Below are 115,343 nucleotides of genomic sequence, written 5' to 3'. Positions count from 1 at the left end.
TTGCCACAAATTGAAGCTGATATGAAGAAACAGGTAAAGAAGTTTACTGATGAGGGAAAGCTTCTTGAAGCAGAGCGGATTCAGCAACGGACAACTTATGATATTGAAATGATGCGTGAGATGGGCTACACCAATGGAATCGAGAATTATTCGCGTTATATGGATGGTCGAAAGCCCGGTGAACCACCTTATACTTTATTGGATTTCTTCCCTAAAGATTTCTTATTAGTTGTTGATGAATCCCACCAAACTATGCCGCAAGTACGGGGAATGTATAACGGGGACCGAGCGCGGAAACAAATGTTAATTGATTATGGGTTCCGCTTACCAAGTGCTCTTGACAATCGACCATTAAAACTACCAGAATTTGAACAACATGTTAATCAAGTTGTATATATGTCTGCAACTCCAGGCCCATATGAAATGGAACAGACGGACCACGTTGCTCAGCAAATTATTCGACCGACTGGGTTACTTGACCCAACAGTCGAGGTTCGCCCGGTAATGGGACAGATTGACGACCTAGTTGGTGAAATTAACAAACGTATTGAGAAAAATGAACGTGTTTTTGTTACGACCCTGACGAAAAAGATGTCCGAAGACCTTACTGATTACCTAAAGGATATGGGGTTAAAGGTCAAATACCTTCATAGTGATATTAAGACTCTTGAACGGACGCAAATCATTCGTGATCTCCGTCTTGGTAAATTTGATGTTCTTGTTGGAATTAACCTCTTGCGGGAGGGGCTGGATGTTCCAGAAGTATCCTTGGTCGCCATTCTTGATGCCGATAAGGAAGGCTTTTTACGTAATGAACGTTCCCTTATTCAGACGATTGGTCGGGCGGCCCGGAATGAAAACGGGGCAGTAATTATGTATGCTGATACTGTCACTGACTCGATGCAAAAGGCAATGGATGAAACAAAGCGGCGGCGGACGATTCAGATGAAATACAATGAAGAACATCACATTACACCGCACACAATCATCAAGCCAATTCAAGAAGCAATCACTGTTACTAAGAAAGCAACGGATGAAACTGAAACAGATAATAGTGCTGAATTTACTGACAAAGATTTTGCAAAGCTGGATAAAGAGGCCCAAGCAAAGATGCTTGATGAATTAACAGAGCAAATGCGTTCTGCTGCTAAGCGCCTTGACTTTGAACAAGCTGCTACGCTTCGTGATACGATAATGGAATTAAAGACAAAAGCAAAAAAATAGAGGAGGGATTATTTCGTGGCAAATGATAAGATCATAATTCATGGGGCACGGGCTCATAACCTAAAAAATATTGATATTACTATTCCGAAAAACAAGTTAGTTGTTGTAACTGGTCTGTCGGGTTCTGGAAAGAGTTCTTTAGCTTTTGATACATTATACGCAGAGGGACAACGACGCTACGTGGAAAGTTTATCGGCTTATGCGCGGCAATTTTTAGGCCAGATGGATAAGCCAGATGTAGATTCAATTGACGGATTATCTCCGGCAATTTCAATTGACCAAAAAACAACATCCCATAATCCGCGTTCAACGGTCGGAACCGTGACTGAAATTAACGATTTTCTCCGCTTGCTATGGGCACGGGTTGGTACACCAATTTGTCCGAACGATAATATTCCAATTACTAGTCAGTCACCAGAACAAATGGTGGATCGGGTACTAGAATTGCCTGAACGGACACGCCTGCAAATTCTTTCGCCGGTTGTTCGTGATAAAAAGGGAACACAAAAGAAAGTTTTTGAGACAATTAAGCGTGAAGGATTTGTCCGGGTTCAAGTAGACGGCGAAACTTATGACCTTGATTCAGTCCCTGAACTAGATAAAAATAAAAAACATACAGTTAATGTTGTGATTGATCGAATCATCATCAAAGAGGGAATTAGGTCGCGGCTATTTGACTCCTTTGAATCAGCTCTCCGCTTAAGTGATGGTTATGCAATTGCTGATGTGATTGGGGGAGACCCAATTCCATTTTCTGAACAATATGCCTGTCCCATTTGTGGCTTTACAGTTGGTGAATTAGAGCCACGGCTATTCTCCTTTAATGCTCCTACTGGTGCTTGCCCAGAATGTGAAGGGTTAGGATTGAAGCTCGAAGTAGATATTGATTTAGTAGTTCCTGACCAAACAAAGACCTTAAAAGAAGGCGCAATTGTTCCCTGGAATCCAATCTCATCGCAATACTATCCCCAAATGTTAGAACAATTCTGCAAGTCGGTTGGCATTGATATGGATACGCCGTTCAATAAGTTGTCTAAAAAGCAGCAACAACAGATTTTGTACGGTAATGGTGAAACACCATTCCACTTCCATTATGAGAATGACTTTGGAGGCATTCGGGATGTCGATGTGCCATTTGAAGGTGTTATCAATAATATTAGCCGACGCTACCGGGAGACTAACTCAGATTTTACAAGAGAACAAATGAGAAAATATATGACTGAGCTCCCGTGTCCGGTTTGTCATGGTTATCGGCTAAACCAGCGGGCTTTAGCAGTAAAGATTGATGGGCAAAATATCGGTGAAGTTTCCGCTTTATCAATTAGTGATTCCCTTGAATTCTTCAAGAACATCAAACTTTCTGCACAAAAAAATGAAATTGCTAAGCCGATTTTAAAAGAAATCATTGATCGATTAACCTTTATGAAAAATGTTGGTGTTGAATACCTAACTTTAAGTCGTTCAGCCCGAACTCTTTCAGGGGGAGAAGCTCAGCGGATTCGGTTAGCAACCCAAATTGGTTCTAATTTATCAGGAGTAATGTATGTTCTTGATGAGCCGTCAATTGGACTTCATCAACGTGATAATGACCGTTTGATTGAATCGTTAAAGGCCATGCGCGATCTCGGCAATACGCTGATTGTCGTAGAACATGATGAAGATACAATGCGCGCGGCCGATTACATTGTCGATATTGGCCCTGGAGCTGGTGAAAATGGAGGCCAAGTGATGGCTGCTGGAACTCCTAAGCAGGTTATGCGATCGCGGAAGTCGTTAACTGGCCAATACTTATCAGGAAAGAAATTTATTCCGGTTCCCCAAGAGCGGAGAGTAGGTAACGGTAAGAAAATTACTATTACAGGAGCTGCGGAAAATAACTTAAAGGATATTACAGTTGATTTTCCGCTTGGTGAGTTCATTTGCGTAACGGGGGTTTCTGGTTCAGGAAAGTCAACCCTTGTTAATATGATCCTCAAAAGGGTCTTGGCACAGAAACTGAATAACAATTCAGCAAAACCTGGTAAGTACAAGTCGATTAGTGGAGTTGAAAATATTGAGAAAGTTATCAATATTGATCAATCGCCAATTGGTCGTACTCCACGAAGCAACCCTGCAACTTATACGGGAGTCTTTGATGACATCCGTGAATTATTTGCTCAAACCAATCAAGCTAAAATGCGTGGTTATACTAAGGGGCGTTTTAGCTTTAACGTTAAGGGTGGGCGCTGTGAAGCCTGCCGCGGGGACGGAATTATTAAAATTGAGATGAACTTCTTGCCAGATGTTTATGTGCCATGTGAAGTTTGTCATGGAACACGTTATAATTCTGAAACGCTTGAAGTGGAATACAAGGGCAAGAATATTGCTGAGGTTCTTAATATGACTGTTTCGGAAGCCCTGGACTTCTTTAGCGCAATCCCTAAAATTAAACGTAAATTGCAAACCATTGAAGATGTTGGGCTGGGTTATGTTCACCTTGGCCAACCAGCAACTACTCTTTCAGGTGGGGAAGCTCAACGAATGAAATTAGCAGCTGAACTTCACCGTCAGTCTCACGGTAAGAGCTTCTATATTTTAGATGAGCCAACTACTGGGTTGCACATGGATGATATCAAACGTTTATTAGCTGTTCTGCAGCGGTTAGTCGATGCGGGAAATACTGTTTTAGTAATTGAGCATGATTTAGATGTTGTAAAATCAGCGGACTGGTTAATTGACCTTGGCCCTGAAGGAGGAGCTGGTGGAGGTAATGTTGTCGCCACCGGAACGCCAGAGCAAGTAGCGGAAGTAAAGGGAAGCTACACTGGTAAATATTTAAAAGAGATGCTCGAACGTGATCAAAAGTGGGCAGAAGAACGAGAAGCTAAGCAAAAAAAGTAGTTGCAATCTAATTCTTCTAATGGTATTCTAATAAAAATCAAAGTACACGAAACGAGGGAAAAGAAATGTTATTTTTTAATAATCAAAATCAACAGTTTTCTTCCTCCTCAGCCTCTAACTCTATTAAGGCTGAGTGATTTTGGTGTACCCAATCAATAGGTTTATACAGACTCGGGTTCTCTATTAATCATTTGGCGTGACCAAATTGCATTAATAGGTGATATCCCGGGTTTTTATTTTGCCTAATATTAAGAATGGAGGAATGATGATGAATCAACAGCCAACAGATGAATTAAAAAGGTCGCTTGGATTCTGGTCCGCTATTTCGATTGTTATTGGGACAATTATTGGATCGGGAATATTCTTTAAACAAGGATCTGTTCTTGATAGTGCTGGTACATCTACTCTTGCAATTGCAGCCTGGGTATTTGGAGGAATTATTACTTTAACTGGTGGATTAACAGTGGCGGAAATTGGTGCCCAAATGCCATATACCGGGGGACTATATGTCTATATTGAAAACTTGTATGGCCGCCTTTTAGGATTTTTAGCCGGGTGGATGCAAGTAATTGTTTATGGGCCAGCGATTATTGCTTCGGTTGCTGGATTTATGAGTATTTTAATGGCAAACTTCTTTGGTTTAGGAACCCAGTGGCGGATACCTTTAGCAGTGATTACAGTGATTGCCATTGGAGTAATGAATCTTTTTGAAAATAAAGTTGGGGCAATTTTTTCGATTATCACGACTGCTGGAAAAATGATTCCAATTGCGGCAATTATTATCTTTGGTTTGTTCTGGGGGCATCAAGATGCTTTTGGTCAAACAGTTACCGAAATTCACCAATCAACTGGTGGTTTTGGGGTGGCAGTTTTAGCAACCTTATTTGGCTATGATGGTTGGATTTTAATCGCAAACCTTGGGGGAGAAATGAAAAATCCCCAAAAATTATTGCCACGAGCTATTATTTTAGGGATTACTGCTGTTCTTATTATTTATACTTTAATTACTGTCGGGATTCTTAAGTTCCTTCCAGTTAACACTATTCATCGGCTAGGCGAAAATGCAACTGCATACTTAGCAGTAAAAGCCTTTGGAGCAATTGGAGGAAAACTGCTGTCAGCCGGAATTATTATTTCGATGATGGGGACTTTAAACGGGAAAATGATTACTTTTCCCCGGATTGTATACGCAATGGCGCGTCGTCATGATTTGCCATTCTCACGCTATCTCGCATATATCACGCCAAAGGGTAAGTCACCAGTAGTCGCAACGATGTTTATTATCATTCTTGCAACGATTATGATGTTCTTCTTTGACCCTGATCACTTATCAGATTTGTGTGTGTTTACTGTTTATTGTTTCTATCTTTTAGCATTCTTTGGGATCTTCATTTTAAGACATAAGAATAAGGGACCGCGCCCATTCAGTACACCGCTTTACCCCTTAGTGCCAATTATTGCGATTGCTGGTGGGATCTTTGTCCTCGTAAGTGAAGTTATGAATGATCCAGCTGGTGTAATTCTTTTTATTGGAATCGTCATCGTAGGATTACCAATCTTATATATTGTTAAACGAATGGATCAACGACGGATGCATTAATATTTAAGGCTAAGCTTGACTTGGCCTTTTTTGTTGCTTAAATAAGACACACCCGGCTTGATGTGATAGAATAGTTGGGTAGCTGTATGCGAAAAGAGGAACTAGTGATGGTAGATAAAAAATTAAAAGTAGTAATTATTACAGGGATGAGTGGTGCGGGGAAAACCGTTGCCGTTCATAGCTTAGAAGATTTAGGATATTTCGTAATTGATAACATGCTTCCTAGATTGGCAGAACGTTTTGTTGATGTGATAGAAGATTCGGGAGAGTTTGATAAAATTGCCATGGTAATGGATATGCGTTCACGCGGATTTTACGATGAGGTTTTACCAAACTTTGAAAAACTGAAAAAGCGGGCTGATTTAGATGTAAAACTACTCTTCTTAGATGCTAATGACGTCACGTTAATTTCACGTTATAAGGAAACAAGACGTTCTCATCCCTTATCTCCACAAGGTCGGATACTTGATGGGGTAGAATTAGAACGGAAGCTTTCAACAGATCTTAAGAGTCAAGCAGATATAGTAATTGACACCACTAATGTGACACCACGAAATCTAAAGTTAAGGCTTAATAAATTATTCGGACATGGTGAAGGTAATGACTTTTATGTTGAAGTAATGTCGTTTGGGTTTAAATATGGGTTGCCACTTGATGCGGATATCGTAATGGATGTTCGTTTCCTTCCTAATCCATTCTATATTCCAGAATTAAAGCACTTAACGGGAAATGATCCAGCTGTTCAAAATTATGTTATGCAGAGTCCGCTGGCTAAGGAATTTTACCAGCATTTACGGTCGCTCTTAGAGATTGCTCTTCCGGGTTACATTAAGGAGGGAAAGAGCAGTCTGACAATTGCAATTGGGTGTACGGGTGGTCAACATCGGTCAGTAACTATTGCTAATAAATTATCCGCTGATTTAAAAGAAAAAGGATATAAAGTAAATACTTACCATCGCGATATTGAGAAGGCAAAGTAAAGAGGAGTTTTAATTATGTTGCATAAACCAAAGATTGTAGTAATTGGTGGGGGGACTGGTCTACCGGTTGTCCTTCGCGGGTTGCGAGATCAAAACGTTGATGTTACGGCAGTTGTAACAGTAGCTGATGATGGTGGTTCTTCAGGAATTTTACGAAACTATATTAATGTGGTTCCACCTGGTGATATTAGAAATGTTTTAGTGGCATTATCAGAATTACCGGATCTCGAACTTGATATTTTCCAATACCGATTTAGGAGCAGTGATCAGTTCTTTGCTGGTCATGCGATTGGTAATTTAATTATCTCTGCTTTGTCTGAAATGAAGGGTGGTATTTTTACCGCTGTTCAAGAGTTGTCAGAAATGATGAAGATTAATGGACATATTTATCCTGTTGCCAATGAGCCGTTGACCTTAAATGCTGAATTTACAGATGGGACAAAGTTAAGTGGTGAATCGGAAATTACAGCTGCTCATAAGCAAATTAAACGAGTCTGGGTAACACCTTCTAAAGATAATGACGGTCATCCCGCTCGTCCTGTATCCGAGGTCATAACAGCAATAAAGAATGCAGATCAAATTGTTCTTGGTCCTGGAAGCTTATTTACTAGCATTTTGCCAAACTTGATGATTTCTGAAGTAGGGCAAGCCGTTTGCGAAAGTAAGGCTGAAGTTGTCTATATTTGCAATATTATGACGCAAAAGGGTGAAACGGATAACTTTACCGATGCTGATCATGTGCGGGTATTAAATCATCACCTTGGGAAGAATTTTATCAATACAGTCTTAGTCAATATTCAACCGGTTCCCGAAAATTACCTTGATTTTCAAGAATGGAATGAAATTTCTCAACCAGTTAAGCATGATTTCCAAGGGCTACGAGCACAGCATTGTCGCGTAATTAGTTCGAATTTTCTGCGGCTAAAAGACAATGGTGCTTTCCATGATCGCGATAAAGTTGTAGCAGAATTAATGAATCGAATTCACCAGGTTCACGAGTAGTTAGGAGACTGATGCTAGATGTCATATGCAAGCGAAGTAAAGAAGGAATTAACGGGAATTACTGTTCATCGGGATAATGCAAAAGCAGAATTGATGGCCCTTATTCGGATGAACGGGTCGATTGGCATTGCTGACCGCCAGTTGGTACTGAACGTTCAGACCGAAAACCCAGCAATTGCACGGCGAATCTATTCACTATTAAAACAATTTTACGGGGTAGAAAGTGAAATCGTGGTTCGTCGTAAAATGAAATTAAAAAAGAATAACCAATATATAGTTCGCTTACGCTATCACGCACAACATGTCTTAGATGATCTTGGTATTTTACAAAATTATCAAATTAAAGAACAAGTACCCGTAGAATTGCTTAAGGATGAATGGATGGTCCGTTCGTATCTAAGAGGTGCCTTTTTAGCGGGGGGATCAGTAAATAATCCTGAAACTTCTCGCTACCACTTGGAGATATACTCCCTTTATGAGGAACATAATGAGATTATTGCTCAGATGATGAATAAGTTTGGTCTAAATGCCCAGACAACTGCACGCCGTAGTGGCTTTATCGTTTACTTAAAAGAAGCCGAAAAAATTGCTAATTTTATGTCATTAATTGGAGCAACTAACTCAATGCTTCAATTTGAGAATATTCGAATTGTGCGAGATATGCGGAATTCAGTTAACCGATTAGTAAATTGTGAAAATGCTAACCTGAATAAGATTGCGAATGCGTCAACGCGCCAAATTGAAAATATTGAATTCATTGATTCGCGAGTAGGGCTTAGCAGCTTACCTGATAAATTGCGTGAAATTGCAGAAACACGCCTAGCCCATCAAGAAGTTAGTCTAAAGGAATTAGGGGAATTAGTTCCTGGTGGTCCGATTTCCAAGTCTGGTGTTAATCATCGCTTACGTAAATTAAATGCTTATGCTGATGAGTTGCGTGCATCACAGGTTAAACAATAACTTTGCGGGTGACCTCCTTGGACTAAGAATAGAACGGTGCTTAGATTATTGTTCGTGAAAACAGTTAAGGCAGGGAGAAAAACAAGCTTTCTCCCTGCCTTAATTTACTTTCTTTAAGTGAAATTTATTTATTGTTTATACTTTCGCTAATTAGCGCTAATTCGGCTGCTGCACATTCTTGATCTAATTCATTCCAGTTGGCGGTAACGTTAAAAACGTTTAATTTATTTACTGACATTATAACATCCTCCTTGACCTTATACCTTTGTTCTCTTTCGTCTACATCTTGTATCATACTACAATTGGTCTAAAAGTCAACTATTGTAATAGTAACATTTACATAAGATTTTTTAAAATTGGTATAGTTCAATTGTTGGAATTACTAATGTAATAGCAAAGATAATCGTTTATCAAAGTTAGATAAATTGTTAAATTTTGGAAATGACATTCACGGGATAGTTGTTTTGAATTAAGGGAGACTTGCTTTTTAAAACAATGACCGGTATAATTGGAACGTTAATTAATTTACGTTTAATATTAAAGGAGGCAAAGTAACATGCGTAAAGCACACCCATACGGCGTACAAGGCCGTCGCCCAATCGCTTCAAAGTACAAGCGAGCATTAAAAGAAAAGAAGATCGAAGCTATTCGTAAGTGGGCTAAGGAAAAGCCAGCTGAAGAAAAGTAATTCAGTCTATAAAAGCTATGCAATCCAGTGCATAGCTTTTATTTTTTAATAAAAAGAAAAAACTAAAGCATTAATTAATAAGATGACTCTTTTAAAAATAACGTTTTAATGTTTTATACACTAATGCTATATTTTGTATGTTAAAATATAGGTAAGCGCTTACAGAAAGCGTCATTTATAAAAGAGGTGAATAGTATGTTTGAGTTTTTAAAACCAGCTCCAGTGGCGAAGAAAAAGGTTCCTGCTGATAAGGTTGAAAGTTCGTATCGTTGGCATCAGTTAGGAGTATTGCTTGCAATTTGTATCGGTTATATTGGCTATTATATTATTCGTTTAATTTTCACAACCGAACAAAATGAAATTATGAAGCAGTATGGTTTTACCACGGCTGATATCGGAATGGTGCTTTCGTGTTTTGGGATTGGTTATGGGATTTCAAAATTATTTATGGGAGCATTAAGTGATAAAAGTAATACTAACCGTTATTTAGCAACCGGATTGGTTATTTCTGCACTGCTTAACTTCGGCTTAGGCTCTACTCGTAGCCTATATATGATGATGTTTCTAATGTTAATTATGTCGATTGCTCAAGGGATGGGAGCAGCGGCATGTCAACGTTCTGTTCAATTATGGTGGGGAAAGAAACACCGGGGAGCAATTTACTCGATTTGGTCTTCCGCACATAATGCTGGAGCCTTTGCTTGTGTTGCCGTTGTACAATTAGCAACGTTCATGTTTTCTGGTTCTATTTCTGCTGTCTTTTATACATCATCAGTGGTTTCATTGATTATTGCGGCCTTTGTATTATTAGTTGGTGCTGATCGACCTGTTAGTGTTGGGTTGCCAAGTATTTCTGAATATACTGGGGATGAAGTTGTTTTAGAAAACGGAACTGAGTCTGATTCAGAAGAGACGAGTCTGACTTTACCACAAATTTTTGTTAAATATATTTTGACGAATAAAGTTGTGTGGGCCATTACTCTAACATCAATGTCCTTGTACTTAGTTCGCTACGGGATAATGAGTTGGATTCCAAGCTATCTTGTAGAATCCAAAGGCTTTACGACTAATTTTGCAAAATGGTTAGTGGGTATTTTTGAACTTGCGGCGGTTCCTGGAGTAATTATTATGGGAGCAATTTCCGATGCATTAAAGGGACGTCGAGCTATTGTTTGTATTTTATGTGTAATTGGTTTATTTATTTGTTTGACAACGTATTTCTTTAGTACCAGTCACATTTTGATCGTAAGTGTTCTTTTTATTATGGGAACTTTAATTTACGCCCCATTAACATTGGTTGGATTAATGGTTAATGAAGCAGTTCCTAAATTTGCGGTAGGTTCATCAACTGGATTTATGGGCTTTTTCCAATACATTTTTGGTGAAACGTTAGCAACTGCTTTAATTGGTATTTTGGTAGCTAAATATGGCTGGCTTGCAAGTAATATGGTTTTATATACTGCTTCAGCGTTAGCATTTATCTTATTAGTTTATATTTTTATTGCTGAGCGTCGTGCTGAAAAGATTGCCGATTCCGACAAAAAGAATTAAATTTTCACTAAAACAAGGCCTTGAAGAATTTTTAGCCTTGTTTTTTTGATTTAATTTATGATAGTCAAAAATATTTTGCAAAAAAATGTTAAATAATAGTTAAAACATTTGACCTTTTTTGACCAATCGAGTATAGTATTATTATCCGTTAGCATATAAGACTAACGAGTGCTAATTTATTAAGGAGGCCATATCATGAATTTAGTACCTACTGTCATTGAGCAATCATCTCGTGGTGAACGTGCTTATGACATCTACTCACGGCTTCTGAAGGACCGTATTATTATGCTCTCTGGTCCAATTGAAGACGAAATGGCAAATTCAATTGTTGCGCAACTTTTATTCCTTGATGCGCAAGATTCAACTAAAGATATTTACTTATACATTAATTCACCTGGTGGGGTTGTTACCTCAGGAATGGCAATTTATGACACTATGAACTTTATCAAGGCTGATGTTCAAACTATTGTAATCGGAATGGCTGCTTCTATGGCCAGTGTATTAGTATCATCTGGTGCTAAGGGTAAGCGTTTTGGATTACCACACTCACAAGTTTTGATTCACCAACCATCTGGTGGAGCTCAAGGTCAACAGACTGAAATCGAAATTGCTGCTACTGAAATTTTGAAAACACGGAAGATGCTTAACGGTATCCTTGCTAAGAATTCTGGTCAACCTATCGAAAAGATCCAGGCTGATACTGAACGTGATCATTACTTGACAGCACAAGAAGCAGTAGATTACGGCTTACTTGATGGTGTAATGGAAAATAATTCAAAATTAAAGTAAAGTGATAAATAAAAAGATCTCCAATTATTCGATCTATTTCGAATGATGGAGATCTTTTTTTGAATTATCAAAAAGGTGAATGGAAATTAACATCTTTGTGGCAATGAGATTTCATTAGAAATGAAAAAAGGCTGTTGAAAAATTTCAACAGCCGCATAAACAATGCGCCCCCCGAGAGTCGAACTCGGATCTCGAGAACCGGAATCTCACGTGCGATCCATTACACTAAGGGCGCGTCAACAAATATTATATTATCTTAAACAAAAAGGAATTGCAAGCATTATTTGAAAATTTTAATTAAAATAACGCTTACATCAGAAAAATGTTGTGATTGAATAGACAATTTTTTTGAAGATGGTATCATAAGTATCGTAGGAGTTGTATTATTGCTTAGACCTTACCACTGCGTCACTTACAATGGTTGAGAGTTGCGATGCTGATGTAATGTGATAAACTAAGCAAGTACACTAATTATGTTTTTTCCTAAAGGAGGAATTTGCAGTATGACTGTAAAAATTGGTATTAACGGTTTTGGCCGTATTGGTCGTTTAGCATTTCGTCGGATTCACGAACTTAACACAAATGATATTGAAGTTGTTGCAATCAACGATTTGACTACTCCTTCTATGTTGGCTTACTTACTTAAGTATGACTCAACTCATGGTAAGTTCCCAGGTGAAGTTACATCTACTGATACTGGTATTGTTGTTGATGGTAAGGAATACCCTGTATACGCTGAACGCGATGCTCGTAACATTCCTTGGGTAAAGAACGATGGTGTTGACTTTGTTCTTGAATGTACTGGTTTCTACACTTCTGCTGAAAAGTCACAAGCACACATTGACGCTGGTGCAAAGCGTGTATTGATTTCAGCACCTGCTGGTAACATCCCAACTGTTGTTCCTGGTGTTAACCTTGATACTTTGACTAAGGATGACATTATCGTATCAGCTGGTTCATGTACTACTAGCTGCTTGGCACCAATGGCTAAGGTCTTAAATGACGAATTTGGTGTTAAGGTTGGTACTATGACTACTATCCACGCATTTACTTCTACTCAAGCTATCCTTGATGGCCCTCGTGGTAAGAAGATGCGTAACAACCGTACTGCAAGTGTAAACACTATTCCTCACTCAAGTGGTGCTGCTAAGGCTATTGGTTTAGTTATTCCTGAATTAAACGGTAAGCTTTCAGGTCACGCACAACGTGTTGGTGTTGTTGATGGTTCATTAACTGAACTTGTTTCAATCTTGGACAAGAAGGTTACTGTTGACCAAATCAACGATGCTATGAAGAAGGCTACTAACCCAGCATTCGGTTACACTGAAGATGAAATTGTTTCAACTGATATTATCGGTTCAACATACGGTTCAGTATTCGATCCTTCCCAAACTGAAATTATGGAAGGTGACGATGGTTCACAATTAGTTAAGACTGTTGCTTGGTACGACAACGAATACGGTTTCACTAGCAACATGATTCGGACTTTACTTCACTTTGCTACTCTTTAATTTGAAGTAAAATTAAACTAATTTGATTAAGGTGGGAGGAGGACTACTCCGCCCGCCTTTTTTTATCAAGAGAAGAGGAGACATAATACAATGGCTAAATTAACTGTTGAAGACCTTCCTTTAGAAGGCAAGAAAGTATTAATGCGTGTTGACTTTAATGTTCCAATTAAAGACGGTGTTGTTGGTGACGACAATCGAATTGTTGCGGCTTTACCAACAATTAAATATGTTATTGACCATGGTGGTCGGGCAATCTTATTCTCACACCTTGGCCGAATTAAAAAAGAAGAAGACAAGCCTGGACTTTCACTTCGTCCAGTTGCAGAACGTCTTTCTAACTTACTAAACAAGCCAGTAACATTTGTTCCAGTTACTGAAGGTAAGCAATTAGAAGATGCTATCGATAACATGAAGAATGGTGATGTTTTACTTGTTCAAAACACCCGTTACGAAGATGTTAAGGATGGCGAATATGTAAAGCGTGAATCTGGTAATGATCCTGAATTAGGTAAGTACTGGGCTTCTCTTGGTGATGTATTTGTAAATGATGCTTTTGGTACAGCTCACCGTAAGCATGCTTCTAATGTCGGTATTGCTACTAACATGCCAGGCAAAGCAGCAGCTGGTTACTTGATGGAAAAGGAAATCAAGTTCTTAGGTGACGCAGTAGATAATCCTGAACGTCCATTTGTTGCCATCCTTGGTGGTGCAAAGGTTTCTGATAAGATTGGTGTTATTGATAACCTTCTTGACAAAGCAGACAAGATTATTATCGGTGGTGGAATGGCTTATACATTCTACGCTGCTAAGGGAATCAAGGTTGGTAACTCACTTGTTGAAAAAGACAAGATTGACGTTGCTAAGCAAATCTTAGATAAAGCTGGCGACAAGCTTGTATTGCCAATTGATAATGTAGTAGCTGATAAGTTCAACAATGATGCTGATACAAAGGTTGTTGAAGGTGATATTGACGACGGTTGGATGGCTCTTGATATTGGTCCTAAGTCTGTTGAAGAGTTCAAGAACGTATTAAAAGATGCCAAGACTGTTGTTTGGAATGGACCAATGGGTGTATTTGAAATGCCAAACTTTGCTAAGGGTACCCTTGAAATTGGTAAATTCCTTGGTACATTAACAGATGCTACAACAATTGTTGGTGGTGGAGACTCAACTGCTGCTGTTAAGGAATTGGGTGTTGCTGATAAGCTTACTCACATTTCAACTGGTGGTGGTGCATCATTAACTTATCTTGAAGGTAACGAATTGCCTGGAATTGCCGCAATTTCTGACAAATAGTTAATGTTTAACTACTATTTATAAATCTTATGTAAGAGGCTGAGAAAACTTTTGCTTTTCTCAGCCTCTTACCGTATCTTGGTATTAACAATAAAATAGTAGATAGGAGGGTCAAATAATGAGAGTACCGATTATTGCTGGTAATTGGAAAATGCATAAGGATGTACAAGAAGCTGTCTCTTTTATCGAAAAGGTAAAAAATCAGCTTCCGCCTGCCGACCAACTTGAAACAGCAATTGCTGCTCCTACTCTTTGTTTAGTACCAATGGTTAAAGCGGCTGAAGAATCCCCGTTAAAAATAATGGCAGAAAACTGCTACTATAAGGATGAGGGAGCCTATACTGGTGAAACAAGTCCATATGCTTTATACCAAGCAGGAATCCATCATGTGATTTTAGGTCATTCTGAACGCCGAACTTACTTTAATGAAACTGATGAATTAATTAATAAAAAAGTGAAGGCAGCATTAGTAAATGGGTTATGTCCGATTGTTTGTTGTGATGATACCATGCGTCGACGAGTTGCTGGAAAGAAAGTTCATTGGGTGGTGAGCCGAATTCTCGCTGACCTTCATGGATTGACCAATGACGAAATTTGTCATGTTACGGTTGCTTATGAACCAAGTTGGGCGATTGGAACAGGCGAGAGTGCTGATCCAGAACAAGCGGCAGAAGGTTGTTACCTTATTCGCCAGACGATTAGTGATATGTATGGCGATGAAGTTGCAAATAACGTTCGAATTCTCTATGGAGGAAGTGTGACAACTTCTAATATTAATGCACTAATGGCAAAAAATGATATTGATGGTGTTTTAGTCGGAGCGGCGAGCTTAAATCCAGAAACATTTTTACAATTAGTTCACCATTAAGCGGTTAAATGCTTGTTTTTAATTGTGTAAAATAATACAATGTTAAGTGGAATTGCTTTCCAAATAAATGACAGAGGAGAGATTCATCAAATGTCACTCATTACAGATATTTATGCACGTGAAGTCCTTGATTCACGTGGTAACCCAACAGTTGAAGCAGAAGTTTACACAGAAGCCGGTGGTGTAGGCCGCGGTATCGTTCCTTCAGGTGCTTCAACTGGTGAACACGAAGCTGTTGAATTACGTGACGGCGACAAGAACCGTTTTGGCGGCAAGGGTGTTTTAAAGGCTGTTTCAAACGTAAACAACATTATTGCTAAGGAAATCGTAGGGATGGAAGTTACTGACCAAATCGCTATCGATAAGGCAATGATTAAGTTAGACGGTACTCCAAACAAGGGTAAGTTAGGTGCTAACGCTATTTTAGCTGTTTCATTAGCTGCTGCTCGGGCTGCTGCTGACGAATTACAAGTACCTCTTTACAACTACCTTGGTGGTTTCAACGCTCATGTATTGCCAACACCAATGATGAACGTTATTAACGGTGGTGCTCACTCAGATAACAAGGTTGACTTCCAAGAATTCATGATTATGCCAGTTGGTGCACCAACTGTACGTGAAGCTATTCGTTGGGGTTCAGAAACTTTCCACGCCTTGAAGAAGGAATTGGAAGCTGCTGGTAAAGTAACCTCTGTTGGTGACGAAGGTGGATTTGCTCCTGACTTTGCTAACAACGAAGAACCATTCGAATACTTAATCAAGGCTATTGAAGATGCTGGTTACAAGCCAGGTAAGGACATTGCCATTGCCTTTGACGTTGCTGCTTCAGAATTATGGAACGACGAAGACAAGAAGTACAAGCTTCGTTGGTCAACTGGTGAAGAATACACCACTGAAGAATGGATTAACTACTTATCCGGTATTATTGAAAAGTACCCAGTAGTATCTGTTGAAGACCCAATTGACGAAAACAACTGGGATGACTGGGTAACTATTACTGATAAGTTAGGCAAGAAGGTTCAACTTGTTGGTGATGACTTCTTTGTAACTAACACTGATTACTTGAAGAAGGGTATCCAAATGGGTGCTGCTAACTCAATCTTAATCAAGCTTAACCAAATTGGTACTTTAACTGAAACTGTTGAAGCTATCGAAATGGCTAAGGAAGCTGGTTACACTGCCATCGTTTCACACCGTTCTGGTGAAACTGAAGACACTACTATCGCTGACTTGGTTGTTGCTACAAACGCTGGACAAATCAAGACTGGTTCTATGAGCCGGACTGACCGTCTTGCTAAGTACAACCAATTAATGCGGATTGAAGATCAACTTGGTGATGTTGCTCAATACAAGGGTATTCACTCATTCTACAACTTGAGTCAACAAGCTCGTCAAGACATCGAAAATCGTTAATTTTAAGCATTAGTTAAAAAGCAAAAAAGAGGCTGGAAAATAATCCAACCTCTTTTTTATTTTAAAGTGTAAATTGCCAAAACGCAGAATCCCTGTCTATCCTTGCGGGAATAGGACTAAAAACTTGCAAGCGAGCTTAGTCCCATTCCCTTTTTAGTTACAAATTATTTAATTAAGCTTAAAAACGATTACATCATTTATATTAAAAAATAATGAGAAAGAAGCGTTGGAATTTAGTATGAAATATAATATAATCTTTAAGAGTTAAATACAATGAAAGGATACTGATACAAATGAAAAAATCGGCACCAGAACTTAATCGTTCGATGACTGCTGGTCAGATGGAAATGATTTCCCTTGGTGGAGCGATTGGTGTTGGACTGTTTATGGGATCAACATCTACAATCAAGTGGACCGGGCCATCTGTTATCCTCGCATATGCGTTTGTTGGCTTAATTTTATATATTGTTATGAGAGCATTAGGAGAGATGATTTACATTAATCCTGGAACAGGTTCTTTTGCAGATTATGCAACTGAATATGTTCATCCAGTAGCTGGATATCTTGCTAAATGGGCTAACGTGTTTGAATATATTGTTGTCGGAATGTCCGAAGTAGTAGCTGCGACTGAATATCTTAAATATTGGTGGCCTCACCTTCATACTTGGGTAGCCGGAGTTGTTATTATTATTTTCCTGGTCCTCGCTAATTTAGCAAGTGCAAAGGCATATGGATCCCTTGAATTTTGGTTTGCGATGATCAAAGTTATTACTATTATCTTTATGATCTTACTTGGATTTATGATTATCTTCTTTGGATTTGGTAATGGCGGTCATCCAACTGGTTTCAGCAATCTTTGGTCTCATGGTGGATTCTTCACTGGTGGTTGGAGTGGTTTCTTCTTCTCAATGTCAATTATTGTTGGATCTTATGAAGGAATTGAATTGCTAGGAATTTCTGCCGGTGAAGTAGCAAATCCGCAAAAAGCAATTGTCAAATCTGTTAAGTCTGTTTTATTCCGGATTTTGATTTTCTACGTTGGCGCAATTTTTGTAATTGTAACAATTTATCCTTGGAATGAATTAAGCAGTGTTGGATCACCATTTGTATCTACTTTTGCTAAGGTCGGAATTACAGCCGCAGCCTCAATTATTAACTTTGTGGTTTTAACCGCTGCATTATCAGGTGCTAATTCAGGTATTTATAGTTCAAGTCGGATGCTGTTTAAGTTATCGCATGAAGGGGATGCTCCTAAGATTTTTGGTCGTCTTTCAAAACGGATCGTTCCCGATGCTGCTATCCTTGGTATTTCCGGTGGTATTTTGATTGGCTTTATTATTGATATGATTTCGGCAACTTATAACCACTCAACTGCTGATATGTTCGTGGTTGTCTTCAGTTCTTCTGTTTTACCTGGAATGATTCCATGGTTTGTAATTTTACTAGCAGAATTACGGTTCCGTCGTAATAATAAAGACTTAATGGTTGATCACCCATTTAAATTACCACTATATCCATTTTCGAATTACTTTGCATTTATCATGTTGATTGTGATTGTCATCTTTATGTTTATTAATCCTGACACACGGGTTTCGGTTATTGTTGGTGCTGCAGTATTGATTTTAGCAGTCGCTGTATACCTTGTTCGGCATGGTTTTAAAAATGAGAAAGCATAAGATAAATAAGAAGCTAGGAAAAATCCCTGGCTTCTATTTTATTTTTAAATTAATTTCGTCTCACTAAGCTCATGTAGTACAATGGCATGTAGACTTTTAATAAATTGGAGAAAAACAATGGAGAGTAGAAAAGAGGCATTTCATCGCTATAATCAGTTCAATCAACTAATTCGGGCGATCATTATTGGAATATTGACTGGTTTAGTAGTTAGTGCATTTAGACTCATAATTCAACACTTTTTACAATTAGTAACAGCAAGTTTTGCATATTTTCATTCTCATCCATTATGGCTAATACCATGGACAATTGGATCAATTATTTTAGCATTATTATTAGGATGGTTAGCTCAATCCTATCCTGATATAAAAGGGTCGGGGATTCCACAGGTTGAGGGACAGTTGACTAACCAATTTGATGAAAAATGGTGGCCAGTGTTATGGCGAAAATTTCTCGGCGGAATTTTCGCCATTGGATCTGGATTATATCTCGGACGTGAAGGACCATCAATTCAACTTGGGGCAACAATTGGGCAAGGAGTAGAGGAAAAGGCCAAAGTAGGGCACCTTAATCGCCAAATAGGGATCGCAAGTGGAGCAGCAGCAGGATTATCTGCAGCCTTCAATGCGCCAATCGCTGCGACTATCTTTATTTTGGAAGAAGTGTATCATAATTTTTCACCGGTAATTTGGTTGGCAACATTTGTGAGTTCGCTTTGTTCTAATATGGTTTCGATGCAGTTTTTTGGCTTACGACCGGTTTTGAATGTTCCTTATAATCATATGCTTCCTAATAATCTTTATTGGCATTTGATCGCGCTTGGTATTTTATTAGGTATCTTAGGGCGTCTTTACCAAATTGTTATTTTGCATTTGAATGGTTGGACGGCACGGATTCCTAAACTATCTCCTATTGCTTATCCAATTATTCCGTTTTTATTGGTTATTCCTATTGCCTGGTACTTTCCAATCACACTGGGCGGAGGAAATGAATTAATTATTATTTTGCGTTCCTTACCATTTTCTTTAGCGCTTTTTGTGGGGCTTTTTGTCCTTCGCTTTGTATTTTCAATGATTAGTTATGGTTCGCAATTACCAGGTGGAATATTCTTGCCAATTTTAACTCTTGGTGCTATTTTAGGCGCGGTTTATTGTGCGTTAATGGTTCGCTTGGGATTAATGCCAGTTCGATATTTGCCTAATTTTATTATCTATGGAATGGCAGGTTACTTTGCATGTATTAGCAAGGCGCCGTTTACTGCTATTTTATTAATTACTGAAATGGTTGGTTCACTTGCGCATTTAATGCCATTAGCCTTAGTAGCCGTGGTAGCTTATCTTGTTGTAGATGCGTTACATGGTGAACCAGTATATACAGCGATGTTTAATGCTTTTATTGGCAACAATCCACAACCAGCACGCCATAAAGAGGATGTTACAATGTCGATTACCATTTATGCTGGAGCACAGTTGGATGGTTGTAAAATAAAAGATTTTCCATGGCCAACTGATTGTATTGTGATGGTTATTTATCGGGGAGAAGAAAAAATTATTCCGAATGGCCAAACAAAGCTGCAAGCGGGCGATACATTAATTTTACGTGCTAATTCAGCGACTACTAGACAAGCTTACCATGAGATAAGTCGAGCCGCGCATTATGCACAAGGATAGCAATAGAACAATAAATATGATATGATAATTAGGATAAAAGCGTGAAAGTATTAGGAGGAAAAATCCTTGTATAACACATTAATGACTTTATTCTTAATTGATTGCGTTGTATTAATTGCGTGTGTAATGATGCAACCAGCAAAAAACGATAATGATGCAATGTCAGCTTTGACAGGTGGTGCGGGTGACTTATTCTCACGTCGTAAAGCGCGGGGATTTGAAGCTGTTATGCAGATTGTTACAACAATTTGTGGAGCACTCTTCTTTATTCTGGCATTAGCGATGATTTACGTTTCGTCACATTAAATTTAAAGTGCCTCCTGAAATTATTGTGATTCCAGGAGGCTTTTTTGACGCTACGGTTGGAGTGTAGGGGATGATGTAGTGATAACGTATACTGGTGAGTCTTTTTTCTTTCCCCATAGTGGACGTCGTGGAGTTATTTTGCTTCATGCATATACAGGAAATACGAATGATGTTCGAATGTTAGGACGTCAGCTTAATTGGCAAGGGTATACAGTCTTCGCACCGCTTTTGAGTGGGCATGGCGGTGATCCGCGAAAAGTACTAGAAAGCAATGGTCCAGGTGATTGGTGGGATGATACCCGGATGGCAATCTTTCGTTTACGCGATGCTGGAATTGATCAAATTGCAATTTTTGGTTTATCGCTCGGCGGTTTACTTGCCACCAGGGCTCTTGAGAATGATCCGCAATTATTAGGTGGTGGTGTTTTTGCATCCCCAATTACCACCTGGGGACAATCAAATGTTCCGGAATACTTCCCTAAAATTGCGGCAAAGTATTATCGTCAACAAAAAATTAACCCCTTAATCACTAAGGAAAAGGTTGCTAAATTGACTGAGCAACTCCCCAAACAACTAGCACAAATTCAAACAATGGCGCATCAAATTTGTGACCAATTAGATCAGATTCATCAACCTTTCTTTATTGCACAGGGAGGCGCGGATGAAATGATTGATCCAGCGTCTGGTCTGCAATTAAAAGCAAGATTACAAGCAAATGGGGTTGCAGTTGATTATCATTACTACCCAACCGCTACTCACTTATTAACAGTTAATACCGCTCATCGTCAATTATTTGCCGATGTAGAAAAATATTTACAAAATTTATTCGAGGTGTCTTCTAATGACAACAAATAATTTAAAAGAAAAAATATTAACACATTTAACAGATAATGCAGGTGTGAGTTACTCAGCAGAAAAACTTGCTCACCAATTAGGAATGGATGATGCTGAGCACTTTACACCGATTGTTCAATCTCTTGCTCAATTGGAACGAGAGAAAAAAGTTCAAGTAACTGATCGTGGCGAATTCGAGGCAGTTATTAAACAACAACCACTTATTGGGACTTTCCATGGTAACGATAAGGGATTTGGTTTTGTAGACTATGACCCGGATCTTCCAGACATGTATATTAATCCTGATCATACTTTGCATGCATTAAATGGGGATCAAGTAGAAGTTAAAATATTACGACCAGCAAAAGCAGGTAGTGATCAGGGTCCAGAAGGTCAAGTAACCCGGATTGTTGAACATAAATATGAAAATGTAGTTGGTGAATTTAAGCAAGAGACTGTTGGTGATGATTACATTGGCGAAATTTTGCTTAAAGATAAGAAATTGTCGCAGTATCATTTCTATGTAACGGACAAGGGATTGAAACCACTTGACGGCCAAGTAGTAACGGCTACTGTTGAGACTTATCCTAGTGATGAGGCACCAGAAGTAATGACGGGTGCCGTTACTGAAGTGATTGGTGATAAAGATGAACCAGGCATTGATATTATGTCAGTAATTTATGCTCACGATGTTCCGCATGAATTCCCCAAAGAAGTGATGGATCAAGCTAATAAGATTCCGCTTCATGTTCTCCCGGAAGAAAAAAAGGGACGGGTAGATATTACTGACCAACCACTTGTTACCATTGATGCAATTGAATCAAAAGACTTGGATGATGCGGTGGTAGCATGGAAGATGGATAATGGGCATTACCACCTTGGAGTCCATATTGCTGATGTTACTCACTATGTAAAACCAGGTACACCGCTTGATCAAGAAGCATTTAAGCGTGGTACATCTGTTTATCTAACTGATCGGGTAGTTCCAATGCTTCCTAAGCGGCTTTCTAACGGTATTTGCTCTTTAAATCCTAATGAAGAACGTCTTGCCATGAGTTGCGAAATGGAAATTGATGAGCAAGGAAAGATCGTTAATCACCGAATCTTCCAGAGCGTTATGAAATCACATGCCCGAATGACTTATAAAGCAGTTAATAAGATTCTGGAGTCGCATGATGCTAAAACGATGAAACAATATGAAGACCTCGTTCCAATGTTTGAAACAATGGACGAGATTCACAAATTATTGCTTAAAAATCGGAAAAAACGTGGTGCTATTGACTTTGAAGCTCCTGAAGCAAAGATTATTGTGGATGAAAAGGGGCACCCAACTGATATTCAACTACGGAATCGGGGACTTTCTGAACGGATGATTGAATCCTTTATGTTAGCTGCTAATGAAACGGTTGCTGAACACTACTTTAAAGAACGTGTTCCATTCCTTTATCGGATCCATGAGACACCAGATAGTGACCGAATTAAGTCATTTGTGGACTTTTTGGCTGTGTTTGGAATTGATGTTCATGGTGATATTAAAAATGTTAAACCAGGGATGCTTCAAAAAGTGTTAAAGGATGTGGCTGGTACTCCTGAAGAGCAAATGGTCCAAGTGATGATGTTACGTAGTATGCAACAAGCTAAATACTCGGATGAAGAGCTAGGTCACTTTGGTTTAGGCGCTAAATACTACACTCACTTTACTTCACCAATTCGGCGATACCCTGATGATACAGTTCACCGCTTGATTAAGTGGTACGAAGAACATGGTAAAAACGAACCAGCTAAGGATCATTGGCGTGACAAGCTTCCTGAAATTGCTGAACATACTTCCGTTACCGAACGACGGGGAATTGATACAGAACGTGATGTTGACAGTATGAAGAAAGCCGAATACATGGAAGATCATGTTGGTGAAACCTTTGATGCCGTCGTAAGTTCAGTAATGAAGTTTGGTTTGTTCGTCGAATTACCAAATACAGTTGAAGGGTTAGTTCATATTAGCGTCATGAAGGATGATTATTATGAATATTCAGAAAAACATATGGCTCTAATCGGACGAAACTCTCATCGAATTTTCCAAATGGGGCAACCAATTAAGGTTAAGTTAGTTCGAGCAGATAAAGATCTTCGTGAAGTTGACTTTGAAATTGTTAACCCTGAAGAGGCACCAAAGACAAAGATTCGGGTTCCACGTAATGATGAGTATCGTGGTCGAGGTCGTGGCCGCAAGGGACGTACCAATAATAATTCCCGTCATGAGAATAATAATGGTAACCATTACCGTAATACTCAAGGAAAATGGCGTCGCACTCATCAAGAAAACGGACATCAAAATAATCGTCAAATAAATCGGGGACAAACTCGTCACCACAATAATTCACGTGATCATGAAGGCGTTCGTCGCCACCATTAAGAGCGGGGAGGGATATTATGGCAAAAAAATCCCATCAAGAAAATAATGACAATTTAATTGCGCAAAATAAAAAAGCACGTCATGATTATTTTGTCACGGATACCGTTGAAGCAGGATTAGTTTTAACGGGGACGGAGATAAAATCTGTTCGTGCTCACCGGGTTAATTTGAAAGATGGATTTGCCCAAGTTCGTAACGGTGAAGCTTGGTTAATGAATGTGCATATTAGTGAGTATGATAATGGGACTTACTTCAATCAAGATCCATTAAGAAATCGCAAGTTGCTATTGCACAAAAAGGAAATCAATAAGCTTGTAGGAGCCTTACAGGATAAGGGAGTTACGCTTATTCCTTTGAAAATGTATATTAAACACGGCTATGCAAAAGTTTTATTAGGACTAGCCAAAGGTAAACACCAGTACGATAAACGTGAAGCAATTAAGCGTCGTGAACAAAACCGTGAAATTGAACGAGTTATGAAACATTATTAAAACGAAAAGCCTAGGTGAAAATCACAAATTTTCACCTAGGCTTTTCACTTTAAAATCTATTTGTTTCTACGTTCTTTACAGTTTAAGTTTAACTGATTGCTAATTGAAAATGACATGCTGGTATTAAGATTAGGGGAACGCTTCATTAATCGTGCTAATAACGGTTCTTGTTCACTTCGTCGAGCCCAATGGTTAAGAATACTAGCGATTAGAATTGCTAAAGGTTCATCTTCTTTTTTATTTATCTTTAATTCATGACAATATCCGCTTGATAGTTTAACAGGTTGAATTGAAAAAACTAAGTGACTACCGGAAAAAACACGGTAACGGCTTGTCAATGGTGAACCAACAACAATCCAGTTAATACCGCGTATATAAATAACCTGTTGAACAAACCCAAGACCTTTCCCAATTGTTCCAACGCGTTGTCGATTAACATATAATGCGAATTTGGGTAACAGTCCAAGAGTTAATTGCTTTACTTCAGCTAATAAGGCTCCATCAATTGCATACAATGATAGGGCATCGTACCTCATTCCCCACTTACCGACAAGAAGATAGCACGATTTACCATTCTTATCGCGAATGACGGTCGTTCCATGTAAATCACTTGAACGATCGCGAATATATAATTGTCGCACTTTGCCACCACCATTCTTTGATAATCTACCTTTTATTTTACCAGCTTCTTAGCAAATTTGGTGAAGAAACTTCTAAGTTAAAAAACGCTTCCAATTTATCCCATGATGATGTTTAATTATGCTAAAATAATAGGCGAGGTGCTAATAATCGTGAAACAATTAATTCATAACGACTGGTGGGAAGTTTTAAAGCCCCAGTTTGAAAGTGCGTATTATGCGCAATTGCATAATTTCCTAAAAGAAGAATATACCCATCAAACGATCTATCCAGAAATGCATCATATTTTTGAAGCATTTGAATGGACTCCTTTTAGTAAGGTTAAAGTTGTTATCCTTGGTCAAGATCCTTATCATGGACCAAACCAAGCTCATGGGTGTAGTTTTTCAGTACTGCCTGGGGTACCGGTCCCGCCTTCATTACAGAATATTTACAAAGAATTGCAAAGTGATTTAGGTTATACACCGGTAAATCACGGCTATTTGAAGAAGTGGGCTGATCAAGGCGTCCTATTGTTAAATTCGGTTTTGACAGTGCGAGCAGGGCAAGCATATTCTCACCGTGGACATGGCTGGGAGCAATTAACAGATGCGGCGATTCATGCTTTATCTGAACGTCCTAAACCTGTTGTGTTCATCTTGTGGGGACGGGCTGCCCGAAATAAGAAACAGTTAATTAATACGAAGACAAATATCGTTCTTGAATCAGCTCATCCGAGTCCATTATCTGCTAATCGTGGATTTTTTGGGTCTCGACCATTTTCTAAAACAAACGAAGCACTTCAGGCAATGGGAGAACAGCCAATTGATTGGCAACTGCCTGCCGAACCAAATTATCGTTAAAGATGTGATTGTTAGTCACAACTTTAAAATGTTTAGTGACCATAAGGAGGTACTTGCATTATGGAATTATTTGATGAGATTGCTACAAAGATTAAGGGACAAAACAAGACAATTGTTTTCCCTGAAGGTGAAGATAAGCGGATTTTAGGAGCTGCTGTCCGTTTAAAGAAAGATAATTTAGTAGAGCCAATTTTACTTGGTGATGAAGAAGCGATTAAAGAAGTTGCAAGTAAAAATGGTTTTGATCTTGCTGGCCTTCAAATTATCGATCCAGCAACTTATCCAGAAGACGATAAGCAAGCAATGTTTGACTCATTAATGGAACGGCGTAAAGGAAAGAATACTCCTGAAGAAATTCAAAAGATGCTTGAAGATGTGAGCTACTTTGGAACGATGCTTGTTTACATGGGAAAGGCTGATGGAATGGTTTCTGGTGCTGTTCATTCAACTGGGGCAACTGTTCGGCCTGCATTACAAATCATTAAGACTAAGCCTGGTGCCCATCGAATTAGTGGGGCTTTCCTTATGATTAAAGGCGATCAACGTTATATCTTTGCTGATTGTGCAATTAATATTGAATTGGATGCGCCAACAATGGCTGAAGTGGCAATTCAAAGTGCAGAAACAGCTCGCTTATTTGAAATTGATCCTAAGGTTGCGCTTCTTAGTTTTTCAACTAAGGGTTCTGCTAAGGGCGAAATGGTTACCAAGGTTGCGGATGCTGCTAAGCTAGTTCATGAATTGGATCCCGACTTACCAGCTGATGGTGAACTACAATTTGATGCTGCTGTTGTTCCATCAGTAGGTGAACTTAAAGCCCCTGATTCAAAAGTTGCTGGTCATGCCAATGTATTTATTTTCCCAAGTCTGGAAGCAGGTAATATTGGCTACAAGATTGCACAACGATTTGGCGGGTTTACAGCAGTTGGTCCTATTCTTCAAGGACTTAACGCACCGATTGCAGACCTTTCACGGGGATGCAGTGAGGATGATGCTTATAAGGTTGCAATGATTACCGCAGCACAAGCATTGTAAATATTGATAAAGGGAGTGGGACTAAAAACTCGCAAGTGAGTTTAGGCCCACTTCCTTTGCTTTTTAAACATGAGATGGGTACAATAAGGCTAGTATTTTAAACTTGGAGAGAGTACTATGGAGAGTTTAACGTTAACGAATCGTGACGCAACAATTGCCCTTGGAAAGAAAATTGGTCAGCAATTAGTTGCCGGGGATGTGCTAGTCTTAGATGGTGATTTAGGAGCAGGCAAGACTACTTTTACCAAGGGATTAGCTGCAGGGTTAGAAATTCCTGATATCATTAAAAGTCCTACTTTTACAATTATTCATGAATATCAAGATGGCCGTCTCCCCTTATATCATATGGATGCATATCGCTTAGAAAATGGGGGAGCAGAAGACCTCGGACTTGAAGAATATTTTGATGGTGATGGAGTTTCAGTTGTTGAATGGGCTGAATTTGTTGAAGATGAATTGCCAGCTGACTTTTTAGCTATTCACTTTAAGCGAACAGATGATGATAATACCCGTATTCTGGAATTTGAACCCCATGGACAGCATTTTGACCAAATTGTAAAAAGCGTGGTGGAATAATGGCAGATGACATTTCGATAAAGTTAGCAACGAGTGAGGATGCCGGGGCTGTTTTGCAATTTTTACGGGCAACTGCAACTGAAAGTGACGCGGTATTAGTTCCCCATCTAAATGAGATTAGTGAAAAGACAGAAGCAAAAAATATCGATTTAATAAATCAATTTGATGATTGTGTTATTTTACTTGCAATGCTCGGCGAAGAAATTGTGGGGATGGTTACTGTAATGGTATTAGATCATCAACCGACAACCGGTGAATTAGGAGTCGTGGTACGGAAAAAGTATTGGCGAAACGGAATCGGTCGCTTATTAGTCGATGAAGCAGAATATTGGTTTAATACTTATAGTAGTTTAGAAAATTTGGTCCTGACAGTTTTTGAGGATAATATTCCGGCAATTAATCTTTATCAGCAATTACACTTTGTTACAATAGGAAAAACGGTTGAGCAGGGTCGTAATGTCCTGCAAATGCAATACGATAATAAAAAAGAGGAAACAATGGAAAAGTAAGCCATTATTTCCTCTTTCTTTGTACATATGTTTATTTTTTATGTAGTACTTGCATAATGTTTCGCCAGAAGGATCCCTTTGTTTGCTGTTTACTAACGTCTTGCGTTACCTCTACACATCCAAGGTATTTATTTTGATCATCACGTAAGGCGTAAAAGGCAATATTTACAGGTTGACCATGATGCTTGATCATAATGCTAATTGAATCGCGGTCTCCGCTATGCATATCGTGAAGTACTTGCTTAACATGATTTTGACTATGCCCGGGATGAACCTCAAGCACATGTTTACCTAGATCTGCATCAGTTCGCTTGAATAAGCGATGCCGATTGGCTGATGACCAGCGAATGATATCATTTTCATCAATGAAATCGAATTCTACGGGGATGGTTTCAAAAATAGTATTAAGTTGTTCAATACTTAGTTTTCCACCTTTAAGATTAATATCTGTCATGATTATCTCCTTTAGCCGATTAAATTAATAAAGGGCTGAATCTGTTGTGGGGTAAAATGCTTGCTTTGATAAAGCAGAATGTTAGCGCAAGCCTGGGCATCATCAAGAGCATTATGGTGGTGATGAAGGTCAATATTTAACGCGTCACAAACAGTATTAAGTTTATAATTTGTTAATCCTGGAATCAACTGGCGGCTTGAAGCAACGGTATCGAGCGTCTGGTAGACGGGGACTTTGATATTGTAATGTTCTAACGTATTCCTTAAAACGCTATTATCAAACCGATTATTATGGGCAATAACCAGTTTATCAGGAGTGTAGAATTGGTTGATATGTTCCCATACTTCTGGAAAATCAGGCGCATTTTGGACGTCACGCTCATGAATACCGTGGATCTGGGTATTACGCCAAAAGAATTTAGTATGAGGGTTAATTAGGGTGTAAAATTCGTCGGCAATTTGTCCATTCCGAACGATTGTGAGTGCAAGTGAACATGCACTGTAACGCTTGCCATTAGCAGTCTCAAAGTCCATTGCTATAAAATTCATCATACATCCTCCTTGCAAAAGTCGATAATTTTATTTTACAATCAACTAATCATTTTTCAAAACTTTTACTTTTGAAAAATGATACAATAGCTCTTGAAAGTAAATATAAAAAAGGAAGAAATAGAGAATGGCTAATTTGATGAACGAATTTCCTGATATTGAAATTAAACAAGATGAACCATTAATGAATTACACCTATACTAAAACAGGAGGTCCAGCTGACTGGTTGGCTTTTCCCGAAACGATTGACCAGGTAAAAGAATTGGTTGATTATGTTCGTGAGCATAAAATGGGCTTAACGGTTTTAGGAAACGCCAGTAATTTGATTGTTGGCGATGGCGGTATAGATGATTTAACAATTATTCTTACGCGGCTTAATAAAATTGAAGTTCATGATAATAAGGTAACTGCACAGGCAGGGGCATCTTATATTGCAACAACCGAGGCAGCTCGTGATAGTGAACTTACTGGATTAGAATTTGCTGCTGGTATTCCGGGCAGTATTGGTGGGGCTGTCTTCATGAATGCCGGTGCATATGGTGGTGAAACTAAAAATGTTGTTTCTGAGGCAACCGTAATGCTTCCCGATGGAACAATCAAACACCTTACTAATGAAGAATTGGACTTTGGTTATCGGCATAGCAGTATTCAAGATAATAATGGCGTCGTGTTAGATGCTACGTTTGCTTTGGAACCGGGTAAGTATGATGATATCAAAGCAAGGATGGACGACCTAAATGAACGGCGAGAAGCTAAGCAGCCATTAGATCTCCCATCTTGTGGAAGTGTCTTTAAACGGCCAGAAGGATATTATGCCGGAAAGTTGATTCATGATGCTGGATTACAAGGTTATACTTCAGGTGGGGCGCAAGTTTCGACTAAGCATGCTGGCTTTATCGTTAATATTGACCATGGAACTGCAGCAGACTACGTAAATGTTATTCACCATGTTCAAAAGACGGTTAAAGAAAAATTTGGCGTTGATCTTGAAACCGAAGTAAGGATTATCGGTCGGCAAGATTAATATTATAAAGTGCAAGTTTATTAAAAGTTTATTAATAAACTTGCACTTTTATTATTTTAAAGATAGTGAAGTAATGAATGAATTTAACCTAATAGTTAAGCGCCGTTAAAAAAGGAAAAAGAAATTTGATTAATCTTATTATTTGTTAATTATGAAAAAATCTCACAAATTGCTCATTGAAAAATTATTTTTATAGATAAAAAGCGATTTCAAAGGGTTTTGAAGTATACCGATTCACTGACTGATAAAAACAACTTTGTAATCACTTTCAAAATGTGATAGGATGTTTAAGTCTCATTCTTGAAAAAATTCACAAAGTAAGGAGTATATTTATGAGCAATAATGTAGTTGTTTTAGGAAGTATTAACGTTGATACTACTTATCACGTTGATCGCTTCCCTCAACCTGGTGAAACCATTTCAGCAGTAAGTAAGAGTTCTGCTCCTGGTGGTAAGGGTGCCAATCAAGCAGTTGCAGCAGCCCGCTCTGGTGCCAAAACGGCCTTTATTGGGGCAGTTGGTTCTGATAAAGAAGGAGCTTACATGCTTGAATCATTGGCTGATGACCATATTGATACACGCCACATCATGACTGATGAGTTACACGGTACTGGTAGTGCTGCGATTACTTTAGATGCTAATGGTCAAAATGACATTATGGTATATGGCGGTGCCAACCAAGCAATGACCACTGATGTTCTTAATGGCATTGATGATGTTTTAGAAGATGCTGACTTTTTAATTAGTCAATTTGAAACACCACAAGAAGTTGCTTTAGATGCATTTAAGCAAGCTAAAAAACACGGTGTTACTACTCTTTTAAATCCAGCACCAGCTCATGAGATTTTACCAGAGTTATTAAAATATACAGATGTTATCACTCCCAATGAAAGTGAATGCGCCTTATTAACAGGTATTGAAATTACTGATGAAGAATCAATGTTAAAGAGTGCTGATTACTTCCGTGAACGGGGAGTTAAACACCTTTTAATTACTTTAGGCTCAAAAGGAGTATTTTACTCTACACCTACAGCACATGGACTTGTTCCAGCATTTAAGGTTAAGGCAGTTGATACTACTGCAGCTGGTGATACATTCCTTGGGGCATTAAGTTCACAATTAGAAAAGGACTTGTCAAATGTTGATAAGGCCCTTGTCTACGCACAACGAGCATCTAGTTTAACTGTTCAACAAATGGGAGCAATGCCTTCTATTCCAAATCATGATGCAGTTCTAGAAGCCTTAGCAGAAAATTAAGGAGAATTATCATGAAGAAAACAGGGATTATTAATTCAGAAGTTTCAGCTGTCGTAGCTAATATGGGACACATGGATTGGCTATCAATTGGGGATGCAGGAATGCCAGTTCCATTTGGTACTAAGAAGATTGATTTGGCTGTTGATAAGGAATTGCCAAGCTTTATGGACGTATTGAATAACGTTCTTAAGGAAATGAAAGTCCAAAAGATTTACTTAGCTGAAGAAATCAAGGATCAAAATCCAGAACAACTTGAAAATATTAAGAAGGCATTACCAGATGTTGAGGTTGCATTTATGCCTCATAGTGAGCTTAAGAAGAGTCTTGCTAAGACGCATGCCTTTATTCGGACAGGGGAAATGACGCCATACTCAAACATTATCCTTGAATCAGGCGTAACATTTTAATATTAGGGGTTAGTTTTTTATGGAAAATGAAGTAAAAAAAGAAAAGGGACAAAGTTGGGTTCAACTTTCAGACGGTTATTTAAGTCGGACACCAATGTTCCAATTTGTTATTTTATGTTTAATCTTCCCATTATGGGGAGCAGCGGCCAGTCTTAATGATATTTTGATTACACAATTTAAGACGGTTTTTACCTTAAATGATACTGCAACTGCCTTTGTTCAAAGTGCCTTTTACGGTGGTTATTTCTTAATGGCAATTCCAGCATCAATTCTTATTAAGAAGACATCATATAAGTTAGCAATTCTTATTGGGCTATTATTTTATATTATTGGTTGTGGAATGTTTTTCCCAGCTTCACATGTTGCTACTTATAGTATGTTTTTAGTTGCTATTTTTGCTATTGCTATTGGTTTGAGTTTTCTTGAAACTAGTTGTGATACATATGCAACGATGTTTGGACCAAAAGAAACTGCTAACAAACGGTTAAACGTTGCTAATGTTTTGATTCCTCTTGGTGATATCATGGGAATCGTTCTTGGTAAATACCTTATTTTCGGTGAAGGTGGAAATATTGCCGACAAGGTTGCTAAGATGTCAAAATCTGAGGCAGAAGCTTACAATGAACACTTGCTTCAATTGACTTTGCAGCCTTATAAGTATATTTTGATTGTTTTAATCATCATCTTTATCGTTTTGGCAGTTACTAAGATGCCTCGCGCTAAGGCCTTCTCAACTGGCTCTGAAACTAAGGAAGATCAACCATCACTTGGCGAAACTTTCAACTACTTATTCCACAATAAGCGGTACATGAAAGGGGTTCTCTGTCAGTTTATTTATGCTGGTATGCAAACGACTGTATGGTCATTCACTATTCGGTTAGCATTACGCCTTGATTCTCATATTTCTGATGCAGCTGCTTCAACTTTCATGATCTACAGTTACATTGCTTGGTTCTTTGGTAAGTTAGTTGCAAACTGGTTCCTTGACCGTTACTCAATTACTAAGGTATTGACTTGGTTCTCATTACTTGGAACAATTTCATTGGTAATTACCTTTACTGTTCCTAACATCACAGCAGTAATTGCGGCAATCGCAACTAGTTTCTTCTTTGGACCAGAATGGCCAACGATCTATGCTCATACTCTTGATCAAATTCATGAAAAGAAGTACACCGAAACTGGTGGTGCATTTATCGTTATGTCCTTAATTGGTGGTGCAATTGTTCCAACAATTCAGGGACGGGTATCAGATTTAACTGGTTCAATGCAGTTATCATTCATTGTCCCAGCAATTTGTTTCGCACTTATCACTATTTACTTCTGGACTGAGCATCGTTGGGAAATTGCTCATCCAAATGAAGTGCAAGAACACTAAAATTTCCCAGGAAATAATTTAATATTAAAGGCCCAGCGGTTATTTAATCAGCTGAGCCTTTATTTATTTCCAAAACTTTGAAGTAATTTTTTCTAGATTAAGCTAAACACGAAATGAAATGATATAATATGAACGTGATTTAGAGGATGGTGAATGCGATGCAATTTATAATTTCGCTTCTAACATGGCAGAATCTGATTCACTTAATTGATATCTTAGTAATTTGGTTTTTAATCTACGAGTTATTAATGTTGATTCGTGGTACAAGAGCTGTCCAACTATTTCGCGGTATTTTGATCATTATTTTGGTTAAGATTGTTAGTTGGTATGTTGGTTTAAGTACTGTTTCGTGGGTAATGGACCAGATTATCAACTGGGGTGTTATTGCAATTGTTATTATCTTCCAGCCAGAGATTCGGCGTGGACTGGAACACCTTGGTCGAGGAACTTTCTTTACTCATAATCAAACAGCAAATGAGAAAGAAGAAGATATGATTAAGCAATTAGACCAAGCGATTCAGTACATGTCAAAGCGAAGAATTGGTGCTTTAATGAGTATTCAAATGAAGACTGGTCTAGAAGAGTATATTGAAACAGGTATTCCACTCGATGCTGATATTTCAGGGGCATTACTTATTAATACTTTTATTCCTAATACGCCCTTGCATGATGGAGCAGTGATTATAAAAAATAATCGGATTGCAGTAGCGGCTGCTTATCTTCCTTTGTCTGATAGTAAATTGATTCCTAAAGAATTAGGGACACGACATCGGGCTGCTGTTGGAATTAGTGAAGTGACAGATGCGTTGACAATTGTTATTTCAGAAGAAACCGGCGAAGTTTCAATTACGAAAGATAATGAATTAATTCGAAACATGTCGCGAGATGAATACCTAAAGTTCTTACGTGCTCAGTTGTATACGCATGAGCCTCAACACGAAAACTTGGTAACAGAACTTTATGCTAAGTTTCAACGTAAAGGAGGTGGCCGTCATGGGCAAGGACACTAAAGGCTTCTTTCGCCGGAAATGGTTTTTAAGAATTATTTCGTTAATCCTAGCACTCTTTCTATTCATGTATGTAAATGGGAGCAAAAGCGGCTTCCTTCGTCAAAATACTCGGAATAATAACCAGAGTAGTGCTTTAATGTCGAATAAATCCGTTACCCTTAGAATGCCCCTTGATGTGACAATTGATAACAATAAGTATATTGTCAGCGGGTATCCTCAATATGTTAAGGTTAAGGTAACCGGTCCTTCTGCATTGGTTACAACCACCTCTAATACTCAAAATTTTAAGGTGTATGCGGATTTGTCTGACTTGACTCCTGGTAAACACCGAGTAAAGTTAAAAACGAGTGGGTTAAATTCAGAATTAACTTCTAAAATTGAGCCACAATATATTAATGTTAATATTCAACCACGCAAAACAATTACAATGAAAGTAACTATTCGTTTGAGTACTAGAGATTTGGATAATGGCTATAAGCTTGGACGTCCACATAGTGATATTCAAACTGTCCAAGTTACTGGTTCACGTGATGAAGTTAATAAAGTAAATCGAATCATTGCTTTTGTTGCAATTCCACATGATGCAAAGGATAATATTGCACGACAGGTAACACTACAAGCAATTGATCGGAATGGTCAAACACTTAATGTTGTGATTTCACCAACTACTACTAATGTTTCAATTCCTATTTCTGCGGGTTCACAGAGCAGCAGTTCGAGTGCTAGTTCATCAAGTAGTAGTAGTGAAGAGAGTGAAGAAACAAAGAGCAGTTCAAGAACATCTTCGCGAAATGACTCTTCAGATTCTTCATCTGAAACATCCCAATCTTCAAGTAGCATAAGCAATGAAGATTCAAGTTCAAGTAGTCGAAATCAATAATAAAGATATACATAGAGGAGAAGTGAAATGAAGTTAAAATATTTTGGAACTGATGGAGTTCGTGGGGTTGCAAATCAAGATTTAAGTCCAGAATTGGCGTTCCGTGTTGGTCGCGCAGGTGGATATGTCCTTACTCGGCATTCAGAACGGAAACAACCTCAAGTATTAGTTGCTCGTGATACACGAATTTCTGGTGAAATGCTAGAAAATGCTTTGATCGCTGGATTATTGTCCGTTGGGATTGAAGTTTTACGACTAGGCGTAGTAACTACTCCCGGGGTTGCTTACCTTGTTCGGGCACAAGAAGCTGATGCGGGAGTAATGATTACTGCTAGTCATAACCCAATTAAATATAACGGGATTAAATATTTTGGTGGTAATGGATTTAAATTATCCGATGAATTGGAATATGAAATTGAACAATTACTAGATGCTGAAGAAGATACGTTGCCACGACCATCTGATGCGGGCTTAGGAACAGTCGCTGATTATCATGAGGGAGCATTAAAATATACTTCTTTCTTGGAACAAACTGTTTCAAGTGATCTTGAAGGGTTAAAAGTGGTAGTTGATGCTGCTAATGGTGCAACAAGCGGCTTCATCTCTAATCTTTTTGCTGATATGAATGTTGACTTTATTCCAATTAATGATCAACCAGATGGCTTAAATACTAACCTAAATTGTGGATCAACTCACCCAGAGAGCCTCCAAAAAGCAGTTGTGGAAAATGATGCTGATCTTGGAGTAGCATTTGACGGTGATGGTGACCGTTGCATTGCTGTTGATAATGAGGGAAATATTGTTGACGGTGATAAGATCATGTATATCTGTGGTAAGTACATGGATAAGAAAGGATTGCTTAAGAAAGATACAGTGGTTACAACTGTGATGAGTAATCTGGGAATGTACAAAGCCTTAGAAGCACACAACTTAAAGAGTGTTAAGACTAAGGTTGGTGACCGTTATGTTGTTGAAGAAATGCTGAAAAATGGTTATAACCTTGGTGGTGAACAATCAGGACATATTATTTTCTTAGATCACAATACAACTGGGGATGGGATGCTTACCGCACTGCAACTCTTATCTGTAGTTAAAGACTCTGGGAAGACACTCGCTGAATTGGCAAATGATGTAACAACTTATCCACAAGAGTTATTGAATATTAAGGTAGCAGATAAAACTACCGCAATGGAAAATCAAAAGTTAAAGGAAATTATTGCGCAAGTTGAGAAAGAAATGAACGGGGATGGACGGGTTCTTGTTCGTCCTAGTGGAACAGAACCTCTTTTGCGCATTATGGCTGAAGCAGCTACGCCAGAATTAGTTCATGAATACGTTGAACGGATCGGTGATGTTGCCCGTGCGGAACTAGAAGTAGAATAACTTGAAGAGTGAAAAACGAGGTTGGAAGAAAATTTATTCTTCTAGCCTCGCTTTTTAATCTTTTAATAAATTTTAAATCATATAGACCAATCTAATAAAATAATTGACAAGATAATCTAAAAACTGTACTATACAATACAGTTGATTAGATTTAGTGATAACCACTAGTTATCTATACCAATTTTATTTAAAGGATGGAATTTAATTATGTGTGGAATTGTTGGAGTTACAGGAACTGACAAGAGTTTGTCAATTCTAATTGATGGATTAAAGCGTCTTGAATATCGTGGATATGACTCTGCAGGAGTTTATGTTAATGATCAACAAGGACATGATTACCTTGTAAAGCGGCCAGGTCGGATTGCTAATCTAGAAGCGGCCCTTGGGGAAGAAGTTCATGGTTTAGCCGGTATTGGTCATACCCGGTGGGCTACTCATGGTGAACCAAATGAAGCCAATGCTCACCCTCAATACTCTCAAGACGAACGGTTCTACTTAGTTCACAACGGTGTAATTGAAAATTATGCTGATTTAAAGAAAGAATACTTATCTGACGTTAAATTTGTTAGTCAAACTGATACAGAAGTAATTGTTCAATTAGTTGATAAATTTGTAGTTGAATCTGGAATGTCAACAGAAGCAGCCCTCCTTAAGGTTCTTCGTTTAATCAGCCCTGATTCTTCTTATGCATTTGTATTGATGGATAAAGAACAACCAGATACATTATTCGTTGCTAAAAATAAGAGTCCATTATTAGTTGGGATTGCTGATGGTTACAACATGGTTGGTTCTGATGCAATGTCAATGATTAAAGAAACTAATACCTTTATGGAAATCGGTGACCACGAGTTGGTAATCGTTAAGCCAGATCACGTTACTGTTAAAGACTTTGATGGTAATGAGATTGATCGGCCAACATTTAAGGTTGATATGGATGCTAATGCCGCAGATAAAGGTGCTTACCCATACTACATGTTAAAGGAAATTGACGAGCAACCAGCTGTTATGCGGAAGTTAGTTCAAGAATACTTTGGTGACAATGATGTAGCACAAATTAATGAAGAGATGTTAAAAGATATGGCAAATGCTGACCACCTTTACATTGTTGGTGCTGGTACAAGTTATCATGCTGGCTTAGTAGGTGCGCGCATTTTTGAAAAACTTTGCGGAATTCCTACATCTGTTCACATTTCATCAGAATTTGCTTACGAACAACCACTTCTTTCTAAGAAGCCGTTCTTTATCTTCTTAAGTCAAAGCGGGGAAACGGCTGATAGTCGGGAAGTACTTGTTAATGTTAATAAGCATAACTGGCCAAGTTTAACAATTACTAATGTTGATAAGTCAACGCTTTCTCGTGAAGCAACTTACACTGAATTACTTTACGCTGGTCCGGAAATTGCCGTGGCTTCAACAAAGGCTTACACTGCCCAAATTGCTGTCGAAGCTATTCTTGCTCAAGCATTGGGTGTCTACATGGATAAGCAAGCAGCTAAAGACTTTGATGTTAAGCACCAATTAGGATTAGTTGCTAATGGTATGCAATCAATTACTGATAGCAAGAAGAAAGTAGAAGAAATTGCTTCTCGCTACCTCTCTAAATCTCCAAGCGCCTTCTACATTGGCCGGGGAATGGATTGGTCAGTTTCACTTGAAGCTGCTTTGAAGTTAAAGGAAATTTCATACGTTCAAGCGGAAGGCTTTGCATCTGGTGAATTAAAGCATGGAACAATTGCTTTAATTGAAGATCAGACTCCAGTGATTGGAATCATTACCCAAGATCGGACTGCTGGTTTAACACGGAGCAATCTTGAAGAAACGCAAGCTCGTGGGGCTAATGCAATTACAATTGTTTCACGGCACCTTGCAAAAGGAGACGATACATTCGTTCTTCCAGATGTCGATGAAGTGTTGACACCACTTCTTAGCGTAATTCCAGCACAATTGTTGGCTTACTACACTAGTCTTGGTAAGGGACTTGATGTTGATAAACCACGTAACCTCGCAAAGTCTGTTACAGTTCAATAAAATTATAAAGGAAGTTAGAAACGCTTTAGTTGGTTTCCTAACTTCTTTTTATTTTTTAAAGTAATTTGATATTTTCTTTAAATTTGTTTAATAAAAGGGTTGACTTACATTTATGGAAACGCTATCATAATAGTTGCAAGGTATAAAGTAATTACCTTCTAATCAATTCTCTTTCTCTCTTATGCCGATCATCGTCTTTTAGACGGTGATTTTTTTATTTAAACTCGCTATAATGATAAGGGTTGAAAGGGGAAGAACAACGTGGAAGAACAACACGAAACGTTAACGTTAATTGAAGAAATTACCCGTAATGACGGCTCAAAATATTATGAAATTGGTAATATGGTTCAAAATGGTCGTGCAGAATTAGCAGCTGAACGAAATTTTATCAAAGAGGTTCGTATTTTAGAATTAAATATTCCTCATTCTAAAAATGTTATAAAGTATGAGCACTTTATAAATACTCACTATAAGATGCAAACTGAAGCAATGGATCATTGGGAAGAATGGAAGCGTCCCTCAGAGATTGAAGAGGTTGTGCAAACGATCTTAAAAGAAAATCATATTGGGTAAATCAGGAAGCTGAGTTATTTGGTAGTACTAAAAATGGATATAAAAATGTGGAGGTTAGGCAATGAAGCCAAATTTTAATCCATCACAGGGGATGAAGTCGCACTATTTCGTTACAGGAATTGACGGCTTACGAACATTAGCTGTCTTAGGAGTTATTATTTACCACCTATTGCCCAATGTTTTGATGGGTGGTTATTTAGGAGTGCCACTTTTTCTATTAGTCTCTGGATATTTTGTAACCTATCAATTTAGTCGGCAGCTTAAATATGGTGGTCATATTAATTTAGGGCATTTTTATCTAAAAAGGTTTCGGAGACTATATCCGACATTAATTGCGATGTTAATTTTAACAACAGCGTACATTACATTATTTGCACGAGAGCTACTCCATAACATTCGGGCAGTAATTGTTACTAATTTAACTTGGATATATAATTGGTGGGAAATCAGTCATGGTCAGTCCTACTTTGATCAGTTTGGTGGCGTTTCACCTTTTACCCATCTTTGGACATTAGGGGTTGAAGCGCAATTTTACCTTTTGTGGCCCCTGATTATTACGTTATTGTTTGTGGTTTTTAAAAAGCTGCAGAATGTACGACGAGTAGTTTTTATTTTGGCTGTATTGTCAGCAATAGAAATGGCTGTTCTTTATGACCCGGCAAATATCAATCGGGTTTATTATGGAACCGATACACGGGCCTTTTCACTTTTACTTGGCTCATGGTTAGGGCTTGCGTGGCCATTAAATCGACTTCGGCCTAATTTACAGGTAAGTAGTCGCCGTTTACTTAATATTATAGGAATTATTGCAACAGTTTTGACCATTGTTGGCTTTTTCTCATTGAATGGGCAGTCCGCCTTTACCTACCGCGGGGGAATGTTTCTCTATAGTTTTATTGGAATGATATTAATGGCTACTATCATTCACCCAGGTGCGGGGATGAACAAGTGGTTTACAAATCCGGTTTTTCATTGGGTTGGGCAGCGTTCTTATGGGATTTATGTTTATCAATATCCCGTTATGGTCTTTTATGAACGATTGATCAATGTCGGCAATCATCCACTTCTCAATGCATTCGTGGAAATTATTATTATTTTAGTAGTAAGTGAAGTTTCTTACCGGTTAATTGAACGACCATTTGCCCAGTATCAGTGGTCAAAATTACCAGCTGATCTTCAGCATGTGTTAGAAACGCATCACTTTAGTTGGCAAAGCGGGGCTAAAATGATGGTAAGTGCATTAGTTGTTGTTATTGCATTTATCGGTTTTTGCCAGCCAAACCGTGCACCAAAGAAAACAGCGGTTCAGCAACGGATAGAGCAAAATCATCAGGCTGCTGAAGAACACAATAAGAAGATTGCAAAGGGTGATAATGTTGCAGAAGCTAGTGGTAATACTTCTAAGCTTCAGAAACAGTATGATTTAACTCCGGCGCAAATAAAAGCAGCGCAGAAGTTAAAGGTAACGGCCATCGGTGATTCGGTGATGGCAGATGCCGCAGATAGTATTCAGAAATTAATGCCAAATGCTTATGTTGATGCACAAGTTGGGCGTCAAGGCTCTGCAGCTCCTGATGTTATCAAACAATTAAAGGCAGATGGGCATTTAAACAAGATTGTTGTCTTAAATTTGGGAACAAACGGCCCGATGACTCAAGATACGTTGGATGATATTTTAAGTGCAATTGGCTCTGGACACCAAATCTATTGGGTAACTGCCCATGTTCCAACAAAGCCATGGCAGCAAACAGTTAATAACGAAATTAAAGATTTAGCCAAGAAGCATAAGAATATCCATGTGGTCGATTGGAATAAGGCAAGTCAAGGACATGCTGACTGGTTTGCGAGTGACAATGTGCATATGGGACCAAGCGGAAATGATCATTTTGCACGGTTAATTGCAAAAACGATCTTGACAAAAAAATAGGAGGTTAGTAATGACACATGAAGATCAATTATTAGATAAAGCTATCAATATTTACTTGACGGGACTAAAGGGCATCGAAAGCTTTATTTCTGAACCGGCGAGTGAATATAATTTATCTTTTGAACAATTTTTGATTTTACGAAAAATCATTAACCATCCTAATATCAAACTAATGGATATTGCCGAGCAACGACAAGTAACAAGGAGTGCGGTCTCTCGCCAATTAAAAGTCCTTTTTCAGCAAAAATATGTTGAACAAAAAGCTGATCCAGCCGATCGACGGCGAATGTTCTTAGTTGCAACTAAAAAAGGTAAGGATGTCGAAAGTGAGATTTGGCAGAGGATTAATCACCGGTTTGCTAATTGGGTTCAAATTTATGGTGAAGATCGTGCTGATCAGTTTTTAACACTTTTTGAAGACTTTAATCAACAAATAATTCAGGGGAAAATCCGAAAGAAGGAACAAGAGAATGATTAAGATGGTTGCGTTAGACCTCGACAATACGCTTTTAAACAGTAATAAAGAAATTAGTCAACGTAATGAACGTGTCTTAAAGCAATTACACCAACAGGGAATTAAGGTAGTGCTTTGTACGGGCCGGCCTATCAATGCAATTTGGCCATATATTGAACAGCTTGGTTTAACTGATTCAGATGATTACACAGTTACGTTTAATGGCGGATTAGTTATTAATAATGAATCACGTGGACATCTTTTTGAATTAGGAATGAAAAAGAGTGATTTACTGCCACTATTTTCTTATGTTAAACGAAAAAAGATTCCCCTCAATGTTTTAGACTTTGAACGGGTATATGAACTAAACGATTATCCTGGGTCTATTTATCGGACAGTTTTAAAAAATATTGAATTTCAGGTTTTACCAATGAGTGATGTACCTGAAATCACTTATAGTAAAGCTGTAATGGCGATTACACCTGAAAAATTATCTCCTATTATAAAAGAACTTCCAGCTGAGCTTAAAGCACATTATCACGCAGTTCAATCCCAGCCAATGATAATGGAATTCTTACCTAAAAAATTAAATAAGGCAGTTGGATTGAAGGCCTTACTGGATCATTTTGGTGATGACTTTAGTAATTTAATGACATTTGGGGATGCTGATAATGATCTTGAAATGATCGAAGCCGCGGCTCAAGGAATTGTAATGGAAAATGGTCTTCCTAACGTTAAGGCAGTGGCGACAGCAATTACAGATACAAATGATAATGATGGAGTTGCAAGGTATTGTGAACGTTATTTTGCAACACTTTTGTAATAAAGATTGTTATAAAAAGTAAAATAAAGAGTGTTTTTGGCGCAAATATGAATTTTTTGCTAAAAAAATACTCTTTTTTATTTATTATTTAATGAATTTTCGATAAAAGTTATGGCTCCCTAAAAGCTAACTAGCACAAGGGATTGCAAATTTTATAATCATATTAATTGACAACTTATATTACAAAATATTACAAAAAGCCAACGGAGAGTAGTAAATAGAAATGGTGCTGTTACAGCTTAGTAATATTAAGAGTGTAATATATAGGGTGTTGAAACGGAAAAGATAATTTGCTAAATAATAAAGGATGGTTGTTTAATTTATGATTTCTAAGAAAAACTTTGCTAAAGTATCTGCTACTCTTGGTGCAGTGGCCTTAGGTGTTAGTGCAACGGCTACTGCTGCTAATGCCGACACTATCTACACCGTACAAAGTGGTGACACACTTTCAGGTATTTCTTACAAATTCGCAAAAGACAACAGTATGGTCAATGATCTTGCTAAGAAGAACAATATTCAAGATATTAACAAGATTTACGTTGGTCAAAAGTTAATCATCAAGAGCGATGGTGAAATTCAAGAATACAACGCTCAAAACGCAGCTAATGCAAATGTAGCTGACAACAATACTCAAGCTACTCAACAACAAACTGCACAACCTCAACAAGCTCAAAGTCAAGCTAGCCAAAGCTATACTTCAAATGCTTCAGGTTCAGAAGCTGCTGCTAAGGCTTGGATTGCCGCTCGTGAATCTGGTGGTAACTACGGTGCTACTAACGGTCAATACATTGGTAAGTACCAATTATCAGCATCATACCTTAACGGTGACTACTCAGCAGCTAACCAAGAACGGGTTGCTGACCAATACGTTGCAAGTCGTTACGGTTCATGGCAAAATGCTCAGGCTCACTGGCAAGCTAACGGCTGGTACTAAAATTTAAACTAAAAAGCAAAACGAGACTAAGAAGCTGATCTTCATAGTCTCGCTTTTTTGTACAAATGTGGTATAATAAGTATACCTCTTATGGGGATGTTTATGGATTCGACAGGTATAGGTCGAGTTTCAATTGCGTTTCGAAGGTTGCGTCTTCGTAAAAACGCTCAGTTTTAAATTATAACTGCAAACAATAATTCAAACTCTTACGCATACGCTGCCTAACAAGTAGCGCGCGTAGATCCATTCCGGGTTCGTCCATGATGCGGCAATGGGTTTTATACTTAGTGGACTACGCTTATTACTCCCGTTTGAAGTAATAAGAAGAGATTAATCAAGCTAGCTAACCATGGTTGCCCTGATCAACGGCGTTTTGGTTAGTGAAATCTAAATAGTTGAGATATGAACGTAGAGATTGAAATGGCGATATGCTTGGACACGGGTTCGACTCCCGTCATCTCCACTATATGCCTATAAGGACTGCCATTGGTTTATGGCAGTCTTTTTTAATGCTAAATATTAGGATAATTAGTGGGGTTTCATAAGAAGATATTCTCATGTAAAAATTAGTAAATAGAGTTCAGATAAAATATAAAGGAATGAATTAAATGGAAATATTAATGATTGAGGATAATCATTCTGTCTGTGAAATGATGGCAATGTTTTTTAAAAAAGAAAAATGGCACTATGAATTTGCTTATGATGGCGTGGAAGCAGAAGAAAAGTTTAACGCTGACCCTCATAAATGGGATATTATTTTGCTAGACCTTAATCTTCCTAAAAAGGATGGAATGCAGGTTGCAGCTGATATTCGACGGGTATCACCAACAGTTCCTTTAATTATGTTAACAGCTCGTGATACTGAAAGTGATCAGGTATTGGGATTGGAAATTGGTGCTGATGATTATGTAACCAAACCATTTAGTACAATTACTTTAATTGCGCGGATCAAGGCCCTTTATCGGCGAACACATTTAAACAAACTTGAGGATGTTCAAGAGACTGATAGTGACGATACATTTGATATTCAAACAAAGAACTTTAAGATGAATACTAAGACAAGAGAAGTATTCTTATACGGAAAGCCGGTTGGTGATTTAACACCTAAAGAATTTGACTTATTAAAGACACTTGCCTCGAAACCACGTCAAGTATTCACCCGTTCACAACTTTTACAATTAGTATGGGATTATGAATATTACGGTGATGAACGAACCGTTGATGCCCATATTAAAAAGTTACGGCAGAAGCTAGAAAATATTGGACCTCAAGTGATTAAGACTGTATGGGGGGTCGGTTATAAGTTTGATGATGAGGGTAACGACTAATGAAATTAATGTATCGGTTGATGCTTTCATTTTTTGCGATTATTTTGACGCTAATGGTGATTGTTAGTATTTCGTTTATCAATGTGACTAACAACACTATGTATCACAATACGTGGCAACAATTGAAAAGTTATTCTGATAGTTTAATTCAGGATTCTATTCGTTACAATATGGCAACCCAAAGTTTTGAAGGGTTTGCTACAGAATCATTAAATAGCAATGCCAATCTTTTAACACGTCAAAATGTCCACTTTGCGATTTACGATACAACTCACCGGAAAATCTTTGCCAGTAATGGCTTTGCTCCGAGTATGAGTAAAAGTGATTGGAAAAAATTAAAAAAAGGAGAAACCGTTTGTACTAAACTAATTACTCCTAAAATTAATTCACGAGTATCGAAGGGTGCTTCTCCACGAATGACCGAAGTTTCACGACCATATTTCTATAAGGGGAAGATGATTGCGGTAGTATCAATTGCAACCTTTGTATCGACGATTGAGCAAAATATGCATCAAATAAAGATTAACTTAATAATGGCATTACTGACTGCTAGTCTTGTAACGCTTGCAGTTAGCTACTTCTTGGCACGGTCAATTACCAAACGAATTGATCGATTACGGATGGCTACTCACCAAATTGCCCAAGGAAATTACAATGTTGAAGTGGATGATAATGGGCGTGATGAAGTGGCAGACCTTGGTCGGAGTTTTAACCAAATGACCGCTTCGTTACGTGAATCGCAACAAGAAATTCGTCGGCAAGAGGAGCGGAGACGACAATTTATGGCCAATGCAGCCCATGAAATGCGGACGCCATTAACAACTATTAATGGCATTCTTGAAGGGTTACAGTATGATGCGATTCCAGAAGAGGACAAAAAGCATAGTATTCAATTAATGCAGAACGATACTCGCCGTTTAATTCGCTTGGTTAATGATAATTTGGATTATGAAAAGATTCGCACTAACCAAATTGCGATGGAACGGAAAGTATTTGACGCATCAGCAGTACTCGAAAATTTACGAGAGCAGTTATCGAAAAAGGCAAAAGAGAAGAAAGATACTCTGCACTTAGATGTGGAAAAGAATTTACGAGTATATGCAGACTATGATCGGTTTGTGCAGATTATGTTCAATATCATTCAAAACGCAATCCAATTCACTGATAACGGAATTATTGACATTCGTGGAAAACGTGTGGAAAAGGGAAGTCAATTTGAAGTTCAAGATAATGGGATTGGGATGACTCCTGAACAACTTGAAAATATCTGGGAACGATACTATAAGGCTGATCGTTCACGGATGAATACTAAGTACGGGGAATCCGGCTTAGGACTTGCGATTGTACGGCAGTTAGTTCTCCTTCATGGAGGGAAAATTGACGTAAAAAGTCAGTATGGTAAGGGGACGACATTTACAATCTTTTTCCCTGATCGTGAATATGCTCCTCATAATATTCAACCTACAAATAATAAAGATAAAAAGTAAGCCAATAATTTGAGTGAAACGCTTTAACGCTGATAAAAAGCGTTTCTTTTTTATAGACCAATTTTTATAATCCAAAAAAATTTAAAGAAAGCGCTTGTGGAAGCGTTTACCTTATGATACACTTATATCTCGTAATAATATTACGGATTGATAGGAGAGAATTTTTTATGAACTACTTACTTGCTTTAATCCCTGCGATTGGGTGGGGGATTATGCCACTGATCACTGGTAAGATCGGTGGTTCAACGATTAACCAAATGTTTGGTATTGGTGCCGGTGCTACAATTGTTGGGTTGGTTGCATTTATTATCGGCCACCCAACTGTTACAACGACTGGATTCTGGTTCTCAGTACTGTGTGGGGCTTTGTGGACAATTGGTCAAATTGGACAATTCGTTTCATTTAAGCGGATGGGTGTTTCAAACACTATTCCACTATCGACAGTATTTCAATTAGTTGGTAACTCTTTGATTGGGGTTATTATCTTTGGAGAATGGCGTGGAGCACGTGCCCTTACTGTTGGATTTATCGCTTTAGCAATCGTTATTGTTGGGGCTTTGATGACCTCTGTCTCTGATGAAAGTACTGGGAAGAAGATTACTGTTCAAAACTTCTTCTTCTTACTTATTACTACAATTGGTTACTGGGTTTACTCAGCCTTCCCCAAGATGCCAATGGTTGCTAATGATAGTTCTTTAGGAATTTTCCTTCCAGAAATGCTTGGTATTTTACTTGGATCTGTTATTTATGCTATTTGTTCAGGAAATATTGATTCCTTCAAGCAAAAGGAACAATACCTCAATATCTGGGGTGGTATTTCTTGGGGAATTGCGGCCTTAGCTTATATCTTTGCTGGACGGGCATTAGGAATTAATACGGCCTTTGTCTTCACGCAAATGAACGTTATTATTGCAACAATTGGTGGTATCTTAGTTCTTCATGAACACAAGACTCGGCGGGAAATGTCATTTACAATTGCCGGAATCATCTTTATTGTTGCCGGAAGTATTTTAACTATTTTTGCTTAAATTATATTAAAACTAAACTTAAAAAGACCTTCATCGGATTTTGATGAAGGTCTTTTAATATCGAAATTATTATTTAATAAGGAAAATTTTCCAAGTGATCTTTTTCAGTAATAGGACGAATCACTTTGCCTGGAACTCCAAGGACAAGGGAGTTATCAGGAATATCTTTAGTAACGACTGTACCTGCTCCGATAACGCAACCATTGCCGATTGTTACGCCCGGACAAACTGTTACATTGCTTGCAAGCCAACAGTTATCGCCAATTGTAACTGGTTTGCCATATTCAACGTCATCGAACTGACCGTCAGCTTGTTGCCGAATATTACGCTGCTGATACATGAGGGGATGCATGGCTGTAATGATCGAGACGTTTGGACCGCACATTACGTTATCTCCAATAGTAACAGGACATGTATCTAAAATGGTAAAGTTAAAATTAGCATAGAAATTCTTACCTATTTTGGTAAAACGACCGTAATCAATATGAATAGGTCCTTGAAGATATATTCCGTTGTCATGCTGAGGAAATAGGCGATCAATAATCATTTCTCGTTCAACAGTATCTTCATCGGTTGTTAAATTATAGTCACGACAAAGACGATGAGCAAGGTGAGAAAATCTATTTAATTCTGGTGTTCCAGGACGATAAGGTTTCCCAGCTAACATATTTTCAGTATTTTTATCCATGAATAATTATTCCCTTCAATTTATGTAAGCGGATACGCTGTGTATTTCCAGTATGCCTAATTAACCTTAAATTGTCAATTTTCATTAATGAGAAAAAATTGCTAGTTCTGATTGAAACCGACTTCATTATCCGCTATCATTTAAATGTCTAAAAAATAAAAATAGAAAGAAGCTATTGGAATGACACACATTAAATTTGACAGTAGCGCATTAAAGCAATTTGTTCATGAAAACGAACTTGGTGAAATGCAAGCAATGGTTAACGCCGCTAATGATGAATTACGGAATGGGACTGGTGCTGGCGCCGACTTCCGTGATTGGCTCCATTTACCAACTGAATATGATAAAGAAGAATTTGCCCGTATTAAGAAGGCTGCTGATAAGATTCAACGTGATTCAGATGTTTTAGTTGTTATTGGGATTGGTGGTTCTTACCTTGGTGCCCAAATGGCAATCGACTTCTTACACAATACTTTCTATCAAGCTCAAGAGGCAAAAGACCGGAAAGCTCCATTGGTAGTCTTTGCTGGTAACTCCTTGAGTTCAACCTATGTTCATGACTTGATCCAATTAATTGATGACAAAGACTTTTCAATCAATGTTGTTTCAAAGTCAGGAACAACCACTGAACCATCAATTGCCTTCCGAATCTTTAAGGACCTTTTAATTAAGAAGTATGGTGAAAATGAAGCTAATAAGCGGATTTATGCTACTACTGATAAGGCTAAGGGTGCCTTAAAGACTGAAGCAGATGCTCATGGCTATGAAACCTTTGTTATTCCTGATGGGGTCGGAGGACGTTATTCAGTTCTTTCTGCGGTAGGTCTTTTGCCAATCGCTGCTTCTGGTGCGGACATTGATAAGCTGATGGAAGGGGCTGCACAAGCGGAAAAGGATTATGTTGATCCTGATCTAACCAAGAACGAAGCCTACCAATACGCTGCTTACCGGAACATTCTTTATCGTAAGGGCTATGAAACAGAATTACTCGAAAACTACGAGCCTAACATGCGGATGTTTGCGGAATGGTGGAAACAATTAGCTGGGGAATCAGAAGGAAAAGATCAAAAGGGAATTTATCCTTCTTCAGCTAACTTCACAACCGACCTTCACTCACTTGGTCAATACATCCAAGAAGGTCGCCGTTTCTTAATGGAAACCGTTGTTAAGCTTGATAAGCCAAATTATGACATGGAAATTCCAACAGAACCAGATAATCTTGATGGTTTAGGCTACTTGGAAGGTAAGACAATGGATTACGTTAACACCAAGGCTTATGAAGCGGTAGTTGCTGCTCATACTGATGGTGGAGTACCGGTGATGACTGTTCATATCCCACAAGAAGACGAATATACTTTAGGTTACCTTATTTACTTCTTTGAGGTTGCGATGGGAATTTCAGGTTACTTAAACGGTATTAATCCATTTAACCAACCAGGTGTTGAAGCTTATAAGACTAACATGTTTGGATTGCTTGGTAAGCCAGGATATGAAGAAATTGGTAAAGAATTACGAGCTAAGATGGATAAGAACGATTAGTATAAATTAAATATAATCAAGAAGGGGAATAGCTGTTACGACATAGCTATTCTCTCCTTTTATCTGGAGTATTTTTATGAAAAAAGAAGAATTAATTGAACATCGGGATCGGGTAAAAGATCATTTAGTAGTATGGATTGTTTTAACAATTTGTCTGCAAATATTAACTGTTTTTCATATCTTGGCGTTCTTAAAATATGTAGTATGGCTTTCTGCCGCTTATAGTATTTTACTAATTATCTTGTGGTGTTATTTAGAATTTAAAATTTTATACATTAATAGGTGATTAGTTAATAAACCGTTTTATGTTATAATATACTCATAAGGTACTGGAATATGTACACTATTAGTATAAATAAAATTATAAAATGCACAGAGGATAAAAATGATAAATGACCATCGTAACCTTTCCCGAATACAAAATAAAAAACTCGTATTACAACAGTTATTTAATAATGCTGAAACATCACGAGCAGAAATAGCACGCCAACTCAATTTAAATAAATCAACTGTTTCGTCAATATACGATGAATTAAATGAAGATGGATTTATTGAAGGAGTGCGACAAGGAGAATCAACAAGTAGTGGTGGTCGAAAGCCTCACCTTGTCCGTTTAAATCGTAATTATGGATATGTTGCAAGTTTTAATATTGGGACATCATATATGGCCTCGATGTTTAATTATCTTAATGGTGAGATTATTCAATATAATCGTAAACCAATAGAAAAATTTGATATTTTAAACATTATGCAAATGATAAAAGAAGAGATAAAAAAACTTCAGCAAGTTGATTCAACTCAACATGGGCTATTAGCTATTGCTTTTTCAATACATGGAATAGTGTTTAATAATAAAATAATAGATTCACCTTTCTTAGCACTACAAGGGATAGACTTGGAAGAGTATTTTAGTAAAGAGTTTAATGTTCCTGTTGTGTTAGAAAACGAAGCTAATTTATCGGCAGTATTTGAACAAGATTTTGGAACTAACCAAGAGACACGCGATTTAATTACAATTAGCATTCATCGGGGGATTGGTGTAGGTATTATTGCTGGTCATAACCTGTATCGAGGTTATCGCGGGATGGCTGGCGAAATTGGCCGCAGTTTAATGACAAATGATTTAGACAGCGGGTCACGACAACTTGTTAAGGTAGAATCGCTATGTTCAGAAGATGCCATTATCCGACAAGTAATAAATGCCAAAAACTTAACAAAACTTACGAGTGAAGATTTAGTTAAACTCTACCGCGAAGACGATCAAGTAAAACAGATCTTAAATCATGCAGCGCAGTTGATTGCTGAAGTTTCTTATAATGCGATTGTTTCTTATGGACCAGAAAAAATATATTTTAATTCAACATTATTCGAAGATTTGCCTGTAATGTATGAAATGGTACGAGATCGACTTGTAGAATTAGGAATCTTTTCTCCAATTCAAATGATAAAAGGTTCACGAATGACTTCTTTACTGGGAGCAAGTTCATTAGCAATTCATCGTGCCTTAGGATTAGATGATTATCTACTGCATTTTCGATGGCCAAAAGAAGTAAAAAATATTAATTAAATAGAGTGTAAGTAAAAACTTATTATCGAAACCATAGAAGTTTTTACTTACACTCTTAATTTTTAAATAAGGCCGAAACGATTTCTTACTGCTGTATTAATGCAGTTTGCTAATTTTTCTTTGACTTTTTGATTAACGTTGGCATCATTTTTATCATCTTTTAGATATGCGTCGACTACCATCGATGCCATTATATGTTTAGGATCAGAAAAAATCTTAACATTCATATATTTAGGATTTTCTGCCGGAACATCTTTAAATGTAAGAGTAATGGTTTTTCCATTAACCTTGATTGTGACGTTTCCGCCATTTCCTAAAGTATAATTGAGCTCACTTGGACTACAATTCTTATATGCTATCATTAACTTTCTCCTTCCCATCGTTGATTCTAATTTCAGTATATCATAATTTTATTTATAAATATAAAAAGTCAGACCAGTTATCCAGTCTGACTAAATTTATTAATTTTCTTTTTGAATTGAAGTAGCTTCTGGTGCTGTATCTTTTTGCTTCTTTGATGCTTGAGTTCGTAGCCACTGTTCAATTTCTTCCAGAGACTTGCCTTGTGTTTCAAAGACCTTGGAGTGGACGAACCAAATAGCAAGAAGACAAAAGATTCCATAACCGATAAAGAGAGTACCTTTACCAAAGAGACTTAGTAGAGGAGGGAATGTTAATGAAACAATTGCATTAGCAGTCCAATTAACACCAGCAGCAAAAGAATTCCCAAGACCACGAATGTTAAGTGGGAACATCTCACCAATCATTGTCCACATAATAGGACCCCAAGTACCGGAGAAAGAGGCAATGTAAATAACCATTGAAATAACAGCGATATCGGCAGCAAATTTTGAATCACTAGAATACATTAATCCCCAGCACATAATAAAGAGAGTGATCCCCATTAACCAACCACCAACGATTAACATTTTACGGCGACTAACTTTATTCATAAGGTAGATTCCGATAAAGGTTACAATAACATTAAAGATACCGATCCAAATATGGGAAAGTAAGGCAAAATGAACACCAAAACCAGCATCAGTAAAAATAGTTGGTGCATAGTAAAGAACTGTATTACAGCCCATTACCTGTTGAAAAATAGCTAAACCAACAGCCGCAATTAAAGCTGGACGAACCATTAGCCCGAATAGTTCCTTCCATCCGCCAGAAACGATTTCTGCTTGCTTCTTAATTTTTGCAATATCTCCATTAACAACATCCGCATCATTATTATTCATTGTCATAAGAACTTCGCGCGCAACGTTTTCTCTATCATTACGAACCAAGTAACGTGGAGATTCGGGAAGGATAATTGCCCCGATAAATAGGATTGCTGCTGGAAGTGCCGCAAAACCAAGCATCCATCGCCAACCAGTATATATTCCTTGAAGAGAATAGTTAAGGATATATGCCAGAAGTAAACCAGACATAATCATGAATTGGAACATTCCTGACATCATTCCACGCTTAGCGACCGGCGCTAATTCGGCTAAATAGGTTGGAATTAACGAAGAAGCAGCACCAACAGCTAAACCAAGGATAATTCGTGTAAAAATCAAAGTCCAAAATTCTGGAGCTAAGCCTGAACCCAAAGCTCCGATGAAAAATAGAATAGATGTTAATAATAGCAACTTACGACGTCCAAATCGATCTGAGAAGGGGCCAATTGTAATCGCTCCAATAATAGCACCGACAAGAACTGCCGAAACAACCCATCCTTGTTGCCAAGAGTTCAGTGATAATTGCTTTTCGATGAATAGGATAGCACCTGAAATTGATCCAGTATCATATCCAAAAAGCAAACCACCCAAAGCAGCAAAGAAGTAAATCCAACTTGCTGATAATTTATGTTTCATGTTGAATCTCCTAACTATATATACAGACAGCAATAATTAGTGTAAGTTGGTTGTTTGTATTTAGTTAGTTTAGATAAAGAACTAACCTTCATAAGAGAGTATAACATTTATTATTATTTTTTGAAAGTGCTTTCTTTTTTGTTTGTCTCTTAAATTTATTGAATTATACATTGTGTATCGATCATAAAATGACAAAAACAAGTTATAAAAAGCGCTAACAATCAAAATGAAGATAAGTGATAATATACATATATAGGAGATACGGATGAAGAAAGGGGTAGTAATTTTGCAAAAGTTTATATCTATTCCAACAATTGAGTCAGGCCTATATATGTTTGGAGGGCATCAACACACTGTTAATGGTGGTTGGAGCTTTTTTGAACAAAAGCATCAAGTATTTGAAGTAATGATAGTAATTGATGGCTATCAATTAACAGAGATTCGTGACCACGATTCAATGATTTTGGGACCAGGGGATGGGATTATTATTGCTCCTGGTACATTACATACTAATAGTAATATGAGTAAAACTGCCCCAATGACATATATGTGTTTACATTTTGACTTTGAGGATATTCAGCTACGATCACAAATTATTAGTTTAATTAGTAACCAGTTGATTCCAGCAAGCTCACAGTTAGCAAAAGCGTCTCAAAAAATGTTAAATGGAATTGTTAAGCTTTGCCGTAATAAAAGCCTTTCTAGTGATTTTAGTATTCAAGTCGAAATTGAAATACTTTTACTAAAATATTTGAAGCAGGTTAATTCATTAATTAAAGAGAAATATAGCCACAACAGCTCGCTTCCTTTTTCTAATAAGGAAGCACAGATTAGTCGTGACTTAGTAATTGCAATTGAAAACCGAGTTAATAACGATGATGAAAAGCCATCCTTTAACTTTAGTGATTTATGTAAAGAGTTAGGAATTAGTAGTGGGTATGGACATCGAGTTTTTAAGAAGGTTTATGGTACAACCCCCTTGCATTTTATTGATCGTGAAAAGTATAAAAAGGCTCAACGACTCTTAGAATATTCTGGAAATTCAATTGAAGAAGTAGCTTATATGGTAGGTGCAGCTAACGTTTCAATCTTTAGTAAGCAGTTTAAGAAATGGTCCGGATATTCGCCCAGTGAATATCGTAAGCAAATTATAAAAAAACGCTCAGTAAGGTCAAAAAATCAAACAGGATATTTTGAATAGGTGAGTAAAAATAGATCATAAATTGACAAATACTTGTCAGTATATGGTCTATTTTCTTTTTATGAAAGCGGATACAATTAGTTCAGATGGAAATATCTGTCAGTTTATACAACTAACTTACATGAGATAAACTGAAAGGGTGAAATCAAATGGAGAATGTACCAACTGGAAAAATTGGTGAGACAGAGAAACCTATCTCTCAAGAAAAAGTAAATGAATTTGCAAAACTTTCATGGCGTGAACGAATTTGCTATGGAGCAGGGGATTTAGCACAGAACTTAATTTTTGGAACAATTGGTTCAATGTTATTGTTCTATCTCACTACTGTATTTGGAATTTCCGCAGCCGCTGGGGCAACAATCTTTTTAATCGTACGTTGGGTAAATGTTTTTTGGGACCCATGGGTTGGAACAGTTGTTGACAAGAGTCACTTTAAACATGGTGGAAAGTATCGGCCATTTTTAATTTACTTTGGAATTCCACTGACAATTTGTTGTGCACTGCTTTTCTTACCAATTCCTGCTGTTCGTGGAAATGTATTTTATGCATTCTTTATGTATTTAGCTACTGCATTAATTTATTCATTTGTTAATATTCCATATGGATCATTAAATGCATCATTAACACGCGATAATGATGAAGTTTCAACTTTAACAACAGTTCGAATGACAGAAGCGAATATTGGGAACCTATTAGTGTATACTTTCTTACCACTATTTGTTCAATTAGCATCTCCAGATAAGAAATTACAAAGTATTGGCTTGTTTGGTATCAGATTAGATTTAGGGAATTATGCTTCTCCTCATGCTGCTAATGCTTATTTCAAAGTAATGATAGTTTATATGATAATTGGATTTATCATGTTGTTATGTACTTATTTTGGAATTAAAGAACGGGTTTTACCAACAGAAGAAGAAACTAAATCAGTTAAGTTTTCTGATTTATGGAACGAATTAATTGAAAATAAACCACTTCAAGTCTTGGGTTGGTTCTTCTTAATCAGTTTTACGTTTATGTTTTTTGGTAATACGGTATGGCCATTTTTCTTGCAATATAATATTGGTCATTCAGAATGGATGGCATCAATTAATTTAATTGGTTCGATTCCAGGAATTTTCCTTGTCTTCCTTTGGCCGCTTATTCGCCGAAACATTGGTAAAAAAGGCTTTTTCTACTTATTTTTAACATTCTTTATTATTGGACAATTAATTTTATGGATTTGGTCTTTCCCAGCATTTAAAAACAATATTACTTTAGGATATATTGGGCGTTTTATCATGCAATGGGGAATTACTGCTGCTACGGGTTATATGTGGTCACTTGTTCCTGAAGTTATATCTTACGGTGAATGGCATTCTAAGAAACGGGTAGCTGGGATTATCAATTCAATTATGGGGCTATTCTTTAAGATCGGACTAGCCTTAGGGGGAATTATTCCAGGATATATTAATGCCTTTTGTCACTTTAATGGAACAAAGACTACTCAGCCTGCCTCAGCACTAACTGGTATATCTATTTCGATGATCTGGATTCCAATTGTTTTAGCAGTTATTGGTATGTGGGTTATGAGCAAATATCCTTTAAGCGATCCAGAAGTTGACAAAATCAATCATGAAATTGAAGCCAAGAGAAATGCTACTAAGAACTAATTAAAGGAGACATCTAACTATGAATATTTATGTAGATAAAAACGTACCTATTGATGGTAATGGCCAGAAGACTCATCCATTCAAAACAATTCAAGCAGCAGCCAATATTGCTCAGCCTGGCGATACTGTTTTAGTAGCCCCTGGAATTTATCGGGAAAATGTTAATCCCAAAAATAGTGGAACTTCAAGTAAACGAATTACGTATAAGTCATCAGAAAACTTGGGTGCTGTGATTACCGGAGCAGAACGAGTAACGAGTTGGGAAAAGATTGATGATAACGTTTGGAAAGTTAATATTCCTAATGGTGTTTTTGCAGATTATAATCCGTACACCACTAAAGTTTATGGTGATTGGTTTGATGCACGTATTATTGCTCATACAGGTGAAGTGTATCTGAATGATAAAGCATTATATGAAGTTAATTCATTAGATGAAGTGAAAAAACCAGTCCGTAATGAGAAATCGTGGTATCCCGATGATACTTTATACACATGGTTTACTGAGCAAGATGATCGTAATAACGAAACAATTATTTATGCTAATTTCCAGGGAAATAATCCCAATAAAGAAAATGTAGAAATTAATGTTCGCGAGAATTGTTTCTATCCTCAAGCAGAAGGGGTAGGATATATTACATTATCGGGATTCGGTGTAACCAAAGCCGCAACTCAATGGGCACCACCAACAGCTTACCAAGAGGGGATGATAGGGCCTCACTGGTCAAAAGGATGGATTATTGAAAAATGTGATATTTCCCATTCAAAGTGTTCAGGAATTTCATTAGGAAAGTATCTTCAACCCAATAATGATAATAAATGGTCAAAATGGAAGTATAAAGATGGTACCCAAACAGAACGTGATGCCATTTGTCAAGCTTCTTATGAGGGATGGGATAAAGAGCATGTTGGGTCTCATATTGTTCGTCAAAATCATATTCATGACTGTGGTCAAACCGGTATCGTTGGTCATTTAGGCGGAGTATTTTCTTTGATTGAAGATAATGATATTCATGATATTAACGTTCGTCAGAATCTTGCAGGTGCTGAAATAGGCGGTATTAAGATGCACGCTGCAATTGACGTAACATATCGTCATAATCATATTCATCATTGTACTCGAGGCTTATGGTTGGACTGGCAGGCTCAAGGAACACGAGTAACTCAAAATGTGTTTGATCATAATAGTTTACCAAATGACTTTAAAGTTACAAAAGATAATCTAGGTGATGTTTTGTCTGGCCTCGGTGAAGATATGTGGATTGAAGTTTCTCATGGGCCAACATTGATTGATAATAATCTCTTGCTTTCTGATCGATCTGTTCGTTTAGCAGCTCAAGGGGTAGCATTTGTTCATAATTTAATTGCAGGAAGTTTTACAGCAACTGGACGTGGTACTGATAACAATTCTGTTAAATTACCGTCTAATCGATTTACACCATATCATGAAATTCACGGTACTAAGGTAATGGGCTTTATGACCATTCAACATGGAGATAACAAATTTTACAATAATATTTTTGTTCAACAAAAGTTACGCCCAGAAATGCAAAAACTAGCGGATATGAAGAAAGATGAACCAGATGATTGGGATGATTATAACTTTACGGTTGGTACAAAACCATTTGATAACTATCCAACATTTGAAGAATGGAAGAAACAATTTGATGGGTATTGTGGAATTTATGCACCTAATAGTGACCATTATTATAACCATTTGCCAATTTGGAGCGCAGGCAATATTTACTTTAATGGTGCAGAACCATGTAATATGGAAAAAGATGCCATTATCTCTGATAAAAAAATTCAATTAAAACTTGAACAACGAGATGAAGGACTATTTCTTAAAACTAATCTTTTTAACGTTGTACCTGCAAAAACAGATGGTGTTATTTCCACTGATACAATCATGATGGCATTTGAACCGGAAGAAAAATATGAAAACCCTGATGGTACTCCAATTACATTTAACACTGATTTCTTTGGTACTCGTCGAGAAGGAATTAAAGTGACAGCTGGGCCATTTGCTGGCGCAGAAGAAATTCAAAAAAGATTATTTTAAATAATAAATAAAAAATTACCTAATAAGGAAAAATCGAACTATAATTTTCTAAATTGTAGTTCGGTTTTTCATATTTAAAATATAAAATCAATAATTAATTTCCAGTGTCTTATTTTAACCAATATGATGCGACCAGTGAAATTGAAGATTGACATTCTTTAGGTTTAATACTTGTCGAATTAATAAAGCACCTGCTCCAAGTAATGAGACGTACTTAGAGCCTTTAATAATGGTAATAGGTATTTGTATCCCACTTTTTTTTGCATATTTTTGGATTAATGACCCTAGTTCGGGAAGTGCTTCGATAATTGGAGAATTAATAAGTATTTTTTCTGGACCATAGAGCATTTGCAAATTAAATACTAACTGTGCCGTGTTATAGGCAAAATTTTCTAGAATACTATTAACAGATGGAATATTTTTTAAAACAACTTGATGTGCCTCTTCGAGATTTTTAATTTGGCAATGGCTAGCCTGCATAATATGAGCAAGTAGATAGTCACTTGAAAAAATATTACCAAGTTCTTGATATTTTCCTTTAGAATTAAGAACTTTAACACTACCTAATTCACCTGTCATACCTTGAAAGCCACTAAAGAGTTGATGATTGGCAATTACGCCAATGCCTGGTCCTCGATGAATACTTAATACAATAAAATTATCCGAATTATCTTTAATGAAATCACGTTCAAAAATTGCAGCTAGGTTAGCTTCATTTCCTATGTGAACTGGTATCCGATACAAATTTTTAAAATATTTTTGTAGATCTATATTTTGAAGATCGTAATAAGGAGAATGTTTAATTCGATTATTATCAACAACAGCATGAATAGAAAAGCTAATCCCTAAAAGACCTTGTTCCGTATCATCAAACTTTGAAATATGTGTTATCTGTTGTTCAATAATTTTTATAACGGACGAAATTTGGTGATCATTAATAGGAGTACGTTGGTAACTAATTTCTTGTCCATCAATATAGAGAAAAATGGTGTAAAGGCTATTATAAGTGAGGTTAAAGCAAGCAATATATCCATAATGCGAATTGATAGTATAAAGTTCCGGCTTTCTTCCACCGTTTTCTGTAGATTTTCCACGGCCAAGATGTTTAATATAATTTTGAGAATCAAGTTCATCAAAAAGAGATGAAACAGTAGCTCTAGTCAAATCAGTTTTGCGTGCAATTTCAGCACGGGAAATGGCGGAATGGTTAAATAGTTGTTGTTTAATATGTTTTAAATTAGATAAATGATTAAGATCATCTTTAGACGAAATTGACATAACACGATCCCCTTTCAACTTAATGCTACGGTTGTAATATAAGTACTATTATTCTCAGTTTTTATATTGTTGGTCAAGTTTCATATTTTAGAAAGCGCTTGCAGAATTCCGCATATGTGTTATTATTAGTTTGTTCAGTGAACATACTAACTTACAAATAACAATGAATAGGAAATGATATATTTGCAAAATGTAGCAACAAATAGCACTGATATTAAATTATCGTGGCAACAAAAATTTGGTTGGGCAACAGGTGATTTTGCTCAAAATCTTATATATACGACAATTTCTACGTATTTATTGTTTTTCTATACTAACGTTTATGGTTTACCAGCTGTTGATGCGGCAACAATGTTTTTAATAGTCAGACTCATTGACGCGATAAATGACCCAATTGTAGGAACATTTATTGATAAACACACAACACGCTTTGGTAAGTATCGAGGATATTTATTATATATGGGATTGCCTCTCGCAGTAATGGCAATTTTATGTTTTTATGTGCCCGATTTTAGTCAACTTGGCAAATTGATATATGCATATGTTACTTATGTAGGTCTATCGATTATTTATACAACAGTTAATATTCCCTATGGATCATTAAATGCCGCAATGACTCGAAATAATAAAGAATTAGTTTCTATGTCTTCAATCAGAATGTTTTTAGCTAATTTGGGGTCGTTAGCTGTTAGCTTTGGAGTACCTGTATGTGTCAAACTTTTTTCTGGTGGCTATTATTCAGGGGATGCTTCAAAAACTGGATGGTTTTTAACGATGATTGTATACGGAGTTGTAGGTGCCTTAGTACTTGTTTTTTGTTTTAGTCAATCTACAGAACATATTAAGATGTCCGCTGATACAGAAGCAACTGTTTCAGTTGGTGATTTGTTTCATCAGTTAAAGATTAATGGACCTTTACGAGTATTAGCAATTTTCTTCATTATCACTTTTGGTTTAATGTCCGTAGTAAACTCTGTGGGTGCATATTATATGACTTATAATGCTCACAATGCGGGCTTAATGCAGTGGTATAACTTATTAGGTACTCTCCCAGCGTTTATTACTGTTCCAATTACTCCTTGGCTAAATCGAAAGTTAGGTACACAAGTATTAATGCAGGGAAGTTTAATTATTATAATTATTGGTTTTTTAATTATGTTTTTGGTTCCAGCTACGGATATTTTTTGGACTTTTACCGGTCGTACAATTGAGGCGGCAGGAGTCACCTTATCCACAGGATTTCAATGGGCTTTAGTTCCACAAGTAATTACTTATGGAGAGTGGAAAACAGGTAAAAGAGAAAATGGAATAATTAATGCTATCGTAGGTTTCTTCTTTAAGTTTGGAATGGCACTTGGTGGTGTTATCCCTGGGTATGTTTTAGCTGCTTACGGTTTTGTGGCTAATCATCAACAAACAGTAAGAAGTTTATTTGGTATTAGAATGACAACTACAATTATTCCGATTATTGTAACTATTTTTGCAATGGTTGTATTTGCATTCTATAAATTAACTGATGAAAAAATTGAAAAGATGAATAATGAGATTCAACGGCGAAATCTTAATAATATTTAATTGTAATAAAGAAAGAAGAATTATTTATGAAATTTACTAACGGTTATTGGCTTACTAAAGATGGTTATAAAATAAATCATCCAGAGGAATCGTTTACTGCTGAACAATCAGCAAATCAATTAAATATATATGCTCCTTATAAAAAAATTAATGGACGTGGGGATGAACTAAATATTGGAATGACAACAATTAAATTAACCTCTCCACAGTCTGATGTAATTGGGGTAAAGCTTATTCATTTTGATCAAAATGAAAAGGCTCCTTCTTTCCAATTGCAGAATCATCATCCAGAGGTTGACATCCATATTGATGATCAGCAAGCTACGTTACAGAGTGGCAAGCTTCAAGTAAAAGCACCTCTTCGACAAAAATTTTCATTATCTTTTTATGCAGATGGGAAAGAATTAACAGCTTCACGTTATCGAGCACAAGGTGAGATTACTAATGAAAAAGATGGTAAGCATTACATGAGAGAACAATTATCTCTTGGAATTGAAACTCATGTGTATGGATTAGGTGAGCGTTTTGGAAACTTTGTAAAGAATGGTCAGGAAGTACGAACGATTAATAAAGACGGTGGAACTGGTTCAGACCAGGCCTATAAAAATGTACCATTTTATATAACTGATAATGGATATGGGGTTTTTGTTAATCAACCAGAACCTGTAGATTTTGAAATTGCTTCTGAAAATGTTGATCGTGTGCAATTTAGTGTTGAAGGAGAGTCATTAGAGTACTTTGTGATTTACGGTCCAACTCCTCAGGAAATTCTACATAAATATACTCAATTAACTGGAAAAATTCATCTGCCGCCTGCTTGGTCATTTGGTTTATGGCTAACTACATCGTTTTTAACAGATTACAGTGAAAAAACAGTTATGAAGTTTATTAATGGGATGGAAGAACGTCGTATTCCATTAGATGTATTTCATTTTGACTGTTTCTGGCAACGAGATTTTGAATGGAGTAATCTTACTTGGAATAATGATGAATTCCCTGACCCCGAAAAGTTAATTAAAGAAATCCACAATAAAGGGATTAAAGTCTGTGTTTGGATCAATCCTTATATTGCTCAAAAAAGTAAAATGTTTAAAGAAGGAAAAGAGAAAGGATACTTAGTTAAGAGAAAAGAGGGAAATATTTGGCAATGGGACTTATGGCAAGCGGGTAATGGTTTTATTGATTTTACCAATCCTGCAGCGGTAAAGTGGTTTCAATCAAAGCTAAAGAAGCTCCTAAAGATGGGAGTAGATTGTTTTAAAACTGACTTTGGGGAACGTATTCCAATGAAAGATGCAGTTTATTATGATGGGTCTGATCCTAAACGTGAACGAAATTACTACACTTATCAGTATAATAAAGCTACATTTGATGCAATTGCACAGGAACGTGGTATAGATGAGGCAGTTGTTTTTGCTCGTTCTGCTACTGTAGGCTCTCAACAATTTCCAGTTCATTGGGGCGGTGACTGTCTCTCAACATTTAAATCTATGTCAGATACTTTACATGGTGGACTTTCATTTTTAAGTTCTGGATTTGGATTTTGGAGTCATGATATTGGCGGATTTGAAGATGGACCAGATACCCCAACAGCTGATCTCTATAAGCGGTGGACACAATTTGGACTACTTTCATCACATAGTCGTTATCATGGAAGTGATGTTTATCGTGTGCCGTGGAATTTTGATGATGAAGCAGTAATTAACACTAGAAAATATGTAAACCTTAAATTATCTTTAATGCCATATTTATATACTCAAGCAGCTCACAATGCTAAATATGGTAATCCATTGATGCGACCAATGTGGTTTGATTTTACCAGTGACTATAATACACGTACAATTTCAAACCAGTATATGCTGGGAAGTCAAATTTTAGTTGCTCCAGTATTTAACTCAGAAGGAATAGTCCATTTTTATATACCAGCTGGAAAGTGGACAAGTATTGTAAATGAGGGAGAATTCTTTGAAAGTCCTACAAATGGGAAATGGATAACAAAGAAATACGATGAATTAACTTTGCCTGTATTGGTTCGTGATAATACAATTTTATTAACGCATAATAATCCTAAGCATGCTGATTATGATTATACTTTAAACCTTAATATTCATCTTTTTGATATGCATGAAGGAAAGACAAGGATAAGTGTTGTAAATAACCGTGGAAAAGATACTGGCTGGGTTGAGGTTATAAGAAATCAAAATAAGTTCCAAATCGAAACTAAAGGCTTAAGTGGAAAACAACAAATTATAATTCATGAAAATGGTCATGTGTTTGAAAAAACAATGACAAACAATAAAGTTAATGTAGAACTTGAATAATGAAAAGTCAGGTAATTTAGAGTAAATCTCTAAATATAACCTGACTTTTTAATTGAATAAATTAATGGTTATAGACGCTTGGTATTGATAATGTAGCACTTTCTTTGTGATTTTATACGTAAAATCCAAAGAAAGGGTTTACAAAATTACTTTAAGGGTATATATTAAGAATTGTAAGTTAGTTGTTTATACAAACTAAATGAATGGGAGGCCGTAAATATGGCTGATTTATGGAATGATATTGATAAAATTGAATACGAGGGACCACATAAAAGTATTAAGTCTGGTTTGTTCTACCAATACTACAACCCGGATGAAGTAATTTTAGGTAAGAAAATGAAGGATTGGCTTCGTTTCTCAGTTGCATATTGGCACACATTCGATCAACGGTTAGTTGACCCATTCGGTGATGGAACTGCTCAACGTCCATATGATAAATACAGTGACCCAATGGATTGCGCTTTAGCAAAGGTTGATTATGCATTCGAATTTTATAACAAATTAGGTGTTGATTTCCTTTGCTTCCACGATCGTGATTTAGCTCCAGAAGGTGACACACTTCGCGAAACAAACAAGAATTTGGATCGAGTAGTTGATAAGATTGTTGAATATCAAAAAGCTACCGGCATGAAAGTTCTTTGGAATACTTCAAACCTCTTTACAAATCCACGGTTCTTAGAAGGTGCTGGTACTGCTCCTTCAGCAGAAATTTACGCTTATGCTGCTGCTCAATTAAAGCACAGTCTTGAAGTTGGTAAGCGCGTTGGTTCAGAGAACTATGTATTCTGGGGTGGACGTGAAGGATATGAATCACTTTGGAACACAGATATGAAGCGTGAACAATCTCATATTGCTAAGTTCTTCCACATGGCTAAAGATTACGCTAATGAAATTGGTTTTGACGCTCAAATGCTTCTTGAACCAAAGCCAAAGGAACCAACTACTCACCAATATGACTTTGATGCTGCAACAACAATCAACTTCATGCGTGAATATGGTCTTGATAAGGACTTTAAGCTTAACCTTGAAGGTAACCATGCTAACTTAGCTGGTCACACGTACCAACACGAAATTCGAGTTGCTCGTGAAGCCGGATTGCTTGGTTCTCTTGATGCTAATCAAGGTGATAAGTTAATTGGTTGGGATATCGATGAATATCCATCTAACCTTTATGAAACTACTGCTGCTATGTGGGAAGTTATTCAAAACGGTAGCATCGGACCTCGTGGTGGATTAAACTTTGATGCAAAACCACGTCGGACATCGTTTAAGCCTGTAGATCTATTCTATGGTCACATTGTTGGTATGGATAGCTTTGCTGCTGGTTTACGGGTTGCTGCTGCTATGAAGGAAGACGGTTTCTTAGATGATATTATTAAAGAACGTTACTCCACATGGGATGAAGGCTTAGGTAAGAGTATTGAAGACGGTAATGAAAACTTTGCTAGTCTTGAAGAAAAAGTAATTGATACTCCACAAAGCGAATTGTTAGCAGCCACACATTCAGACCATCTTGAAGAAATTAAGGACACAATTAACCACTACATGATTGAAACGCTTGCTAAGTAAACATCTCCTATCAATCCAAAAAACTACAACATGACAAGCATTCACTCAGTACGAAAAAAAGTCATATAATAAAAGGGCCGAGGCAATCAACTTTGCCCCGCCCCTTTTTGGTTAAGAAGGGAATGAAATTATAATGAACGAATATGTAATTGGGGTCGACCTAGGTACAAGTGCAGTCAAGGTTTCAGCGATGGACCGTGATGGCAAGATTGTTGCGCAACAAAGCTATGGCTATGATCTCCATCAGCCTCATCCTGGCTACAGCGAACAAGACCCGCGAGATTGGCTTTATGGAACAACGATTGCAATTGATCGATTAATTTTAAGAGATGGATTAAAGGCTGAAGAAATTGATGGAATCTCATTCTCAGGACAAATGCACGGGCTGGTTTTACTGGATGCTAATGGACAAGTATTGCGACCAGCGATGCTATGGAATGATACGCGGACAACTAAGCAATGTGAAGAAATTAAAGAAAAGCTGGGCGATAAATTTATCGAAATTACTGGTAACCGTGCCTTGGAAGGATTCACTTTGCCTAAGCTTTTGTGGGTTAAAGAAAATGAACCAGAAATTTGGGCAAAAGCAAAAAGTTTCTTATTGCCTAAAGATTATGTTCGTTATGTAATGACTGGTAAACAGGCAATTGATTATTCCGATGCCACCGGAACAGTCCTATTTGATATCAAGAAGAATACTTGGAGTAAAGAAATCTGTGATGAATTTGGCATCCCTATGTCGATGTGTCCTCCATTAATTCGTTCAATTGATGAAGCGGGAACGGTTACTGATTCTTATTCGATGTTCTCGGGATTAAAGACGACCACTAAAGTTTTTGGCGGTGGCGGTGATAATGCTTGTGGAGCCGTTGGAGCAGGTATTCTAAAGCCGAATATGGTAATGAGCAGTATTGGAACATCAGGCGTGGTTTTGAAATATGAGCCCGATGCAAATGTAAATTATCACGGTGCTTTACAGTATGAATGTCATGCAATTCCTGATACTTACTATTCAATGGGGGTTACGTTAGCTGCAGGGCATTCGCTAAATTGGTTCAAACATACTTTTGCAAAAGATGAAGATTTCACAGCAATGGTTAATAAGGCATCTGAACGACCATTGGGAGCTAACGGTTTGCTTTTCACGCCATACCTTGTTGGTGAGCGGACGCCATACGCTGACGCTGATGTTCGGGGGAGCTTTATCGGTGTTGACAGTATGCAAAATAAGTATGATTTTGTTCGTTCAGTGATTGAAGGTATTACTTTTAGTTTCCGCGATATCCTAAATATTTATGATCAACATGGTCAAGACTTTGATACGGTTGTTGCCATTGGTGGTGGCGCTAAGAGTGAATTTTGGTTACAGCTACAAGCTAACATCTTTAATAAAAAAGTAGTTTCATTAACAAATGAACAGGGTCCAGGCCTCGGTGCTGCGATGTTAGCTGCAGTAGGGCTGGGATGGTTTGATTCACTTCAAGATTGTGCGAAGAAGTTCGTTCATTTTGGCAAGACCTATGAGCCACAACCAGAAATAGTAGCTAAATATAATGCGTTTTATAAGATATATCATCGTATTTATGACCAAACTAAAGATCTTAGTCACGATATTATGAAATTACGAAATAGTTGGGATTAATAAAAGCGTCTTACCAAGGAGTTGACGGTAAGGCGCTTTTTATAACAAATATACTATAATAAAGCATATTAACAAAAAGGAGTGGGATCTTCATGGTAAAAATTGATTTAAATTTTGTTAAGGGATTAACACTTGAGGAAAGAGCTGCCTTGGTTTCAGGAAAAGATTTTTGGTTTACCGCTAAAGTACCTGGAGTAGATCGAATGATGATGTCAGATGGACCTTCTGGATTACGTAAACAAGATTTATCTGCTTCACTAACTGATATTAATAATTCTGTTGATGCAGTTTGTTTCCCCTCATCCGCTTTAACCGCTAGTTCATTTGATGATAGTTTGCTGTTTGACTTGGGAAGTCATCTTGGCGTAGCAGCAAATGCCGAACATCTTGGCGTTTTACTCGGTCCTGGAGTTAATATCAAGCGTAGTCCTTTAGCTGGACGTAATTTTGAGTATTTCTCTGAAGATCCACTATTAACTGGTCGAATGGGTACTGCCTATGTAAAGGGAGTTCAAGAAAAGGGCGTTGGCGTTAGCGTTAAACACTTTGCTGCGAATAACCGTGAAGATCAGCGGTTTACATCTTCATCTAATATTGATGAGCGGGCCCTGCGTGAAATTTATTTAGCTCAATTTGAACGGATTGTTAAAGAAGCCCAGCCTGCTACCTTAATGTGTTCTTACAATAAACTGAATGGGGTTCTTAATTCGCAAAATCAGCGCTTGCTAACGGAAATTTTGCGTAACGAATGGGGATTTGATGGCTTAGTAATGTCTGACTGGGGCGCTGTTGCCGATCATGTTGCAGCCATAAAAGCGGGCTTAGATTTAGAAATGCCAGGTAAAGGCCAAGTCTCTGTTGATGAAATTGTGACAGCAGTAAAAGCAGGTCGGCTTCAAGAATCAACCCTAAACCGTTCAGTACTCCGGGTATTACGAATGGTCGAAAAATGGGGGAAAGATGCCGTTGCGACTGAGGAATACGATAAAGAAGAACAACATAATTTTGCCCGTCAAGTTGCTGATGAAAGTATTATTTTACTTCAAAACAAAAACCAACAACTTCCCTTAAAAAAGAGTGAATCCATCGCAATTATTGGTGAATTAGCAACTAAGCCACGGTTTGAAGGTGGGGGAAGTTCGCATGTCAACGCCCACCATCTTGTTACTCCACTGCAAGCAGCTCCTGCTAATACTCAATACGCACAAGGATACTCATTAGATAGTGAGCAGGAAGATGAAGATTTAGTCAATGAAGCATTGCAATTAGCTAAAAGTAGCGACAAAGTTATTATATTTGCTGGTTTTCCTGAAGAAATGGAGACAGAGGGCTTTGATAAAACTTCAATCTCATTACCATTAAATCAAAATCGCCTTATCGAACAAGTTACTCAAGTTAATGCTAATATCACGGTTGTCTTACAAAACGGTTCAGCTCTTGAAATGCCATGGGCAGATAAAGTAGGTGCGATTGTTGAAACTTACTTAGCTGGGGAAGCGGTCGGTGAAGCAACGTGGGATATTTTAACAGGAAAAGTCAATCCATCCGGAAAGTTATCAGAAACATTGCCAGTTCGGTTACAGGATAATCCAACCTATGGAACTTTTGGCAAAGATCATGATCAAGAGGATTATCATGAAGGAATCTTTGTCGGTTATCGATACTATGACTTGCATGAGATGCCAGTTCTCTTTCCATTCGGTCATGGATTGAGCTACACAAGCTTTGAATATCATGATTTGGTTGTTCAAGAAGGAACAGACGAGGTTAATGTAAGCTTACAAGTAACAAATACAGGGGAGGTTGCCGGAAAAGAAGTTGTTCAACTTTATGTAGCAAATCATATTAGTCGAGTGGAAATGCCAGTTAAGGAATTACGTGATTTTGCGAAGGTTAGTCTTCAGCCAGGAGAAACCAAGACTGTTGAGATGAAACTACCGCGCCGGGCTTTTAGTTGGTATAACGTTAATAATGAGCAGTGGGAAGCCGATAATGGAAGATATGAAATCATGCTTGGCTCTTCTTCACGCGATATTCGCTTAACAGCTGATTTTGAGCTGACAATCGGGGTTGATCCATTAGGTGAAGTTACAGTGGATACCTACATTGGCGAAGTTTGGAATAGTAATAATCCTAAAATTCAAGAAGCGCTTAAAAAATCTGGCTTATATGATGCTTTAAAACCGATGATGGCTGATGACGCATGGGTAGCGATTTCTGCGAACATGCCATTGCGCTCGCTTACTGCTGCAGGAGTAGACGAAGAGAAGCGTGAAGCCTTTTTAAAAGAACTTAGATAAATAAAGGGATTTGATACATTTTTCAAATACAATACAGCACCTCTTTTGGTCGAAACTTCACTGATAAAAAATAGTGGGCAGTATCTCTATTAACGATTCCGTAGTTTGAACAAGTCCGGGGCATATAAGTAAGCGCAAATAATGTTTGAGCCACGTGAACTTTTTTAATTAATAATGATGAAAAAATTTAAATAAAAGCCCGTTAAATTGAGAGATTTCTTATATCATTATTCATGGAGGTTACCTTCTTTTCTGTGTGATTTAGCGATTTCATTGAATCAGAGGGAAAACTTCTTTTTATTTTAAAAACAAAAATCTGCTATTGATATAGAAAGTAATTATTTTTATATCAACACCAGATTTTGTAGAGCTTATTGTTTAATATTAACACCTTCATGAATTCCGTAAACCGCAATAGCAGCACAAAATAAAGATATTCCAGCTATTAACATCATCATTGGCTGACTATGATTAACAAGAGGAAAAATAGCAAAACTCATAAGTGAAGCAATAATTTGCGGTAAACAAATACCGATATTGAATAATCCAATATATGCTCCTTCGTTTTGACCATTGAGTGAAGATGTAAGAAGAGTAAAAGGTAATGTATGAATGGTGAAATAGCAAATTCCAAATAGAATGAATGCTATTACAGTTAACCATTTATCATGTACAAAAGAAACCATGATTAGACCAATTCCACCAATTATGAGCCCAAGGGCATACCATTTTTTTCGAGTTGTTGTTTTGGCATGTGAATATAGAAATCCCCAGCAAATTCCTGCAATACTTAAAATAGCTGTTAAAACACCATACCAGTTACCTGCAGCCTGAAATCCTGCACTAGTTGGATCAGTTGTATTCCACACATTTTTAGCTAAGGTTCCGGTTGAATAGGTCCATACATACATAACTGCTACCCAGCTAAAGAATTGTACAAGGCATAATTCCCAAAAAGCTTTTGGCGCCGTTTTAATGAGCTGAAAAAGACTAACTTTTTTCTTGTTTGCTTGAGGATCTATTCCATGGTAGCGAGCGTAAGTATCGGGATCATATTCTTTTACATTGAAAACGGTCCACATACTTGTAGTAAATAGAACACAAGCAGCGATAATATAAGCCCAGATAACAGTATTAGGAACAACGCCTTTTTTAGCGGTATTTTGCATCCCACAGGCTGTGAAAATAAATGGGAGTAAAGAAGCAAGAATTCCACCACCGTTAAAGAAAATTTGTTGTAATGACCATGCAAAATTTTTTTGATTATTGTTAACCATGTCTCCAATAATCATCCTAAATGGTTGCATACAAATATTATTAAAAAGATCCATAAAACAAACAGCAAATGCAGCAAAAATCATTGCTCCCATTGAACCATATCCAAAGCCGAGCGAACCAGAAAATGGTAACATTAATAGAACTATTGCAGCGATTGGTGCACCAAAAAGAAGATAGGGCATTCGTCTTCCAAACCGATTCCAAGTTCGGTCGGAGTATTTACCAATTAAAGGCTGAACTATCATTCCCATTAAGCCAGGAAAAATGAAGAAAAATCCTAAATTATTTGGATTAGCACCAATTGATTGGAAGATACGACTCATCTGGGAACTTTGTAAAGAAAACCCCATGTTAATTCCAAGAAATCCAAAAGTTATGGAAAAAATAACATATTTTGATAAATTAGGTAAATTAGCATCAGCATTGATTCGTGTTTTCTTTATATTTGAAAGATGAGATTGATGATTTTGATGTGAAATATCCATGTGTCTATTCCTCAGGAACCTTAAAGTTCAGTAGTGCATTTAGTGGGTGACTAGCTTTTGTAAAAAGTGGAATTGTATCAATTGGAGCATCAACAGTGATAGTCTGTCCTCCTTGATAATGTTTCTTAGAATTAATATCAATCCATTCATTGCACTTTGGAAGATAAACTCGACATTCTCGTTGCCCTGCATGTGTAATAGGGGTTACTAACACGTCTGGACCAAACATATATTCATTAGAGATATTCCAAGTATGATTGTCAGAATTAAAATCATAAAACAGTGGTCGAATAATAGGTGTTCCATCTTCATGTGCTTTTTTCATTTGCTCCATAATATAAGGACGGATTGCTTCGCGCATAAATAAATACTTTCGTAGAATAATATAAGTATCATGTGGATATTTATAAATTTCATTAAATGCACCACTTCCAAATGGTTGATTAAACATTCTATCAGCATGTTCAATGGTTTGTTCTGCAGGTTCGCGAAAACCATGGAGACGCATAATTGGACAAAACGTACCAAATTGGAACCATCTAGTTAAAAGTTCATGAAATTTTGGATCGTGGACGTTTCCACCAGTGAATCCACCAATATCTGTTGTCCACCAAGCTATTCCAGAAAGTCCAGCATTGAGTCCAGCGACTACTTGTTTACGCAATGATTCAAATGTTGAATGAACGTCTCCAGACCATAAGACTACGCCATATCTCTGACTTCCAGCCCATACACATCGTACTAGATTAATAATGTCTTTTTGACCTGCAGATTTTTGACCTTCATAAAATGTCTTTGCATAGTCTAGTGGGTAGATATTGCTAATTTTTAGAGCAGGGCCTTGGTAATAGCGAAAATGATCAAAGTCATACATAAAACCATATTCTGGTTCTGCTTCATCTAGCCAAAACATTCGAATACCATTGTCATAATAATTTTGCTTAGCTTTATTCCAAACAAATTTTCTTGCTCCTGGATTAGTTGCATCAAAGAAAACTTCATTCCCCATAAAATGATAAGAATCAGAATACATTCTTTCTGAACGTACAAGATATCCTTTATCATTCATTTCATCATAATTTTCACTATTTACATCAACGGTTGGCCAAATAGAAACCATTAATTTGATTCCCATGTTGTTTAACTCTTTAACCATTTTTTTAGGATTTGGCCAGTATTTTGGATCGAATTTCCATTCCCCTTGTTTTGGCCAGTGGAAAAAGTCAATAACAATTACATTAATTGGTAGCTTTCTGTTTTTATATTCATGAGCAACTTTAAGTAGTTCATCTTGAGTACGGTACCGTAATTTGCATTGCCAAAAACCACTAGCGTATTTAGGTAACATTGGTGTCTTTCCGGTTGCATTTGTATATTGCTTAATAATTTTTGATGGAGTATCATTTGTAGTTATCCAAAAATCAATTTGATCGGTATCTTTTGCTTCCCATCTTGTTTCATTATTAGCAAAGATAACTTGACCAATAGCTGGGTTGTTCCAGAGAAATCCATAACCACGGTTTGAAAGTGTAAAAGGAACTGTAGCTTGTGTATTTCGTTGAGCTAATTCAAGAATACACCCCTTATAATTTAACTGTTTTTCTTGTCGTTGCCCCATTCCATAAAATTTTTCATTGTCAAATGCCTCAAAACGAACTGTTGCTTTAAAATCTCCACCAATAATAGGCTTTAACTCGCGTCCTGGAATTCCCAGAGGACTAGTTTTTTTACCCCCCGGTTTAACCTGCCATTTTTCTTCTAGTAAAGTTCTATTATCATTGGTTATTTTTAACCATCCAAATTGATTGATTGTAGCTGTAATTTTGCCATTAGTAATTTGACAAGTATTTTTATTAGAATCAATTTGTATATTAGCTTTTTCTTTAGATGCAATGTCTTTAGAGTAACTTAGTGCCCAATCTTGATTAGGGGTAAAGTTACTTTTCTTTGTAGCACGAAACCTTAAGCTATTTATTCCCCATGGTTGAATGAGTATTTGTTCTCCAGCATGTTCCCAATAAAGACCATCTTTTCTTTTTTCTATAACAGGCATTATTAATTCATCCTTTCTGTTATACTTTAAAGTAAGTTTGTTTTTTATACTAAGAGCTTACATTTATATTAAAGCGCTTTCATTCGCGCGAATAAACTTATAAAATGTTATAAAAAGTGAGAAAAATGAATGACAATCAGTTAAAAGTAACCATAAATAAAATAAATGTTCTTAAAAGTGGAAAAATGTAAGGTGGCTTGACATTATGGTGTCTCAAAGGAACCTATCTAATTCAATGATTTATTTACTTAATAGCGACCGTCCGTTTCATTGTTATATGGCAAAAAAAGAGATTATTAAGAAAAATAATAAGAATAAAGAAAAAACAGGTGTAAATATTTATGAATTGTTAATTGGAATTGAAGGAGAAGTACAATTAATTACAAATCAAAGCTATTATTCTTTACAGAAAGGCAGTTCTATCTTACTGCCACCAAATACAGATTTAGAGCTAAAAACACTAAACGAAGATAGCACATATTATTGTTTTCAATTTTTCCCTAAGGATGAACAAAAATTTTTCCCATATAAACAAGTCGTAGATTGTTTTAATAGCAGAGAAAAATTAAAAAGAATAATTAACAATGTAATTATTCCCACTCAATATCAAATTAATAATTTTAGAAAGATAAATACGCTAGCATTAGAAATAATTAGACAAATTGATCAAACATATTATACAGATGCTATTCCATCTTATGCAGTAACTAGCCTATTACTACAATTAACCAATGACTTTGTGAGTGGCTTTTTTCAAGGAACAATAAAGGATAAACGCATTAATGAAATTACAAAATGGATTGAAGAAAACCTTAGTTATAAACTAACAGTTCAAGATGTAGCAGAACATTTTCAATTAAATTACCGATATATTAGTAAACTATTAAAGCAAGCGACGGGGATGTCCACTTCAGCATATATTACGCATATTAAACTTGAATTGGCACGACAATACTTATTAGAATCTAATTTGCCATTAAAACTTATTGCAGACAAATCCTTTTTCTTAGATGATAAATATTTTTTAAAAGTTTTTAAAAAATATGTTGGAGAAACACCGACTCAATATAGACAGCGTTATATGAAAGAATTTCTGGTTACGGATAGTCAAAATAGAACTAAAAATCATAAAAAATAGTAAATATAGAAAAAGCTTTCAACATTTTAAACACTGGAATAAAAATGTCGAAAGCTTTTTGTTATAGATAACTTTATTTTATTTCTTGAATTAATCCATTAAAGAAGTGTTTTAGTGACACTTGACCACCATTAGTACGTTCTCCTTTGAGAAATGAAATTTCATTATGGACGTTTTTATATTCATATAAGTTATTTGCGTATTCCAGAATAATGTCGTTTTCTGGATAATCCATACACATGTGTGCGAGATTATTAAGGCCAGTTTTTATATCGCGCCGAATCCGTTGGAAAATTATCTTTTTACCATGCTCATCACATTGGAAAAACTCTTCAAAATTAACCTCATCAAAACTAATTTCCCGTTCAATCATCGTATTAACAAGTTTATTAATTGCAGGAGCACCATTTCCGGCTGTAATCCCAAGAAAGCGTAAGATAGATTGGGCGTTTTCTTTTTTCTTATTTTTTCCGCTAATCGTAACCGTATTATTGTTCGTAGCGGCACCGCTCACAAGGTCTAAAACTTGAAGAAGTCGATTAGACATATTAATATTTTGCGCTGCTAGTTTAATAACGGATTTAACTTCTGCAATGTTTAATGGCTTTTCAATAAAGAAATCAATCCCATGTTGATATGCACTTGTTTTTATAGAGGGTAAAATTGCTTGAGCAGTCATAATGAAGTGCGGATAATGATGACTATCCTGAATTTTTTGAATAAGTTGGACCCCATCCATCGTTGGCATTGCATAATCGATAAACATGATATCAATTCCTAGGCGCATTGCATCATCGTAGGCCTGTTGCGGGTTAGAGGTTGTTCCGACAACAGTATTGTTAAAATCATTTTCAATAATATTGGATAATAAATGAATAATCTTACTGTCATTATCTAAAATATAAAAATTCATGTATTTTCACCGATTTCTTGATGTTATTTGAAGTATTCTGAAACACTGTTTTATTTTACTCTTTGTGAAGACAATAGACAATAGAGTTGTTATTTTACAAATGTGTAGGTGTTTCCGCTTACATCATTGTGAATAAAGCGATTGTTACAAAAAAATAGCTAATTTTTTCTTGTTATTTATCGATTTTTTTTGAAGTATTTTGAAACCTTCCCCTATTATAGTACTTGTATTAAGACCTTAGGAGGAAATAAAAATGGCTTTTAATTTACGTAATCGTAGTTTCTTAACTCTTGCAGACTTTAACACTCGGGAAATGGAATACATGCTTAATCTTGCTGAAGATTTAAAGAAGGCAAAATATGCTGGTTATGAAGGCAAGAATCTTGAAGGCAAGAACATTGCTTTGATTTTTGAAAAGAGTTCTACCCGTACTCGTTGTGCATTCGAAGTTGGTGCTAAGGATGAAGGTGCTCATGTAACTTACCTTGGCCCATCAGGTTCTCACATTGGTCACAAGGAATCTGTTAAGGATACTGCACGTGTTCTTGGTGGAATGTTCGATGGTATCGAATACCGTGGATTCTCACAACGTAATGTTGAAATTTTAGCTAAGTACTCTGGTGTACCAGTTTGGAATGGTTTAACTGACGAAGACCACCCAACACAAGTACTTGCTGACTTCTTAACAGCTCACGAAGTATTGAAGAAGCCTTACAAGGACATCAAGTTTGCCTTTGTAGGTGACGGTCAAGACAATGTTTCAAACGCATTGATGCTTGGTGCTGCTGTAATGGGTATGGAATACCACGTTGTTACTCCTAAGGAATTGGAACCAACTAAGGAAACCTTAGATAAGGCTAACGAAATTGCTGCCAAGACCGGTGCTAAGATTGTTGTTACTAATGACATCAAAGAAGGTGTCAAAGGTATGGACGTAATCTATGCTGATGTTTGGGTATCAATGGGTGAATCTGATGACATGTGGGAAAAGCGGATCAACCTTCTTAAGCCTTACCAAGTAACAATGGATGTTATGAAGGCTACTGAAAACCCTAATGTTCTCTTTGAACACTGTCTTCCTGCATTCCACAACCTCGACACTGAAGTTGGTAAGGAAATTGAAAAGAAGTTTGGCTTAAAGGAAATGGAAGTTACTGACGAAGTATTCGAAAGTGAACATTCAGTTGTCTTCCGTGAAGCTGAAAACCGGATGCACACTATCAAGGCTGTAATGGTTGCAACTTTGGGTGAACAAAACTAATTAGGAGGCATTTGCCATGGCTAAAGTAGTCGTTGCTTTAGGGGGAAATGCATTAGGCAAATCACCTGAAGAACAATTAAAATTAGTAAAAAATACTGCTTCCTCATTAATTGGGTTAATTGCCGCAGGAAACCAAGTAGTTATTAGTCACGGTAATGGTCCACAAGTGGGTGCCATTAATTTAGGGATGAATTTTGCTGCTGAACACGGCAAGACTGCTGCTTTTCCTTTCCCAGAATGTGGTGCAATGAGTCAAGGATATATTGGCTATCATTTACAACAAAGTTTAGAAAATGAATTACACCACCGTTGGATGAATAAGAGTGTGGCAACAATTGTAACGCAAATTGCAGTTGACCCTAATGATCCCGCTTTTGAAAATCCATCAAAGCCAGTTGGTGACTTCTACACTAAAGAACAAGCTGATGAAATTGCCAAAGAAAAAGGCTACACTTTTAAAGAAGATGCGGGACGTGGATATCGTCAAGTCGTTCCTTCTCCACTACCAATGAAGATTATGGAGCTTGATAGCATTAAAACATTAATTGATGCTGACAAGCTTGTTATTGCCGGTGGTGGTGGTGGTGTACCTGTAATCATCACTGATAAAGGACTTGAAGGAGTTCCAGCGGTTATCGATAAGGACCGTTCAAGTGCATTGTTAGCCGACAAGATCGATGCTGATAAGTTGATTATTTTAACTGCCGTTGATCATGTTTATGTTAACTATGGAAAGCCGGATGAAAAAGCTCTTAAGACGTTAAACGTTGCAGAAGCTCAGAAATACATGAAGGAAGGACAATTTGCTGCTGGTAGTATGCTACCTAAGATTGAAGCATGTCTTTCATTTGTTGAAGGTCATCCAGAACGAGAAGCATTAATTACTTCATTAGATGGTCTTGATGATGCTCTTGCCGGTAAAGTCGGGACAGTTATTCGTGATAACTAAAAAGAAGAGGGAGCGAGACAGAAGTCGCTTGTGACTTCGTTTTCGAGCCCCCGCAAGCAACAATAGGCCTCCAACGTTCGGCTTTTTTGCCGGACGTTGGAGGCCTATTGTTGTACTGCGTATTTGCTTTTTATGAAAGTAACTTAACTTATGTCACAGTCCTACCTTCTTTTTTAGTTACTCTTTAATTTTTCTGCGGAATACGAATATTAATCGCAAGTACAGCAACGATAACTAAAATCGACCCAAGAATATCTGCACCCGTCATTTGTAAATGAAAAATCAGGACTGAACCGATCGTTGCTGATAAAGGTTCGAATGCATCCATTAAACTAAATGTAGTTGCATCGATATATTTTAATGAATTATTAGCTAGCTGAAAGGGAATTAAGGTCCCAATTACTAGAATACCTAACACATATAACCAAACTGAGGGAATGTTGGGGATATGAGGCTGACTAGGGTGAATAAGCACTAAGGTTAATCCAGCAAATAGTAACCCCCATCCCGTAATAATTAATGAGGGAACCCGACCTTCGCGAAGCATGTTTTGTGGAATTAAGGTATTCGTTGCAACACCAATTGCAGAAATTAATCCCCATATTAAAACACTAAGCGTCATTGCTAAATGGTTAAATTGACCATGAGTTGCGATAATAAAAACACCTAAAAAGGCGATAATTGCACTAATAATTTCAATTCGTCGTGGTGGCAGGTGTCGAAACATAGCTTGATAAGCAATGATAAAAAAGGGCCCGATGAATTGAAGAATGGTTGCGATCGAAGCATTCCCATATTGGACAGCCATAAAGTAAGCATACTGAACTGGAACTAACCCAAAAACACCATATGCAAAGATAATCCATGCAGAATGAAGGTCCTTAAAAATTTGAAAGGGATGCTCGCCACGAATTTGACTTAATAAGACTAGAATAATTCCAGCTGAAACCATTCGAACTTGCGTTAACCACATCGATGTAATCGAACTACTAACATTAAAAAGGGCCTTCGCAAAAAGCCCTGAAATACCCCAAAAGGTACAGGCAGTAATAATCATCGCTGTACCTAAAACTTTTTTATTTGACATAAAAATACTCTTTCCAATTAGATTTGCTATTTTATTTTACCATACCAATTCTATGAAAAGTGAGCTCGACCTTTTAATTATGACTATCTGTTGGAATTATCTTCAGCGATGATTGGTTGTGGAGTTCGTGAATATAAAGCCTTTACAGCCTGTATATCTCGTGATTGAATGGGATAATATGATCCAGCTGGCTGCATTACAGAAATCTTATTCGTGTGTTGTAGACCAATTGCATGCCCTAATTCGTGTTCAGCAGTATTTACGATTCGTTCTTGTGAGTAGCCAAAGGCAGGATTCAATAGGTAGTAAGAATTTAGTTCTACTGTTGCGTGCAGATAATATCCGGTTGCGGAATTCATGCTTGTATTGGTAAGCCCCGCTGCCCCGTTATTTGGATCATTAACAGCAGAAACACTAATATTTGCATTCTTATCATTAACGATTTTAAATGTGAATGCCTTTGTGTTATTCCATTGGGCAATTGCGGTTTCTGTTGCATTCTTTAATACTGGATTACTGATATTAATATAGATCGTTGCAGAGTTTTGTTCCCAGCGTGCATCAGCAGGTGTATCTTGAGTCCCGGTTTGCTGGTCAGCGTTTTGTTTAGTTGGGGTTGCAACTTCTTTACCAGTTATTCGGTGTAACCACGATTGAGTAAGCACTTGTGCATTATGAATGCCAATATTAAATTGTTCTTGAAAGGTAGAATTATTTTGATAAAACCAAATAATTCCGCCAAAGAGTAATAAATAAAATAAGGTTAATAAGAAATTGGACTTCTTAATCGGTCACACCCCCTAGTATTCAAATTCTAATTAAAAAAGAGTAAAACGTCCATTATTTAATATTTTTTCTTTATTGTTGACAACTGTAAACTTTGATAGTATGCTGTACCTATAATATGATTACAGTTGTAAACTAAAAGAAGGTGGAAATATTGAGAATTGCCGTTATAGTTATTGCACTACTTTTGATTGCATTTATTGTTTGGTGGTTCTTCGGAAAGCATACAGAGGCGGCGGGAAAATCAACTATTGTTAATGATGAACAAACTGCAACGATTGTCGTTAATGGTGGTTATTCTCCTTCAACCGTTATCTTGAAAAAGGGAATTCCAGCTCAAGTTAACTTTGATATGCATGACTCGACGGCTTGTTTATCACATGTAGTATTTGAACAGCTAGGAGTTAATAAGGACTTAACAAAGCAAAAGATTACGACGATTAATATTCCAACAGATAAAGCCCAGACTTTTAATTTTGCTTGTGGAATGGATATGTTTCATGGAAAGGTGATTGTTAAATAATGAGTATTTTTTCAAAAAATCAAACTAAAAAAGTTGTTGTTAATGCAGAAAATCATGGCTACAAACCAGAAACGGTTACTTTCAAACAAGGAAAGCCAGCGCAATTAAAATTTATCCCCTCTGATAATATGGGGTGTATGAATGAAGTCGTATTTAAGGAACTTGGGATTGATGAGAAGTTAGACGGTAAAAAAGAAGTTACTGTTGATATTCCAACTGATAAGCCGGGAACTTATAACTACGCTTGTGGAATGGATATGTTTCATGGAAAGGTTGTTGTAAAGTAATGAAGCTTACAAACATTCAGCGATTTTGGATTTCATTTGTATTATCAATCCCGATGTTAATACAAATGTTTGCGATGCCTTTTCACTGGATGATGCCTGCCTATAATTGGATAGCATTAATTACTACCACTATTATTATGGCAATTTCAGCATTTCCATATTGGAAAAGTGCGATCGCTGCATTTAAAAAACATAGTGCAAATATGAATACCCTGGTCGCCACAGGAACAGCTGTCGCTTATTTTTATAGTATTTTTGCGATGATAACTGATAGGGCGGTTTACTTTGAAAGTGCTGCTTTTGTTACTGTCTTTGTTTTACTGGGGGATGCGATGGAAGAGAAGATGCATAACAATGCTTCCAATGCTCTTGGTAAGTTGATGGGCCTTCAAGCAAAAGATGCTGAAGTCTTAAAAGATGGTAAATTTGTTAAAGTACCACTCGATAAAGTCCAAGTTGGTGACCTTATTCGAGTTAAGCCTGGTGAAAAGGTACCTGTAGATGGAACGATTCTAGAAGGGATAGCTTCCTTGGATGAGTCGATGGTTACTGGTGAAAGTATGCCAGTAATGAAAAAAGTTGGCGATACTGTTGTTGGTTCAACAATTAATAATAATGGGACGATTACTTTTAAAGCTACAAAGGTTGGATCCGATACGATGCTCGCCCAAATTGTTGATCTAGTAAAAAAAGCGCAAACCAGTCATGCTCCTATCCAGAACTTAACAGATAAGATTTCAAATGTGTTTGTCCCAGCAGTAATGATTATTGCTATTTTGACATTTATGATTTGGTATTCCTTTGTTGGCGCAACATTTGTTCAAGCATTATTATTTGCTGTTTCAGTAATTGTCATTGCTTGTCCGTGTGCATTAGGTTTAGCAACCCCAACGGCATTAATGGTTGGAACTGCAAGAAGTGCCAAGATGGGTGTTCTTATTAAGAATGGTGAAGTCCTTCAAGAAGTAAGCAATATCGATACTGTTGTGTTCGATAAAACGGGGACAATTACGGTCGGCAAACCAGTTGTAACCGATATTGTTGGAGATGCTAAAAAAGTATTAACAATCGCTGCTAGTCTTGAGGAATCATCTGAACACCCGTTAGCATCAGCAATCCTTCAAAAAGCGAAAGATAAAGAGATCTCACCAGTAAAAGTAGAGAAATTTGAAGCAATTGAAGGTAAGGGTGTGCGCGCAAATTACAATGGTCAAGTAGCATTTGTTGGTAGCAATCGGCTTCTAGTTGATGTAAATATTTCCCGGGAAATGGCATCACGTGCAGAAAAATTACAGAACGAAGCTAAAACAGTTGTTTATGTGGGCCTTGATGGGGAAATAATCGGCTTAGTTGCTATTCAAGATGTTCCGAAGCCGAGTTCGAAAGATGCAATTAAGGAGCTAAAAGCACGTGGATTAATGACCGTGATGCTAACTGGTGATAATAAACGGGTAGCTCAAGCAATCGCTGATGAAGTTGGTATCGATAAGGTGATCGCTGAAGTAATGCCGAATGATAAGGCTCAACAAATCAAGGAACTTCAGGACAAGGGTAAAAAAGTTGCCTTTGTTGGTGATGGAATTAATGATGCTCCTGCGTTATCGACAGCTGATGTTGGAATTGCGATGGGATCTGGAACTGATATTGCAATTGACTCTGGTGGAATTGTCCTCGTTCAAAATGATTTACGAGGAGTTGTGCGGGCACTTGATATTTCTAAGAAGACCTTTAACCGGATTAAATTAAATCTCTTCTGGGCGCTCATTTATAATGTCATTGGTATTCCAATTGCTGCAGGGCTATTTGCATTTGCGGGCTTTACTCTTAGTCCTGAACTTGCCGGCTTGGCAATGGCCTTTAGTTCTGTCTCTGTTGTTAGTTCTTCTTTGCTGCTAAATAAAACTAAGATTGCGGGAGAGAATGTTGTTCAAGCGTAAATCGGATAGTAAGGAGTTAAGGAATATAATTCTTAGCTTCTTTTTTTGTTATATTTTGCACAAAGTAAAAGGATTTTGCGGTAAAATATTAATAAAAGTGATGGAGGAGTATTCAAAATGGCAACAGCATTTTTGGTTCACACTCAATTAAGCTGGGGAAAAACATGTGATTATTTAATTGCTAATGATGTTGAGCCGGGGTTAATGCATCGTTATGAGACACGAGAAGATTGGCAAGAGGTGATTCTTGATGCATTAATAAATGTTCCCTTAGCACCATACTTGCCAAGCGGTCAGCCCATTCCGCCAATTGGAACGGCAAAAGTAATAGGAGTAGAAGCAGTTGATCCGGCACAGGTTAAAAAAACTGTGCAACGGACACGAAGTCAATTTATAATGGCAACTATCTGGAAAAAGCAGTCAGCCTTAAAAAACTATAATTTCTTACATCATGATTATGACAAGTGGACGCAAAAACAGATTTGGGCCGATGTTGATTATTGGTGTGACGCTAAAAAACATCCTGTTATCGATTTGATTACAAAATGGCGTTGTGCCCGCCAACACCAACGATTACGTGCTGAAGAGAAATGATAAAAAAGAGTTGACTATTAAGCCACTTCCATGTATAGTATATATCGTTGTAAGTTTATTTTATTGGGCATTCGCCAAACTGGTAAGGCAGTGGACTCTGAATCCATAATTTACTGGTTCGAGACCAGTATGCCCAACTTCTAACAAAAGGCCTGCTAGATTAGCTAGCAGGTCTTTTGTTGATAAAAAAGTTATTTGTTATAATTACAGTCAAGTGAGGGGACGAATATGGCTAGTAATTCTGATTCAATTTATTATGTTTTAACAAAACTAAAGCATCATCCAGAGTTAATCAAAAGCATTAGACCACGTTATACTAATACGGTTCTGATTCTTTTTGATGACTCCTTAAAGATAGCCGATGCTTCATTTTATTTTCCTGTTGATCGTTTCATGGTCAATCGTTTGTCAAATGATTTTGTGGCAAAGAATGGCGACCTTCTTGATAGTTATTTTTCAATGACCAATGGAACGAAGAAAAATTACCATGATGTTTGGGCGACGACCTGTCATATTCCAGAAAAGAAAGTATATTTATTAGAATTATCATTTGAATAATGCGATTTAAGCTGCGACAAAAGGTGTCACAGCTTATTTGCTATAAAGGGAGAGTTTTATAGTGCTTGTTTCAACGATTGTTTTAATGGTAGCGGCAGTTTTAAGTAGTATTATTTCCAGCTTCTTTCCGCACTTCTCAATTAATTATATTAGTATTTTCGTCGGCTTAATTATTGGCTTAGTTCCTTTTTTGAATGGTCGTATTCTTCCCTTCCACACAGAAGTATTTATGTATATAGTAGCTCCACTGATTTATTTTGAGGGGCAATCAACGAGAATTAATCTGATTGGAAAAAGATTGCGACAAATCCTTGAGACGGCTGTTCTTTTAGTAATTGTTGGAACGGTATTTGCAGGTTTTAGTGTATCGCTTTTGGGAATTCCGCTAGCTCTGGCATTTCTGATGGGCGCTTTAAGTACACCAACTGACGCTACTGCAACCGAATCTGTTTCGGAAGGGTTGATTGTCCCTGAAAGACAAGAAAATATTCTAAAAATGGAGTCATTATTTAATGATGCTTCTGGTATTATCCTGGTTACTGCAATGGCACTGTGGGTAAAAAACGGGCAGTTCAACTATCAACAAACGTTTTTTGACTTTTTGCGTTCAGCTGGTGGCGGGATAATTATTGGCATTATGGCAGCCCTTGTAATGATCAGTTTTCGTCAATTTTTAGGGCGAATTAACCATGATGCTTATAATGCGCAAATATTATTATTTATTAGCACACCATTCTTTATTTACTTTATAGCTGAAGAATTAAAAGTATCTGGGATTATTGCAGTGGTTTGTGCAGGTTTAATGCAAAATAGTGAAAGTATTCGAAGTCGCTTTATAACGCCCCGTCAATTTCATAATGGGCTAGTGCTTTTAAGGTTGCTGCGGGAACTCTTAAATAATACCATTTTCGTTATTTTAGGAGTATTGGTTGTTAGGATCATTCGCGATGACTTGATTATTGGGAATACAAATTCGCAATGGATTGTGATTGGTATTTTACTTTATATTACTAATCTCCTTGTTCGTTATCTCTATGGACTATTGTCAAAAATGGGTAATAAAGGAAGTATAATTTTTGCCCTTGGGGGAGTCCATGGTGCAGTAACACTCGCCTTAGTATATATGATTATTAACAATGTAAGCTCTGCGCAGTTTGATATGATTGTGTTGGCAGAAATGCTTGTTATTATTTTGAGTATGGTGGTGCCTTCAATTGTATTTCGCTTTATTCTTGACCATGATATGTCAAGCAAGGAGGCCGGCAAACAAGTTCAGCGTTTACGGCAAGAAATGGTTAAAGAGGGATTGAAGGCAGTAGAAAAGATATACCTTCCAGAAAACATTAGAGAAAGTGTCGTTTATGATTTGCGGGATCAAAAGAGTGCCAATTCATTCGCAGACTTTTGGCATCAATGGGCTAAAGCAAGCCGCTACCCAGAGTTCAATGAGCAGGAAAAGGAACTGGAACAACGAGCCTTATTATGGGCATTCCGGGCTGAAAGACAGTATCTTGATATGGTATCTCAAAAAGAGAATCGTCGTGACTATCTTTTTGAGCTTTACAACGAAATCCTATTGGCTGAATCAATTTTACTTGACACTGAAAATGAATATTAAATTAATTTGATTTTAAGTTGACGAAAAATTAAAATTAACGTATACTTTTATTTGTACGTTATTGCCCGCTGGTCAAATTGGTTAAGACGTCGCCCTCTCAAGGCGGAGTTACGGGTTCGATCCCCGTGCGGGTGAATATGATTGAGTCTGTTACTCATTTAGTAACAGACTTTTTTTATTTATATTACAAATTTAGTAAAAGCGTTAAGAAAAGGTTTAATTGATGCTATGATGGATTTGTGTAAATAGAAAAAGAATAGGATGGATTTGGTGAGTTAATTATGCGAGTAATGAATTTAATGATAGTATTAGCAGTTATTGCGATTATTATTTTAGCTGCTCAATATTTTTCTCAGTTACGGAAAAACCGCAACGGTAATAATTTCGTAAGTGGGGGCCGTGTCTTTTTTAACTGGACGTTGGTCGCTGTCTTGGTAATTTGTGTTGGGGGAATAGTTTTTGGTAGCATTCATTCACATCGCCAAGAAGCAAAGCCAGCTCAAACTGATAAGACCGAAAATGTTGAATATGCTGCTTCCGACAGTGATAATTTGGGAAAGGTCTCAGTTCAGTTTGATCGGAAAGTTACTCTAAATGATAATGGAGAAGCAAAAGTTAAGTTTAAGGTTTCTCCACAAACTACTTTGACAATCCGGGGACATAAGAGCAAAGAGATTGTTAAGACGTTTAAAGCAAGTAAGGGCGAATCATTAGTTAACCATACTTATACATTTGATGTAGCTGGCACTTATGATATTATTGCAGAACGCGGTGATCAAAAGGTAACCAAGCAGTTAAAAGTTAAGGACAATGATAATACCCAAGAAAGTTCATCAAGTAGCAGTTCAGTAAGTTCTAGTTCTTCTTCAGTCGCTTCCTCAGCAAGTAGTAGTACAGTTTCCTCGTCTTCAAGCTCGACTGCTTCCACGGCGCAAAGTAACAGCGAAAGTTCAAGCAGCACGACAGCAGCTTCATCGAATAATGGAGGAAGCTCAAGAAACTACAATACTTCTCGTCCACGATATAGTGGCAATGGCGGTGGAAATAGGACCTCTGGTAACAGTACGCCGACTGCTCCTGCGCAAGAACCAAGTACTCCTGCCTATAGTCAAGAAAACGATGGCGATAGTCCGCAATATTAATTTCTATTCATAATCAAATATCTAATGATAAAAGAATGAACTATTTTTAAAAGAACAAAAGATAATTTTTTCATATGAAAAATTATTCTTTTGTTCTTTTTCTATTATCATTAACGGCGGAAATTGTTGATATATCAAGGATGAAAAGCGAAAAATATTAAAAAATATATTCCTGAATAATTTATCAGTATTGAAATAAGAATGAAGTATATTATACTCAATACTGAATAATAGTTATCGAATTATAAAAGTCTTTAAGGGGGAGAAAAAAGATGCTTGATACAGATGAGATCAAAAAAAATGAGGTACTTGGTGTTGAGCTTGCCCCGGTTGAAACTGTTGGCGGACAAGTAAAATTAGGGGAGAAATCTGCTTCAAGCACTGCTTCGCTCAATAGAACGCCATTATTGGAAAAAATGCTTAAAGCAGCGCCAAATTTTGCGGCTCAACAACAAAAATTGAACGGCCAAGAACCGGTAATAAAAAATAATCCAGCATTAGGTGAATATCAACTAATTGATGATTTAGGTGGCTTAATGCATGGGACTTACTTACAGGCAACTAATAGTGAAAGCCAAGCTAAAGATCGTTCGCTTGTAAGTCGTAATTCAATGAGTGAGACGGCATCATTAGTTAATTATCGCGCAGCTATTGATTTTAGTGGATATGGTCATTTAAAAAATAATACAGAAACTACCAAATCAGTTGAAGTTGTCTATACGCTGCCTACATTTGAAGGGAAGCAAGGAACAGCACAAATTGTACTTGATGGGGCGCGGATTAATGAATTTGACGGTCTTGAATATAAGGATGAAAAGGGAAATGTAATTCCTGGATTTGATATTACCTATAGTTACCAAGGACACGAAGGAGAGTATTCAACGATTGATACTCTTAAGCAACGTGATGATTTTAGCTGGGAAAAAGTAACAGCGGTTATGGTATTTGGTTCTTTATTGCCAAACAGTTCTTACCGTGTTGAATTTCCTTTTAAGATTACAAATCTAGAAAATATTAATACTCAAGAGCAATTTAATTTAAATGAATATGCCTTTTATGATTTAACAGTTAATAAGCATACAACGTCACAATTAAACTTCCGCTTAAGCACGCCTGTTTTTGCCCATGATGCCTATCAAAATATCCCATTCATGGCACTCAGCCGAACTGAAGATGGTGATGAGGTATTTCCAGAAGATGTTCAAGCAATGATGCCAACTTTGGGTGAAGTACCATATGCAATCAGTAACTTTAACGATGAAGTTTCGTTTGAGATTGATGGAGATAATGTAATGTGGCAAGGCGGTCAATACTTCTTTAAGCTGGCCGCTATTCAAGGTGCGATTCAAGAAAAGGGATTTTCAGTCGATGTTGATAAGACAGGGAGAAAATTAATGGAGGCCTCTGCCTTTATGGTTCAACCTACTTATCTTGATTTTGAAAGTTTTGACTTCATTCCTTATATTGTCATTCACCAACTTCTTATTACTAAATCATTTACGCTTAAGGCAGAGGCAAAAGATGATTGGAATTCATTTGGCGGGATTGAAAAAGTTTGTGGCCTCTCCTCAACTAATGAGGAACTTCCGGTTAGTCCTGAGCAAACATTTATTGTGGATGATTCTGAATTAGTCGATGCAACCCCTGGTGATTATAATGTCATTATTGGTTATTTCCTTAACGGGAGTGAGGACAATGATATGTTAATCACTGCACCGGCAAAGGTAAGGATAGTTGAAAATAAACAGACAATTAATGTTTACTATGTTGACTTGGTTAATATCCCTGATAAAACCAAAGATGATTTACAACCAAGTGACGGAAAGATTCTCGAAAATCAAACCCAAACTTTTACCGGTCAAGGTGATGAAGATTATCATAATGAACTCTGGGGTGAAGAAAACGGCTTTGAGATTTATGAATATGACCAAGGCGCTAAATTAGGGACCTATGTCGGTGGACAACCAACTAAAGATTATTATGTTTACCTTATTCATAAAATTGAAAAAATCGATGAAGATCATCAAGTAACACGGACAATCACTTTTAATATGCCAGATGGATCCAAGCAGATCATTAAGCAAACTGGAAAAATTCAGCGTTTTGGAATTACTGATAAAACGACTAATGAAAAAACATGGAGTGATTGGAGTAAAGCTACTCTCCCCGCAATTACCGCGCCCCATGTTCCTGGATATACGGGTAAAAACGTTGACGCTGAACCAATTTCATTAACGTCAAAAAATAGCAATATTAATGTTATCTACCATCCAAAGCAAGTTAGTGTCAAGATTAAATATGTTGATGAAGCTGGGGATGTAATTGATGAGCAAATAGTTTCTGGACTTGCTGGCGACTTGATCAGTCATAAGCCAACAGTTGAAACAGACCGTCTTGCTGGTGAAGGATACGTGATTGTTGATAATGAATTGCCGCAAAATGCTCGTTTAATGGCGGAAGACAGTGATCAAGAAAAAGAATATAAAGTTTTTATTAGTAAACAAGATTTACAGACACAACAAATTACCGTCTTTTATGTTGATGTCCCTGATAATCGATTACCAATTGTCAAGCCTTCTTCTGGGCGGATTATTGATAATCGAACCCAAAGATTAAATGTTACAGAAGGACAAACATATAGTAATGAACTATGGAATTTTGAAGATGCCGGGTATGAATTGTTTAAGGCTGACAAAGGGGCATTAGAGGGTAAGTACTTTGCTGGTAGTCCAGAACAACAATATTATGTTTATCTCACTCACCAAACTACTCCCCTAAAGAAAGAACATCACGTAACACGAACTATTCAGATTACAATGCCGGATAAAACACAACAAGTTGTAACTCAGGAAGCAATTGCTACTCGTTTTGGCGTTCATGATGAAGTGCTTGGTAGTGACATTTGGCAAGAGTGGAGCAAAGGAATGATCCCTGAATATATTCCAGCACCAATCGCGGGATATGATGCACCTGCTATTCCAGCTGAACAGGTTGATGAAAATGCGAGCGATCGAAATGAAAAGATCAGTTACACTCCACAACCAGCTAAAATTCTGGTTAAATTTATTGACCAAACTGGTGCAGAATTAACATCCGAGGAACTTACTGGGGTAACCGGTGAAGAATTTAACTACGATCCAACTCCGCAAATTAAGTCATTTGAAGATGAAGGATATGTGCTTGATGAAAATAGGTTCCCTGCTGATCATCATTTCGCAGCCGGGGAACAGACCTATACTATTACCTTAAAGCAATTAGTAGCAGTAACCCCTCATGGCAATAGTGAGGCAGAATCAACAATCGAACAAATTAAGTCGAACGATGATGATAAAACTGGAAATAAAAAGGGAATCTTTGCTGCATTTAAAGGTTATTTTAAATAAATGAATTAATAAAGGAGTACAGGAAGAATAAACCGCTAATGGTAAATTCCTTCTGTACTCCTTTTTGAATTAAAAATATTAATTATCATAATTGCCGGTGATTGGGTTCATTTCATGAATTTGATTTGTAGCTGGGTCATATTGATAGGTACCAGTAAGGTGAGCTACATTTGGATCGCCGCCTTGGTTATTGCGAACTTCAATTTGATAATTATTATTTTGATTATTCTTAGTCATGTAATAATGATTGCCATCTTGTTGAACGCCACTTGTCTTGACAAAACTCGTTAGGACTTGTTGATCGTTTTGTGCTGAGGAAGTGGAATTGGTAGTTGCTGATTGGCTGCTAGAACTACTAGTTATGGATGAACTAGGAGCTTTTACCGTTTGATTAGTTGATTTTTCTGAACTGTTAGCTACCTTTGAATTTGCGCTTGTTGAGCTTGTATTTGTTGAAGAAGTGGACTGTACGCTAGTAGGTGTAGATGTAGAGGTTTGCTCCTTTGCCTTTTCGCTACTAGTGGAGGAGGCCGCCTTTTTGCTTGTTTGTTGACTTACTTTTGTCGCAGAAGTAGATGTCTTTGTTGGAGCTGCTGCGCTATTGGTACACCCAGCTAGTCCAAGGGCTGCTAAAATTACTAATGAACTTGCTAAAACTTTATTTGTCATCTTCATCATTTTAATGACCCCCTCAATCTCTCTTATTTTTATAACATCATTACACTTATATTATACCGCCTTTTGAAATGATTTTGTAACATTTTTGACTTATTTGTCACAATTGACTGATTTTGTTTAATAAATTTCTGGATATTTTTCCTTTGTCTGATTTACGTTAAAATAAACCTTATTGAGGAAGTGAATTAAAACGATGAATAAATACGATTTAACAATTACTAAATTACACCAAATGGTTAAAGAGGGTGTTGTTCCAGGAGTTAGCTATTTGATTTTTGATCATCAACATACGATTAAGGAAGTAACAGGGATGGCCCAAATTTATCCCGAGACTGAAATATTAAAACCAGGCATGCTCTATGATGTTGCTTCACTAACGAAAGTGGTAGGAACAGTTCCGGTTATTGCCCAGCTTATTCAGAAAGGAACATTGTCTTTAGATGATCCAATAAAGCAATATTTACCTGAGTTTAACGATGACCGACCAACTATCCGTAACCTGCTTACTCATACTTCGGGGATTGCTGGTTATATTCCACATCGTAATGAGTTGACTGCTCCTGAACTAAAGAAGGCTTTTTTGACGAAAATGCATGTGGAGGATAGCTTGAACCGCCAAATCAAATATGCGGATGTGAACTATTTGTATTTAGGATGGATTATTGAACGAATTTATGATCAACCGGTTCAAAATGTTATTACAGAACAGGTTCTCAAACCATTGAATCTGCCAACTGCAACATTTAATCCTATCCCGGCTAATTGCGTGCCGACAGAAGTACAAACAAAACGTGGCTTGATTAGGGGAACAACCCATGATCCTAAAGGGTACATTTTGGGAGCAAGTTGTGGATGTGCTGGCCTTTTTGCATCGTTGAAAGATTTGGAGATTTTTAGTCATGCGCTGATTGAAAATAATTTAAATGATCTTCTTACACCTAAAATAATTGATTTGCTTTTTAAAGATCAAACACGAATTCCAGGTCTGCATAGCCGTTCGCTGGGCTGGAAATTATTTCATGCTAAAGATGGCCACCTTGTGATTAGCCATACTGGATTTACAGGAACCTGGATGGTGCTAGACCGGCAAAATGACCAAGGTTTTATTGTATTAACCAATCGTGTCCATCCAAGTGCCAAAAATCAAGAATTTTTAGATGCTCGTGACCAACTTTTGGCAATTTATTTAAAAGAAAAAGAAAAAACTTTGTGAAATTTATATTCACTTAATTGAATAAGCGCTTTCACAGAATATGCGTTTTAAGTTCATAAAATGTATAAAAACTGTCGATAATTTATATTAATAACTTCTTTTTATATAATTCACTAAATATTGATACGACGGCATTTGACAACGTTTACATAAACTAATATGATGTAGTTGTAGTCAAGTGATACTTCAAAAAGGAGTGATATTGTATGCAAAGTCCAATTCACGTTACATCAGAAATTGGAAAGCTTAAGACAGTTATGTTGCATCGACCAGGTAAGGAAATCGAAAATGTTTATCCCGAAATTCTTCACCGGATGCTTGTAGATGACATTCCATACTTACCGATCGCTCAAGAAGAACATGACCTTTTTGCGCAAACATTACGTGATAATGGCGCAGAAGTCTTGTATCTTGAAGATTTATTAACAGACGCATTGGCCGATGATAATATCAAAGATGAATTTCTTGAAAGAATCATTGCTGAATCCGGTTATGCTGCTGGAGCAATCCATGATGGCTTAAAGGAATTCTTGCTTAGTTTTAGTACTAAGGACATGGTTGATAAGATTATCGCTGGTGTACGTAAAGATGAAATCAAGACTAAGTATGCTTCGCTTGCCGAACTAGCAGAAGACAAGGATTACCCATTCTATATGGATCCAATGCCAAATGCATACTTTACTCGTGACCAGCAAGCATGTATCGGGGATGGAATTACCATTAACCACATGACATTTAAGGCTCGTCAACGTGAATCTCTCTTTACTGAGTACATCATTAAGCACAATAAGCGTTTTGCTGACAAGGGCGTTGAGGTATGGCGGAACCGTTACCCTGAAGGCCGGATTGAAGGTGGAGACGAATTAGTTCTCAGTGATCATGTATTAGCAATTGGTATTTCTCAACGAACATCTGCTAAGGCTATTACAGAATTAGCTGAAAGTCTCTTCGAAAAGTCTGATTATGATACAGTAATTGCAATTCATATTCCTCACAATCACGCAATGATGCACCTTGATACTGTATTTACAATGATTAACTATGATCAATTTACAGTTCATCCAGCAATCTTACGTGATGGTGGACATGTTGATGCATACATTATGCACCCAGGTAACAATGGTGAAATTTCAATTACTCATGAAACAAATCTTAAAGAAATTTTGAAGAAGGCACTTGATAAGCCGGAAATTGATTTGATTCCTACTGGTGGCGGCGATCCAATTATTGCTCCACGTGAACAGTGGAATGACGGTTCTAACACGCTAGCAATTGCCCCTGGTGTAGTTGTAACTTACGATCGGAACTATGTCTCAAACGATTTGCTGCGTAAGCATGGTATTCTCGTTCACGAGGTCCGTTCAAGCGAACTATCACGGGGTCGTGGTGGTCCACGGTGCATGTCATGTCCAATTGTTCGTGAAGATCTTAAGAAATAAATAAGATAGTAAAAGCAGCAAATTTATCTGAGTAATCTAGAAAGGGTATAATTTTGCTGCTTTTTCTTGTATCATTTTAGTGTAATCAACATGATAAGAAGGGAACACGAATGGATCGAAAGGCAAGAAGAAAATATATTGAACAAGTGGTTAATGATCGTAAAATTGAAACGCAAGAAGAATTGCTTAAGTTGTTAACTGAGGCGGGTTTCGAAACGACACAAGCAACAATTTCAAGAGATATTCATGCGTTGAATATCGTTAAAGCAAATGATGGCGATGGTCATACCCATTATGTTCAACTTCATGTGACACCCGAACATAATTTTGAACGATTATATCAAGGAATTCATGATAATGTGCGGACAATTGAAACTGTTCAATTTATGAACGTGATCAAAACTGCACTAAATTCTAGTTATGCGACGATTTTGGCTGGAATGTTTGATGAACTTGATATTCCGGAAGTTGTGGGTACACTTGCTGGAAACGACACCTTGATTATCATTAGTAAAGATAATGATGATGCTAAAATGGTTTATGATTTAATCATTCAACACATGCATTCATAAACTGCATAGGAGGGATATTTATGGATGAACAAAAGAAAGGTATCGGTAGAGGCGAATTGATCGCCTTAATTGTAAGTTCATGTATCGGTACCGGAATATTTGGTATTACTAGTGATGTAGCGGCGGCGGCAGCGCCAGGTCCTGCACTATTGGCCTGGATCTTTGTTGGAATTGGCTTTTTAATGCTGGTTCTCTCGCTAAACAATTTATCTGAAAAGCGACCAGATCTTACTTCAGGGATTTTCTCATACGCTGGTGCCGGCTTTGGACCATTAGGTGAATTTATTTCTGGATGGTCTTACTGGTTATCCGCATGGCTGGGAAACATTGCTTTTGCCACCATGTTGATGAGCTCAATCGGAACGTTCTTTCCAACATTTAAAGGTGGTCAAAACTTACCATCAATTATTATTGCCATCATCTTCTGTTGGCTATTGACAATCTTAGTTAACAATGGTGTTGAAAGTGCTTCTTTTGTTAACATGATTGGAACAATCTGCAAGGTCTTACCATTAGTTATCTTTATTATTATGATGGTTGTTTGCTTCAAGGCCGGAATGTTTACAGCAGATTTCTGGGGACGAGTTGCTAATAATGCTTCTCGCGGCACCGCAACTGGTTCTGTCTGGGAACAAATGAAAGGTACCCTAATGACATTAATTTGGGTATTTATCGGTGTTGAAGGTGCTTCTGTTATGGCAAGTCGGGCTAAGTCGCTTACAGCCGCTCGTGAAGCTTCTCTTATTAGTTTTGGCCTCTTAGTGGTTATCTATGTATTAATTTCAATTTTGCCTTATGGTGCATTAACTCGGGCAGAATTAGCTGGAATGGGCCAACCAGCTATCGGTCATGTTCTTCAAGCAACAGTTGGTAGTTGGGGTTCAATTTTGATTAATGTTGGTTTGATTATTTCAACAATTGTTTCCTGGCTTTCTTGGACAATGCTTCCAGCCGAAACAACAATGTTAGTTGCTGATGATAAGGCAATGCCAAAAATCTGGGGAAAGGTTAATGCTAAAAAAGCACCAACTGCTTCCTTGATGATTACAGCGGTATTGCAAACAATCTTCTTGTTCTCATTGCTTTTCACTGATAAAGCCTATGAATTCGCATATTCCTTATGTAGTGCAGCAATTTTATTCTCATACTTATTTGTTGGACTTTACCAAATGAAATACAGTTCTGCACACCAAGAATGGGGACAATTTACAATTGGTTTGCTCTCTGCTGCATTCATGTTCGCATGTATGTTCCTTGCTGGATGGCAAGAAGTATTACTAGTTTCAATTAGTTTTATTCCTGGATTCTACATTTACTACTTAGCATGTAAAGAAAATGATCGTAAAGTTACAACTGCTGAAAAGTGGACAATGGCGTTGATCTTAATCTTAAGTATCGTTGCAATTTGGCTTGTTGCTAATGGAACTATTGCTATTGGCTAGGTAAATAATGTATAATTATTCCACATTTTAAGAATATTTATAAGTGAGGTGATTAAGGTGAAGGAAAAGAAATTAAATCTCTTCCTCTTAATCACCTTAATTGTAGGAACGATTATTGGTGGTGGGATTTTTAATAGTCCGACCGATTTAATTTTGAAAGCAAATCCAATGGCTGCGTTAATTGCCTGGTTAATTGGTGGCTTCGGAATTTTGATGTTAGTATTAGTCTTTTATAAGCTTTCTGTTATCAAGCCGGAGATGAACGGTGGAATTTATACTTATGCAAAAGAAGGCTTTGGCAACTATATTGGTTTTAATTCCTTTTGGGGATATTGGATGGGAGCAGTTTTTGGCAACATTGCCTTTATCTCGCTTTTCTTTAAGACCTTAAATAGTATGCTCGGGACGCATCAACTTTCGCCGTTAATGTGTTTTATCGGAGGTTCGATTATTCTGTGGGGATACACTGCGATTACATGGTTTGGTGTCCGTGAGGCAAGTATCCTTAATGCCGTCATTACGATTATTAAGATCTTACCGCTTTTATTAGTTGTTATTGTTGGTGTCTTTGCATTCCAGCCGCATATTTTTAATGTTCCTGATTGGACAAGCATTCTTGCTGTTAATCAAACGCATGTCCCATTTAAAGACCAAATTAGTGGTGCGATGAGTACTATTGTGTGGTGTTTTGTTGGGATTGAAGCAGCTGTTTCAATGTCACGTCGGGCAAAGCAGCCACGTGATGTGGGGTTAGCAACGATTATTAGCTTTGTAATTGTATTGGTCCTCTATATTTCAATCTCTATTATTCCAATGGGGATTCTGCCTGCTAAAGAACTTAGCCAGACTTCAGTTCCACTAGCAGCAGCGCTTAGTCATACAGCATTAGGAATAGTAGGAAGCCTTATTATTAAAATTGGCTTACTGATTTCTCTATTAGGGGCATTATTGAGTTGGTTTATGATTGGACCAGAAATTGCATACGTAACCAGTTATGATCGAGATATGCCACGAGCATTTAAACTTGTTAACCGCCATGGTGTTCCTGGCTTTGCATTAATTGTATATACAATTATTATGCAAGTATGCTTACTCGTTTTACTGCTTCCGCAACTTCAAATGGCCTACACGATTGCGTATACTTTAGCTGCGACAATGACACTAGTTGCTTACTTGCTCTCGGCGTTATATGGGTTGAAGCTAGCAATTAGCGAAAAAATGGGCCTTGGCTTTAAGATTATTGCTACGTTAGCTTCCATTTATTCCGTCTATATGTTGGTTGCTTCGGGACTTGAATATGTATTTGCGAGTGCGATTATTTTTGCACTAGGAATACCGTTATTTGCCGGGGCTCCTAATAAGATGAGTAAGAAAGAAAAGTGGTTAGCAACAATTATCGCCTTAGCAGCTGTGATTGCGCTTATGTTGATTATTACTGGAAAGATTAATTTTTAAAATATAAAAGGGATGAGACTAGAAGGAATTTTTACTTTCCTTCAATCTCATCCCTTTTTGTATTCTAATCTTCGCTAGTCATCTTGCTTTTCATGTTATCCATTCGCCAGACAACATAGGTTTCAATCAATGTGATTAGGCTTACCCATAAAATCGTGAAATTTGATGAAGTAAGAAATAGTAAGATGATTAAGATCCAAGATATCCAGTTCCAACGACGCTCAAGACGGATAACTTTTGCAAAGCGTGGTGGGATTCTAGTTGGGTTTTGGATGGCTAGTGCTTGAAGTTGGGAGAAAAGACGGACTTCCCAAAAACTTTCCAGCAAAAAAATAATGGTAAATACAAATGTTATGGTTTGATTCACTGTTTGTCACCTTAATTAAAATGTAGGTTTAATTTTTAGGGCTTTTTGACTGCTTAAGTCGGCATCTGGGTATTTATGCTCAAGAGCTGCTAAAAGAATCTTTTTAGCAATCTCACCATTTCTTGTAAGAATGGGACCATGGAAATAAGAGCAATAAGTGTTTTTATAGATTGCTCCTTCGGTATGATCTTCACCGTTATTTCCATTACCAGAAATTACTTTACCAAGCGGACGCTCACCTTTTCCTAAGAATGTGCGGCCGTTGTGATTTTCAAAGCCATGGTACTCTTGATTGCTTTCTTCATTTTTGATGGTAATATCTCCAATGAAACGGTGATTATCTTGACTTAAAGTATAGTGATCAAGGATTCCAAGCCCTGGAATCTTCTCGCCATCAGCACCAATATAGTAGTGACCAAGAAGCTGATATCCTCCACAAATAGCAAGAAGCGGTTTGCCATCGTTAATAAATTGGTCAATCCCCGCTTTTTTGTTTGGAAGATCTTTGGAAACGACAAGTTGTTCGTAATCTTGACCACCGCCAAAAAGAGCTAAGTCAAAATCTTGCGGATTAAAGTCGTTGTCGATACTAATGACTTTGACATCAATATCGGCATCCATCTGCTTAGCGTAATATTGAAGGGCAATAATATTACCGACATCACTGTAAGTATTTAATAAATCGCCGTAGAGGTGGGCGAGGTGTAAGTGATATTTTGCCATTAGTCCATTCCTCCTTTAATATAGCCTTTTTCTGCTAGTTGTTTCCGCAATTGCAGAACGGCTGTATAGGTTGCCAGAATATAGACATGTTCAGTTGGCATTTCCTTGATCTTATCAATTACCTGGGTAAGGTCTGGTTCATGCCACATATCTTTTACTCCAGCCATTGTTAATCTGGTGGTAATATCTTTATAGCGTTCTCCCCCAGTCATGTATTGCGGAATTTGATGTTGGGTAAGTTTTTCAAAGTCACCGTCCCAGATCCAACTAGTGTCAATTCCATCAGCATAGTTAGCGTTTAGCAAGAAGGCAAAACTAAAAGGCTTGTCATCGGTCTCAATCATATCTAAAACTTGATTAAGACCAACTGGATTTTTAACTAAGATCAAAGTAACCTGTTTTCCGTCGATATTAATAACTTCTTGCCGACCAAATACTCGTTCGTCTGATTCAAAAGCATCTTTAATTTGTGCTTGGCTCACTCCGAGAAAACGACCAAGAGAGTAAGCGGCAAGAGCATTATAGATGTTATATAAACCACCAATTCCGATGGTGTATTGTTGTCCATCAATTTCAAAAGTTGAATGCGTGGGGGTAAGTTTATCAATTTTGGTAACAGCATACGTTAATTCTGGTCGATGGAAACCACAATTTGGACAGAAGTAGTTTCCTAAACCTGCATAAGTCCGCATTCGATACTTTAGAATGTGTTGACATTTAGGGCAAAGAAGACCATCAGTGTTAGCTGGGGCGTTAAATGGTTCTTTTTCTTCGTGGTTGAAGCCATAATAGATGATTGGATTAGGCAAGTCCCTGCTGTTAAAGAGCTGTTCATCCCCGTTAGCAATGATGGTTGCTTTTGGTGCTAATTTAACCCCCTTTAAGATCTTGTTATAAGTGGTGTAGATTTCACCGTAACGATCCATTTGATCACGGAAAATGTTGGTGAAGACAAAGGCAATTGGGGTGATGTATTTACATACTTTAACTACATTTGCTTCATCGACTTCGAGGACGGCCAGCCCTTTTTTCTTTGGACGGGGAGCCGTAATAAAGGTAGTTACGATTCCTTGCTCCATGTTGGAACCAGTCGGATTAGTAAGAACCTGGTCATACTTTTCCCGTAAAACTCGTACGCTTAATGCGGTAGTTAATGTTTTTCCATTGGTCCCTGTTACAATAACAAGGTCGTACTTTTTGCTAAAGGCTTGGAGAATATTTGGATCAAGCTTTAAGGTTAGTTTTCCTGGAAGGGAACTTCCTCCGTTCATAAAAGTATGGAGGAACCAATAGCTTGACCGCCCGGCAAATTCGGCAAATGAACTTCGAACTGTCATGAATATATGTATTCCTTTCGTGTCAATTGTAAGTGATACAATAGTGATGATTAAAATTACCGTTTAATTCTAAACTTTACGATAACAAAAAGAAAGTTATTAAACTGAAATTATTATAAGATTAAAGTTATTCAATGTAAAAAACTCTTTCCTAATGTAGAAGTATTTAAATGACACAAATTTTTGGATATAATGAAGAGTACTATGCAAACAAAAAGGGGCAATTGTAGTGGCACAACTATTCTTTAAATATGGCGCGATGAATTCTGGTAAGTCAATCGATATTTTGAAGGTTGCTCATAACTATGAAGAACAAGGGAAGCCGGTTGTCTTAATGACGAGCGGCGTTGATGATCGTTCTGGTCGAGGGATCATTGCTAGTCGAATTGGCTTAGAGCGTAAGGTAAAACCAATTATGGATGACACCAATATTTACGATTACGTTAATAAGATGGACCGTAAGATATATTGTGTATTGATCGACGAAGCACAGTTTTTAAAGAAAGAGCATGTCTTACAATTAATCAAAATTGTTGATGAGCTAAATATTCCGGTAATGGCTTTTGGACTAAAGAATGACTTTCGGAATGAATTATTTGAAGGTTCAAAATATTTACTGATTTATGCTGACAAAATTGAAGAGATGAAAACAATTTGTTGGTTCTGCCCTCACAAAGCTACGATGAATTTACGGATTCATAATGGCAAGCCAGTATATGAGGGAGAACAAGTCCAGATAGGGGGAAATGAATCATATTATCCAGTATGCCGGAAGCACTATTTTCATCCCCAATTAAAACAATAGGAGGAATAACCAAGAATGGAAATGGAAGAAATTTTCGATAAGCTTCAAGCGGTTGCTGATCGTTACGATGAACTAAATGAATTGATCAGTGATCCAGAAGTAATTGCCGACTCACAACGTTTTATGAAGCTTTCAAAAGAAGAAGGAAGCTTACGTGAAACGGTTGAAAAATATAATCAATATAAAAAAGTCACCCAAACGATTAGTGATGATGAAGAACTATTACGTGAAACGAATGATGATGACTTAACCGCCTTAACTAAAGAAGAGTTAGCAGAAGCACGAGAAGAACAAGCACAGTTAGAAAAAGAGCTTGAAGTCCTACTAATTCCGAAAGACCCTAATGATGATAAAAATATTATCATGGAAATCCGTGGAGCTGCTGGAGGAGACGAAGCAAGCCTCTTTGCTGCTGACCTTTATAATATGTACCTTCGCTATGCTGAAAAGCAAGGCTGGAAAGTAGAAGTTGTGGATCGAAATGAAACTGAAGTTGGTGGTTTTAAGGAAATTGCCTTAATGATTACTGGGGATAAAGTTTATTCCAAGCTTAAGTTTGAAAACGGTGCTCATCGTGTTCAACGGGTCCCTGTTACTGAATCTGCTGGACGTGTCCATACGTCAACTGCGACGGTTGGGGTAATGCCAGAAGCTGAAGACGTAGATGTGGACATTGATCCAAAAGATATCCGGGTTGATGTTTACCGTTCAAGCGGTGCCGGTGGTCAGCACGTTAACAAGACTTCATCAGCTGTTCGAATGACCCACTTGCCAACAGGGATTGTTGTTGCAATGCAAGATGAACGTTCACAACAGCAAAACCGAGCTAAGGCAATGCGGATTTTGAAGTCACGGGTTTATGATTATTACCAACAACAAGAACAAAGCGCCTATGATCAAAAGCGGAAAGACGCAATTGGGACAGGTGATCGTTCAGAACGGATTCGTACTTACAACTACCCACAAAACCGGGTAACAGATCACCGAATTGGGTTAACATTAAACAAGCTTGATAAGATTATGGCTGGTGACCTCGATGAAATTATTGAAGCATTGATTGTTGCCGACCAAACGCAAAAGTTGGAGCAATTACGGAATGAGTAGTTTCGTACCGACCAACTATTTTATGGCTCAGCGATGGGCAAAAGAACAATTACAAGGAACAGATATTGATCCAAGTGCCCCCCAGTTTTTACTTCAGCAATCACATGGTTGGGATGCGACTCACTTACTTTTACATAATCGTGATGAGATGCCGGCTGACGAAGTAGACTGGTGGAAGAATGCCATAACAAGATTGCTTAATCATGAGCCTGCTCAATATATTGTTGGGCAGGCCCCATTTTATGGACGAACTTTTAAGGTTAATAAAAATGTTTTGATTCCAGAAGCTGAGACAGCAGAGTTAATCGATTGGGTATTGCAAGAAATGCCATCTCGTCCATTGAAGGTCCTTGATTTAGGAACGGGGAGTGGAGTGATAGGCATTACTCTTGCACTTGAACGGCCAAATTGGCATGTAAGTTTAAGTGATATTTCACCCGCTGCACTTGCTGTTGCTCAGGAAAATATGGCTAAGTTTAACCTGGAGTTGCCGTTAATTAAAAGCGATTTATTTGAAAATATTGATCAGCAATACGATTTAATTGTGACTAATCCGCCTTATATTGACCCGGACGATACTGGTGAAATTGATCAAGCAGTCCTGGAAAACGAACCAGCCCTAGCCCTATTTGCTAATGAACGTGGGTTAGGATTCTATCATCGCTTATTTAAGCAAGCAGGGCAGTACCTAACTACGACTGGTCAAATATTTGGCGAAACTGGTTATGATCAAGAGGAGTCAATTCAAGAATTACTACATCAAACCGATGAACACGCACAGATATGCCCACGACATGATGTGGCAGGAAAAATGAGGATGATACACGCATGGGATTTTTCAAACGCAGGAGGAAGATAGTAAGAATGGATACGAAGATTTTTCGACATGGTGAGATTGCCCAAGCAGCAGCTGCGATTAAGCGCGGTGAATTAGTGGCTTTTCCAACCGAAACTGTTTACGGGTTAGGGGCTGATGCAACCAATGAAAAAGCCGTTAAGAATGTTTATTTAGCAAAAGGGCGACCAAGTGATAATCCATTGATTGTTCATGTTAACTCCATCGCAATGGTTGAAAAGTATGCTGCCGAGATTCCTGATAATGCCCGAAAGTTGATGGATGCATTTTGGCCTGGTTCTTTAACCATTATCTTGAAGATTAAGAAGGGCGCACTTTCAAAAACCGTCACAGGTGGTTTAAAAACTGTCGCCTTTCGTTACCCCGACTGTCAACCAACCCTTGATCTAATTGAAGAAGCTGGCGTTCCGATGGTGGGACCATCTGCTAATACTTCTGGGAAACCGAGCCCGACTACTGCCCAACACGTTTATCATGACTTGCATGGGAAGATCTCTGGAATTGTGGATAATGGTCCGACACGGGTAGGAGTTGAATCCACTGTCCTTGATATGTCAACAGACCACCCTGTAATTTTACGTCCTGGTGCTGTTACGAAGAAGGACATTGAAAAAGTGATTGGATCCATTGACCTTAATCATCATAAAGTAGGCAAAAATGAAACTCCTAAAGCCCCCGGAATGAAATACAAGCACTATGCACCTAAGGCCCAAGTATATATTGTTGATGAAGATACTGATTGGGATAAAGTTGTTGAATGGATACGACAACAGCCATTTGATGTTGGGATGATGGCTGAAGAAAAGGTCCTCCAACAAGAAGTATTGCCGATGAACGCTATTCAATTTTCATTAGGAAAGAATGTTCAAGATGCCAGTGCTCGTCTATTTGATGGCTTACGGCAATTTGATGATCAGCCTAATGTTAAAGCGATTGTCACTCAAGCATTTCCAGCTCATGATTTAGGGGGCGCATACATGAATCGGTTAAATAAGTCTGCTGGTGGTATGCACTTTGATAGTAATGCGGTAAAATAATAAGGGAACATAGTGGAAGAGGTACCACTCCCTAATTAAAATCTCAATAAAATAATAAAGAGACTGAGTAGCTTCCCAGCCTCTTTATTTATAACCAGAGGAGATGTTGTAAATGAACTATGGTAAAAAATCATCCCAATTATGGGCAGCCATTGAAAATGAAGAACAACGCCAGCAAGATACGATTGAGCTAATTGCCTCCGAGAATATCGTTTCAGATGCTGTTCGTGAAGCGCAAGGGTCAGTTCTAACAAATAAGTATGCTGAAGGATATCCGAATAAGCGGTATTACGGTGGTTGTGAGTTTATAGATCAAGTTGAACAATTGGCAATTGATTATGCTAAAAAGTTATTCAATGCAGCATATGCTAATGTTCAACCTCATTCCGGATCACAAGCTAATATGGCAGTTTACCAAGCACTCCTCAAGCCTGGAGATGTGATTTTAGGGATGGGGATGGATGCTGGTGGGCACCTAACTCATGGAGCAACAGTTAATTTTAGTGGAAAATTATATAAGACGTATGGCTATGGCTTAAATCCAGATACTGAAGAGCTTGATTATGATGAAATTATGGCTTTAGCTAAGAAGGTAAAACCACAATTGATCGTTGCGGGAGCTTCTGCCTATAGTCGGATTATTGATTGGCAGGCATTTCGTAAGATTGCTGATGAAGTTGGGGCTTACTTAATGGTTGATATGGCTCATATCGCTGGATTAGTAGCAACTGGTGCTCATCCAAGTCCGCTTCCAATTGCTGATGTCGTTACTACTACTACTCATAAAACACTTCGGGGCCCGCGGGGAGGAATGATCCTCTCTAAATCGACTGAGTTAGGACGGAAAATTAATTCAGCAGTTTTCCCTGGAATCCAAGGCGGACCACTGGAACATGTAATTGCCGGGAAAGCTCAAGCACTTTATGAGGACTTGCAACCGGAATATGCGGAATATATCCAACAAGTTATAAAAAATGCTCAAGCAATGGAAAAAGTATTTAATACTAGTAAACAAATTCGGGTGGTTTCCGGAAAAACCGAAAATCACCTTCTCGTTCTAGATCTTACTAAGACTGGTTTAACAGGAAAAGATGCGCAAAATCTCCTTGACCGTGTTCACATTACAACTAATAAGGAGGCCATTCCGAATGACCCACGAAGTCCATTTATCACAAGTGGCTTGCGGATTGGAACTCCTGCTATTACCAGCCGTGGTTTTAAAGAAGAAGACGCGCAAAGAGTTGCGGAATTAATCAGTACAGCCTTAACTAACCCTACCGATGAAGAGCGTCTCCAAGAAGTAGCAAAAGATGTGCATGAGCTAACCACAAAGTATCCGATTAACTAAAAAATTAGAACGTAAAAAGTTGTTAAGATCCTTTGTCATGACTTGATTTTTTTGGTAGAATAGTGAAGAAATTCAAAGGAGTGTATATAGGCATGGGTAAATTTGAAGTGTTAGATCATCCATTGATTCAGCACAAGCTAACAATGATTCGGGATAAAAATGTTGGGACAAAGTTTTTCCGGGAAACGGTCAAGGAAATTTCAACTTTAATGGCTTATGAAGTTGCACGCGATATGCCATTAAAGGATGTTGAAATTGAAACGCCGATTGCTAAAACGACCCAGAAAGAATTGGCTGGTAAAAAGGTAGCGATTATTCCAATTCTTCGGGCAGGAATCGGAATGGTTGATGGGATGACTGACCTTATCCCAGCAGCTAAAATTGGCTTTATCGGAATGTACCGGGATGAAGAAACCTTAAAGCCACATGAATACTTTGTTAAGTTACCTAATGATATTACAGAACGGCAATTATTCATCGTTGACCCAATGCTGGCAACTGGTGGTTCAGCAATGATGGCAATCGAAGCCTTAAAGAAGCGCGGTTGCTCAGAAAAGAATATGAAATTTGCTTGCTTAGTTGCAGCCCCTGAAGGAGTTAAGGCTGTGCGCGACGCTTATCCAGATGTCGATATTTATACAGCAGGACTTGATGATCATCTTAATGAAGATGGATATATTGTTCCTGGATTAGGCGATGCTGGTGACCGTCTTTTTGGTACTAAGTAGATTATTAAGGATTAAAAGCATGATCTGTAGAAAACTTTTTAGCTTTCGCAAATCTTGCTTTTATTTTTTGTTTGTGTTGAAAAGGCTTTCGCTTATAATAGGTACTATACCAGAAAAGGGGAATTGATTAATGGAGACCCAAATTAATGGAATCGCAGCTAGTGATGGAGTAGGAATTGCACCTGCTTACTTATTAACGAAGCCTAATCTTAACTTTGAAAAATATCATATTAGTGATCCTGATAGTGAAAAAGCAAGATTGCATCATGCCTTTGATAAGATTATTCAGAAATTAACGGAGACCAAGAAGAAGCTTGTTGATAAACTTAGTGCAGAAGATTTGGCAATTTTTGATACTCATATTGCAATCCTAAACGATCCGGAAATGATTAAACAAGTTGAAAACCGGATTGCCAATCAACGCTTAAATGCAGAATCAGCTTTTGCAGAAGTAATTACTAAGATGATCAAAACCCTTCAGGCAATGACTGGAAATGAATATATGCAAGAGCGAGCAGCTGATTTTCAAAATATTCAAGATCAGGTTTTAGCAGAGTTAGAAGGCAAACAGCTCCCTAATTTACGTGAATTAGATCACCCCGTCATTGTAGTTGCTCATTCAATTGGCCCTGCTGATACTTCACAGATGGATAGTCGCTTTGTTAAGGGGATTATTACCGATTTGGGTGGCCGAACTAGTCATGCAGCGATTATGGCTCGTTCTTTACAGATTCCAGCAATTGTTGGATGTAACGATATAACTAAAAAGGTGCAGAATGGCCGACGAGTAATTGTTGATGGCTTTGAAGGCAGTGCGATTATTGAACCATCAACAAGTGATGTTAAACAATACCAAAAAATTGCGGATAAGTTTATGAATGTCCGTCAGCAATGGAAAAAAATGATTAACCAGCCCTCAGTAACCGCTGATGGCCAGCAGTATAAGATTTCAGCTAATATTGGTTCTTCAGTGGATATTTCGTCAGCAATAGAAAATGGTGCTGATGGTGTTGGCCTATTTCGAACCGAATTTCTTTATATGAAAAGCGACCACCTCCCAACCGAAGACGAACAAGTTAATGCCTATCGCCGAGCCGTTGAACAGTTAAATGGGAAACGGTTAGTAGTTCGGACCTTAGATATCGGTGGCGATAAACCACTTCAATTCATGCCTTTGCCTAAAGAAATGAATCCATTCCTTGGGTACCGGGCTATTCGGATTGCGCTTGATCGGCCAGAAATGTTTAGGACTCAGCTGCGGGCCTTACTCCGCGCATCCGAGTTTGGGAAGATTAATATTATGTTTCCAATGATTACTACGCTTGAAGAATTACAAGTAGCTAAGAAAATCTATTATGAGGAGCAGCAGAAATTAGCTGTTGATCATCCAGGAATTGGCCGCGATATCCATCTTGGGATAATGATTGAAGTTCCATTAGCCGCGTTAAATGCTGATCGCTTAGCTGCGGAAGTTGATTTCTTTAGCATTGGAACTAATGATTTAATCCAATATTGTTTTGCGGCTGATCGTGGTAATGATTCAGTTTCATACCTTTACCAGCCGCTGAATCCAACTTTTTTAAAATTAATTAAGCACATTATCGATGCTGGGCATGCTCATGATACAACTGTGGCGATGTGTGGAGAAATGGCAGGAGATCGTTATGCCTTGCCACTATTAATCGGGATGGGATTGGATGTCTATTCGATGAGTGCCAGTTCCATTTTACGGACACGTTCAATGATGAAACAATTAGACAGCAAGAAATGTCAGGAACTCTATCAGCAGGCTGTTACAACTTGTGATTCAATGATCGGTGTGAAGAAGTTAGTTCAAGATTGGTTGGTAACAAACTAAAAAGGATTTAGGAAAAGTAAAGATTTTTCTTAAATCCTTTTTTTGTTGCTTGTTAAGAGTAAAATGGCAATAGTTTTGCTGTACTAAGGGGATGTAAAGTTGTGATTAAGCAATACTGGACAAAGCAAAGAATCTGGTTGTTAATTTTTTTAGTGGTTGTTGGAATTGGTGCTCTCTTATTTACCAGCCACAATGAACAGTTTTATCAACAGCCAATTGCTAAAGTAATCAGCGAAAAAACAATGAGTAAACAAAGAGTAAAAGACCAGTTTGATAATGTTGACCATCAATATAATCAACAACTCCAAGTAAAACTAATGAATGGCAAATATCGCGGGCAAAAATTAACAGTCCAAAATACATATAGCGATTCGCAACCGATGGATCAACGTTATCGGCCAGGAAATGAAGTATTTTTAACCCAGCTTCGCAAACGAGGTGGAAAACTGACCGCCAATGTTAACGGTTATAAGCGAGACACAGTAATCGTCTTTTTACTTTGGCTTGTTGTCTTGATGCTGCTTCTCCTTATGGGACGTTCAGGGCTGTTTGCATTCTTAAGCGTAGTAATTAATGCTCTTTTGTTTATAATTGCAATTGAGATTGACTTAAAGCAAAATGGTCAGCATATTATGCTGCTTTTTAGTGTTCTTGCCATAATTTTTACGTTTATTAGCTTATTATTAGTTCTTGGTTTTAGTAAAAAGATGCTGGCAACTTTTGCAGCAACGGTTATTGGGACATTTGTCGCCTTAGGAGTAAGCATGCTTGTATTTATGTGGACGCATGAACGGGGGATTTACTATGAATCAATGGAATATGTTACGCAAGTTCCCCGACCGCTTTTCTTAGCTGAAACATTGTTGGGGTCTTTAGGAGCGGTAATGGATGAATCAAGCGATATTATTGCCACCCTTTTTGAGCTAAAACAGTTAAATCCCGCTGTTACCCGCAAACAGTTATTTATCTCTGGGCGCAATGTTGGTAAATCAATTATGGGACCGTTAATAAATGTTTTGTTTTTAATTTTTATGGTGGATACTTTTACTGGTAGTCTTTTGTATATCAAAAACGGTAACTCCTGGGGATATACCTATGCAATGAATATGAGCTTAGGGACTATTCAGAGTCTGATCAGTGGGATTGGAATTGTCCTTTCAGTTCCCCTTGTAAGTCTATTTGGGGCATTACTCTTAGGAAAGAAGGTGCAAAGATGACGACAATTACGGGCCTTGGCTTGGTCTTGCTAATTTTGATGGTCCTTGTGGGAGGAAAACAGGGCTGGACAGCTTTTTTAAGCTTGCTTCTTAACTTTGGCTTTTTATATTTTGCAATTATTTTAGTCGCGTTCCATGTTTCCCCATTATTTGTAACGGTGACTATTGGGATTACAATTTTGGCAATAACTATTTTCATGGGGGAAGATGATTTGCGGACAACCGTGACGGCCTTTTATGCTTCACTAATCGTGCTCTGTTTAATTTTAGTGCTGATCTTTATTGTCGAGCACTGGGCAATGGTGCAGGGCTTTGGAACAGAAGATAGCGATGAGTTAGAAGGGATGTCAATTTTAATTGGAATTAGTTATTTCAAGGTTTCTGTTACTACTACTATTTTGAGTTCACTCGGCGCAATTGCAGAAGCGGCAATGGCGATCTCCTCTGGCCTTACGGAAATCCTTGAGAATCATCCTGAAAGAACTAATCGTCAATTGATTCATAGCGGGATGGCAATTGGACAACAGATTATTGGAACAACATTTAATACGCTTTTCTTTGGCTTCTTCGGTGGATTCTTAGCACTCTTTATTTGGTTCTTAGGTCTCCACTATTCCTTTGGTACAATTATGAATAACAAAATTTTTGTGGCAGAAATGATTGAAATTCTGATCTCTTTCATTGGGGTGCTGATCACTGTTCCCATGACCGCTTGGGTGATGACAAAGCGACGTAAATCAGTTATTGACAATCATCCTAAAACAAAGTAATATACGAATAACTTATAAATAGACCTTTAATCGGAGTCCTGTGAGGCTTCAAAGGTGCGGATAAATTCTCAATGCTTTTTCCATAGTTAGGATTGAGTAGGGAAGAGACGACTTTGGAGCAGGGATTCCAAGGTCGTTTTTTCTTTAGGAGGATTTATATGGCGCACCGTGATAATGTTGTATTAGATGTAGACGAACGGCCGGCACCTTGGCAGTGGTTTGGCTTATCTTTACAACATATGTTTTCTATGTTTGGTTCCACTGTTTTAGTCCCAATCTTGGTAGGATTAAATCCAGGAATTGCCTTGTTTAGTTCGGGGGTAGGAACCCTGATGTACTTACTTATTACTAAGCATAAGATTCCTGCTTATATGGGATCTAGTTTCTCATTTGTCGTCCCGATGATGGCCTTAATGAAAACTACTGGTTATCCGGGAATTGCACAGGGTACCATTGCCGTTGGGTGCGTGTATTTAATCGTATCAGTAATTGTAACGTTGGTTGGCTCGCAATGGATTGACCGCATTTTGCCACCAATTGTTGTCGGTCCGATTGTAGTTGTAATTGGATTATCATTAGCAGGAACAGCCGCTAAAGATGCTACCATCAATTCGGCTACTGGCCATTATGATTTACGCTTTTTTGCGGTCGCAATGCTTACGATGGCAATAACAGTTATCTTCAATATGTATTTTAAAGGATTTCTCGGTTTAATTCCGATTTTGATGGGGATTGTTGCTGGTTATATTATTGCGGTCTTATTTGGTATTGTGGATTTTTCCCCAGTTGCGCATGCACACTGGTTTAGTTTGCCAGACTTCCAGATTCCGTTTGTTGATTATCATCCCCAATTATACTGGGGTGCGATTTTGAGTATGGCACCGATCGCTTTCGTTACCATGACAGAACACTTGGGACATATTATGGTTCTGAATGAGTTGACTGAACGAAATTACTTCAAGGAACCAGGGTTGAACCATACGCTTGCAGGAGATGGGACGGCTTCGATTATTGCTGGTTTCGTTGGTGGACCGCCCGTAACTAGTTATGGTGAAAACATCGGGGTAATGGCAATCACGCGTGTCCACTCAGTTTACGTTATTGCTGGAGCAGCTGTATTTGCCATCTTCTTTAGCTTTATTGGTAAATTAAGCGCCTTAATTGAATCTATTCCTTCACCAGTTATCGGCGGGATTTCATTCCTGTTATTTGGTGTGATTGCCTCTAGTGGATTGCGTGTAATGATTGAGAACAAAATTGATTTTAATGAAAAAAGAAATTTGATGATTTCATCGGTTATTTTAGTAATTGGGATTGGGAATGCCTATCTTCAATTGGGAAAATATCAATTCTCTGGATTAGCAGTTGCAGCTGTCCTCGGAATAATAATGAATTTAATCCTTCCCCAAAAAGCCAAAAGTGAAATGTAGTTTAAATTTTTTAGCTTATTTAAGCAGAGTGAGATAAGGTATTCGGCCTCTTACTCTGTTTTTTCGTATGATAACAAAACAAAAAAATTGAGAGGTCGTGGAAAAAAACAGATTGTAAGAAAAAGTTTATCAAAGCCGTGAAAACGTTTTCTTTCCGCTCTTATCAATTGATTAGTAGGTGTATATAAACCTAATGTTTTTTTGAATTTTAACGAAATTAATGATATATTAACATTCGTAACTTGGGGTAGTTCGTTTTATTTGCAACGTTCATCCAATTTACAAGCCAAATTATTGTTATAAGGAAAGAGGTGGAATATGAATGGGCGGTGATGCTTTAACTTTTAAGCTTTTCGGACTCACGTTCAATACTACGAACATTGTTTCTGGACTGATTATCTACGCAATCGTGTTCTTCACTCTTTACGGGATGTCACGAAAGATCCAAATGAAGCCTACTGGTGCACAAAATGTATTTGAGTGGCTAGTTGACTTTACTAATGGAATTGTGCGAAGTCAGATGCCAGCATCCGAACAAGGGCACTATAGTTTCTTTGCCTTTGTTTTGTTTGTTTTCATTTTCTTTGCAAACCAATTCGGTTTAATTTTCCAATTCCATTGGAACGGAGCTGAAGTGCTTAGAAGTCCAACGGCAGATCCAGTTGTTACGTTAACACTTTCTTTAATGGTAATGGTATTAGCATTCGCTGCTGGAGTAGCACATAATGGCCTTGGTGGATACTTGAAAGGATACACTAAACCATTTACTTTAATGCTTCCTGTTAACATTATCGAAGACTTTGCTAACTTCTTAACTCTTGGTCTCCGTATTTTTGGTAACATTTTTGCCGGTGAACTTTTAATGAGTTTGATTGCTAATATGGCATTCTCACATGGAATCCTAACTATTATTCCAGGACTATTTTTGGAACTAGCATGGCAAGGGTTCTCCGTATTTATCGGTTCGATTCAGGCATATGTCTTTGTAACATTAACGACGGTTTATATTTCTCGGAAGATTTCCGAATAATAATCCCTAAGGAGGAATTTTAAAATGGCATTAGGAGCAATTGCTGCAGGACTCGCGGCTATGGGTGCCGCTATCGGTGGTGGTATCGGTGACGGTATCTTAATCGGACACACAGTTGACAGTATCGCACGTCAACCAGAATTACAAAGTAGATTACAAGCAACGATGTTTATTGGTGTTGGTTTGATTGAAGCCATGCCTATTATTGCCATCGTTATTGGCTTCCTTGTTATGAACAAGTAATTATTTTAAGTTTTTTATTTTAAGATAAGGAGGTGTCAATAGATGTTTGTAAACAGTGTGTTAGCTGAATCAAACAGTTTATACATTGGTGACTTGGTATTCTACATCGTTACTTTTATCATCTTAATGCTATTAGTTAAGCATTTTGCTTGGAAACCAGTAACAGATATGATGAAGAAACGTGCAGATAAGATTGCTAATGACATTGATAATGCTGCTCGTTCACGTGAAAGTGCTGAAAAGATGGCTGCAAAGCGACAAGCGGAGTTACAAAGCTCACGGCAAGAAGCTGCTGAGATTGTAAGTAATGCTAAAAAGTCTGGGGAAACTCAGCGAGCACAGATTGTTGAAACGGCGCAAAAAGATGCCCAAGCTCTCAAGCAACAGGCACAAAAAGATGCTGAGCAAGCACGTCGCGATGCATTAAATAGTGCTAAGGATGACGTTGCAAACTTATCTATTGAGATTGCTTCCAAACTCATCCAAAAAGAATTAAAGGCAGACGATCAAAAAGAATTGATCGATTCCTATATCGAAGGGTTGGTAGAACATGAGTCTTGATAAGAAGACAGTTGCTGATCGCTATGCGAAAGCACTGTTTGAATTGGTCGATGCTGATAACGAACTCGATCAAACTTATCAAGAATTGATTGCTTTACGCCAAGTCTTTGAGGACAACGAGGGATTGGACGCCGCACTTGCGGGAGTTCAACTGTCACTTGATGAAAAGAAATCATTGATTAAAGATTTACAGCAAGGTGCTTCAAAGTATGTTGCTAACTTAATTCAAATGGTTTTCGATTACGGCCGTATTGACTGCATGGTCGCAATTATTGATGAGTTTGAACGGCGGTATGACCGTAAAATGAAGCGGATGCATGCTGACGTTACCACAGCGATCCAACTCGATAAACAACAAGAGGATCAACTGAAAGCTAATCTTGCAAAACGTTTTGGTGCTAATGAAGTTACCTTAACGAAACATGTTGATCCAGAAATTTTAGGTGGGGTTATTGTCCATGTTGATAATAAGACATTAGATGGTAGTCTCAGCTCAAAGATTAAGCAAATTCGTCGTTTACTAGTTAGATAATATATCTTTTTTCAAAGAGGTGAGACCTTTATGAGCATTAAAACTGAGGAAATCAGTTCACTCATCAAAAAACAACTCGCCAACTACCAAGACAAAGTATCTGTCGAAGAAACCGGTACTGTTACCTATGTTGGTGATGGGGTTGCTCGTGCCGATGGCTTAGATAATGCTATGGCTGGTGAGTTGCTCGAATTTAATAACGGGGTCTACGGAATGGCTCAAAACCTCGAAAGTAATGATGTAGGTATTGTTATTTTAGGGGATTACACAGGCATTCGTGAAGGAGACACCGTTAAGCGGACGGGTCGAATCATGGAAGTACCCGTTGGCGATGCATTATTAGGACGGGTTGTTGACTCATTAGGTCGTCCAATTGACGGTCTTGGTGAGATTAAGACAGATAAAACTCGTCCAATTGAACGTAAAGCTCCAGGTGTTATGGAGCGTAAGAGTGTTAGTGTGCCACTTCAAACAGGTATTAAGGTTATTGATGCCTTAGTTCCAATTGGACGTGGTCAGCGTGAATTGATTATCGGTGACCGTAAGACAGGTAAAACTGCCATTGCGTTAGACACCATTATTAACCAAAAGAACCAAGACGTAATTTGTATTTACGTTGCTATTGGTCAAAAAGAATCAACTGTTCGGGCTAGTGTTGAAACTCTTCGTAAGTATGGAGCATTAGATTACACAATTGTTGTTTCAGCTAGTGCTTCAAATCCTGCCCCAATGTTATACATTGCGCCATATGCAGGGGCTGCGATGGGTGAAGAATTTATGTTCAACGGTAAAGATGTTCTTATTGTTTATGATGATTTATCAAAACAAGCGGATGCATACCGTGAACTTTCATTAATTCTTCGTCGTCCTCCTGGTCGTGAAGCTTACCCTGGTGATATTTTCTATACTCACTCACGGTTGCTAGAACGTGCTGCTCGTTTGTCTGATGACCTCGGTGGTGGTTCAATGACCGCCTTACCAATCATTCAGACGCAAGCTGGTGATGTTTCTGCATATATTCCTACTAACGTTATTTCTATTACTGATGGTCAGATCTTCTTAGATTCAGATGAATTCTATGCAGGTCAACGTCCAGCTATCGATGCTGGTACTTCAGTTTCTCGTGTTGGTGGTGACGCTCAGATCAAAGCAATGAAGAAAGTTGCTGGTACTTTGCGTCTGGATATTGCTTCATACAACGAATTAGCATCCTTTGCTCAATTCGGTTCCGACCTTGATGCAGCTACGCAAGCTAAATTAGCTCGTGGTCAACGGACTATGGAAGTCTTAAAGCAGGGATTACATGATCCGCTACCAGTAGAAGAACAAGTTGTAACATTATTTGCTCTTTCACGTGGCTTTATCGATAAAGTCGAAATTGAAGATGTTCAACGTTACGAAAGTGAATTGGCTGCTTACATGCATGCTAACCACCAAGACCTCTACGACACCATCAAGAAGACTGGTAAGCTACCAGAAGGCGATGACTTGCAAAATGCTGTTGCTAAGTTCTCTGAAACATTTCAAGGGACAAAAAAGCAAGTCGCTGAAGAAAAATAGTTAATGATGATTAGTCGAAAGGACGGTGAGATTTAGTGCCAGCTTCACTCGCTGCAGTTAAACATAAGATTGATTCCACTAAGAGTACGCGTCAGATTACTTCGGCGATGCAAATGGTTTCAACCGCAAAACTGAATCAAATTCAACACCACACTCAGACCTACGAAGTATATGCTGAGAAGGTTAAGCAAATGTTGTCTGATCTGGTTAAATCTCACAGCGCAACATCTGCAGCTTCGCAAGATGATGTTTACGCTGCACTGTTTAAAAAGCGCGCAGTTAAAAAGACTGGGGTGCTTGTGATTACGTCTGACCGAGGTTTGGTTGGTAGTTACAATAGTAATATTATCAAGCAAACGTTAGATATGATGGCTAAGCACAATCTTGATAAAGACAACACAGTATTCTTGACGGTCGGTAAAACTGGAACAGAATTCTTTAAGAAGAGGGGAATGAATGTCGTTTACGAATATTCAGGCGTTAGCGATGTTCCTACCTATCGGGAAGTTCACAGTATTGTGAAGACTGCTGTTCAAATGTACAGTGACCAAGTATTTGATGAAATGTACATGGTTTACAGCCATTACGTTAACCGAATTACATCAAATGTTATTGTTCATGATGTACTTCCAATTACTGAAAAGTCATTACTCGATGACGAAAATGAAGCGCAAGAAAATACAGAATTAAATAATTCTGATGTAAGTACTGCGCATGTTTCAGCCGAGTATGAATTTGAACCGTCAGATACAGAAATCATTTCTGCATTGGTTGCCCAATATGCAGAAAGTTTGATTTATGGAGCGATTCTTGATGCCAAGACATCAGAACACTCTTCAAGTGCGAATGCAATGCGTTCAGCTACAGATAATGCTGATGACATTATCTCTACTCTCGAATTGCAATATAACCGAGCACGGCAAGCAGCAATTACCACTGAAATTACAGAAATTACTGGTGGTATGACTGCTCAAGAATAATTTTTTCTAACGTAGGAGGAAACAACATGAGTTCTGGTAAAGTTTTACAAGTTATCGGACCAGTTGTTGATGTTGAATTTCCCTTAGACGAAAAACTTCCTGAAATTAATGACGCTTTGAAGATTAAGGAAAGCGATGGTAAGACTTTAACAACTGAAGTTGCCTTGGAATTAGGTGATGGTGTTGTTCGAACAATTGCCATGGACGGTACTGATGGTCTTCAACGTGGTATGGAAGTTGAAAACACTGGTGCATCAATTAGTGTACCAGTTGGTGATGATACTCTGGGACGAGTATTTAACGTCTTAGGGGAACCTGTTGACAACGGACCGAAATTTGGTCCTGATGCAAAGCGGATGCCTATTCACCGTGATGCACCAAAGTATGATGACTTAAATAATGCTACCGAAATTTTGGAAACTGGGATCAAGGTTATTGATTTACTAGCTCCATATGTTCGTGGTGGTAAGATTGGTCTATTCGGTGGTGCCGGTGTTGGTAAAACCGTTTTGATTCAGGAATTGATTCATAACATTGCTCAAGGTCATAATGGTATTTCTGTCTTCACAGGTGTTGGTGAACGTACCCGTGAAGGTAATGATATGTACTATGAAATGAAGGCCTCTGGAGTTCTTGAAAAGACGGCCATGGTTTATGGTCAGATGAACGAACCACCTGGTGCCCGTATGCGGGTTGCCTTAACTGGTTTAACAATTGCGGAATACTTCCGTGATGTAAAGGGACAAGATGTTTTGCTCTTTATCGATAACATCTTCCGGTTTACACAAGCTGGTTCAGAAGTTTCTGCCCTCTTGGGTCGGATTCCTTCTGCCGTTGGTTACCAGCCAACATTAGCTACTGAAATGGGTCAGTTACAGGAACGGATTACTTCAACTAAGAAGGGATCAATTACGTCTATCCAAGCCGTTTATGTTCCAGCCGATGACTATACTGACCCTGCACCAGCTACAACATTTGCCCACTTGGATGCAACTACTAACTTGGAACGTCGATTAACCCAAATTGGTATTTATCCAGCCGTTGACCCACTAGCTTCAACTTCTACTGCTCTTACCCCAGAAATTGTTGGTAAAGAACACTATGAAGTTGCTACACAGGTTCAACACGTTCTTCAACGATACCATGAACTTCAAGATATCATCTCTATTCTAGGTATGGATGAATTATCTGACGAAGAAAAGACAATCGTTGCTCGTGCACGGCGGATTCAAAACTTCCTTTCCCAAAGCTTTAGTGTTGCTTCCCAATTTACAGGTTTACCTGGTAAATATGTTCCATTAAAGGAAACAATTAAAGGCTTTAAGGAAATTCTTGCTGGTAAGTATGATGATCTTCCAGAAGAAGCTTTCCGGTTAGTTGGACCAATTGAAGACGTTGTTGAAAAGGCAAAGAAAATGAAGGCTGAGACTGACGAAGATAGCTCAGAAGACTAGGAGGGATAATTATGGCTGAAAATACTTTTAAGGTCACTATTATTACTCCAGATGGCACCGTCTATGATAATGATAAGGTTACCATGCTCGTTATGAACACTGCTGGTGGACAAATGGGAATCATGGCTAACCACGTACCATTAATTGCTGCGCTTGAAATCAGTACAGTTCGAATTAAACATTCTGAAGGCACTGATGAAGTTGCAGCGGTTAATGGTGGGATCATTCAATTTGATGGTCAAAATGCTACAATCGCAGCTGATAGTGCTGAAATGCCTGAAGCAATTGACGTTGAGCGGGCACAGAGAGCTAAAAAGCGTTCTGAGTCTGCAATCGCAGAAGCAAAGAAGAAGCATAACCAAAGCGACTTATCACGTGCAGAAGTTCACCTCAAGCGTGCAATTAACCGTTTGAATGCTGCTTCTAAGCAACGCAATATCTAAGGTATAATATTACAAAGAGGCTGGAGAAAATAATCCAACCTCTTTACTATTTTAAAGTGTAAATTGCCAAAACACAGTAGATGCCTAGCCATCCTTGCGGGGGTGGGACTAAAAACTCGCAAGCGAGTTTAGTCTCACCCCTTTTTCGTGTGCGCCCGGCATGGGTATTAGCTAGGCGGTGAGAGTCCGCTATGGGCCGTAGTAGTCGGAACCATGAGCTGAGGACAAGGGTGTCCACTGTGAGGTGGAATC

100 protein-coding genes, 3 tRNA genes and 1 other RNA gene (1 of these 104 running past the window's edge) are annotated in these 115,343 nt (G+C 37.7%); 87 read left to right on the top strand and 17 right to left on the bottom strand.

The window, feature by feature from the left end:
* The 9 genes from uvrB to clpP all read left to right on the top strand — a co-directional run.
* Positions 1-1,224, top strand: partial view of an excinuclease ABC subunit UvrB gene (uvrB, locus tag LMB56_RS02590; protein WP_035155089.1) — the 3' portion only. Its footprint begins 792 nt before the window's first position; the window shows 1,224 of its 2,016 coding nt (coding positions 793-2,016); the start codon falls outside the window, past its left edge; the stop codon is at positions 1,222-1,224.
* Between the two features lie 15 nt (positions 1,225-1,239).
* Positions 1,240-4,104 (top strand): excinuclease ABC subunit UvrA, encoded by a 2,865-nt coding sequence (gene uvrA, locus LMB56_RS02585; RefSeq protein ID WP_229283642.1) that lies wholly within the window; start codon positions 1,240-1,242, stop codon positions 4,102-4,104.
* 268 nt (positions 4,105-4,372) lie between these two features.
* Entirely contained in the window at positions 4,373-5,704 is a 1,332-nt protein-coding gene (locus LMB56_RS02580; protein ID WP_012390508.1) for an APC family permease, read from the top strand.
* A gap of 107 nt (positions 5,705-5,811) precedes the next feature.
* Positions 5,812-6,684, top strand: a complete 873-nt coding sequence (gene rapZ, locus LMB56_RS02575) for an RNase adapter RapZ (protein WP_301281785.1) — start codon at positions 5,812-5,814, stop codon at positions 6,682-6,684.
* 15 nt (positions 6,685-6,699) lie between these two features.
* On the top strand, positions 6,700-7,686 hold the full coding sequence (locus LMB56_RS02570; RefSeq protein ID WP_003667464.1) for a gluconeogenesis factor YvcK family protein: 987 nt from the start codon (positions 6,700-6,702) through the stop codon (positions 7,684-7,686).
* 18 nt (positions 7,687-7,704) lie between these two features.
* Positions 7,705-8,646: a DNA-binding protein WhiA gene (whiA, locus tag LMB56_RS02565; RefSeq protein WP_229283643.1), complete on the top strand. Its 942-nt coding sequence runs from the start codon at positions 7,705-7,707 to the stop codon at positions 8,644-8,646.
* Between the two features lie 556 nt (positions 8,647-9,202).
* The gene (locus LMB56_RS10380) at positions 9,203-9,334 is read left to right on the top strand and encodes a hypothetical protein (RefSeq protein WP_003666430.1); all 132 of its coding nucleotides are present in this window, start codon (positions 9,203-9,205) and stop codon (positions 9,332-9,334) included.
* A 195-nt stretch (positions 9,335-9,529) separates the two neighbouring features.
* A complete protein-coding gene (locus tag LMB56_RS02560) occupies positions 9,530-10,885 on the top strand; it encodes an MFS transporter (protein ID WP_153702705.1) in 1,356 nt (451 codons plus the stop codon).
* A gap of 195 nt (positions 10,886-11,080) precedes the next feature.
* Positions 11,081-11,674 carry an ATP-dependent Clp endopeptidase proteolytic subunit ClpP gene (clpP, locus tag LMB56_RS02555; protein WP_003666435.1) on the top strand — a complete coding sequence of 198 codons (594 nt, stop codon included), beginning with the start codon at positions 11,081-11,083 and terminating at the stop codon, positions 11,672-11,674.
* A 163-nt stretch (positions 11,675-11,837) separates the two neighbouring features.
* On the opposite strand, the gene LMB56_RS02550 is transcribed toward clpP, so the two are convergent.
* Positions 11,838-11,909: transfer RNA gene (locus LMB56_RS02550), tRNA-Arg, on the bottom strand.
* Between the two features lie 268 nt (positions 11,910-12,177).
* Between LMB56_RS02550 and gap the strand changes: the two genes are divergently transcribed.
* From gap to smpB, 10 genes are all read left to right on the top strand, one after another.
* The gene (gene gap, locus LMB56_RS02545; protein WP_003666436.1) at positions 12,178-13,185 is read left to right on the top strand and encodes a type I glyceraldehyde-3-phosphate dehydrogenase; all 1,008 of its coding nucleotides are present in this window, start codon (positions 12,178-12,180) and stop codon (positions 13,183-13,185) included.
* Positions 13,186-13,275: 90 nt separating this feature from the next.
* Entirely contained in the window at positions 13,276-14,481 is a 1,206-nt protein-coding gene (locus LMB56_RS02540) for a phosphoglycerate kinase (protein WP_003666439.1), read from the top strand.
* Between the two features lie 118 nt (positions 14,482-14,599).
* Positions 14,600-15,349, top strand: coding sequence for a triose-phosphate isomerase (gene tpiA, locus LMB56_RS02535; protein WP_153702704.1), 750 nt, complete (start codon positions 14,600-14,602; stop codon positions 15,347-15,349).
* A 90-nt stretch (positions 15,350-15,439) separates the two neighbouring features.
* Positions 15,440-16,762, top strand: a complete 1,323-nt coding sequence (gene eno / locus LMB56_RS02530) for a phosphopyruvate hydratase (protein ID WP_003666443.1) — start codon at positions 15,440-15,442, stop codon at positions 16,760-16,762.
* A 293-nt stretch (positions 16,763-17,055) separates the two neighbouring features.
* On the top strand, positions 17,056-18,438 hold the full coding sequence (locus LMB56_RS02525; RefSeq protein WP_153702703.1) for an amino acid permease: 1,383 nt from the start codon (positions 17,056-17,058) through the stop codon (positions 18,436-18,438).
* 117 nt (positions 18,439-18,555) lie between these two features.
* Positions 18,556-20,106 (top strand): ClC family H(+)/Cl(-) exchange transporter, encoded by a 1,551-nt coding sequence (locus LMB56_RS02520; protein WP_229283644.1) that lies wholly within the window; start codon positions 18,556-18,558, stop codon positions 20,104-20,106.
* A gap of 66 nt (positions 20,107-20,172) precedes the next feature.
* A complete protein-coding gene (gene secG, locus LMB56_RS02515) occupies positions 20,173-20,412 on the top strand; it encodes a preprotein translocase subunit SecG (protein ID WP_003667480.1) in 240 nt (79 codons plus the stop codon).
* Positions 20,413-20,490: 78 nt separating this feature from the next.
* The gene (locus tag LMB56_RS02510) at positions 20,491-21,267 is read left to right on the top strand and encodes an alpha/beta hydrolase (RefSeq protein WP_003676244.1); all 777 of its coding nucleotides are present in this window, start codon (positions 20,491-20,493) and stop codon (positions 21,265-21,267) included.
* Complete coding sequence (gene rnr, locus LMB56_RS02505) at positions 21,254-23,659, top strand: ribonuclease R (RefSeq protein ID WP_229283645.1); 2,406 nt, start codon at positions 21,254-21,256, stop codon at positions 23,657-23,659. Before LMB56_RS02510 ends, rnr begins: the two co-directional genes overlap by 14 nt.
* A 17-nt stretch (positions 23,660-23,676) precedes the next feature.
* Positions 23,677-24,150, top strand: a complete 474-nt coding sequence (gene smpB / locus LMB56_RS02500) for an SsrA-binding protein SmpB (protein ID WP_003666449.1) — start codon at positions 23,677-23,679, stop codon at positions 24,148-24,150.
* A gap of 56 nt (positions 24,151-24,206) precedes the next feature.
* Here the strand turns inward: smpB and LMB56_RS02495 are convergent, their stop codons facing one another.
* Positions 24,207-24,791: an LURP-one-related/scramblase family protein gene (locus LMB56_RS02495; protein ID WP_003667483.1), complete on the bottom strand. Its 585-nt coding sequence runs from the start codon at positions 24,789-24,791 to the stop codon at positions 24,207-24,209.
* Between the two features lie 150 nt (positions 24,792-24,941).
* Here LMB56_RS02495 and LMB56_RS02490 point away from each other — a divergent pair, with 150 nt between their 5' ends.
* From LMB56_RS02490 to LMB56_RS02475, 4 genes are all read left to right on the top strand, one after another.
* Entirely contained in the window at positions 24,942-25,631 is a 690-nt protein-coding gene (locus LMB56_RS02490) for a uracil-DNA glycosylase (protein WP_229283646.1), read from the top strand.
* A 60-nt stretch (positions 25,632-25,691) separates the two neighbouring features.
* Positions 25,692-26,666: a phosphate acetyltransferase gene (gene pta / locus LMB56_RS02485; protein WP_229283647.1), complete on the top strand. Its 975-nt coding sequence runs from the start codon at positions 25,692-25,694 to the stop codon at positions 26,664-26,666.
* A 117-nt stretch (positions 26,667-26,783) separates the two neighbouring features.
* Positions 26,784-27,242, top strand: coding sequence for a tRNA (adenosine(37)-N6)-threonylcarbamoyltransferase complex ATPase subunit type 1 TsaE (tsaE, locus tag LMB56_RS02480; protein ID WP_066035417.1), 459 nt, complete (start codon positions 26,784-26,786; stop codon positions 27,240-27,242).
* Complete coding sequence (locus tag LMB56_RS02475; RefSeq protein ID WP_085650278.1) at positions 27,242-27,751, top strand: GNAT family N-acetyltransferase; 510 nt, start codon at positions 27,242-27,244, stop codon at positions 27,749-27,751. The genes tsaE and LMB56_RS02475 overlap by 1 nt, the downstream gene beginning before the upstream one ends.
* 31 nt (positions 27,752-27,782) lie before the next feature.
* Here the strand turns inward: LMB56_RS02475 and LMB56_RS02470 are convergent, their stop codons facing one another.
* Both LMB56_RS02470 and LMB56_RS02465 read right to left on the bottom strand, forming a co-directional pair.
* Entirely contained in the window at positions 27,783-28,205 is a 423-nt protein-coding gene (locus tag LMB56_RS02470; RefSeq protein ID WP_003666456.1) for a PAS domain-containing protein, read from the bottom strand.
* Positions 28,206-28,216: 11 nt separating this feature from the next.
* Positions 28,217-28,756, bottom strand: a complete 540-nt coding sequence (locus tag LMB56_RS02465; protein ID WP_229283648.1) for a 3'-5' exonuclease — start codon at positions 28,754-28,756, stop codon at positions 28,217-28,219.
* 124 nt (positions 28,757-28,880) lie between these two features.
* Between LMB56_RS02465 and murB the strand changes: the two genes are divergently transcribed.
* From murB to LMB56_RS02380, 17 genes are all read left to right on the top strand, one after another.
* A complete protein-coding gene (gene murB, locus LMB56_RS02460) occupies positions 28,881-29,777 on the top strand; it encodes a UDP-N-acetylmuramate dehydrogenase (protein WP_019253910.1) in 897 nt (298 codons plus the stop codon).
* 332 nt (positions 29,778-30,109) lie between these two features.
* Positions 30,110-31,033 (top strand): ribokinase, encoded by a 924-nt coding sequence (rbsK, locus tag LMB56_RS02455; protein ID WP_003676232.1) that lies wholly within the window; start codon positions 30,110-30,112, stop codon positions 31,031-31,033.
* Between the two features lie 11 nt (positions 31,034-31,044).
* Positions 31,045-31,440 carry a D-ribose pyranase gene (gene rbsD, locus LMB56_RS02450; protein WP_003666460.1) on the top strand — a complete coding sequence of 132 codons (396 nt, stop codon included), beginning with the start codon at positions 31,045-31,047 and terminating at the stop codon, positions 31,438-31,440.
* A 19-nt stretch (positions 31,441-31,459) separates the two neighbouring features.
* The gene (gene fucP, locus LMB56_RS02445; RefSeq protein ID WP_229283649.1) at positions 31,460-32,815 is read left to right on the top strand and encodes an L-fucose:H+ symporter permease; all 1,356 of its coding nucleotides are present in this window, start codon (positions 31,460-31,462) and stop codon (positions 32,813-32,815) included.
* Between the two features lie 158 nt (positions 32,816-32,973).
* Entirely contained in the window at positions 32,974-33,825 is an 852-nt protein-coding gene (gene cdaA / locus LMB56_RS02440; protein ID WP_003666462.1) for a diadenylate cyclase CdaA, read from the top strand.
* Complete coding sequence (locus LMB56_RS02435) at positions 33,809-34,705, top strand: CdaR family protein (RefSeq protein ID WP_229278918.1); 897 nt, start codon at positions 33,809-33,811, stop codon at positions 34,703-34,705. Before cdaA ends, LMB56_RS02435 begins: the two co-directional genes overlap by 17 nt.
* Positions 34,706-34,732: 27 nt before the next feature.
* A complete protein-coding gene (gene glmM / locus LMB56_RS02430; RefSeq protein WP_094504052.1) occupies positions 34,733-36,088 on the top strand; it encodes a phosphoglucosamine mutase in 1,356 nt (451 codons plus the stop codon).
* A gap of 207 nt (positions 36,089-36,295) precedes the next feature.
* On the top strand, positions 36,296-38,116 hold the full coding sequence (glmS, locus tag LMB56_RS02425) for a glutamine--fructose-6-phosphate transaminase (isomerizing) (protein WP_229283650.1): 1,821 nt from the start codon (positions 36,296-36,298) through the stop codon (positions 38,114-38,116).
* A 261-nt stretch (positions 38,117-38,377) separates the two neighbouring features.
* A complete protein-coding gene (locus tag LMB56_RS02420) occupies positions 38,378-38,689 on the top strand; it encodes a hypothetical protein (protein ID WP_019253915.1) in 312 nt (103 codons plus the stop codon).
* Between the two features lie 61 nt (positions 38,690-38,750).
* Positions 38,751-40,616 carry an acyltransferase family protein gene (locus LMB56_RS02415; protein WP_153702695.1) on the top strand — a complete coding sequence of 622 codons (1,866 nt, stop codon included), beginning with the start codon at positions 38,751-38,753 and terminating at the stop codon, positions 40,614-40,616.
* Between the two features lie 10 nt (positions 40,617-40,626).
* Positions 40,627-41,094, top strand: coding sequence for a MarR family winged helix-turn-helix transcriptional regulator (locus tag LMB56_RS02410; protein WP_003666470.1), 468 nt, complete (start codon positions 40,627-40,629; stop codon positions 41,092-41,094).
* A complete protein-coding gene (locus LMB56_RS02405; RefSeq protein ID WP_229283651.1) occupies positions 41,087-41,893 on the top strand; it encodes a Cof-type HAD-IIB family hydrolase in 807 nt (268 codons plus the stop codon). The genes LMB56_RS02410 and LMB56_RS02405 overlap by 8 nt, the downstream gene beginning before the upstream one ends.
* A gap of 322 nt (positions 41,894-42,215) precedes the next feature.
* A complete protein-coding gene (gene apf / locus LMB56_RS02400) occupies positions 42,216-42,827 on the top strand; it encodes an aggregation-promoting factor (protein WP_003667504.1) in 612 nt (203 codons plus the stop codon).
* Between the two features lie 92 nt (positions 42,828-42,919).
* Positions 42,920-43,293: a transfer-messenger RNA gene (gene ssrA, locus LMB56_RS02395) on the top strand.
* Between the two features lie 142 nt (positions 43,294-43,435).
* Positions 43,436-44,155: a response regulator transcription factor gene (locus LMB56_RS02390; RefSeq protein WP_229283652.1), complete on the top strand. Its 720-nt coding sequence runs from the start codon at positions 43,436-43,438 to the stop codon at positions 44,153-44,155.
* Positions 44,155-45,642, top strand: coding sequence for a sensor histidine kinase (locus tag LMB56_RS02385; protein ID WP_122481908.1), 1,488 nt, complete (start codon positions 44,155-44,157; stop codon positions 45,640-45,642). The genes LMB56_RS02390 and LMB56_RS02385 overlap by 1 nt, the downstream gene beginning before the upstream one ends.
* A 167-nt stretch (positions 45,643-45,809) precedes the next feature.
* Entirely contained in the window at positions 45,810-46,670 is an 861-nt protein-coding gene (locus LMB56_RS02380) for a GRP family sugar transporter (RefSeq protein WP_102816611.1), read from the top strand.
* A 73-nt stretch (positions 46,671-46,743) separates the two neighbouring features.
* Here LMB56_RS02380 and LMB56_RS02375 read toward each other — a convergent pair whose 3' ends face one another.
* Positions 46,744-47,358, bottom strand: a complete 615-nt coding sequence (locus LMB56_RS02375) for a sugar O-acetyltransferase (RefSeq protein ID WP_229283653.1) — start codon at positions 47,356-47,358, stop codon at positions 46,744-46,746.
* 180 nt (positions 47,359-47,538) lie between these two features.
* Here LMB56_RS02375 and LMB56_RS02370 point away from each other — a divergent pair, with 180 nt between their 5' ends.
* The 3 genes from LMB56_RS02370 (at position 47,539) to LMB56_RS02360 (ending at position 50,464) form a co-directional block, all read left to right on the top strand.
* The gene (locus LMB56_RS02370) at positions 47,539-48,897 is read left to right on the top strand and encodes a glucose-6-phosphate isomerase (RefSeq protein WP_229283654.1); all 1,359 of its coding nucleotides are present in this window, start codon (positions 47,539-47,541) and stop codon (positions 48,895-48,897) included.
* Positions 48,898-48,973: 76 nt separating this feature from the next.
* On the top strand, positions 48,974-49,183 hold the full coding sequence (locus tag LMB56_RS02365) for a hypothetical protein (protein ID WP_003666488.1): 210 nt from the start codon (positions 48,974-48,976) through the stop codon (positions 49,181-49,183).
* 99 nt (positions 49,184-49,282) lie between these two features.
* Positions 49,283-50,464, top strand: coding sequence for an ROK family transcriptional regulator (locus LMB56_RS02360; RefSeq protein ID WP_107720666.1), 1,182 nt, complete (start codon positions 49,283-49,285; stop codon positions 50,462-50,464).
* Between the two features lie 62 nt (positions 50,465-50,526).
* Here LMB56_RS02360 and LMB56_RS02355 read toward each other — a convergent pair whose 3' ends face one another.
* Positions 50,527-50,826 carry a hypothetical protein gene (locus LMB56_RS02355; RefSeq protein ID WP_229283655.1) on the bottom strand — a complete coding sequence of 100 codons (300 nt, stop codon included), beginning with the start codon at positions 50,824-50,826 and terminating at the stop codon, positions 50,527-50,529.
* 99 nt (positions 50,827-50,925) lie between these two features.
* A complete protein-coding gene (locus LMB56_RS02350; RefSeq protein ID WP_153702688.1) occupies positions 50,926-52,323 on the bottom strand; it encodes a sugar porter family MFS transporter in 1,398 nt (465 codons plus the stop codon).
* Positions 52,324-52,588: 265 nt separating this feature from the next.
* Here LMB56_RS02350 and LMB56_RS02345 point away from each other — a divergent pair, with 265 nt between their 5' ends.
* From LMB56_RS02345 to LMB56_RS02335, 3 genes are all read left to right on the top strand, one after another.
* Positions 52,589-53,524 (top strand): AraC family transcriptional regulator, encoded by a 936-nt coding sequence (locus tag LMB56_RS02345; protein ID WP_153702687.1) that lies wholly within the window; start codon positions 52,589-52,591, stop codon positions 53,522-53,524.
* A gap of 149 nt (positions 53,525-53,673) precedes the next feature.
* A complete protein-coding gene (locus tag LMB56_RS02340) occupies positions 53,674-55,173 on the top strand; it encodes an MFS transporter (protein WP_229283656.1) in 1,500 nt (499 codons plus the stop codon).
* A gap of 19 nt (positions 55,174-55,192) precedes the next feature.
* Positions 55,193-57,232, top strand: a complete 2,040-nt coding sequence (locus tag LMB56_RS02335; RefSeq protein ID WP_229283657.1) for a right-handed parallel beta-helix repeat-containing protein — start codon at positions 55,193-55,195, stop codon at positions 57,230-57,232.
* 114 nt (positions 57,233-57,346) lie between these two features.
* Here the strand turns inward: LMB56_RS02335 and LMB56_RS02330 are convergent, their stop codons facing one another.
* Positions 57,347-58,510 (bottom strand): ROK family transcriptional regulator, encoded by a 1,164-nt coding sequence (locus LMB56_RS02330; RefSeq protein ID WP_113896714.1) that lies wholly within the window; start codon positions 58,508-58,510, stop codon positions 57,347-57,349.
* A gap of 174 nt (positions 58,511-58,684) precedes the next feature.
* On the opposite strand from LMB56_RS02330, the gene LMB56_RS02325 reads away from it, so the two are divergent.
* The 5 genes from LMB56_RS02325 (at position 58,685) to LMB56_RS02305 (ending at position 67,917) form a co-directional block, all read left to right on the top strand.
* On the top strand, positions 58,685-60,085 hold the full coding sequence (locus tag LMB56_RS02325) for a glycoside-pentoside-hexuronide (GPH):cation symporter (RefSeq protein WP_229283658.1): 1,401 nt from the start codon (positions 58,685-58,687) through the stop codon (positions 60,083-60,085).
* 26 nt (positions 60,086-60,111) lie between these two features.
* A complete protein-coding gene (gene yicI, locus LMB56_RS02320) occupies positions 60,112-62,406 on the top strand; it encodes an alpha-xylosidase (RefSeq protein WP_229283659.1) in 2,295 nt (764 codons plus the stop codon).
* A 219-nt stretch (positions 62,407-62,625) separates the two neighbouring features.
* Positions 62,626-63,975, top strand: a complete 1,350-nt coding sequence (xylA, locus tag LMB56_RS02315) for a xylose isomerase (protein ID WP_086120626.1) — start codon at positions 62,626-62,628, stop codon at positions 63,973-63,975.
* Between the two features lie 133 nt (positions 63,976-64,108).
* Positions 64,109-65,617, top strand: a complete 1,509-nt coding sequence (gene xylB / locus LMB56_RS02310) for a xylulokinase (RefSeq protein WP_229283660.1) — start codon at positions 64,109-64,111, stop codon at positions 65,615-65,617.
* Between the two features lie 92 nt (positions 65,618-65,709).
* Positions 65,710-67,917 (top strand): glycoside hydrolase family 3 C-terminal domain-containing protein, encoded by a 2,208-nt coding sequence (locus LMB56_RS02305; protein WP_229283661.1) that lies wholly within the window; start codon positions 65,710-65,712, stop codon positions 67,915-67,917.
* A gap of 371 nt (positions 67,918-68,288) precedes the next feature.
* On the opposite strand, the gene LMB56_RS02300 is transcribed toward LMB56_RS02305, so the two are convergent.
* Positions 68,289-69,680 carry an SLC45 family MFS transporter gene (locus tag LMB56_RS02300; protein WP_229283662.1) on the bottom strand — a complete coding sequence of 464 codons (1,392 nt, stop codon included), beginning with the start codon at positions 69,678-69,680 and terminating at the stop codon, positions 68,289-68,291.
* Between the two features lie 4 nt (positions 69,681-69,684).
* Positions 69,685-71,733 (bottom strand): glycoside hydrolase family 31 protein, encoded by a 2,049-nt coding sequence (locus LMB56_RS02295; RefSeq protein WP_229283663.1) that lies wholly within the window; start codon positions 71,731-71,733, stop codon positions 69,685-69,687.
* 205 nt (positions 71,734-71,938) lie between these two features.
* On the opposite strand from LMB56_RS02295, the gene LMB56_RS02290 reads away from it, so the two are divergent.
* Positions 71,939-72,871 carry a helix-turn-helix transcriptional regulator gene (locus LMB56_RS02290; RefSeq protein WP_229283664.1) on the top strand — a complete coding sequence of 311 codons (933 nt, stop codon included), beginning with the start codon at positions 71,939-71,941 and terminating at the stop codon, positions 72,869-72,871.
* Between the two features lie 73 nt (positions 72,872-72,944).
* On the opposite strand, the gene LMB56_RS02285 is transcribed toward LMB56_RS02290, so the two are convergent.
* Positions 72,945-73,784, bottom strand: coding sequence for a DNA-binding domain-containing protein (locus LMB56_RS02285; RefSeq protein ID WP_229283665.1), 840 nt, complete (start codon positions 73,782-73,784; stop codon positions 72,945-72,947).
* Between the two features lie 253 nt (positions 73,785-74,037).
* Here LMB56_RS02285 and argF point away from each other — a divergent pair, with 253 nt between their 5' ends.
* Positions 74,038-75,045 (top strand): ornithine carbamoyltransferase, encoded by a 1,008-nt coding sequence (gene argF, locus LMB56_RS02280; protein WP_122481901.1) that lies wholly within the window; start codon positions 74,038-74,040, stop codon positions 75,043-75,045.
* Between the two features lie 16 nt (positions 75,046-75,061).
* Positions 75,062-75,994 carry a carbamate kinase gene (gene arcC, locus LMB56_RS02275; RefSeq protein WP_153702677.1) on the top strand — a complete coding sequence of 311 codons (933 nt, stop codon included), beginning with the start codon at positions 75,062-75,064 and terminating at the stop codon, positions 75,992-75,994.
* Between the two features lie 184 nt (positions 75,995-76,178).
* Here arcC and LMB56_RS02270 read toward each other — a convergent pair whose 3' ends face one another.
* Positions 76,179-77,081, bottom strand: coding sequence for a DMT family transporter (locus LMB56_RS02270; protein ID WP_003666515.1), 903 nt, complete (start codon positions 77,079-77,081; stop codon positions 76,179-76,181).
* A gap of 83 nt (positions 77,082-77,164) precedes the next feature.
* The gene (locus LMB56_RS02265) at positions 77,165-77,746 is read right to left on the bottom strand and encodes a matrixin family metalloprotease (protein WP_229283666.1); all 582 of its coding nucleotides are present in this window, start codon (positions 77,744-77,746) and stop codon (positions 77,165-77,167) included.
* 266 nt (positions 77,747-78,012) lie between these two features.
* Here LMB56_RS02265 and LMB56_RS02260 point away from each other — a divergent pair, with 266 nt between their 5' ends.
* The 10 genes from LMB56_RS02260 (at position 78,013) to LMB56_RS02215 (ending at position 87,909) form a co-directional block, all read left to right on the top strand.
* On the top strand, positions 78,013-78,390 hold the full coding sequence (locus LMB56_RS02260; RefSeq protein ID WP_229283667.1) for a cupredoxin domain-containing protein: 378 nt from the start codon (positions 78,013-78,015) through the stop codon (positions 78,388-78,390).
* Positions 78,390-78,677, top strand: coding sequence for a cupredoxin domain-containing protein (locus tag LMB56_RS02255; protein ID WP_085650526.1), 288 nt, complete (start codon positions 78,390-78,392; stop codon positions 78,675-78,677). The genes LMB56_RS02260 and LMB56_RS02255 overlap by 1 nt, the downstream gene beginning before the upstream one ends.
* Entirely contained in the window at positions 78,677-80,614 is a 1,938-nt protein-coding gene (locus tag LMB56_RS02250) for a copper-translocating P-type ATPase (RefSeq protein WP_229283668.1), read from the top strand. Before LMB56_RS02255 ends, LMB56_RS02250 begins: the two co-directional genes overlap by 1 nt.
* Positions 80,615-80,731: 117 nt before the next feature.
* Positions 80,732-81,208, top strand: a complete 477-nt coding sequence (locus LMB56_RS02245) for a DUF7679 family protein (RefSeq protein ID WP_229278907.1) — start codon at positions 80,732-80,734, stop codon at positions 81,206-81,208.
* Between the two features lie 64 nt (positions 81,209-81,272).
* Positions 81,273-81,345, top strand: a tRNA-Gln gene (locus tag LMB56_RS02240).
* 91 nt (positions 81,346-81,436) lie between these two features.
* Positions 81,437-81,766: a hypothetical protein gene (locus LMB56_RS02235; protein WP_003666524.1), complete on the top strand. Its 330-nt coding sequence runs from the start codon at positions 81,437-81,439 to the stop codon at positions 81,764-81,766.
* A gap of 61 nt (positions 81,767-81,827) precedes the next feature.
* Entirely contained in the window at positions 81,828-83,384 is a 1,557-nt protein-coding gene (locus LMB56_RS02230) for a cation:proton antiporter (RefSeq protein ID WP_229283669.1), read from the top strand.
* Between the two features lie 62 nt (positions 83,385-83,446).
* A tRNA-Glu gene (locus tag LMB56_RS02225) sits at positions 83,447-83,519 on the top strand.
* Positions 83,520-83,665: 146 nt separating this feature from the next.
* Positions 83,666-84,526, top strand: coding sequence for a hypothetical protein (locus tag LMB56_RS02220; RefSeq protein ID WP_229283670.1), 861 nt, complete (start codon positions 83,666-83,668; stop codon positions 84,524-84,526).
* 272 nt (positions 84,527-84,798) lie between these two features.
* Positions 84,799-87,909 (top strand): mucin-binding protein, encoded by a 3,111-nt coding sequence (locus LMB56_RS02215; protein ID WP_229283671.1) that lies wholly within the window; start codon positions 84,799-84,801, stop codon positions 87,907-87,909.
* Positions 87,910-87,987: 78 nt separating this feature from the next.
* On the opposite strand, the gene LMB56_RS02210 is transcribed toward LMB56_RS02215, so the two are convergent.
* The gene (locus LMB56_RS02210; RefSeq protein ID WP_153702670.1) at positions 87,988-88,587 is read right to left on the bottom strand and encodes a hypothetical protein; all 600 of its coding nucleotides are present in this window, start codon (positions 88,585-88,587) and stop codon (positions 87,988-87,990) included.
* A gap of 193 nt (positions 88,588-88,780) precedes the next feature.
* Between LMB56_RS02210 and LMB56_RS02205 the strand changes: the two genes are divergently transcribed.
* From LMB56_RS02205 to LMB56_RS02185, 5 genes are all read left to right on the top strand, one after another.
* Positions 88,781-89,800: a serine hydrolase domain-containing protein gene (locus LMB56_RS02205; protein WP_229283672.1), complete on the top strand. Its 1,020-nt coding sequence runs from the start codon at positions 88,781-88,783 to the stop codon at positions 89,798-89,800.
* A 206-nt stretch (positions 89,801-90,006) separates the two neighbouring features.
* A complete protein-coding gene (arcA, locus tag LMB56_RS02200; RefSeq protein ID WP_122481889.1) occupies positions 90,007-91,239 on the top strand; it encodes an arginine deiminase in 1,233 nt (410 codons plus the stop codon).
* Positions 91,240-91,349: 110 nt separating this feature from the next.
* Positions 91,350-91,811, top strand: coding sequence for an arginine repressor (locus tag LMB56_RS02195; RefSeq protein WP_003666533.1), 462 nt, complete (start codon positions 91,350-91,352; stop codon positions 91,809-91,811).
* A 20-nt stretch (positions 91,812-91,831) separates the two neighbouring features.
* The gene (locus tag LMB56_RS02190; protein WP_153701147.1) at positions 91,832-93,253 is read left to right on the top strand and encodes a basic amino acid/polyamine antiporter; all 1,422 of its coding nucleotides are present in this window, start codon (positions 91,832-91,834) and stop codon (positions 93,251-93,253) included.
* A 48-nt stretch (positions 93,254-93,301) separates the two neighbouring features.
* Complete coding sequence (locus LMB56_RS02185; RefSeq protein WP_324294721.1) at positions 93,302-94,708, top strand: amino acid permease; 1,407 nt, start codon at positions 93,302-93,304, stop codon at positions 94,706-94,708.
* A 64-nt stretch (positions 94,709-94,772) separates the two neighbouring features.
* Here the strand turns inward: LMB56_RS02185 and LMB56_RS02180 are convergent, their stop codons facing one another.
* From LMB56_RS02180 to LMB56_RS02170, 3 genes are read right to left on the bottom strand one after another with little or no spacing between them, the layout of a single operon-like run.
* Positions 94,773-95,075: a hypothetical protein gene (locus LMB56_RS02180; protein WP_003667545.1), complete on the bottom strand. Its 303-nt coding sequence runs from the start codon at positions 95,073-95,075 to the stop codon at positions 94,773-94,775.
* A gap of 15 nt (positions 95,076-95,090) precedes the next feature.
* Positions 95,091-95,798 (bottom strand): type 1 glutamine amidotransferase, encoded by a 708-nt coding sequence (locus LMB56_RS02175; RefSeq protein WP_003676161.1) that lies wholly within the window; start codon positions 95,796-95,798, stop codon positions 95,091-95,093.
* Complete coding sequence (locus LMB56_RS02170; RefSeq protein ID WP_229283674.1) at positions 95,798-97,135, bottom strand: Mur ligase family protein; 1,338 nt, start codon at positions 97,133-97,135, stop codon at positions 95,798-95,800. The genes LMB56_RS02175 and LMB56_RS02170 overlap by 1 nt, the downstream gene beginning before the upstream one ends.
* A gap of 229 nt (positions 97,136-97,364) precedes the next feature.
* Between LMB56_RS02170 and LMB56_RS02165 the strand changes: the two genes are divergently transcribed.
* The 18 genes from LMB56_RS02165 (at position 97,365) to LMB56_RS02080 (ending at position 115,091) form a co-directional block, all read left to right on the top strand.
* Positions 97,365-97,940, top strand: coding sequence for a thymidine kinase (locus LMB56_RS02165; RefSeq protein WP_003667548.1), 576 nt, complete (start codon positions 97,365-97,367; stop codon positions 97,938-97,940).
* Between the two features lie 21 nt (positions 97,941-97,961).
* Positions 97,962-99,044, top strand: a complete 1,083-nt coding sequence (gene prfA / locus LMB56_RS02160; protein WP_003676159.1) for a peptide chain release factor 1 — start codon at positions 97,962-97,964, stop codon at positions 99,042-99,044.
* Positions 99,037-99,903, top strand: a complete 867-nt coding sequence (gene prmC, locus LMB56_RS02155; RefSeq protein ID WP_229283675.1) for a peptide chain release factor N(5)-glutamine methyltransferase — start codon at positions 99,037-99,039, stop codon at positions 99,901-99,903. Before prfA ends, prmC begins: the two co-directional genes overlap by 8 nt.
* A 5-nt stretch (positions 99,904-99,908) precedes the next feature.
* Positions 99,909-100,937 carry an L-threonylcarbamoyladenylate synthase gene (locus LMB56_RS02150; protein WP_003667551.1) on the top strand — a complete coding sequence of 343 codons (1,029 nt, stop codon included), beginning with the start codon at positions 99,909-99,911 and terminating at the stop codon, positions 100,935-100,937.
* A 112-nt stretch (positions 100,938-101,049) separates the two neighbouring features.
* A complete protein-coding gene (glyA, locus tag LMB56_RS02145) occupies positions 101,050-102,285 on the top strand; it encodes a serine hydroxymethyltransferase (RefSeq protein ID WP_229283676.1) in 1,236 nt (411 codons plus the stop codon).
* A gap of 92 nt (positions 102,286-102,377) precedes the next feature.
* Complete coding sequence (gene upp, locus LMB56_RS02140; protein ID WP_003676152.1) at positions 102,378-103,013, top strand: uracil phosphoribosyltransferase; 636 nt, start codon at positions 102,378-102,380, stop codon at positions 103,011-103,013.
* Between the two features lie 130 nt (positions 103,014-103,143).
* Positions 103,144-104,871, top strand: a complete 1,728-nt coding sequence (gene ptsP, locus LMB56_RS02135; protein WP_229283677.1) for a phosphoenolpyruvate--protein phosphotransferase — start codon at positions 103,144-103,146, stop codon at positions 104,869-104,871.
* Positions 104,872-104,972: 101 nt separating this feature from the next.
* Positions 104,973-106,088, top strand: coding sequence for a YibE/F family protein (locus LMB56_RS02130; protein ID WP_229283678.1), 1,116 nt, complete (start codon positions 104,973-104,975; stop codon positions 106,086-106,088).
* Positions 106,085-106,858, top strand: a complete 774-nt coding sequence (locus tag LMB56_RS02125) for a YibE/F family protein (RefSeq protein WP_122481880.1) — start codon at positions 106,085-106,087, stop codon at positions 106,856-106,858. Before LMB56_RS02130 ends, LMB56_RS02125 begins: the two co-directional genes overlap by 4 nt.
* Before the next feature lie 158 nt (positions 106,859-107,016).
* Positions 107,017-108,288, top strand: coding sequence for a uracil permease (gene uraA / locus LMB56_RS02120; protein WP_003666556.1), 1,272 nt, complete (start codon positions 107,017-107,019; stop codon positions 108,286-108,288).
* Positions 108,289-108,610: 322 nt separating this feature from the next.
* A complete protein-coding gene (gene atpB, locus LMB56_RS02115; RefSeq protein WP_003666558.1) occupies positions 108,611-109,318 on the top strand; it encodes a F0F1 ATP synthase subunit A in 708 nt (235 codons plus the stop codon).
* Positions 109,319-109,342: 24 nt separating this feature from the next.
* On the top strand, positions 109,343-109,561 hold the full coding sequence (atpE, locus tag LMB56_RS02110; RefSeq protein WP_003666561.1) for a F0F1 ATP synthase subunit C: 219 nt from the start codon (positions 109,343-109,345) through the stop codon (positions 109,559-109,561).
* A 42-nt stretch (positions 109,562-109,603) separates the two neighbouring features.
* Positions 109,604-110,122 carry a F0F1 ATP synthase subunit B gene (gene atpF, locus LMB56_RS02105; RefSeq protein WP_003666564.1) on the top strand — a complete coding sequence of 173 codons (519 nt, stop codon included), beginning with the start codon at positions 109,604-109,606 and terminating at the stop codon, positions 110,120-110,122.
* Positions 110,112-110,654: an ATP synthase F1 subunit delta gene (atpH, locus tag LMB56_RS02100; protein ID WP_003667559.1), complete on the top strand. Its 543-nt coding sequence runs from the start codon at positions 110,112-110,114 to the stop codon at positions 110,652-110,654. The genes atpF and atpH overlap by 11 nt, the downstream gene beginning before the upstream one ends.
* 30 nt (positions 110,655-110,684) lie before the next feature.
* Complete coding sequence (gene atpA / locus LMB56_RS02095; RefSeq protein WP_229283679.1) at positions 110,685-112,214, top strand: F0F1 ATP synthase subunit alpha; 1,530 nt, start codon at positions 110,685-110,687, stop codon at positions 112,212-112,214.
* 35 nt (positions 112,215-112,249) lie between these two features.
* Positions 112,250-113,194, top strand: a complete 945-nt coding sequence (locus tag LMB56_RS02090; RefSeq protein WP_003666570.1) for a F0F1 ATP synthase subunit gamma — start codon at positions 112,250-112,252, stop codon at positions 113,192-113,194.
* A 26-nt stretch (positions 113,195-113,220) separates the two neighbouring features.
* The gene (gene atpD / locus LMB56_RS02085; protein ID WP_003666573.1) at positions 113,221-114,648 is read left to right on the top strand and encodes a F0F1 ATP synthase subunit beta; all 1,428 of its coding nucleotides are present in this window, start codon (positions 113,221-113,223) and stop codon (positions 114,646-114,648) included.
* A gap of 11 nt (positions 114,649-114,659) precedes the next feature.
* Positions 114,660-115,091: a F0F1 ATP synthase subunit epsilon gene (locus LMB56_RS02080; RefSeq protein ID WP_003666575.1), complete on the top strand. Its 432-nt coding sequence runs from the start codon at positions 114,660-114,662 to the stop codon at positions 115,089-115,091.
* Positions 115,092-115,343 lie beyond the last annotated feature (252 nt).

The organism is Limosilactobacillus reuteri (genome assembly GCF_020785355.1).
Classification (GTDB): Bacteria; Bacillota; Bacilli; order Lactobacillales; family Lactobacillaceae; genus Limosilactobacillus; species Limosilactobacillus reuteri_I.
This window is presented reverse-complemented; position numbering and strand designations above follow the sequence as displayed.

What these genes read in the sequence shown, in the direction of transcription:
- LMB56_RS02580 (WP_012390508.1), top strand. Translation starts at nt 4,373, where the DNA reads ATGAATCAACAGCCAACAGATGAATTAAAAAGGTCGCTTGGATTCTGG.
- rapZ (WP_301281785.1), top strand. Translation starts at nt 5,812, where the DNA reads ATGGTAGATAAAAAATTAAAAGTAGTAATTATTACAGGGATGAGTGGT.
- LMB56_RS02570 (WP_003667464.1), top strand. Translation starts at nt 6,700, where the DNA reads ATGTTGCATAAACCAAAGATTGTAGTAATTGGTGGGGGGACTGGTCTA.
- whiA (WP_229283643.1), top strand. Translation starts at nt 7,705, where the DNA reads ATGTCATATGCAAGCGAAGTAAAGAAGGAATTAACGGGAATTACTGTT.
- LMB56_RS10380 (WP_003666430.1), top strand. Translation starts at nt 9,203, where the DNA reads ATGCGTAAAGCACACCCATACGGCGTACAAGGCCGTCGCCCAATCGCT.
- LMB56_RS02560 (WP_153702705.1), top strand. Translation starts at nt 9,530, where the DNA reads ATGTTTGAGTTTTTAAAACCAGCTCCAGTGGCGAAGAAAAAGGTTCCT.
- clpP (WP_003666435.1), top strand. Translation starts at nt 11,081, where the DNA reads ATGAATTTAGTACCTACTGTCATTGAGCAATCATCTCGTGGTGAACGT.
- gap (WP_003666436.1), top strand. Translation starts at nt 12,178, where the DNA reads ATGACTGTAAAAATTGGTATTAACGGTTTTGGCCGTATTGGTCGTTTA.
- LMB56_RS02540 (WP_003666439.1), top strand. Translation starts at nt 13,276, where the DNA reads ATGGCTAAATTAACTGTTGAAGACCTTCCTTTAGAAGGCAAGAAAGTA.
- tpiA (WP_153702704.1), top strand. Translation starts at nt 14,600, where the DNA reads ATGAGAGTACCGATTATTGCTGGTAATTGGAAAATGCATAAGGATGTA.
- eno (WP_003666443.1), top strand. Translation starts at nt 15,440, where the DNA reads ATGTCACTCATTACAGATATTTATGCACGTGAAGTCCTTGATTCACGT.
- LMB56_RS02525 (WP_153702703.1), top strand. Translation starts at nt 17,056, where the DNA reads ATGAAAAAATCGGCACCAGAACTTAATCGTTCGATGACTGCTGGTCAG.
- LMB56_RS02520 (WP_229283644.1), top strand. Translation starts at nt 18,556, where the DNA reads ATGGAGAGTAGAAAAGAGGCATTTCATCGCTATAATCAGTTCAATCAA.
- rnr (WP_229283645.1), top strand. Translation starts at nt 21,254, where the DNA reads ATGACAACAAATAATTTAAAAGAAAAAATATTAACACATTTAACAGAT.
- smpB (WP_003666449.1), top strand. Translation starts at nt 23,677, where the DNA reads ATGGCAAAAAAATCCCATCAAGAAAATAATGACAATTTAATTGCGCAA.
- pta (WP_229283647.1), top strand. Translation starts at nt 25,692, where the DNA reads ATGGAATTATTTGATGAGATTGCTACAAAGATTAAGGGACAAAACAAG.
- tsaE (WP_066035417.1), top strand. Translation starts at nt 26,784, where the DNA reads ATGGAGAGTTTAACGTTAACGAATCGTGACGCAACAATTGCCCTTGGA.
- LMB56_RS02475 (WP_085650278.1), top strand. Translation starts at nt 27,242, where the DNA reads ATGGCAGATGACATTTCGATAAAGTTAGCAACGAGTGAGGATGCCGGG.
- LMB56_RS02470 (WP_003666456.1), bottom strand. Translation starts at nt 28,205, where the DNA reads ATGACAGATATTAATCTTAAAGGTGGAAAACTAAGTATTGAACAACTT.
- LMB56_RS02465 (WP_229283648.1), bottom strand. Translation starts at nt 28,756, where the DNA reads ATGATGAATTTTATAGCAATGGACTTTGAGACTGCTAATGGCAAGCGT.
- murB (WP_019253910.1), top strand. Translation starts at nt 28,881, where the DNA reads ATGGCTAATTTGATGAACGAATTTCCTGATATTGAAATTAAACAAGAT.
- rbsK (WP_003676232.1), top strand. Translation starts at nt 30,110, where the DNA reads ATGAGCAATAATGTAGTTGTTTTAGGAAGTATTAACGTTGATACTACT.
- rbsD (WP_003666460.1), top strand. Translation starts at nt 31,045, where the DNA reads ATGAAGAAAACAGGGATTATTAATTCAGAAGTTTCAGCTGTCGTAGCT.
- fucP (WP_229283649.1), top strand. Translation starts at nt 31,460, where the DNA reads ATGGAAAATGAAGTAAAAAAAGAAAAGGGACAAAGTTGGGTTCAACTT.
- cdaA (WP_003666462.1), top strand. Translation starts at nt 32,974, where the DNA reads ATGCAATTTATAATTTCGCTTCTAACATGGCAGAATCTGATTCACTTA.
- LMB56_RS02435 (WP_229278918.1), top strand. Translation starts at nt 33,809, where the DNA reads ATGGGCAAGGACACTAAAGGCTTCTTTCGCCGGAAATGGTTTTTAAGA.
- glmM (WP_094504052.1), top strand. Translation starts at nt 34,733, where the DNA reads ATGAAGTTAAAATATTTTGGAACTGATGGAGTTCGTGGGGTTGCAAAT.
- glmS (WP_229283650.1), top strand. Translation starts at nt 36,296, where the DNA reads ATGTGTGGAATTGTTGGAGTTACAGGAACTGACAAGAGTTTGTCAATT.
- LMB56_RS02415 (WP_153702695.1), top strand. Translation starts at nt 38,751, where the DNA reads ATGAAGCCAAATTTTAATCCATCACAGGGGATGAAGTCGCACTATTTC.
- LMB56_RS02410 (WP_003666470.1), top strand. Translation starts at nt 40,627, where the DNA reads ATGACACATGAAGATCAATTATTAGATAAAGCTATCAATATTTACTTG.
- LMB56_RS02405 (WP_229283651.1), top strand. Translation starts at nt 41,087, where the DNA reads ATGATTAAGATGGTTGCGTTAGACCTCGACAATACGCTTTTAAACAGT.
- apf (WP_003667504.1), top strand. Translation starts at nt 42,216, where the DNA reads ATGATTTCTAAGAAAAACTTTGCTAAAGTATCTGCTACTCTTGGTGCA.
- LMB56_RS02390 (WP_229283652.1), top strand. Translation starts at nt 43,436, where the DNA reads ATGGAAATATTAATGATTGAGGATAATCATTCTGTCTGTGAAATGATG.
- LMB56_RS02385 (WP_122481908.1), top strand. Translation starts at nt 44,155, where the DNA reads ATGAAATTAATGTATCGGTTGATGCTTTCATTTTTTGCGATTATTTTG.
- LMB56_RS02380 (WP_102816611.1), top strand. Translation starts at nt 45,810, where the DNA reads ATGAACTACTTACTTGCTTTAATCCCTGCGATTGGGTGGGGGATTATG.
- LMB56_RS02375 (WP_229283653.1), bottom strand. Translation starts at nt 47,358, where the DNA reads ATGGATAAAAATACTGAAAATATGTTAGCTGGGAAACCTTATCGTCCT.
- LMB56_RS02370 (WP_229283654.1), top strand. Translation starts at nt 47,539, where the DNA reads ATGACACACATTAAATTTGACAGTAGCGCATTAAAGCAATTTGTTCAT.
- LMB56_RS02365 (WP_003666488.1), top strand. Translation starts at nt 48,974, where the DNA reads ATGAAAAAAGAAGAATTAATTGAACATCGGGATCGGGTAAAAGATCAT.
- LMB56_RS02360 (WP_107720666.1), top strand. Translation starts at nt 49,283, where the DNA reads ATGATAAATGACCATCGTAACCTTTCCCGAATACAAAATAAAAAACTC.
- LMB56_RS02355 (WP_229283655.1), bottom strand. Translation starts at nt 50,826, where the DNA reads ATGATAGCATATAAGAATTGTAGTCCAAGTGAGCTCAATTATACTTTA.
- LMB56_RS02350 (WP_153702688.1), bottom strand. Translation starts at nt 52,323, where the DNA reads ATGAAACATAAATTATCAGCAAGTTGGATTTACTTCTTTGCTGCTTTG.
- LMB56_RS02345 (WP_153702687.1), top strand. Translation starts at nt 52,589, where the DNA reads ATGAAGAAAGGGGTAGTAATTTTGCAAAAGTTTATATCTATTCCAACA.
- LMB56_RS02340 (WP_229283656.1), top strand. Translation starts at nt 53,674, where the DNA reads ATGGAGAATGTACCAACTGGAAAAATTGGTGAGACAGAGAAACCTATC.
- LMB56_RS02335 (WP_229283657.1), top strand. Translation starts at nt 55,193, where the DNA reads ATGAATATTTATGTAGATAAAAACGTACCTATTGATGGTAATGGCCAG.
- LMB56_RS02330 (WP_113896714.1), bottom strand. Translation starts at nt 58,510, where the DNA reads ATGTCAATTTCGTCTAAAGATGATCTTAATCATTTATCTAATTTAAAA.
- LMB56_RS02325 (WP_229283658.1), top strand. Translation starts at nt 58,685, where the DNA reads ATGATATATTTGCAAAATGTAGCAACAAATAGCACTGATATTAAATTA.
- yicI (WP_229283659.1), top strand. Translation starts at nt 60,112, where the DNA reads ATGAAATTTACTAACGGTTATTGGCTTACTAAAGATGGTTATAAAATA.
- xylA (WP_086120626.1), top strand. Translation starts at nt 62,626, where the DNA reads ATGGCTGATTTATGGAATGATATTGATAAAATTGAATACGAGGGACCA.
- xylB (WP_229283660.1), top strand. Translation starts at nt 64,109, where the DNA reads ATGAACGAATATGTAATTGGGGTCGACCTAGGTACAAGTGCAGTCAAG.
- LMB56_RS02305 (WP_229283661.1), top strand. Translation starts at nt 65,710, where the DNA reads ATGGTAAAAATTGATTTAAATTTTGTTAAGGGATTAACACTTGAGGAA.
- LMB56_RS02300 (WP_229283662.1), bottom strand. Translation starts at nt 69,680, where the DNA reads ATGGATATTTCACATCAAAATCATCAATCTCATCTTTCAAATATAAAG.
- LMB56_RS02295 (WP_229283663.1), bottom strand. Translation starts at nt 71,733, where the DNA reads ATGCCTGTTATAGAAAAAAGAAAAGATGGTCTTTATTGGGAACATGCT.
- LMB56_RS02290 (WP_229283664.1), top strand. Translation starts at nt 71,939, where the DNA reads ATGGTGTCTCAAAGGAACCTATCTAATTCAATGATTTATTTACTTAAT.
- LMB56_RS02285 (WP_229283665.1), bottom strand. Translation starts at nt 73,784, where the DNA reads ATGAATTTTTATATTTTAGATAATGACAGTAAGATTATTCATTTATTA.
- argF (WP_122481901.1), top strand. Translation starts at nt 74,038, where the DNA reads ATGGCTTTTAATTTACGTAATCGTAGTTTCTTAACTCTTGCAGACTTT.
- arcC (WP_153702677.1), top strand. Translation starts at nt 75,062, where the DNA reads ATGGCTAAAGTAGTCGTTGCTTTAGGGGGAAATGCATTAGGCAAATCA.
- LMB56_RS02270 (WP_003666515.1), bottom strand. Translation starts at nt 77,081, where the DNA reads ATGTCAAATAAAAAAGTTTTAGGTACAGCGATGATTATTACTGCCTGT.
- LMB56_RS02255 (WP_085650526.1), top strand. Translation starts at nt 78,390, where the DNA reads ATGAGTATTTTTTCAAAAAATCAAACTAAAAAAGTTGTTGTTAATGCA.
- LMB56_RS02250 (WP_229283668.1), top strand. Translation starts at nt 78,677, where the DNA reads ATGAAGCTTACAAACATTCAGCGATTTTGGATTTCATTTGTATTATCA.
- LMB56_RS02245 (WP_229278907.1), top strand. Translation starts at nt 80,732, where the DNA reads ATGGCAACAGCATTTTTGGTTCACACTCAATTAAGCTGGGGAAAAACA.
- LMB56_RS02235 (WP_003666524.1), top strand. Translation starts at nt 81,437, where the DNA reads ATGGCTAGTAATTCTGATTCAATTTATTATGTTTTAACAAAACTAAAG.
- LMB56_RS02220 (WP_229283670.1), top strand. Translation starts at nt 83,666, where the DNA reads ATGCGAGTAATGAATTTAATGATAGTATTAGCAGTTATTGCGATTATT.
- LMB56_RS02215 (WP_229283671.1), top strand. Translation starts at nt 84,799, where the DNA reads ATGCTTGATACAGATGAGATCAAAAAAAATGAGGTACTTGGTGTTGAG.
- LMB56_RS02210 (WP_153702670.1), bottom strand. Translation starts at nt 88,587, where the DNA reads ATGATGAAGATGACAAATAAAGTTTTAGCAAGTTCATTAGTAATTTTA.
- LMB56_RS02205 (WP_229283672.1), top strand. Translation starts at nt 88,781, where the DNA reads ATGAATAAATACGATTTAACAATTACTAAATTACACCAAATGGTTAAA.
- arcA (WP_122481889.1), top strand. Translation starts at nt 90,007, where the DNA reads ATGCAAAGTCCAATTCACGTTACATCAGAAATTGGAAAGCTTAAGACA.
- LMB56_RS02195 (WP_003666533.1), top strand. Translation starts at nt 91,350, where the DNA reads ATGGATCGAAAGGCAAGAAGAAAATATATTGAACAAGTGGTTAATGAT.
- LMB56_RS02190 (WP_153701147.1), top strand. Translation starts at nt 91,832, where the DNA reads ATGGATGAACAAAAGAAAGGTATCGGTAGAGGCGAATTGATCGCCTTA.
- LMB56_RS02175 (WP_003676161.1), bottom strand. Translation starts at nt 95,798, where the DNA reads ATGGCAAAATATCACTTACACCTCGCCCACCTCTACGGCGATTTATTA.
- LMB56_RS02170 (WP_229283674.1), bottom strand. Translation starts at nt 97,135, where the DNA reads ATGACAGTTCGAAGTTCATTTGCCGAATTTGCCGGGCGGTCAAGCTAT.
- prfA (WP_003676159.1), top strand. Translation starts at nt 97,962, where the DNA reads ATGGAAGAAATTTTCGATAAGCTTCAAGCGGTTGCTGATCGTTACGAT.
- prmC (WP_229283675.1), top strand. Translation starts at nt 99,037, where the DNA reads ATGAGTAGTTTCGTACCGACCAACTATTTTATGGCTCAGCGATGGGCA.
- LMB56_RS02150 (WP_003667551.1), top strand. Translation starts at nt 99,909, where the DNA reads ATGGATACGAAGATTTTTCGACATGGTGAGATTGCCCAAGCAGCAGCT.
- glyA (WP_229283676.1), top strand. Translation starts at nt 101,050, where the DNA reads ATGAACTATGGTAAAAAATCATCCCAATTATGGGCAGCCATTGAAAAT.
- upp (WP_003676152.1), top strand. Translation starts at nt 102,378, where the DNA reads ATGGGTAAATTTGAAGTGTTAGATCATCCATTGATTCAGCACAAGCTA.
- ptsP (WP_229283677.1), top strand. Translation starts at nt 103,144, where the DNA reads ATGGAGACCCAAATTAATGGAATCGCAGCTAGTGATGGAGTAGGAATT.
- LMB56_RS02125 (WP_122481880.1), top strand. Translation starts at nt 106,085, where the DNA reads ATGACGACAATTACGGGCCTTGGCTTGGTCTTGCTAATTTTGATGGTC.
- uraA (WP_003666556.1), top strand. Translation starts at nt 107,017, where the DNA reads ATGGCGCACCGTGATAATGTTGTATTAGATGTAGACGAACGGCCGGCA.
- atpB (WP_003666558.1), top strand. Translation starts at nt 108,611, where the DNA reads ATGGGCGGTGATGCTTTAACTTTTAAGCTTTTCGGACTCACGTTCAAT.
- atpE (WP_003666561.1), top strand. Translation starts at nt 109,343, where the DNA reads ATGGCATTAGGAGCAATTGCTGCAGGACTCGCGGCTATGGGTGCCGCT.
- atpF (WP_003666564.1), top strand. Translation starts at nt 109,604, where the DNA reads ATGTTTGTAAACAGTGTGTTAGCTGAATCAAACAGTTTATACATTGGT.
- atpH (WP_003667559.1), top strand. Translation starts at nt 110,112, where the DNA reads ATGAGTCTTGATAAGAAGACAGTTGCTGATCGCTATGCGAAAGCACTG.
- atpA (WP_229283679.1), top strand. Translation starts at nt 110,685, where the DNA reads ATGAGCATTAAAACTGAGGAAATCAGTTCACTCATCAAAAAACAACTC.
- atpD (WP_003666573.1), top strand. Translation starts at nt 113,221, where the DNA reads ATGAGTTCTGGTAAAGTTTTACAAGTTATCGGACCAGTTGTTGATGTT.
- LMB56_RS02080 (WP_003666575.1), top strand. Translation starts at nt 114,660, where the DNA reads ATGGCTGAAAATACTTTTAAGGTCACTATTATTACTCCAGATGGCACC.